Source organism: Micromonospora lutea (assembly GCF_016863535.1).
Classification (GTDB): Bacteria; Actinomycetota; Actinomycetes; order Mycobacteriales; family Micromonosporaceae; genus Micromonospora; species Micromonospora lutea.
Genome location: NZ_BOPB01000030.1, coordinates 1 through 115,343 on the forward strand (window position 1 = coordinate 1; position 115,343 = coordinate 115,343).

A 115,343-nucleotide genomic window follows, 5' to 3' on the forward strand; every position below is an offset into this window, starting at 1 on the left:
CCAGACCCGGATCCTGGTCCGGACACCTGCCAGTGTCCGGACCAGGATGCGTCGTGCCGCGTCGTCACCTGGCGTCCGATGCGGTCACGTCACGGACGACTCGACGGCTCTGCGCGTCGACGCGTACGCACCAGGTCGACGAGGCCGCGCCACACGTGACCGAGCGTGGCGGCGGTGCGGATCGTCACCAACGGGTTCCAGAAGTCCCGGAAGTGGACGATCCTGCCGTTCCGGAAACGGACGACGGAGATGTAGACCTGGTGGAACGGTCGTTTGGTGACCACACCCCTGCCCTTGCCCACGAACTCGGCGATGACCAGGTCAGGATCGGTCGTCTCGTGGAAGGTGAGGTCGGTGAACCGGACGTCGAACTGTTTCGGGAAGTCCTTCATGTGCTCGTACAACTCGTGGTGCCCGACGAACCGGGACCGGACACCCGGTGGCGGGTACGGGAACTCCAACACTCCGTCCCGGTCGAACAGCTCCACCCATTCGCGGATCCGTCCCTCGGTGATGTAGTCGAGATTGCGGGCGAACAGCGCCTGCAGGCGCGCCCGGTTCTGCTGATCGGTCTCCACGGTGGCCGCCTCTCGGGTCGGTCGTCACGGTTCGGTTCGGGTCTTGGGTGATCGGTTCGTGGCGGGCTCAGCCGTCGCGCGGCCGGACGAGCGCGGTCAGGCTCCGATCGATCAGGTTGTCCGGCACCAGCCGGGCCGCCAGGCTCGCGAGGCGCACGTCGGAGCCGACCGGGTACCGGATCCTCGGTCGAGCCACGGTGAGGGCACGGGCCACCGTCCGGGCGTACTGCTGGGGTGTGGTTCTGCTCCGCTGCACCTGGCGCGCGTTGCGGTGCAGGAAGGCCCGGAACGGCCCCCGATACAACGCCGCGATCGGCTCGGGCGCAGCGTCGATGACGTCCTCACCGGCCTGGTCGAGCTTCTCCCAGATGGGGGTACGGATCGCGCCCGGCTGCACCACGCTGACCGTCACGCCGAACGGCCGCAACTCGCGCCGCAGACTGTCGCTGAGCGCCTCCTTGGCGAACTGTGCCGCCGCGTACGCGCCCAGGTACGGCAGCGCGACCCGACCGAGTCCCGAGGTGACGTTCACGATCCGCCCCCGAGCGGCGCGCAGCAGCGGCAGGTACCCCTGGATCGTCTCGAACTGCCCGATCACGTTCGTCGTCAACTGGCGCTGGAACCGCTCACCGGACAGACACTCCAACGGCCCGGGCTGGGCGATGCCGGCGTTGTTCACCAGTCCCCAGAGCCCGACACCGCCGACCCGTCCGGTCACCTCGGCAACCGCCTGCCGGATCTGCGTCGGCTCGGTCACGTCGACGCGCAGCGGATGCAGGCGGCCCGCGGAGGAGTCCGCGAGCAGTCGCTCGCCGTCCGCCGTGGTGCGTACCCCGGCGTAGACCTGGAAGCCGATCCGTTCCAGGTGCAGCGCCGCCTCCCTGCCGAGGCCGGACGACGCGCCGGTGATCACCACCGTGCGACCCGTCGGCGCGACCCGCCCCGCTCGCCTGATCACAGTCGACTCCGCTCCGGCCGGCAGCCGATCGCGCCGAGCGCCGCGTCGACGCTCGCCTCCACCAGGTCGATCGCCCGCTGCGGGGGCAGCGCGTCGGGCACGTAGGTGAAGTTCCAGAACAGTCGGCCGTGGCTGGTGTTCACGGTGGAAACCAGGTAGCCGCACACGGAGAGCCCGGCGACGAACTGGGCGTCGGAGAGCAGCCACGGCCCGATCCGGTCCGGGAAGTCGTACCGACCGATGTTGGACAGGCACAGGTTCACCGGGCCGCTCCGTTCCATCATCTCGATGAATCGCCTGCTGGCGGTGACCGATTCCGGGCTGGTGAGCCCGACCAGATCGACCATGGCGAAGTGGCTGCCCCTTCGGCGACGGACCGTGAGGTCGTCGCTGATCGAACGAGCGAGCTGCCAGAGGGAGACCCCTGGCCGGTACCTGACGAAGGTCGGCACGGTGGCGACGTACGTCCCCACGGCCCGGTCGGACACGGCGGGTTCCAGCGCGTCGCGGAAGGTCACCGGGGAGCCGATCGTCACGTGTCCCGACGCCGGTGAACCGGTCTCGGTGGCGACGGCCAGCACCATCGCGGCCGCGAGCGCGCCGTGCACCGTGGTCCCCTCTCGGCGACAGGCCGCCACCAGCGCCTCAACCTGTTCCGAGGTGAGGCGCCGGGCGAGCAGCCGGGTACGCCGTTCGGCGAACGGCACGAAGGTGCTCGGCACCACCCGGACCGGGCGGTGACGGTGCGTCCGGTACAACTCCCGGACCAGCAGCCACCGCAGCCGCAGCACCCCGACCAGGCCCCGGTAGCGGCGAGGGAACATCGCCTCGCACGCCGGTAGCGCCGGCTCACCCGACGCGCCCGTCGGGTCCGGCCCGGCCGACTCGGCACGCTCCGGCAGGTCGATCTTCCCGGCGGCGGAGTACGCCTGCCCGGCGAGTTCGATCCACTGCCGGAGCAGCGAGAGCACGGTCGTGCCGTCGGCCACGCAGTGCGGCATGGTCAGCAGCAGATCGTGCACCTCGTCGTCGGGCCTGCCCGGGGTCGAGGCCCGGGTCAGCAGCACGGCCCGGCACAGCGGACCGTTGCGCCAGTCGACCCGGTCGACCAACTCGTGTTCGTTGACCCGCCGTACCCAGCCCGGTGTCCCATCGGTCGGCGGTTCGTCGTCGCTCACCTGGTGCAGTGGTATCGGCAGGTCGGTCGGCACGAACCGGGGGCGTCGCCCGTCCGGGCCGGCGGCGATCGCCACCCGCAGCAGCGGGTGCCGCCGGCGTAGGTGATGCAGCGCGGCATGCAGCAGCGTGGCCGGCAGCGGCCCGCGTACCCGGACGTGGGCGACCACGTTGAGTGGTGACACCTGGTCGGCGATCCAGTACCAGCGTTCGAGCGGACTCAACGTCCGTCGCACCTCGGTCGTCTGTGCGGTCATTGCGGGGTCACCGCCGAGGCCGGGCAGCCGGGGAAGGTGAGCGCGATCTCGTTGCGCCGGTCGAGGAGGCGATCGGGCAACCAGCGCAGGTAGAGGCGACGGGTCAGGTCGGCGATCGGGTGGGCCCACTGCTCGACCCGACTGAGCGAGTACGCCTCCCGGACCATCCACCGGGTCCGCTCGCGTCGCGCGGCCTCGTATCGCCGGAGCGCCTGCGGCAGGTCGACCGCGTCACGGAGACAGTGCGCGAGCACGACGGCGTCCTCGATGGTCAGCGCCGCGCCCTGGGCGAGGCTCGGCAACATCGGGTGCGCCGCGTCACCGAGCAGCGTCACCGGCCCGTGACCCCACCGTTCGAGGAACGGCCGGTCCCGGGCCGGCACGCTGATGATCGCCGATTCGGGCGTGCTGGTGACAGCGGCCCGGACCTCCTCGGCCCAGCCGGCGTACGCCCGCTCGATGTCGGCCTTGCCACCGGACCAGCCGCGAGCCGCGGCCGGCGTCATGTTCAACGTGCCCCACCAGTAGACCTGGTCGCCGTCGAGTTGCACCAGGCCGAACCGCTGGCCCCGGCCCCAGTAGTGGGCGGCGTAGCCGTCCCGGATCCTCGGGTGCCGCAGCCCGACGGTGGCGAGCCAGCAGACGTACCCGGGTTCGCGGGGTCGCTCGGGGCCGGCTACCTGCCGGCGAACGGCCGAATGGAACCCGTCGGCGCCGATGAGCAGGTCACCCTCGGCGGTCTGTCCTTCCCGGAACTCGACCCGGACGCGGTCTCCGGTCACCTCGAACCGTCGGGCGGTGGCGCCCAGCCGCACCGGTGGGTCGCCGGCGGCGGCGACCAGGGCCTGATGCAGGTCGGCGCGGTGGATGGCGACGTTCTGTGCTCCGAGTCGGTCACCGATCCGCGTGAACGGCACGGTCCTGATCGGATCACCGGTTGCGGTGCACAGCCGCAGCGCCGGGTAGACCCGACCTCGCCGCTCGACGTCAAGGTCGAGGTCGAGGGTGCGCAGCGCGACGCGTGCGTTGGCACCCAGCGACAGCGCCGATCCGCCGGGCCGCAGATCACCGGCACGTTCGTAGATTTCCACGTCGACACCGACGCGGCGCAGGGTGGCGGCGGCGGCCATCCCGCCGATGCCCGCGCCCATGATGAGTGCCTTGGGACGCCGTCGCGCCCGCTTTCCCACCGCCGTCACCGACGGCCGCCCACCGGGCTGGAACTGGTCCGGCCGGTCGCGGGCGTGGTGGAGCCGGCCAGGAGTTCGGTTATCCGGTGGGCAACGTCCACCACATGTGGTGGGTCCATCAGGGCCAGATGGTCACCGGGCACGTCGAGCACGTCGAGCCGACCCGTGGTCAGTTCACCCCACCCGTTGCGCGGGTCGAGGTGCAGCGTGCCGGCGAGGTCGTGCATGGGCTTGAGCAGGGGCGGCAACGGTTCGGAGGCCCGCAGCAGGGTGATGTCCTGGTCGACGACCTCGGGACGGTAGTCGATGATCGCCTCCCAGTTGGCCTTGAACACCTCGAACAGTCGACGTACCGCCGCCGGCGAGTCACCCGGCCGGAGTATCCCGGCGGCACCGGCCCGGCGGGCGACGAAGTCCAGACGCTGCTGAGGCGACGCCAGATTCGACGGAATCGGCGCCAGCGCCGGCCGGTCCTGGTCGAGCGGCATCAGCTCCCAGAAGAACCAGTCGAGCAGCACGTCGTCGGTCACCGGCACGGGCTCGTCGGACCGTCGGGCGATGGGGTCGATAAGGATCAACTGGTCGACCGGCCTGGCGCCGGTGGGATCGAGCCGGCGGGCCGCGTTGTTGAGTTGCCGCGCCATTTCGAAGGCCACCACACCACCGAACGACCAGCCGCCTATCGTGTACGGCCCGGTCGGCTGGACCCGGCGGATCGCCGCGAGGTAGCTGGCCGCCAGCGCCGGCACGGACCGTAGCGGCTCCGTCCCGGCGGTGAGGCCGGCCGCCTGGAGTGCGTGGACGGGCTGCTCCCGGGGCAGGTGTCGGGCGAGCGGGAGGTAGCACAGCACGTTGCCGCCGATCGGGTGCACGAGGAACAGCGGCGGTCGGTCGCCACCGGTGCGGATCGGCACCACCGGGTCGACCGACGTCGGGTCCGCCCCACCCGCGCGGAGCAGTGCGGCGAGGTGGGACACGGTCGGCGCGGTGACGAACGCCGCGACCGGCACGGCCACGCCGTACCGTTTCTCGATGAGCGTGACCAGGCGCATCGCGGTGAGCGAGGTGGCGCCCAACTCGAACATGTTGTGTTCGACGTCGACGTGCGGCAGGTGAAGCAGGTCCGCGACGATCTCCGCGAGGACACGCTCGTACCGGTCGCGGGGTGCTGCCGTCTGCCGGGCGGTTTCCACGCGGAGCGGAAGCTCGCGCAGGCGCTGGTCGTCGCGTTTGCCGCTGGCGGTCAGCGGCATCTCCGGCAGCCATTGGACGTGGCTGGGCACCAGGTGTTCGGGCAGCTTCTCCCGCAGCCGTCGGCGCAGGTCGGTGAGATCGGCCCGGGTCTGGTCCCCGACGAGGAAGGCGGCCAGGAAGGCGTCGGTGTCGTCCCGGCGTCGAGCCACCACCGCGGCCTCGCGGATTCCGGGGTGGTCCGCGGCCAGCTTCATGATCGCTAGTTCGGCTTCGAGCGGTTCCACCCGGAACCCCCGGATCTTGGTCTGGGTGTCGGTGCGCGCGAGCCACACCAGGTCGCCGTTGGGTAGCACCCGGGCCAGGTCGCCGGTGCGGTAGATCCGCTCGCCGGGCGCACCGAACGGGTTGGGCACGAACCGTTGACCGGTCAGTCCGGGCTGCCGGTGGAAGCCCCGCGCCACCTGGACGCCGCCGAGGTACAGCTCGCCGGCGACCCCGGTCGGCACCGGCCGCATCCGTTCGTCCAACAGGTACAGCTCGACTCCGGGAATCGCCGGCCCGATCGGTGGCAGATTCGGGAAACGGTCCGGGTCGCCGGTCATCGGGTACGCGGTGACGACGTGCGTCTCGGTCGGTCCGTACTGGTTCTCCAGGACCGCGCCGGCCGGCAGGGCCGCGACGAATCGCCGGATCTCGTCGGTCACCCGCAGCTGTTCGCCCGATGAGATCACCACTCGCAACGCACGGGGCTGGATCCCGAGCGTCACCGCGGCTTCGGCGAGTTGCTGGAGCACCACGTACGGCAGGGCGACCCGCTCGACGGATTCCCGGTCGAGCAGGCGCAGCAGCTCCGAGACGTCCCGCCGCTGCCGCTCATCGATGATCTGAAGCGTGCCGCCGGCACCGATCGTGGTGAAGATCTCCTGGAACGACACGTCGAAACTGAGCGGTGCGAACTGGAGGGTGACGCCGCCGGCCGCCGCGCTGACCGCTTCCGTCTGCCACGCCTGATGGTTCTCGAAGGCGGCGTGGGACATCGCCACCGCCTTCGGTACGCCGGTGGAACCGGAGGTGAAGAGCACGTAGAGCAGGTCGTCCGGCCGGCTCCGGGGCAGTGGGACCGGTGTGACGACCCGCGACGGGGCGAGGAGATCCTCCACGACCAGCACCCTCTCGGGCTCGCCCACCAGGTCGGCGTGCGACCGGTCCGCGATGACCCGGACCGGTCGCGCCTGGGCGAGCATCGTCGCGATCCGGTCCGGCGGGTAGGTCACGTCCAGCGGCACGCAGCCCGCTCCGGCGCGGGCGACGCCGTAGACCGACGCGATCATCTCGGGGGAGCGGCCCACCGCGATCCCGACCAGGTCACCCGGGCGCACCCCGGCGTGGACCAGCGCGTACGCGATCCGGTCGACCTCCTGCTGCAACCGCGCGTACGTCCACCGACGGTGGCCGGCGGCGACCGCGACGGCATTCGGCGTACGGTGCACGTGCTCGGCGAGGCGACGGACGGCGTCCTTGCGGACCTCGATCGTCGTCGTGACCGGCCCACCGGTGCCCACCGGCCGGGCCGGAACCAGGAACCCGAAGTCCGGTGCCGCGTCCGGCTCGTCGATGATCCGGGCGAGTATCCGGAGGTACGTGTCGGCGATCAGGTCGATCTGCGCCCGGGTGAACGTCCGACGGTCCGCGTCGATCCGTAGTGAGATGCGCTGCCCCGTCGGATGGACGAAGACGTTCCACAACAACGCGAAGTTGGTCTCCTCCCAGGCGTCGAAATCGAGCGGTTCGATCGTGGGAAGGTCGAGCAGCGGTGCCAGGACATGCATGTGCACGTAGTTGAAGGCCAGTTCGAAAACCGGGCGGCCACCTCGATCCTGCTGGATGGCGTGCAGTGGATAACGCCGGTACGGCTGGCACTCCTGCTCCCACCGGTACACCTCCCGGACCGACTCCAACCAGGAGGAGGGTCCGGACCGTAGCCGCAGCGGCACCGTGTTGAGGAAGAGTCCGGCCAGCCGCTCCGCCCCGACCTGTTCCGGACGACCGTGGGTGACCAGTCCGACGGTCACGTCCGTGGCACCGGAGTACAGCCGCAGCGTCAGGCAGTAGGCGGCGAGGAACACCGATTTCAGCGGAAGCCCGTGATCCTGGGCGAAGGCGCGTAGCCGCTGCTCCAGGCCCACCGGCAGGCCGACCATGTGCACCGCCGACTCGTCGTCGGCCGGCGGCTCGTACGGACGGAAGCCGTCGAGCTGGGTCAGCTCGGCGCCGTCCAGCCGGTCGGCCCAGAACCGTCGGGCCGAGGCTGAGGCGAGCGCGTGACGTTCCTCGACGACGTACCCGGCCGGGTTGGGCAGCGCCGTCTCGGCGACCGCGTCGATGCCGGCACCGATCAGGTGCAGGTAGTCGCGGAACAGATCACCGACGACGGTGGCGACGCTCCAGCCGTCCAGGAGCACGTGGTGGAAGCTGAACACCAACTCGACCACGTCGGACGGGAGCAGGTGCACCCGGAACAGGAACAGCGGCGGCTGGTCGAAGGCGTACCGGTGGCGGCGGCGCTGCCACATGTGGGCCGACACCTCGGCACGGGCGGCATCCGGATCCAGGGTACGCAGATCGGCGACATCGAGGCCGCCGGCCACCCGGGCGTGCACGATCTGCAGCGGTTCGGTGAAGCCGCCGACGTCGAAGGCGGAGCGCAGGCCCGGATGCCGGGTGACGAGCCGGTCGTACGCCGTGCGGAACGCCTCCTCGTGCCACGGCATCCGCACCGAGTAGCGGAAGACGTCGTGGTAGGCGGTGGCCGTCTCGTGCTCGCTGCTGTGGTAGAGCAGCCCGAGTTGGAGCGCGGTGGCGGGGAACGCGTCCTCCGCGTCGCCGAGCCGGGCCCGGTCGAGCGGGGAGACGAGCGCGAACGGGCCGGGCGCAGCGGACGGGGTGGGCGGTGCGTCGGCGGGCGCGGTACGCCGGGCATGTTGCGCCAGCGCGGCGATGGTCGGTTGTGCGGCGAGATCGGCGAGGGTGAAGTGCAGGCCCTGCCGCTCGGCCTCGGCGCGGATTCGTAACGCCAGGATCGAATCGCCGCCGATGGCGTGGTAATCCTGGTGGATGCCGACCGACGGCAGATCCAGCACCCGGGACCAGATCGTGGCGAGCGTCCGCTCCACGTCGTCGCGGGGGTCCTGCGCCGACCCCTGAGACAGCCCCGCCACCGGCGCGGGCAACGCCGCGACGTCGAGCTTGCCGTTCGGGGTGAGAGGCATCCGATCGAGTCGGCGGAAGAAGGCGGGAACCATGAAGTCCGGCAGGTGACGCAGCAGGTGACCCCGCAGCCGTACCGGATCGAGATCCGCCTCCGCCACGTAGTAGCCGACCAGGTGGAGGTCCCGACCGGGCGCGGTGCGGGCGATGACCGCGGCCTCGCTGATGCCCGGGACGGCGGCGAGCGCCTGCTGGATCTCACCCGGTTCGACCCGGTTGCCCCGGATCTTCACCTGCCCGTCGAGCCGGCCGAGATATTCGAGGCTGCCGTCGGCGAGCCACCGGGCGAGGTCCCCGGTGCGGTACATCCGACCCTCGCCGCGCACCGGGTCGGTGACGAATCGTGCGGCAACGTTCGACTCGCCGCCGGTGCCCGCCTCCCTGTCACCGGCGCGTCCCAGGTAGCCGCGAGCCACCGCGACCCCGGCGACACAGAGTTCACCGGGGGCCCCCACCGGCTGCGGCTGGTCGTCCCGGCCGAGTACGTAGAGTCGGACGTTGTCGATCGGGCGACCGATCGGCACCCGCCGTGTCGGCTGGTCCGGATCGGGGTGGCACTCGTGGTGCGTGACGTCGACCGTCGCCTCGGTCGGTCCGTACAGGTTGACCAGCCGGGCCCCGGCCGACAGGTCGGTGCCGGGCGGTCGGTGGAACAAGCGGTGGAACTGGTCGACCCGGCGGGCCGGCAGTTCCTCACCGCTCGCGAAGACCAGCCGGAGCGAGTCGGCCTGCTGACGCAGTTCCGGCTTCTGGGCCAGCAGGTCGAGGAACGGACCGAACATCGATGGTACGAAGTGGATGACCGTCACGCCGTGCCGCGCCACGGTGGTCACCATCGTGTGTGGATCCCGGTGCGCCCCGGGACGCGGCAGGACGAGGCGGGCACCCGCGAACGCCCACCAGAACAGTTCCCACACCGACACGTCGAACGAGATCGGGGTCTTCTGCACCAGCACGTCGGCGCGGTCGAGGGGATATTGGCGCTGCATCCAGGCCAGCCGGTTCACCACCGAACGGTGTTCGATCATCACGCCCTTGGGATCGCCGGTCGAGCCGGAGGTGTAGATGACGTACGCGAGGTCGTCGGGCCGGGCGAGCGGTTCGACCGGAACGCTCGGGTAGGTCGCCAGCGCGTCGAGGCGGCGTACGGTCAGGCCGGAGACGGCGTCGAGGTCGCCCCGCGTCGAGGCTGCCTGCGTACCGGAGGTCAGCAGGACCTTCGCGCCGCTGTCGGCGAGGAGGTACCGGATCCGGGCGGGCGGATGGTCCGGATCGATGGGCACGTACGCTCCGCCCGCCTTCAAGGTGCCGAGGATCCCGGCGAGCAGTGGTGCTCCCCGTTCGGCCAGGATGGCCACCCGGTCGTCGCGGGCGACGCCGTCGGCACGGAGCGCCTGCGCCACCTGGTTGGCTCGCGCGTCGAGGTCGGCGTAGCTGAGGGTCTCATCGGCACCGTCCACCACCACGGCGATCCGGTCGGGTGTCCGGGCGGCCTGTTCCTCGAACAGGCCGTGCAGCGTCGCCTCGGTCGGCCGGCCCACCTCGCGGTCGTGCGCGCCGGTGACCTGGTCGAGTTCGGCGTCGGTGAGCATCCGGATCCGGGCCACGGGCTCGTCGGGCCGGTCGAGCGAATTGCCGATGAGGGTGTCGAGGTGCCGGCCCAACGCCTCGACGTCGAAGTCCTCGTCGAACACGTCCCGGGAGTAGTCGAGATCGATCGTCAACGTGCCGTCGTCGTACTCGTTGACGAGCACGGCCAGGGCGTTCTGCTCGTGCACCCGACTGGCACCCAACGTGCGGTGGGTGATGCCGGGGATCGACTCCGGGCGTGGCCAGCCCAGCCAGGAGAGGGTCACGTCGTAGAGCTGGCGGGGTCCGTCAGGTGGGATGACCTCGCGCAGCAGTTCGCCCCGCGACAGGCGTTGATGGGTACGCATCGATCGCAGGGTCCGTTGCAGCTCGGCCACCAGGTCGGGCATCGTCCGCGTACCGGGAACCGCGACCGGCACCGGCAGTTCGTTGGCGAGATGGCCGACGGTCTGCCGCTGCGCGTACGTGCTCCGGTTGAGCACCGGCACGCCGAGCACGACCTGTTCGGTGCGGTGGATCCGGCCGAGGTACACCGCGAGGGCCGCCGCGAAGTAGGTGAAGGGCGACTGACCGGTGGCCCGGATCCGGTCGACGAGTTCCCGACGCAGGGGGAAGCTGTGCCGTGCGGTCCGGTAGCGGCCGCTGGCCCGAGTGGAGAACAGCGCTGGAGTGATCCCGTCGAGGCAGGCACGGAAGTATTCGATGTCCTGTTTACGCTGGACCGATTCGGCGTAGCCGGCCATCTCGCGCGCCAGGTCCAGGTAGGAGAGACGCCGGCCCGTCGCCGTGGTCCTTCCCGCGACGGCGGCGGCGTACCCGGCGCAGACCTGCCGCAGCAGCAGCCGCGCGCCCCAGCCGTCGGTGACCAGGTGGTGGGCGTTGAGGTACGCGTACGAAACGGACTCGCTCTCGCGCAGCAGGGCCACCCGGTACAACCGGTTGCGGTGCAGCTCGAAGGGCTGGGAGAACGCGCTCGCCATCCAGGAATGGCATGCCTGGTGGGGGTCGGGGGCGTCACTGAAATCGTGGAGCTCGACCACAGCCTGTTCCGGCTCCACCCATTGAAAGGGGTGCCCGTCTTCCTCGTCGAAACGTAATCCCAACGCCTCGTTGAGCGTTATGACCTGCCGCAGGCAGTCGAGCAGGAGTTCGTGGTCGAGTGGCCCGACGAACTGTTCCCATCCACACACGTTGAACTGTGGAAGGTCGGGGGACAAACGACTTGCTACCCAGATGTCTGATTGGTATGTGGTTAGCGGCGTACGGCCGGGATTGATCACTCGTTACCTTTCCGCTCGCTACCGCACCGACCTGGGACGTTGGTGGCATTCGCGATCGTGCCCGGGGCGATGTGCAGGTGGTGCGGCTGCGGTCGACATTGGCCGCTACGGACGAGGCGAGCGGCGGTGGCGGTCAGGTGGAGTCAGCCGCCTGTGCCCAGCGGCTGTTCCTGACATGTGTGGCGTAATTTCTGGCGCGGCGCTCTTGCGCCATCGCCGCTCCCGTTGATCACTTCGGGGGGAGCGTAGCCGAGGAGCAGCGCCCGACCACAGCCGTCATTCCGATATCTGTCAGGCATCGAGCGTGTCAGGAAATCACCTCTACGGTGGTGCACCGAATGCGAGTCACCGGACGCGGTCTCGGGCACGCCGACCGCTGCGGGTAGGGATCTGTTGCCGGCTTTCGGGTGAGGGAATGAGGCGGGTGGGCGCACCGGGTTTGCGATCTGAGACCGGTTTTTCACGCCGGGCGGGGGGAGTGCCGGTGGCGGGGCCCGGCGTCCTTCTCCGCTGGGCGACGCGGCACGGGCTGATGCGGCTCGGCATCACCGCCGCCGCACGTCGGGGCGACACCCAGGCACGCCTATTCCTGGACCCCGCGATCCGCGAGGATCCGTACCCGTTCTACCACCAGGTACGCCGAACCGGTGCTCTCGTCCGTGGCCACCTCATGTGGAGCGCCACCCGCCATGACGTGGTCACCGAGGTGCTCCGTGGCGACGCGTTCAGCGTGCATCCGGGCACGCTGCCGGTGCCCCGCCCGATCGCGCTGCTGCGCCGGTTGAGCCGGCGGGGAAAGCCGATCGGACCGATCGATCCGCCGTCGATGCTCGTCACCGACCCACCCGAGCACACCCGCTACCGCCGGCTCGTCGTCAAGGTCTTCACCACGCGGGCGATCGAGGGACTGCGGCCCCAGGTCGAGCGGCACTGCGACGTCCTCCTCGACGAACTGGGTCGGGACGCCGCACGGCGCGGACCGGTGGATCTGGTCGCGCACTACGCCAGCCTGCTACCGGTCACCGTGATCGCGGAGATCCTCGGCGTACCGCCGCAGTCAAGACAACGCTTCCTGGACTGGGGTTCGGCCATCTCCCCGGCGCTGGACCTCGGGCTCTCCCTCGGCCAGTACCATCGCGTGGAGACGGCGATCCAGCAGCTCAACGTCTGGCTGCGGGGACACTTCGCGCGATTGCGCGCCGATCCTGGCGACGACCTGCTGAGCCAACTGGTGCACCAGGACAGCAACGGCGAACGGTTGACCGAGGACGAACTGGTCGCCCTCGCCGGTCTGCTGATGGCCGCCGGCTTCGAGACGACGGTGAACCTCCTCGGCACCGGTACCGCGCTGCTGCTGGCCCACCCCGAGCAGCTCGCCCTGCTGCGCGCCGAGCCGCGTCGGTGGCCCAACGCGGTGGAGGAGATCCTGCGCTACGACGCTCCGGTGCAGACGACCGCCCGGTACTGCCGCTCCGACACCGAGGTCGCCGGGGTACGGCTACGCCAGGGCGAGATCGTGGTGCCGATGTTGGGCGGGGCCAACCGGGATCCGGCCGTTTTCGCCGACCCGGACCGCTTCGACGTCACCCGGGGCAACGCGCGCGACCATCTCGCCTTCTCCAGCGGGGCGCACTACTGCCTCGGCGCCAGCCTCGCCCGACTGGAGGGGGAGATCGGACTGCGCAGCTTGTTCGAGCGTTATCCGGATCTGGCGTTGGACGGCGCACCCCGGCGTCGATCGACCCGCGTGCTCCGTGGCTACGACCACCTGCCGGTACGCCTGAGGCCGTGACCCTGGCCCCGGAGCCGACGGGTCCGGATGCCGACGTGCGAATCGACGTGTCAGGAGCAGGGGTGTCAGCAGCAGCCGGGGCCGCGCCCCGCAGACCGATCATGTTCGCCAGCCCGTCTCATCCCGGGCAGCTCAACCCGCTGTTGACCATCGCCGCGGAGATGTCCCGACGGGGTGAACCCGACCTGTGGTTCAGCGTCGACGTCGAGGGCCGGGGCCGGGTCGAGGCGGCTGCGCTCGGCAGCCCGCTACGCTATCTTCCCGGCGCCGACACGCCGGTGCGGATCGAAGGCGACCTGTACGCGGCGATGGCGCGGGGACCGCGTACCACCGCCGGTCTGGCCGCACTCGCCCGGACCACGCGTACGGCCGACGCCACCGCGCAGGTCTACCGGCGCAATCTCGCCCACATCGAGCGGGTCCGCCCCCGGCTGATGGTCATCGACGTGATGAACCTGGGTGCGCTCGACGCGGCCACCACCGCAGGCGTGCCCTACGTGTTGAGCGTGCCGTATCCGATCAGCGCCGCCTATCTGAGCCGTCTGCCGTGGGATTACCCGACGCCGACCTCCGGGCTGCCACGGCGGCTGACCGGGGCACAGCGACTGACCAACGTGCTGTTCCGCGTACGGCTGCAGATGGCGCTGCTGCGCGCGGTGGCCGGACCGGCCTGGCGGCGACGGGGCCAGGGGCTGGCCAACGCGTCGGGTGACCCCGCGACGTACGCCGCCGCCGCGGTCGCCGTCTTCGGCTACACCGTGTTCGGGCTGGAGTATCCCTTTCCCACGCCGGACCACCTGCACCTGCTGGGCGCGATGGTGCCTGAGGAGATCACCCCGCCCGACCAACCCGCCGACGAACTGACCGACTGGCTGGATCGGCAACCCAGCGTGGTCTACGTCTGCCTGGGCACCCTGGCCGCTCTCACCGCCGCCCAACTCGACGCGTTCGCCGAAGCGCTGGGCCGGATCGGCCCGGAGCACCGGGTGCTGTGGAAGCTTCCGCCCGAGCAACGCGCTGCGCTGACCAGGCCGTTGCCGGCGAACGTCCGGGTCGAGCAGTGGATACCGTCCCAACTGGCCGTGCTCGCCCACCCGCGGGTACGGGCCTTCGTCTGCCACGGTGGCGCGAACGGTTTCCACGAAGGTGTTCACTTCGGACAGCCGATGCTGCTCACCCCGTTCTGGCTGGACTGCTACGACATCGCTGCCCGGGCAGTCGACGCGGGTGTCGGGTTGACCCTCGACCATCCGCCCCGGGTGGATCCGGACGAGGTGGCCGGCAAACTGCGCCGGCTGCTGTCGGAGGACGGTTTTCGGCGGCGCAGCCGGTACTGGGGTGAGCAGAGCCGCAAGGCCGGCGGAGTGGGACGTGCGGCGGACCTGTTGCGCGAACTTGCCGGCCGCGATGAGCGGCCACCGGAGATGACGGACGCGGGAAAACGGCGGCCAGGACGGATCAGGGGGTAATCCGTCCTGGTGGGCCACCTGGTTGTAGCCCGGCGCGCGGGTGACGCCAGATGGCGGCGGGAGGGGTGCCGCCATCTGCGGGGTCAGACCGTGATGGAGGCGGCCGTGCCGGGGGTGAGCCAGTGCAGGCTTTCCTGAACCGTGGGCGGGGCGGACGCGAAGGCAGCCTCGATCGCCTGTCGGCCTTCGCGGAAGTGGCCCCAGCCCTCGTAGTGCACCGGCAGCACCGTGCGGGGCCCGATCAGGCCGCACAGTTCGGCGCCCTCCTGAGCGGTCATCGTGTAACGCAGCGGACCGGTGAGGCCGAACCGTACCGCCCCGAGGTGCAACACGACGGTGCCGATGCCGAACCGGTCGGCGACCTGACGGACCCCGTTGTAGAGCACGGTGTCGCCGGTGATCCAGAGCGGCCCGTGCCGCTGGCCTGCCCAGCGCAGCACGAAACCGGTCACTTCGCCGACGACCGGCCGGCTCAGCGGTGGGCCGTGGCGGCACGGAGTGGCGGTGATCTTGATGGTCGGCCGATCGGACGCCGTGAGCGTGGTGTGCTGCCACGGTGCCAGCCCGGTGACGTCGGTGCCGAGTCGCCGGCTGCCGGCCACGGTGGTGACGATCCGGCCCGCCGTCGGCAGCAGCGCCCGGCCGGCGTCGTCGAGGTTGTCCGCGTGGTGGTCGTGGGTCAGCAGAACGGCGTCAAGGCCGCCGAGCGACTCGGCTGGCAACGCGGGTCCGGTGACCTTGCGCGACGCGGTGCCCCACCCGAAGTGGTAGGTCCGACCGGGTGCGTCGAACGTCGGATCGGTGAGCAACCGCCAGCCGTCGATCTCGATCAGCACGGTCGGACCGCCGATGTGCGTGATCCGTATGTCGGTCATGGCTGGTACTCCTCAGGGAAAGGCGAGGGCGGCCCCCATCCTTGTCCATCGAGTGCGCCCGAACACAACAGAGATTCAACGTCTGCTATATATGGGAACGCTTCCAAGTCCGCGGCCCGCCGGAGGAAATGAACGGCCTCCAATGATGAACCCCCGCTCCACCAGGGCTTTCGCCGTTGTCGTCGAAAGCTGCACGGGACGGGGGTTGGCTGCCGCAGCCCTTGCCACATCGCGGTGTGGAGAAATCAGTTCATGGAGGAAACATGCGCAACATTATTGCCGCGTTGACCGTCCTGATGGTCGGCGTGACGGTCGGCGGCGTGCCGTCCGATGCCGCGGGTGCCTCCCACCGTGGCTCCTGCACCCGACACATGCTCTTCTGCGAGGACTTCGAGCGCCTGCCGCGCGGCGGTGCCAGCACTTTGAACTGGGGCGTCGACACACGTAACGGCACGCTCACCGTGGAACGGGCGCACCGTGGCAACCAGGTGTTGCACATTCACACGGTCGACAACGGGCGTGCCTTCCTCCGGGTCGACGACTTCGCCGCGCCGGGCAACCGTTTCTACGGCCGGATGCGGCTGCGAGTCGATGCCTTCCCGACCGCCCCCGACTGGGCGCACTTCACCCTTGTGGAGGCGACCGGCTCCGGTAGTTCGGAGATCGTCCGTCCGATCGGCGGACAGTACGCACCCACTGTCCCCGGAATCTTCTGGGGCGTGGGCGCCGACGGCGGGCCGACCGGTGACTGGACCAACTGGCGGGAGTCCGCCCCGGTCGTCGAGGACACCTGGCAGTGCTTCGAGTGGAAGCTCGACCCGGCAGACAACCGCGTCGCGGTCTGGATCGACGGGGTGGCAAACCCGGAGCTGACCGCCTCCACCACCGAACACGGCGGCAACGACGTGCCGTTCATCCTCCCGACGGTGAACACCGTGAAGATCGGTTGGCAGCTCTACCAGGGCGGCACCACCCCGGGCGCCTTCGACCTCTGGATCGACGACATCGCCCTTTCCACCAAGCGCCTCGGCTGCTGACCCCCACTGCGGCCGACACGATCAGGGATCTGCCAGCGACAGCCCCCGGGGCTGGCGCTGGCAGATCCGTCAGTCGACCTCCGGCGCGCCCTACTGCCGATCGCGCTTATCCTCCATCGGGGCAGGCGGCGGATGGTCTGCGCCGACAGGCAACGATGGGGGACGCAATGACGTGTCAGCTGGTCGCGGTGTGTTTCGATGCGAGTCAACCGTTGCGGTTGGCGCAGTTCTGGGCCGCCCTGCTCGGCCGGGCGGTTGTCCATGATGTCGACGGCGCGTCACTGCCTGGCACGGACACCCAGCTCGGCCTCCGGTTCGTGGAGAGCCACACGGAGCGGGTGGAGAAGAACCGCGTGCATCTGCACGTCACCAGCGACAGCGCTGCCGACCAGCAGCAGACGGTGGCGAGGGCGCTCGCTCTCGGTGCCTCTCACCTGGACCTCGGGCAGCGCCCGGAGGAAGGACACATCGTCCTGGCCGACCCCGAAGGCAATGAGTTCTGCGTGATCGAGCCGGGCAACAACTTCCTCGCCGGTTGCGGCCTCCTCGGCGAGATCGCCTGCGAGGGCACCCGGGACGTCGGCCTCTTCTGGAGCGCGGCGCTGCGCTGGCCGCTCGTGTGGGAGCAGGACCAGGAGACCGCCGTGCAGTCACCGAACGGCGGCACCAAGGTCGCATGGGGAGGCCCGCCCGTGCCGCCGAAACAGGGCAGGAACCGGCAGCGCTTCGACCTCGCTCCACCCGTCCACGGCGATCAACAGTCGGAGGTCGAGCGGCTGGTGTCCCTCGGCGCCGCGCTGATCGAGGTTGGCGAGGACGGGCACGTCCTGCTCGCCGATCCCGACGGCAACGAGTTCCGGGTGCTGCCGCCCCGATAGCCCAGGCGACCCGCTGACCGGCTCCGGGCGGTTCCGGCCGGGAAGGGCCGCCGCCGGCACGTCGCCCGGAGATATTGTCGGTGGGTGGGAGAGCAGCCACCTGACGGCGGCGTCGAGGTGTCGCCCGACGATATCGAGGCTCTCGACGCCCGCTGGGCGGCATGCTGGACACCGCATGAGGTCGCACGACGCCTGGCCGGGATCGCCCTGCCCTGGTACGTCGCGGCAGGCTGGGCCTTGGATCTGTTCCGCGGTACGCAGACCCGGACGCACCACGACATCGAGATCGGTGTGCCAGCGGGGCGGTTCGCGACGGTACGCGAGCGCTTTGCCGAGTTCGCCTTCGACGCGGTCGGTGCCGGGCGGATCTGGGAAGCGGCGTCGCCGGAGGTGCTCAGTGCCACGCGACAGACGTGGCTACGCGAACCGGCGACGGGACAGTACCTGCTTGATGTCATGCGTGAGCCGCACGACGGTGAGGTGTGGATCTGTCGGCGGGACCCGACGATCAGATTGCCCTATGCCGAGATCATCCGGCACAGCCCGGATCGGATTCCGTACCTGATCCCCGAGATGGTTCTCCTCTTCAAGGCCAAGGACGTACGCCCCAAGGACCAGGCTGACTTCGATGGCGTCCTTCCGCTGCTGACCGGTGTCCAACGCGAGACGCTGACCCGGCTGCTGAGGCGGGTGCATCCGGGTCATGCCTGGCTGACCGCCTTACGGATGGACGAGAACCGGTGAGAGCGGGTCCGCCCGCAGAGCTTCACGAGGAGCCAGCGGCAGCGGATCTCTCGGTGGGGTCGGCCGAGGCGGTGCCGTGGCCGGGACGGCGGGTCAGCACCCGGGGGCCGGAAGCCGTGACGGCGACCGTGTGCTCGGAGTGGGCGGTGCGCGAACCGTCGGCGGACCGGATCGTCCAGCCGTCCTTGTCGTACTTGATTTTGTCCGTGGAGCGGCAGAGCCAGGGTTCGATGGCGATGGTGAGGCCAGGGTCGAGCTTCAGCCCGCGACGGGGGCGACCATTGTTGGCCACGTGCGGGGCCTCGTGCATGGTGCGGCCGATGCCGTGTCCGCCGAACTCGGAGTTGACCCGGTAGCCGTAGGAGTGCGCCACCTCGCCGATCGCGGCGGAGATGTCGCCGAGGCGTCCGCCGGGCTGGGCGGCGTTGATGGCGGCCTCCAACGCGACCTCGGTGGCCTCGATCAGTTTCAGGTCGGCCGGGTCGGGGGTGCCGACAATGACGGAGAGTGCGGAGTCGGCGACCCAGCCGTCGATGCCGACCGCCATGTCGATGCTGAGCAGGTCGCCGTCGCGCAGGACATAGTCGTGCGGAAGGCCGTGCAGCACCGCGTCGTTGACCGACAGGCACAGCACGTTGCGGAACGGCCCGCGACCGAACGAGGGGGCGTAGTCCCAGTAGCAGGACTCGGCGCCGCGTTCGGAGATCCGGCGGCGCGCGTGATGCTCCAGGTCCATCAGGTTGACGCCGACCGCGGCGACACCGCGCAACTCGGCGAGTAGTTCGCCCACGAACTGGCCGGTCACCGCCATCTGGTCGATTTCCTCGGCCGACTTGAGCTCGATCACGGAAGCCCCCTCACTCCTTGCCGGTATTTTTATACCATGCCGTGTCGGGGCTGCTTGAGAGGGCTATCCTGCTGGCATGGTTCGCCAACCGCTCACCGCCGCACAGATCGCCGCGGGTCGGCGACTCGGAGCCGCCCTGCGGGCCGCCCGGGCCGACCGCAGCCTCGTCGACGTGGCCCTGGCGGCCGGCATCTCTCCCGAGACGCTGCGCAAGATCGAGGCGGGCCGCCTACCCGCACCGGCGTTCGGCACCGTGGTCGGCCTCAGTGCGGCCCTGGACGTCTCCCTCGCCGAGCTTGCCGAGGTCTGGCGGGCCGACCTGCCCGTCCGTCAGGCGTCATAGGGCCGGAAGCCCTCGGTCGTCGAGGTCGCCGACGCGTTCCGCGATGCCTGTCAGGGCTGAGGCTGACCGGCGGGCGTACGCGACCAGGGGTGGACCACTTAGGATGGTCCGGGCGTCGGCCAAGCGGTTCGGCCGACCGTGATCCGGTGTGGACGAGGAGACGAACTGTGGCGAGTCAAGAGGCGGCACCGTCCGGGATCGACATGAGCGTGCCGAGTGTCGCCCGGGTGTACGACTTCATGCTCGGTGGTAAGGACAACTTCGCGGTGGACCGCGCCGTCGCCGAGCACGCGCTCCGCATCACCCCAGACGGTCCGGAGGCGGCCCAGGCGAACCGGGCCTTCCTGCGTCGGGTGGTTCGGTTCCTCGCTGCGGATCAGGGCATCGACCAGTTCCTCGACCTCGGGTCGGGCCTGCCCACTCAGGGCAATGTGCACCAGGTGGCCACCCAGCACAACGCGCAGTCGCGGGTGGTCTACGTCGACAACGACCCGATCGTGCTGGCGCACGGGCGGGCACTGTTGGCCGACGCGGGGACCACGACGGTGTTGCAGGCCGACATCCGGTCGCCGGAGGCCATCCTGGACCATCCGGAGACGCGCCGCTTCCTGGACTTCAGCCGCCCGGTCGGGCTGCTGCTCTTCGGGATTCTGCACCACCTGCGGGACGACGAGGACCCGAAGTCGGTGGCGAGGAGACTGATCGATGCCCTGCCATCGGGCAGCTACGTCGCGATCTCCCACTTCCGCGATCCCGGCGAGCGGGATCCGGAGGCCTCCCGCAAGGCGCGCGAGGTCGAGCGCATCTTCAACGAATCACTCGGCACCGGCCGTTGGCGTACCGATGAGGAGATTCTCTCCTACGTCGAAGGCCTGGAGGTGCTGGAGCCGGGTCTGGTCCCGTTTGCCGAGTGGCGACCTGAGCCGGGCGAGACCGCGCCGAGCCAGAGCGACACGTACCACACCTTCGTCGGGCTCGTCGCGTACAAGCCCTGAGGCCGGCCTCCCTCCCGGTCCCGACTCCGGCCCGGCTGTCCTGACCTGGCCCGGCGGCACACGGCCGCACGACATGTGACGGTCGTGTGACATCGCAGATCGACGTCCACCAACTGGTCGACCAGGGGTTTTCCCGCCTCCGGCCCGGGGTAGCGCGTAGTCGACCAGGGCGGTGACCGGACACGATCCGCCCACGGACACCCGGTGGGGTGTGTGACCGGATCGGGAGGGTGTGGCTCGTGCGATGTCTGCAACGGCGTTACCGGCTCGACGAACCGGTCGGCCGGGGCGGCATGGCGACCGTCTGGCGCGGCTACGACCTGCGGCTGCAGCGTACCGTCGCGGTGAAGCTGCTGTCGGCTCCGCTGTTGAGCGACCCTGCGGCCCGCGACCGCATCCGCCGGGAGGCGCTGGCCGCCGCGCGGCTGGACCACCCCGGTGTGGCCCGGGTGTACGACTACGGCGAACAGTGGCATCTGACCCGGACTCCGACCCCGTTCCTGGTGATGGAGTTCGTCACCGGATCGACGTTGGCCGCCCACCTGCGTGCCGCCGGCCCCCTGCCCCCGGGTGAGGTGCTGCGGATCGGTCGGCAGGTGGCGGCGGCGCTCGCCGCCGCGCATGAGCAGGGCATCGTGCACCGGGACGTCAAGCCCGGCAACATCATGCTCACCCCCGGCGGGGTGAAGGTGGTCGACTTCGGTATCGCCGTCGGTGCGGGCGACGATCCAGCGGAACTGGACGGGCAGCTCTGGGGTACCCCGAACTACCTGCCGCCCGAGTTGGTCGTCACCGGCGAGGCGGTGCCGGCGGGCGACGTGTTCGCGCTCGGCGTCGTCCTCATCGAGTGCCTCACCGGTCAGGACCCGCAACGGGCTCCGCACGAACCGGTGTCCGCTCCCGCCGTCGAGGGTTTGTCTGCGCACCACGCGCACCTGATCGATCGTTGTGTGGCGACCGACCCGGACCAGCGTCCGAGCGCGGGTGAACTCGCGGAGGCGCTGTCCGGGCCGACCACGGCCGTGCGGCCGGCATCCGGTGCCGAGGTCACCCGGCTCGTCGTACCCACCCGGGCGGTTTCGGGCCCGACCAGGCCGGTCGGTCGACGTGGCCGGCGGTCCACGGTCGTCGGACGGCGTCGCGGGCTGGTGCTCGCCGCGCCCGCGGCGGCGGTGGTCGCGCTGGCCGGGATCCTGCCGGGGCTGGTCGCCGCCGACGAAGGCTCGGCCGATCCGCCGGTCTCCGAGGCCGGCTGCACGGTGGGATACCGGGCGCAGCAGGCGGCGGATGGTCACTTCACCGCACAGATCAGCGTGACCGGGAGCGGGCAACCGGCGGCCGGTCGACGGGCACTGACCTTCACCCTGCCGGCCAGCCAACACCTACTCGACGTGCGGGGCGCGACCTGGTCGCACGACGATCAGCGGGTGACGCTGCGCCTGGCCGAGCCCTCGGAACCGGGTGCGGGGGTGACGGCGACCCTGCATGGCCGCGTCGAGGCTGGCGGGCATGAGACACCGGACCGGTTCAGTCTGGCGGGTGTCGCCTGCCAACATGCCGACACGCACGTACGGACGTCGGTCCTGGCCTCCGCGTCCGCCGAGCCGGCACCGTCGACGAAGGGATCGTCCGGGCAGGCGGGCGGGTCGGATGCGGACCGCTCGACGTCCACCGGTGTCGGGAGCGGGTCGAGCCGACCGGCCGCCCCCCGCCCGACCGGAGCACCGTCAGCGCCGTCGAGCCCCTCGACGCCGGCTCCGTCCGGTCCGCCGGTCGCCGCCGACCCCTCGGCGACGCCGATCCCGTCGGTGTCGGCCAGCCCGTCGGTGCCGCCCAGCCCGTCGAAGACGTCGGACCCACCTGCGCCGTCGCCCTCGTCGCCACCGACGACCGAGCGACCGGACCCGGCAGATCCCACCCCGTCACGGACGTCTCCCACCGCGCCGGTGACCTGAACCACGTCGGTGCACAACGGGGGACACGGGCCCCGTACGACGCGGTTGAAAACTTGATTCACTCCAGAAGAGTGATAGGTTCGTCGGCATGACGGCGGACTTCGAGGCGCAGCTACGGGCGGTCTCGTTGCGCGTGACCCGACCCCGGTTGGCGGTGCTCGCGGCGCTACGCGACCACCCACACGTCGACACCGACACGGTGATCCGACTGGTCCGCGCCGATCATCCCACCGTGTCCCACCAGGCGATCTACGATGTGCTTCGGGCGCTCACCGACGCCGGTCTGGTGCGGCGCATCCAGCCCACCGGAGCGATCGCCCGCTACGAGTCCCGGGTGGGGGACAACCACCACCATGTCGTGTGCCGCTCCTGCGGCATGATCGCCGACGTGGACTGCGCCGTCGGCTCCGCCCCCTGCCTCACCGCCTCCGACGACCACGGGTTCGTGCTCGACGAGGCGGAGGTCGTCTACTGGGGCACCTGCCCCGGCTGCGCGACCGAACGCACCACCAGTGATCCGCAAGGTCGGAAGGAAGCACACATTGAGTAACGCACAGCACGACGGCCCGTCCAGCGCCCAGGGTGTGGACAAGAAGGCCGCGGCCGGCTGCCCGGTCGCGCACGACTCGGTGACCGCCCACGGCAGCGAGAGCGAGAACCCGGCGATCGACTCGCCGACCCCGAAGACCGGCGGTCGTCCGCGGACGAACCGGGACTGGTGGCCCAACCAGCTCGATCTTTCGGTGCTGCGCGCCCACTCGTCGAAGGTCAACCCGCTGGGCGAGGACTTCAGCTACGCCAAGGAGTTCGCCAAGCTCGACGTCGAGGCGCTGAAGCGGGACATCGTCGAGGTCCTCACCACCTCGCAGGACTGGTGGCCGGCCGACTTCGGCCACTACGGCGGCCTGATGATCCGGCTGAGCTGGCACGCCGCGGGCACCTACCGCATCCACGACGGTCGCGGTGGTGCCGGTGACGGCAGCCAGCGCTTCGCCCCGCTCAACAGCTGGCCGGACAACGCCAACCTCGACAAGGCGCGTCGCCTGCTGTGGCCGGTCAAGCAGAAGTACGGCCAGAAGATCTCCTGGGCCGACCTGCTCGTGCTCGCCGGCAACGTGTCCCTGGAGTCGATGGGCTTCAAGACCTTCGGCTTCGGTTTCGGCCGCGAGGATGTCTGGGAGGCCGAGGAGATCTTCTGGGGTCCGGAGGACACCTGGCTCGGTGACGAGCGCTACGTCTCCGAGAAGGAGATGTCGCAGGGTGTCGGCGCGACCGAGATGGGCCTCATCTACGTCAACCCCGAGGGCCCGCGCGGCAACCCGGACCCGCTGGCGGCGGCACATTTCATCCGGGAGACCTTCGCCCGGATGGCGATGAACGACGAGGAGACGGTGGCGCTCATCGCCGGCGGCCACACCTTCGGCAAGACGCACGGCGCCGCTGTGGCGGACAACCACGTCGGCCCGGAGCCGGAGGCCGCGCCGCTGGAGGCGCAGGGCCTGGGCTGGCTGAGCACGTACGGCAGCGGCAAGGGCGCCGACACGATCACCAGCGGCCTGGAGGTCACCTGGACCGACCGGCCGACGCAGTGGAGCAACCGCTTCTTCGAGATCCTCTTCGGGTACGAGTGGGAACTCAGCACCAGCCCGGGCGGGGCCAAGCAGTGGGTCGCCAAGGACGCCGAGGCGATCATCCCGGACCCGTTCGACCCGTCGAAGAAGTACAAGCCGACGATGCTCACGACCGACCTGTCGCTGCGCGTCGACCCGGCGTACGAGAAGATCTCCCGCCGGTTCCTGGAGAACCCCGACGAGTTCGCGCTCGCCTTCGCCAAGGCCTGGTTCAAGCTGTTGCACCGCGACATGGGCCCGGTCAGCCGCTTCCTCGGGCCGTGGGTGCCGGAGCCTCAGTTGTGGCAGGACCCGGTGCCGGCCGTCGACCACGAGTTGGTGGACGAGGCCGACATCGCCGCGCTCAAGGAGAAGGTCCTGGAGTCCGGCCTCACCACCGCCCAGCTGGTCACCACTGCCTGGGCCTCGGCGGCGAGCTTCCGCTACACGGACAAGCGCGGTGGCGCCAACGGTGCCCGCATCCGCCTGGAGCCGCAGCGTAGCTGGGAGGTCAACCAGCCGGAGCAGCTCGCGACGGTGCTGGGCACCCTGGAGAGCATCCAGCGGGAGTTCAACTCGGCGGGCGGGGCGAAGATCTCCCTCGCGGACCTGATCGTGCTGGCCGGCTCGGCGGCTGTCGAGAAGGCGGCGCGGGATGCCGGCACCAAGGTCACGGTGCCGTTCCGCCCTGGCCGCACCGACGCCAGCCAGGAGCAGACCGACGTCGAGTCGTTCCAGGTCCTGGAGCCGCGCGCCGACGGATTCCGCAACTACCTGCGGGCCGGGGAGAAGACCCAGCCGGAGACTCTGCTTCTCGACCGCGCCTACATGCTCAACCTGACCGCGCCCGAGATGACCGTTCTCGTCGGCGGCCTGCGCGCCCTCGGTGCCAACGTCGGTGGGAGCCAGCACGGCGTGCTCACCGACCGGCCCGGCGTGCTCACCAACGACTTCTTCGCCAACCTGCTCTCCCCGGGAACCCGGTGGAAGGCGTCGGAGTCCGAGGAGAACGTGTACGAGATCCGCGACCTGGCCACCGACGAGGTGAAGTGGACCGCTACGGCGGTCGACCTCATCTTCGGTTCCAACTCGCAGCTCCGGGCACTGTCCGAGGTCTACGCCAGTGACGACGCCCGCGACAAGTTCGTGGCCGACTTCGTGGCGGCCTGGACCAAGGTGATGGAACTCGACCGGTTCGACCTCACCTGATCCCGACCCAGCGGGGACGAGCCCCGGGCGATCACCGACGATCGCCCGGGGCTCGTCCCACGTACGCCCCGCAACACCTCGGGGCGTCGTGCCCGATCGTCTCGGGACACCGTGCGCCGCTACCGGTGGATCACTGCCGTCGGACGGAGACGAACCCGGCCACGGCCGCAGCGGCGACGAAGACGATGAGCACGGCCGACGCCTGGCGCAGGGTGGCACCCCCACCCTGCGCCCGGTCCGGGTCGCCGGCAGCCGCAACGGGCGACCCGGCGCTCGGCTCGGGCTGTGCGGCGAGGACGGCGTTGGTGGCGATCAGCCGTGGCGCGGGGCGCTCGCTGTCGGCCGTGATGTCGATCCAGTCGTACGCGCCACCGTCGGCGCAGCGCTGCAGCACCGGAAAGTGGAGTGTGTCGCCGGCCCGAGCCACGATCCGGGCGGTCACCCCCACCTCGGCGGTTTCCTGACCGGGCCCGGTGAACGTGATGCGGTCACCGGCGATCGTGGCGGCCCAGCCGTCCGGCGGCACGGTGTCGGTCGCGCTCACCCCGCCCGGGAGAGCGACGATCAGTTCCGTGGTGGGGGAGCCGTCGCAGCTGTGGTCGAAGCTGAACGTCACAGTGGTCGTACCGTCTCCGTTCGGCCGGGCCCCGGCGACCTCGACGTGGGCGGCAGCGGGTACGGCACCCAACGCCAGATACCCGATCGAGGCGGCCGTCGCGACGCCCACCGTCCTGACCCATCGTCGTGGGTTCATCGCACCTCCACCGTGAACCGCGCGGTCGGACTGTCGTACTTGGAGGTCCGCACGTTCGCCTGCACCACCCAGGCACCGGCGAGGGGCAGGTCGACGACGGCTTCGTAGCGGCCCGGTCCGGTAGGCGCCAACGACCGTTCCAGCGGGCCGATGTCCATCGCCGGCAGCAGAATCGTCAGCTTCGGATCTGCCACCGGAACCACGGGCTGACCAGCGGCGTCGACGAGTTCCAGCTCCATCGAGTTCACTCCTACCTCTCCGGGGGTGAACCGGGCGACCGCGCGACCCGGCCCCAGCGGCGCCTCCACCACGATCGGACCGCCCCCGGCGTCCGCCGTCGGCCGGGGTGCTGCCTCCCGGACGACCGGGCTCTGCGTGACCAGGAACCCGGTGGCGACGACGACACCGACCAGCAACGCGGCCTCCACCCGGACGGTGCGACGCAGCAGCCGCCACGCCTGCGCGGAGTTGTCGTCACGATCGGCGGTGCGGACGCGGGGCACGAGGCGGAACCGGTTGTGGGCGGCGACGACGAGAACCACCAGGGTCAGCCCGACCTTCGTGAGTAGAGCCACCCCGTACGAGGTGGCCCAGAGCGCCTCCCAGGACCGCAGGATGCGCCAGGCGAGCAGCAGCCCGGCGGCGGCGAGCAGACCGACGAGGACGGCGGCGGTACGGGAGAACGCGGACACCGTCCGGGCGGCAGCATCGGCACCCAGATCGGCAGATCGGCTCAGCGCCCAGGGCAGCGCCACCAACCCACCCAGCCACACCCCGGCGGTGGTGACGTGTAGGACGTCGGCGGGGACGACCAGCCAGGCCGGACCGTACGTCCGGGTGTGCCCGACCAGAGCGACCGCCCCCCAGGCCAGGGCGATACCGGCGAACGCCAGGGCGGACAGCGCGGCGCGGCGGGCCGACCGGCCACCGACGGCGGACCAGCAGGCCCACAGCCCGGCGCTCAGCCCGAGCACGACCAGCACCGAACTCAGCGCCTCCTCCGACCGTAGACCGGTCAGCCACTGTGCCCCGTCGATCAGACCGGTCAGCCCGCGACCGTCCTGCCAGGCCGGGACGGCAGGCACCAACACCAGCCGCGCCAGCACGGTCAGGCCCGCCGACCAGCCGGCGAGCCGCAACAGCCGACGCCGCAGGACCGGCGCCTCGGCGCGTAGCAGGACGAGCAGGAAGACCAGCAGGCCCGCACTGACCAGCAGACCCAGATAGGCCACCGCCTCGGCCGCCTGGCGCAGGAGGTTCAGCGCGCTGCTCGGGCGGCTCTCCGGCACCACCACGGCCGCGCTGCTCGGCGTACCGACGACGAAACTGAACCCGCCGGAGATCGGATGGCTGTCGGCCGAGACCACCCGGAACGCCACGATGTAGGTGCCGTCGACAAGGTCCGGTGGGACGGTCAGGACCACTGTGGTGTCCACTGACCGGCTGTCGGTGGAGAGCTCCGCACCGGCCGCGTCGAGCAGCCGGACCCCGTCCGGGCGTACCATCACCGGCTCGTTGAAGGTCAACGTGACCTCGGACGGGGCGCTCGCCAGCACGGCTCCGTCGACCGGGTCGCTGCCCAACAGCACCGCGTGGGCGGCTGCCGGTGCCGCCGGGACGACGGCGGCCAGCAGACCGAACAGGGTGGCGAGCGCGGCGGCGCCGAGCCGCCGCGCCCACCCACCCGGGGCCACCCGCGCTGTCACCCGAGGACCGCGCGATCTCACCCGCAAGACCGCCCGCCCGTCAGGCGGCCCTGCGGGTACGCAGCAGCGCCAACCCGCCGGCCACCAGGCCCAGCGCACCGAGCACCAGTGCGATCCAACTGAGCACACCGGTGCCGCCAGTGGACTCCTCGGTGGTTTGGGACACCGGCTGGACGGATGCCTCGGCATTGTCAGCGTCGGCCTTCGCGGTCAGCACGAAACTCGGTGCGGGGTACTGCAGTTCGTCGGGGTTCTGGCCGGCGGCGGGCATCTCCACCCACGGCGTCTCGCCCTGCTCGCAGGTCTGCACCGCCGGGAAGGCCAGCGTCTCGCCGACCGTGTCCGGCAGTTTCAACGACAGTTCGAACGTGTCCCGCAGGTCGGCCGGCAGCGGTGTCTTCGCGGTGTAGACCACTTCGGTGACCCGCTGCGTGACCTCGTTGCCGTGGCTGTCCTTGATGGGCGGGTTCAGCTCCGCCATCACCTTCTGCACGGCCCAGTTCGAGTTCACCGTCGGCGTGACCGAGACGATCTGCTCCGGGATCCTGATGGACACCTTCGTCGTGGCCGAGGTGTCGCAACCGTGCGGCACACCGAACGTCAGCACGGTGTAGGCACCCGCCGTGGTGACCGACGGGCTGACCGTGACATGCGCGGCGGCCGGCGTCGCGGTGAGCGCCACGGCTGCGGCGGTGAAGAGCCCGAGGGCACCGAGCTGCGCGACCCGGCGACGTTCGAGAAGCATCATTGGACAACCTTTCCGGAGGGCGGCCCGCGATCTGCGCGGCATGTCACAGTTACGTGGTCGGCTGCCGGCCCTGGTGAGTTCCCGGCCGTCCCGCATCCCTCGATGTGGACCAGGCTCGTGGCGGCCGGGGCTCGACGGGTCGGGGTCAGTGCGCCTCGTCCGCCCTGGACATGCAGGTGGCGGCCACCGCGACAGTGCGCGGTGGCCGCCACTTGACCTACCTCACCGGCCCGCTCGTCGACCCGAATCAGCCGACGTGCTCCTGCCGGTTGTCACAGGTTGGCGCAGTACCCGATGCTGAAGGTGCTGGCACCGGCCGCCAGGGTCCGGTTCCAGTCCACCCCCTTGATCCGGTAGCTGCCGTCGCCCAGCCGTTCCCTCTTGAAGTTCCAGGCGTCGTAGATGTCACCTTCGAGATCCACGATGGCGCTCCACTCGACGGCCTTGTCACCGGTGTTGGTGGCGGTGATGGTGGCGCAGTAGCCGCCGCCGCTGTCGGAGTTCCAGCGGGCGATCCGGGCCATCGCGATCTCCACGTTGGAGCCGGCGACCAGCCGACCCACACCCCAGCGGGCGGTGGTCTGATAGCCCTCGCCGTTCTGCTCGGCCCAGTTGCGGATCGACGTACGAGCGCCGTCGGAGGCGTCGTTGACCTGGAAGTCCAGGCCGTGGAACGTGCCGAGGCCACCGTATTCGAGCAGGCTGATCGCCGCCTCGACGGTGTAACCCGTCGGGGTGCGCACCGCCGCGCTGTTCAGGCGGCCGGCCTGGAACGCCTCGTCCCCGGTGCCGAAGGACACCGCGTTGTCGGCGTTGATCCGGATCTGGGTGTCGTCGTACCGGAAGGGACCGTTCTTGGCGTTTCCGGCATCGACATAGATCTCGACCGAGTCCTGCGTCCACGGGTCGGAGCCGGAGACATCGACCACCGGGTCGGTCACCTCGGCCAGCACGTACAGCGTCTGGTCCCGCCACAGGGTGCGGACCTTGGCGGTGGCGCCGTCGGTGCCGGAGACCTGCTTGTCGGTGCTGACCGTGCCAGCCTGGGACCAGACCGCGTCCACCGTGCCGTCGATGACGGGCGCGGTGCTCGCCTGACGCACCTCCAGGTACGACAGCTCCTCGACCAGGGTGAGGGTGCCGACCGCGCCCGGGGTGTTCCAGGCGGAGGTGGTGCCGTTGTCGGTGACCTGCACGTCCAGGGTGAGCGTGTCGCCCTCGGCGGCGTCGGTCAGCGGCAGGTGGGCGACCAGGTCGTAGCCGCCGTCGCGCTTGGCCACCACGGCCGGCACGTCACCCTTGCCCTTGCGGTTGACCTGGTAGGTCTGGTCGCCGAGGACGAAGGTGACCCGGTCGGAGTTGGCGGCCGTGGCGTCGTCGACCGTCACGTACGCGGTCAGGTGATCGGCCGCCCAGCGCAGTTGGAACCGCGCCGTCTCCTCGATCTGGTGCAGGGGCAGCTTGCGCCAGGTCAGATCCTTCGGTGCGGCGGCCGTGAGGGCCACGTCACCGGCGAAGACGTTCGCGGTGCGCAGGCGTGCCGGCAGCTCACCGTCCACCGCGCCGTGGTAGGCGGGCTTGGCGCGCAGGTTGTCGTCGAACAGCAGCGGCGCGTTGGCCGAACGCCACGAACGGCCGTCGGTGAGGCCCCACACCGTGACGGCGAACAGGTCGTCGGTGTGCTCCCGGAAGATCCGGAAGGCGTCCCGGTAGAAGTAGCCCTGCTCGATCAGCCGGGCCTGGGTGACCGGGGTGCCGGTGGTGACGTCGAGTTCGGTGACGGCCTGGGTCAGCGGCAGCTCCGCAAAGGACTCCAGGGTGCTCTGCAGGCTGCTGACCGGCGTGGCCAGGGAGACGTGGAACTGGTGTCCCACCCCGTCGATCGGCACGTCACGGTCGAGCAGCCGCTGCACCAGTGCCCGGTAGCGGGTCTGCTTACCGCTCTGCTCGGTGTTGTAGTCGTTGATGAACAGGGTGACCGGGTCGCTGCCGGACACGGCGTGGACGTCGTTGAACGCCTCGTGCGCGTACTCGAACGACAGGTCGATGAAGCTCTCGCCGAGGATCCGGTACCACTCGCTGCGGCGCAGGCCGTCGGCGTGCTCACCGCTGTCGCTGACGACCTCGTTGACGACGTCCCAGGCGTACAACGGGTTGGTGGGGGAGCCGAACGGACCGTAGCGGTCGGACAGGGACTCGGCGACGTTGAAGATGTGGGTACGCAACCGGTCACGCAGCACCTGCTGGTGTGCCGCGGAGGTGGTCAGCGGCTGACCCTCCGCGTCCTGGAAGAACCAGGCCGGGGTCTGGCTGTGCCAGACCAGCACGTGGCCGTAGACCCGCAGGTCGTTGTCGCGGGCGAAGTCCAGCACCGTGAGCGCCTGCTCGTGCGGTCGGAAGTTGCCCTCGTCGTCGTACCAGGCCTCGGGCTTCATGTGGTTCTCGTGGGTGACCTGGTTGAAGTGTCGGGTCAGCAACGTGCTGGGCCCACCCACCGTCTCCCGGGCGTCGATCGCCACGCCGACCGGGAACTCGGCGGTCTCGTGCAGGCCGGTGAGGTCTTCGATGACCGGCGGCTCGGGCACCCGGACGACGATGTCGTCGACCAGGAAGTCGCTGGTGTTGCCGGTGACGTCCGCGCCCTGCCAACGGGTCTCGAAGTAGAGCAGCGCCTCGTCCGAGACGGGCATCGTGAACCGCGCGGTCACCTCGGTCCAGCCCGTGTTGGTGACGGACTCGAACTGGGCGAGGGTGCTGAACGACTGGCTGCCGCCGGAGGTGCTGGACAGGCTGAGCCAGATCTGGTCGGTCGGCTGGCCCTGGGCGAACCGTACCCAGGCGTTGAACTCGTAGGTGACGCCCGCCTCGAAGAGGCCGCTGACATCACGTCCGATTCCGGCGCCCTGGTTGACCCGGTTGCTGACCAGCGCCGCTGCCGCACCGCCGTGCGCGACGTCGCTGATCGCCACCGTCGGTGCCCCGGGGCCGCTGTCGCGCGGGCCCCAGCCGTCCAGCCCGTCCTCGAAGTCGGTGTCGATGACGACGGTGCCGGGTGCCGGCCCGCCGGGTCCGCCGTCCGGGGCGGTGATCAGCACGTCGTCCAGGAGGAACGGGGTGTCGTCCGCCGCCTCGACGTAGAGGGTGGCGGCGCTGAGCCCGTCGGGCAGCGTGTAGGTACCGCCGATCTGCACCCAGCTGTCGGCGGTGGTGGCGACGTCCCCGCCGATCCAGGTGTAGGTGTTGTCGCCGCCGGCGGCCGGGGTCGCCTCGACGGTGAAGTGCACTCCGGCGGTGCCCTCGGTGCCGGCCGGCAGTTTGACCCAGGCGGTGACCGAGTACTGCGTGCCAGGCCGGAACAGCGCCGTCGCGCTCGTCGCCGGACCCTGCCAGTTCGCCGTACGGCCGGTGACCGACAGGCTGTTGTCGCTCTCGTGTCCCTCGTCGGTGATGGCGAGGGTGACGTCGCCGCGTGGTCCCCAGGGGGCGTACGAGCCGGACTCGAAGTCGTTGGCGAGGACGACCTGCGCGGCGGCTGCTGGCGTGGGTGCGACGGCGATCGCCGCCACGAGCGCGGCCGAGGAGAGCAGCGCGATGGTTCGGGATCGGCGTCGTGATCGATGGGAGAGGTTCCAGAGGCGCATCGGCATCCCTCTATGTGAGATCGGTGCTGGCGGGGTGTCTCTGACGTGGACCTTCGGGCGGATCAAAGCGCGTGCATGTTATGCCGAGACCGCCGCCCTGGCCAGAACTTCCGGAAGTTTCCGATAACGACGCGTCGCCGTCACCACCGGGTCGGCGGCTGCCCACAACGCCGGGACGACCCTGTCCATGCTGGCGGGAGCTGCGGAAACACCACGTACGCGCGATGACGGCAGCGCGCCAGGACGGCCGGCAGCGGCACCCGCAGGTCGCTGCCGCCGACCGGCGACGAGGTGTGACTTTCGAAGCGTCGGCGCGGCTGCTCAGCCAAGGCCGGGCCGGTGCGCCGTGGTGGTCACGGGGTCAGGTCCGCGTCCCACCGCAGGGGAAGGCGCTGGGTGTCTCCGCGCCGGATGGTCTGGATCGCGGAGCGCAGGCCCTGGGCGGCGGCGAGGTCGAGAAAGTCCTTCAGCGGTGAGCGGAACACCCGGTAGTCGTCGTAGTGGATGGGCACGGTGACGCCCGGCCGGATCAGTCGCATCAACTCGACACCCTGCCGGTCGTTCATCGTGACGAGGAAACCGAGGATGCGGGTGCCGCCAAGATGGACGAGCATGGCGTCGATGTCGGGAAAACGGGCCGGGATCTCCGCCAGCGCCGGGCGGTACAGGGTGTCGCCGGTGATGTAGAGGCGCAGCAGGCGTCGCCCGTCGTGTTCCAGGTCGATGACCGATCCCATCACCGTGGGCAGCAGGCGATCGAGTAGCCCCGGACCGTGGTGGCCGGGCACCGCGGTGATGATCAGCCGCTGGCTGCCGCGCCGTAGCTCCCGACTCTCCCCGCAGGAGAGGCCGTCGGCGGCGGAGAAACCCCAACGATGCAGTCGGCGGCAGGCCGGTGGCGTCGTGATGATCGGCAGGGTCTTCGCCAGCCCGTTGCGGGCCACCCGGTCGAAGTGGTCGCCGTGCATGTGGGACAGGACCACCGCGTCCAGGTCGGGTAGCTCGTCGACGCCCACGGCGGGGTTGGTGAGACGTCGGGAGAACAGCCCGTAGCCCAGGTAGGCGCGCTGCCCGGCGTGCAGGAAGTTGGGGTCGGTGAGCAGCGTGAAGTCACCGAGCCGCAGTAGCGTGGTCGCGGTACCTACGAACGTGACCTCGCCGAGCACATCGCGTCCGGACGTCATGGTGTGCCTCCTGCCGACCGGTCGGGTTCCACCCGCGACGAGGGCGCATACCCACCTCCACCGGGACGAAACGCCCGCCGCCACCGCCTGCACGCCCCGCCGGCCAGCGGTGCTCGCCATCTCCGCCGGGTCGGCCGGTGGGCAGCTGCTCTGCGGGTGAGACGGGGCGCCGATCAGGTCCGTGAAGGCAGCGATCTCCCGGCCGACTGCGGCGTGATCACCGGGTGGGCGGCCGCGCCGGACCGGTACCGGAAGACGTGCCGGTAACTCTGCGGAGTCGTTCCGCTGATCCGGCCGAAGTGCTGGCGCAGGTTGGCGCCGCTGCCGAAGCCGGTGCGTTGTGCGATCCGCTCCACCGGATCCTCGGTGGTCTCCAGCAGCTCCTGCGCCAACCGGACCCGCTGCTCCAGCAGCCACTGCAACGGGGTGGTGCCGAGGGAGTCGCGGAACCGACGGGCCAGGGTACGTGGGCTCAGGTTGGCCACCCGGGCCAGGTCGTTGACCGACAGCGGGCGGTCGAGGTGCTGCCGAGCCCACTCCAGCACCGGGCTCAGATCGGCCGGGGAGACTCCCCGCACCGGCGGCGCCGGGTACTGGGTGTGGTCAGCGCTCCGCTGCGGCGCCACCACCATCCGCCGAGCCACCTCGTTGGCCACCGCGGCGCCGTGGTCCTGGCGCACCAGGTGCAGGCACAGATCGATGGCGGCGGCCGTACCGGCCGAGGTGAAGATGTTCCCATCAGCCACGTACAGCACCCGGGGGTCGATCTCGACCAGCGGGAACCGGCCGGCGAAATCCTGGGCGTTCATCCAGTGCGTGGTGGCGCGCCGGCCGTCGAGCAGGCCGGCCGCGGCGATCGGGTACGCACCGGCGCAGATGCCGACGATGCGCCTGCCGCGCGCGTACGCGGTGCGCAGCGCCTCGACCAGCTTCGCCGGGGGGTTGGTCTGCACCGGTCGGGCACACGCCGGCACCAGCACGGTGTCGGCCTCCACCAGGTCGTCCAGGCCGTACGGGGGATCGATCCAGGAACCGAGGGTGGTACGCAGCGGGCCGGGCTCGGCCGCGCAGAGCCGTACCTCGTACCACGGGTCGACGATGTCCCGCCGGTCGGTGCCGAACACCTCCAGCGGAACCGCCAACTCGAAGATCGGCAGGTTGTCGGTCACCGCCACTGCGACGACGTGCGGACGCATGGCAGGAATCTAACGCAGCTCGGCGCCAATCCGACTGTCCGGGCCGGCCGAACCGGACGAGGGTGATCACATGACCCAGACCCGTGTCACGCCGGTACCCGGCGGTCGGCTCACCGCAGCCCAGGGCACCGCCCTCTACGTCGGCGCCGTCCTGGGCACCGGAGTCATCGCGCTGCCCGCGTTGGCGGCCGAGGCCGCCGGCCCCGCCTCCCTGCTCGCCTGGCTGCTGCTGGTGGTCGTCTCCGCGCCGTTGGCGGCCACGTTCGCCGCGCTCGGCGCCCGCCACCCGGACGCGGGTGGCGTCTCGACGTACGCCCGGATGGCTTTCGGGCCGCGGGCCGCGGCCGTCGTCGGCTGGTGTTTCTACTTCGCCGTGCCGCCGGGGGCATCCGCTGCGGCGCTGTTCGGCGCCGCGTACGTCGAGGCAGCCGTCGGCGGTGGTTCCCCCACCGTCGCGGTGACGGCGGTGCTGCTGATGGTCGCGGTCACCGCCACCAACCACGTCGGTGTGCAACTGGCCGGGCGGGTGCAGCTCGCGCTCGCCGGGGTGCTCGTCGCGTTCCTCCTGGCGGCGGTGCTGCTGGCGCTGCCCCACGCGGACGCCGCGAACTTCGTGCCCTTCGCCCCGCACGGACTGGCCGCGGTCGGGCCGGCGGCGGCGCTGCTGATGTGGAGCTTCGTCGGCTGGGAGGCCATCACCCACCTGACGGGTGAATTCCGTCGACCGCTGCGGGACCTTCCCCGGGCCACCACCGCAGCGGTCGTCGTGGTCGGTGCGCTGTACCTGGCGGTGGCCGTCGCGACCGTCGCCGTCCTCGGCTCGGCGGCGGCGGGGTCCGCAGCGCCGCTGGGCGACCTGTTCGCGGTCGCGCTCGGCGGGGACACCCGCTGGGTGGTCGCCGGGGCGGCGCTGCTGCTGACCTTCGGCGCGATGAACGCCTACTACGCCGGCGCGGCGAAGCTCGGTGCGGCGCTCGGCCGCGACGGGGCGCTGCCCGGCTGGCTCGCCCGGGGCGCTGTCGCCGGTGAGGTGCCCCGCCGCAGTCTTGCGGTCACCGCCGCCCTGGCCTTCCTGGCACTGGGCGCGATCCTGGCCACCGGCCTCGGCGCCCGCCCGCTGGTGCTGCTCGCCACCGGCTCCTTCATCACCGTCTACGTCATCGGGGTCGCGGCGGCGCTGCGGCTGCTGCCCCGTCGCAGCGCCGCCTGGTACGCCGCTGCCGCGACCATCGGCGTGGTGCTGTTCCTCCTGGTCATGACCGGTGTCTACCTGCTCTGGCCGGTGGCGGTGACCGGGGCGGCGCTGCTCTACCTCCGCACGCGCGTCCGCAGCCGCTCCTGATCGGCGACCCACGCACCCGCTGGTGGGCGCGACGTCCGCCGGGGTTCGGGGCTCGGCGGGCGTGCCGGTCCGGCCTGCGCCGGACCGGCACTTGTTACGCTTGACGTCGCGGATCAACCGTGCAAGTCGGATCGAGGAGCGGCGACATGCTTTCGGGGGACGACGACATCTCGGGGTGAGCAGCCCCGCCGCCGTGCTGGCGGCCTGTCGTGTCGTGGCCCTGTCTGCCTGACCGGGGCGTCAGTGGCGTCCCCGGCTTCCTTCCCGAGGTCTGCTGAAATGTTCGACGCCTGCGTCGTCTGCACCGATCTGTCCTTTTCCTGGCCCGACGACACCCCCGTGTTCCGGGACCTGTCCTTCACCGTGCCGCCGGGTCGCACCGGCCTGGTCGCGCCGAACGGCGCCGGCAAGTCGACGCTGCTGCGCCTGATCGCCGGTGACCTCGTACCGACCGCTGGCGGCGTGACGGTCGAGGGAGTGCTCGGCTACCTGCCGCAGAACCTGCCGTTGACCGGTGACCTGACCGTGGCGGAGGTGCTGGGTGTCGCCCCGGCACTGACCGCGCTGCGGGCGATCGAGGCCGGCGACGCCAGCGAGGACAACTTCGCCGCCGTCGGTGACGACTGGGACGTCGAGGAGCGCAGCCGCGCCGAACTCGACCGGTTGGGGCTGGGCGAGGTGGCGTTGGACCGGTGCCTGCACACCCTCAGCGGCGGGCAGGCGGTCTCCCTCGGCCTGGCCGCGCAACTGCTCCGGCGTCCCGACGTGCTGCTGCTCGACGAGCCGACCAACAACCTCGACGTCGACGCTCGGCACCGGCTGTACGCGGTGCTGGAGAACTGGTCCGGCTGCCTGCTGCTGGTCAGCCACGACCGGATGCTGCTGGACCGGATGGACCGCATCGCCGAACTCGACGGCGGGCAGCTGCGCCTGTTCGGCGGGAACTTCACCGCCTACGAGGAGACCTCCCGGTCCGCCCGGGAGCTGGCGGAACGCCAGGTCCGCAGCGCCGAGTTGGAGGTCAAGCGGGAAAAACGGGAGATGCAGCAGGCCCGCGAACGCGCCGAGCGGCGAGCCGGCAACGCTGCCCGGAACCTCGGCAACGCGGGCCTGGCCCGCATCGTCGCCGGTGGGCTGAAGCGCAGCGCCCAGGAGTCCGCGGGCCGGGCCCAGCAGGCGCACGCCAGCCGGCTCAGCGACGCGCAGTCGCGGCTCGACGAGGCCGGCCGGGCGCTGCGGGAGGACCCGACGCTGGCATTGGAGCTGCCGGAGACCGATGTGCCGGCCGGTCGGACCCTGGTCGAGGGGGAGCGGATGCAGGTGCGGTACGGCACCCGGACGCTGTTCCCCGAAGACGGCGTCGACCTGATCATCCGTGGGCCGGAACGCATCGCGCTGACCGGTCCCAACGGTGTCGGCAAGTCGACGCTGCTGCGGCTGCTGCTCGGCGACCTGGATCCGCAGGGTGGGCAGGTACGTCGGGCCGACGGCCGGGTCGCGTACCTGTCGCAGCGGCTGGACCTGCTCGATGCCGACCGTACCGTGTTGGAGAACCTCACCGCGTACGCCCCGGACCGCCCGCAGTCGGAGCGGATGAACCTGCTGGCCCGGTTCCTGTTCCGGGGGGCCCGCGCCCACCTGCCGGCCGGCGTCCTCTCCGGTGGTGAACGCCTGCGCGCCACCCTGGCCTGCGTGCTGTACGCCCAGCCGGCCCCGCACCTGCTGCTGCTCGACGAGCCCACCAACAACCTCGACCTGGTCAGCGTCGGCCAACTGGAGAACGCGTTGAACGCCTACCGGGGCGCGTTCGTGGTGGTCAGCCACGATGAACGTTTTCTGGGCGCCATCGGCGTGCGACGGTGGTTGCGTCTCGATCCGCGCGGCCTGCGCGAGATCCCCGCTCCCGAGCCCGGAGACGGTGGCGTCGCCGTGCTATCCATGGGCTGCCGGTCCGACACCGGCTCACGACGGAGGGAGCGCCCATGAGCCCGGTCACGCCCGCTGAGGATCTCACCCTCTCCGAGGCGGTGCAGAGCCTGCGCGAGCAGATCCTCCACGCCGTCGACTGGGCCGACGACGAGTCGCTGACCTTCGCCATCGAGAGCATCGAGGTGGAGTTGGAGGTGGCGGTCTCCACCGTCGTCAAAGGTGGTGTCAAGGCTGGGTTGTGGACGGTGGTGACCGTCGGCGGTGACGCCGAACGGCACCGGTCCGCGACCCATCGCGTCACCCTGACCCTGCAGCCGGAGCTGGCCGGGGGCCGAGTGCGGATCAACAAACGCGGTTGAGTCGGCCTCGGTGACCCGACGGAACCGGCCGGCGGGATCATGTGTCCCGCAGGCCGTACCGATTCAGGTCGGCGTGTGGACCCGCGTTGAACGCGAGCAGCGGCGCGAAATCCTCGTCGCCGACGACCGATGGCCCGGCGTGGTCGCGCAGGTCCCGGTCGTGACTCGACGAGCGCAGCGTGATGACATCGGCGCTCAGGTGATCGTAGACGCACAGTGCCGTGCCGGGCATGAGCTGGCGCAGCGACCGGTGCCGTGCGCCCAGCACCAGGTCGTCGGAGAGCAGGCTCCGGTACAACTGCTGGCTGCGTTGATCCCGGTTGCCCGGTAGCAGCAGCAACGCCGAGTGGTTGTTCGCGATGCTGTTCGCCCGGTACTCCCCGTACATGGCCTCCATCTGCGCCAGATCGTGGAAGACCGTGACCAGTTGGATGTCGGTGCCGGCCGCGCTGGTGGCGAGGGTGTCGAGGTTCTCCAGCCGCGCGATGTTGCCGGCCTCGTCCAGCAGGAGCAGCAGGGGGAGCTGCCGCTGACCGCTGTTGTGCCGGCGGTACGCCTCAGCGATCACCCGCTGGATGAGCATGGTGAAGATCGGGGCGAGGAGGCGCTGGTCCTCCGGCGGTGCGCAGAGGTACAGGGTGTTCGCTCTGCCGTCGAAGAAGTCGTCGACCTGGAAGTCGCTTTCCGAGTTCCGCCGTACCGCCGCCGAACTGTACGCCGTGAGCAGTGTGGTGGCGGTGGCGTAGACGCTGGTCATCGTCTGTGGAGCCAGGGCTCGGATGCCGGCGAACGCGCGTACGGCGTTGCTTCCGTCGTCGCTGTACCGGAGTGCGACCGTCAGTCGGGCGCTCACCTCGGCGGTGTCCATCGTCTTCACCCAGCGGTGCACGTCGGCCATCGTGCATCCGGTGGCCGCTGCGGCGAAGAGCAGCGCTTCGAGCAACTGGTTCGCCAGGTTGTACCAGAACTGTTCGTCCCGCAGCCCCGATCGGCCGGTCAGTCGGCCGGCCTCGACGAGGGACCGGGCCGTCAGCACCGTGCCCTCCCACGTACGACAGTCGTCGATCGGGTTCCACTTCCTGACCAGGGCGCCGTGCACCAGCCGTTCCGTCGGCTCGAAGACCGCGACCTCGCCCATCGCGGCACGTTGCCGTACGGTGCCGCTGAGCACATCGGTGCGAATGGAGGTGACCACAGCGGGCCCGTCCCATTCGAGCAGGGTGGGGATCACCATGCTGGTGGTCTTGCGGCTGCGCTGCGGGCCGAGCACCAGGACGGGCCGGAACTCCACCGCGGCGACCAGTTGGTTGGCGTGTCGACCGAGCACCACGCGGTGCCGCCGCTGCTGAGGGTCGGGCGCCACCACCAGCATGCCGAGGGTGTCCGGCTGGGATCCGGCCGAGGACGCGACGCCGTCGGTGCGTCCGCCGTCGCGTTCCCGCAACCAATCGTCGAGTTCGGTGGAGACGGTTCGGCGGTCGTCGTGGTAGCCGGGAAACAGTGGCGACATCACCTCGAAGACGCCGAGTGCCTCCTGGGCCAGCACGATCGCCTCGTCCAACTCGCCCTGCGCATAACGCACCCTCGCGCGCAGGTAGAGCACCAGGGCGAGGCACTGCCGGCTCTCGTCGGTGCGGGCCTGGTCGCGCAGGCTGTCGGTGAGTCGTCGTACCGAATCGTCGGCCTCGGTCTCGAAGCCCTCGTCGCTGAGCCGGACCGCCGCCGCCAACTGCAACAGGTGTGCGCTGAGCAGCTGCACCAGATACGTGCGCGGTTCGTCCTCGGAGAGCCGTTGGAACTCGGCCACGGCGCGCTCGGCTGCCGGCAGTGCCTCCCGGAACTCCTCGCTCTCCAACCGCAGCAACGCCAGCAGGGTGTACAGCTCACCCAGGTGCGCCCGGCCGCCGATCGGATCCAGTTCGGCGAGCCGGTCGATCGCGTCGCTGATCGCCTCCGCCGCCTCCGGAAGCCGCCCCAGTCCGAAGTAGAGAGAGGCACGGGTCTTGGCCGCGATCACCGGCAGCACGTACATCCGCCGGGGGTGTCGCGCGTAGAGGTCCTCGACCATCGCGTCGGCGGCCCGCACCTCCTTGAGCGCCTCGTCGACGTCATCGAGCTGGTACAGAGCCTCGGCGTACGCCAGGCGCGTCATCGCGTACGCGAACTCGAACTGATCCGGCAGTTCGCCGGAGAGGTCCTGGAACATCCGCCGGGCTTCCTGCAGGTACCGCCGTGCCGTGACCTGGTCGACCTGCAGTAGCAATGAGCCGGCGCTGAGCCGGACCGACGCGCGGTTGAACCGGACATCGTCGTCGTCACTGTCCGCCGCGGTGTCGGCGATGGCCACGGCGACCGCGATCTCCCGCTCGGCCTCCTCCAGTTCTCCGGCGAGCGCCCGCAGGTTCGCCAGGATGACGCTCGCCGCGGACATCTCGACCGGGTGTGGCGGCGTGGCGGTACGGAACCGGTCGACGGCCTGTGCCGCCTGGCTCAACGCGCCGGGCAGGTCGGCGGTGCCGAGCAGCGCCATCGCGTACGCCAGCCGCAGCCTTCCCGCCTCCAGGGGCGGCAGCAGGCCGGGCTGGTGCACGGCCTCGTGCAGGGTGGCGACCGCCGCGCTGTGCTGCCCGGCCGCGAGGTATGCCAGCGCGAGATGTCGTCTCGCCTCGGCGAGGGCGGCGAGGTGCCCGTCCGGATCGTCGCGGGACGCAGCCTCGGCGAGCGCCACGGCCTGTTGGCCGGTCTCGATGGCGGCCTCGACGTTGCCGGTGCCCATCCGGACCAGCGAGGTGGTGCTGAGCAGCCGCCCGAGCTGGTTGTTCTGGCCCAGTTGCGGGGCACGTCGCAGGTAACCGATCGCCTCGTCGGACGACTGCGTGGCGGCATCTGGTCGCCCGAGCCGCAGGTAGGCATTGGTGGTGTCCTGAAGCAGCCGGATGGCGCGTGCCGTGTCGTCGGTCTGCTGATAGTGGGTCGCGGCCTGGTGCAGCACCGTGGCAGCAAGCTTGTGCAGCCGGGCCTGCGCGCGAAAGGCCACGGTCGATGCCTCGGCGGCGGCTCGGGGCACCTCGATCTGTTCCAGCGCGGTGGCGATCCGCGCGGCGAACAGATAGGCGTCCGAGGTGGGGGTGCTGCCGTCGGGCAGCGGGTCGTTGGCCTGCCGGGCCAGCTCCGGTAGGCGTTCGTCGAGGAGCTGCGTGAGCACACGCCGCGCGGGCTCCGCCGCCGCTGACGACGGCGACGCCGTCATCCGCAGCAACACTTCGAGCATCCGTGAGCGTTGGCCGACCCGGTCGACGTCACCGAAGAGCCCGGCCACCTGGTCGCGCGCGATCAGCCGGCGGGCGATCAGTCGCTCGCCGAGCAGATCCGGGCGTACGGAGGGCAGGGGAGAGCCGCCGTAGGTCTCCCGCAGCAGTTGGAGCAGCCGCTCCGCCCTGGCGTGGTCGTCGCGTAACGCGCCGACCTGGTTGAGGACGAGCCGCGCGTCATCGTCGGTGTCCGCGCCGGCGAACGTGGCGACCGCGAACACGTCCATCCGTGGTCCGCTGCTGTCCAGACCGTGCCGGTGCAGGGTGGGCGCCCAGAACTCGCGGTCTTCCCGGTCGAGTAGCCGGTCCAGCAGGTCGTCGATGTCGTGCCGGTCGGCAGGGGTCGCCCCGACGGCGCGGGCCTCGGTCGTGGCCGACGGAGGAAGCAGGTCGAGCAGTGCCCGGGCGTGCAGTAGCAGCGGGGTGCTCAGGACGCGGAGCCACGGCGCCAGGTCTGCGGGCGGCTCGGGCGGGGAGGCGGGCACGGCTTCCGGAATCGCCCCGGGAGGCATCGGCTCGTCCGGCTCGGGAAGCCCCTTCAACCGGCTGAACGCGTGCCGGGCAGCCAGATAGTGCTGGTAGCGGGCCGCGCCGTCCAGTTCCAGCTGCGACAACCGCAGGTCGAGCGCGGGGTCGTGACTCTCCAGTCCCATCGCGGCGTGCAGCCTGGGCAGGAAGGCCGGCGCCGACCTGGCCAGGAACACGACGCGTACCGGATGGCGGGCCCCGCCGGTGAGGCAGCCGAGCAGCAGCTCGGCGGCGGTGTCGGGGGTGCTGTCGACGTAGTCCATGACGATCAGCACCGGACGGCGTACCGCCTCCAACCGGGTCTGGGCCGGCTCGGCGGCGAAGGTTCCGATTCCGGCGACCCATCCGTCGGCCGCCGCGTGCCGGCACAACTCGGCGGCGAGTCGGGTCTTGCCGCTGCCACCCGGGCCGGACAGCACCGCGTAGCTGACTCGCGCCGGGGTGGCGCACCAGGCGGTGAGCTGCGCCAGCTCGGCGGACCGACCGGTGAACGGCACCAGCTGGTATTCGACGTGCAGCAGCGCGGTCAACGAGGTGCGTAGATTCTCCTGCACCTGGGAGCTGAACGATCGTTGGGCGGACCGGATCCGGATGGCCTGACCGGTGCCGACGGAGAAGGACGTCAGGTTGCTGATCCGTCGTGCACCGCTGTGTTCCCAGGTTGCCGGCAGGTGCGGCTGAAGGTCCCGGTCGGCAAGGAGCCGGGTGACCGGAACCGCCTCCAACCGGCCGCCGCCGTCGAATTCGCCGTTGTCGGTGACGATCACGCCGACGAGCAGGCCGCTGGTCCAGACCGCCGCGCCGGACAGGCCAGCCCACCCGGAGTCGTTGCGGCGACGTGCCCGCCGGCCGTGGACGGGTCTGGAGGAGGTGACGTCCAGCGACAGGAGCGTCTGTCGACCGGCGCTGTACGGCGCGGTCACCCCTCGGACGTCCTCCAGATCCCAGTGCTCCTCGGCGCGAAACGCTTCGGTCGCCTGCACACTGGGAAATCCGATCGCCCGAAACGGTAGCGGCTCGTCGACGTCGATGTGGGCGATGTCGGGTGGCTCCTCGTCGCCGTCGGGCTGGTGCGAGGAGAGCGCTGTCGGGTCGAGCAGCACCAGCGCGGCATCCAGGTCGGCGTCGGCCGGCAGGATCCGCGCTGTGGCGGTGATCCAGTCGCGCGGATCCTCGGTGTCGGCCCGGCGAACCCGGATTCCTTCGGGCTCGGATTCGTCGACCACGTGCGCGGCGGTCAGCACCACGCCGGGGGCGATCAGCAGGCCCGAACCTCGACTCCGCTGCGCGTCGCCGACGGTGCAGCTGATCTCGACCACTCGGCTGATCATGGTGATTGGGTTCCGTTCGGGTCGTCGCTGCCGATCAACCAGAGTTGAGATCGGCCAGGTAGTCGTCTCCACCGACGCGACCGGGCATCGGTGAAGCACAGCTCGAACTCGTCGGATACCGGGTTGCTGGTGCCCGGTGGCAGTGCGAAGACATGCCGGAAGGAGGAGTACGGCTGAATCGTCACCAGTCCTGTGGTGGCTTCGCTGGCCTGCGGCTCCCCGACGGCTGGTCGATAGTTGAAGGAGACGCGATGAATGACCTCGGCGCTCTGGTTCACCGCCTCGACCTCCACCGCACCCGGGAGGTCCTGGCCACCCCGGTAGGTGTCGCCGAGTTGCAGCGACACCCGACGGGCCTGACCGTTGACTCGCTCCTCCTGGTCGGCCTCACAGTAGGCGGACACCGCCCGCCCGATCACCGTCACCTGTTCGGCCAGCCGCTCGACCGCGGCACCGGTCACGGCCGAGCGATACGTGCGCAGAGCCACCAGCAGGGACACCGCGGCGACCGCCAGGGCCGCCACGCTCGCCGACAGCGAGAGCAACGCAATCACGGCGGTTGTCCCGCCCACAACCAACCCCCACAGTCGTGGGCGACACCGACGGGGCGGTGTGCCTACTGTCGAATGTCGTACGGCGTTCCGAGCATAGTGACGCGTCCTATCCGCCACGAGCACCGTAGTGACGATGTGACACACCGTTCGGGCGGTCCGTGCTGACCGGCCATGGGCGCTGGTCCGTCCAATGTCCACTCCTGGGTCGACTGAACCCGTCGGATTGACGCCGGCGCACTGTCCCGGCCGGGCGCGGCGGGCTAGATTCCGTTGTGTCCATCGACCCTCACCCGACCGGTGCCGGCCGACAGCCGGACGGTGCGGCCATCCCCGCACGTCGACGTGCCACATCGGAGCGGTGGCTGCGCCAGGTGGCGTTGTCGCTGGCGCGTACCTCCTCGGCCCGGTTCTGCTGGTGGCGGCTGATCGGGAAGCGGTGGCAGTTTGGTGAACGGCAGCCCCCACCGTATGTGACCCTGGCGTGGCGCCGCCGCCGATGGTGGCAGCACGTCGGCTCGGTGCTCGGCTGGCCGGCGGCGGGCCTGGGCGCGCTGGCCGGGGGAGTGTGGCTGGCTCACCGCAGCGTCGATGTGCTGGTCGACGCGTCGAAGCGGGAGGCCGCGCACGACCTGCTGGACCGGCTGGGCGCGCAGGTCGTCGAGGACGTCGGCGGCGCCGGTCCGCTGGGTCGGCTCGTGCCGGCGCTGCTGTTGACGGTGTTGTTGACGCTGGTCGGCACGGCGCGCACCCTGGTGCGACAGGAGGTACGCCAGGCTCCGGAGTCGGTCGCCCCGCGTACGCTGGTGCACCGTCACCGCATCGCGGCACTGCTGACCGTGGCGCCCTGGGCACTCGGGGTGGCGGCGTTGGGCGTGGCGGGCGGCTACCTCAACTACCGACTGCTGCCCCACACCGCCCCGGACTGGCTGGCGGTCGGCGTCACGCTCGGCGAGCCCCGGCTGAGTCCCGCGCAGTGGTGGCCGCTGACCGCCGCAGTGGTGGCGTTGACCGCCGGGTGCCTCAGCCTGCGTACGCACTGGGGACGGTTCGTGCTCGTGCGGGCCGGCCTCGTCCTGGCGCGTCGGTTGCCGTGGCGGACCATCGGTTTCCTCGATGATGCGGTGTCCTCCGGCGAACTGCGCGTGGTCAGCGGCGGCTACCAGTTCCGCGACCCGGACCGCGCGCGGGCGCTGGTGGCCGGCGATGGTGACCAGGCGGATCTGCGGTCGATCCCGGTTGTCGACCTGGCTGCCCGTCGACAGTTGGCCGCGGCCGACCTCGCCTGGCGGCAGGAGATCGGTCTCGATTCTGTCGGCGCGCGGATCGGCTTGGCCGGATACCGCGCGGAGTGGGCGGAACTGGTCGCCGGACAGCAGCGGTTGCCGATGCTGCGCTGGTGCTACCGGACAACCCTGAGCGCGTTCGCCTGGGCGTCGGCCGTCGAGGCGGACGAGCCGGGCGGGTGGTCGGCACTGGCGGTCTGGTGTCGCCAGGTGTCGCGGACGGGCCGCCGTTGGCGGTTGTCACGTGCGGTGGTCAGCCCCGCCGCCGAGCACATCGCCCGGTTCGCCTGGCTGGAGGCGGCGGTACGGAGTCAGCCGGGCGCGTTGGCGGCGCTCGGTGACATGGTGCGGTGCACCGACGGTGGTGATTCGACGCCGGACTCCTTTACCGGGCTGGCCCGCCTGCTCGGTGCCGACCTGGGCCGGCAACTGGACGACGAGAAGCCCACCGGGAGCTGGTGGCGTCGTTGGCTGGACTGGCACCGGCCGTTGGGTCTGTCCGCCCGGTTCGGGATCACGGTGCAGGCGTGGTCCGTCGCGATCGACGCGGGCGAGCCGGCGGGCCGTTCGGGTGCCGCCGTCGCGTTCACCGACCTGGCCGAGACCGGCAAAGGGCGCAACCTCTCCGACCGCCTGCTCCGGCTGCTGCTCTTCCACACGGCCGTGCAGGTCGGGATCGCCGCGGTCGATGCCGACGAACCCGATGCCCCGGCCGGTCTCGCCGAGGTCGTCCGCCGTTGGCGGCACACCCGACACCGGTGGTTCGGTGGCCGGCTGAGCCGTTGGCTGCTGCTGTCACCGGCCGAGGCGGTGCTCGCCGATGAGGTGGGGCCGGGTGCCCCGCCGGTGCGGCGGCTGCCCCCACCCGAACGGCTCGCCGGGCAATGTCGTCGGGCCCTGGACACCGCCGCTGTCGAGGGGCCCGTCGTGACGTGCGGCCGGCTGTTCGGGGCGTTGATCCGCAGCGACGTCTACGCCGACTGGACCCGGATCTGGCCCTACGATCCGCGGAGTTCGCGCCTGGTCGGAGCCTTCGACGAGGAGACCCTTGGCGATCCGGCCGACGGGTCGTACCCGGCCGGCGACGCACTGACGGATCAGCGCTGGAATGGGACTCCGATCACGCCGGCTCTGGCCGCTGCGCTCGTCTGGGCAGACTCCGTGGCCACCCGCAACCGGATGGACGCGGTACCTTCCGGGCTGCTGGCCCTGGCGCTGTTGCGTGAACCGCGCAGCGGTGCCACCCGGTGCCTGACGTCGGTACAGGGTGTGACCCGTGAAGAGTTGCTGTCCCGCGTCCGGCAGGACCTCCTGCGCGCCGTCACGCTGGTGGAATGAGTCAGAGGTTGGCCCGTACCCAGCCGGCGAGCAGCCGGGCGCAATCGTCCACCGATTCCTTCCAGGTGCGGTCGGCACCGGCGCCGGCTTCGTCGCTGACCTGCTTCACCACGCGGACCGGCACGCCGAACGCGTGCGCCGTCGACGCCACCGCGTACCCCTCCATGTCCACCAGATGGGCGCGGCGGCCCAGCGCCGCGCGGGCCTCGTCGTCGGCGATGAACTGGTCACCGGTGGCCAGCGTCGGGCCGTCCCCCAGGGCCAGGGTTGCGCCGACGGTCTGGCCGGTGAGCCGGCGGATGAACTCGGTGTCCAGGTCGTGTTGGAGGACGCTGCCGATCTCGTGGGTACCGGTCCAACCCGGGTGCAGGGCACCCGCGGTGCCGAGGTTGACCAGCACCGACGGAAGCGGTTGACGAGCCAGCGTCGCCGCGACCGCAGCGGCGGCGTTGACTTTCCCCATCCCGGTGAGCAGCACCGGAAGTTTCGCGTCGAGATACGCGGCCTCCTCGGCGATGGCCAGGACGAGCAGCGGACGGTCCGGGCTGATCGTTCCGCGAAGATTCATCGGGCGATGGTAGCCGCTGTCCGCGATGGTCCCGCTCGGCGTGGTGCCACCGGCACCGGGCTTGGTGGCGGCCGCACCGACGTACGCTGCCAGGGTGGAGCATGAAGACCGGATCGCCCTGTTTCTGGACTACGAGAACCTGGCACTGGGGGTGCGTGACCACCACGGCGGGGCGATGTTCGACTTCCGGCCGATCGCCGACGCGCTGGCCGAGCGTGGGCGGGTGGTGGTGCGCCGGGCGTACGCCGACTGGTCGTACTTCGACGAGGACCGGCGGATGCTGACCCGCTCGCACGTCGAGCTGATCGAGATTCCGCAGCGGATGGGTGCCACGCGTAAGAACGCCGCAGACATCAAGATGGCCGTCGACGCGATCGAGTTGGCCTTCGAACGCCAATACATCTCCACGTTCGTCCTCTGCACCGGCGACAGCGACTTCACCCCGCTGGTGCACAAGCTCCGCGAACTCAACAAGCAGGTGATCGGGGTGGGGGTGGAGAATTCCACCTCCGCCCTGCTGCCCCCCGCGTGTGACGAGTTCCTCTACTACGACCGGCTGGAGGGCGTCGACATCCTGCCGACGCGGGGGCGACGTACCCGGCCGTCCCGGTTGCCCGAACCTGAGCCGCAGCCCGCCGACCAGGTGGAAATTGAGGCGCCGCCGACGGAGGAGCCGTCCCGGGACGCGGACGCGCTCGCCGTCCTCGTCGCGCAGACCGTCGCGGGTCTGCAGGGCAGTTCCGGTGGGGAGGTGACCGCGTCGCGGTTGAAGCGGACGCTGTTGCGCAAGGATCCCACCTTCAGCGAGTCCGACCACGGATTCCGTACCTTTGGTGAACTGCTGCGCCACCTCGCCGACCTGCGGGTGATCGAACTCGCGGAGGGCCCGGCCAAGGGTGACCCGGAGGTGTCCCTGCCGGAACACGGCGACCGGGAGACCGCATTCGCGCTGCTCGGTTCCGTGGTGCGGGATCTCGGTGGTGAGACCGGCGAGGTGGCCCTGTCCGGCCTGAAGAACCAGCTCCGCCGGGTGCGGCCGGACTTCAGCGAGAAGAAGCTGGGCTACCGCGGCTTTCTGCAGTTCTGCAAGGCCGCTGCCACGGAAGGAGCCGTCGGCCTGCGGTGGAGCGCCGATGCGGACGATTACCTGCTCACCGGCAAGCCGTCCTGACCGGCCGACCGCCGGTCACTCCCAGCGGAACAGCAGGCTCGCGACCACGGCTCCGACGACGACCGTCGCGCCGAGGCCGATCAGGTTGGCCGCCGACACGGCAGCACCGGCCCACGCGGACGACAGTGCCTCGACGGCCGCGCCGAACGGCAGCCAGCCACCGATCTCGGCCAGCGGCTCCGGCAGGGAGTCGCGGCCGCCGAACATGCCGCCGAGGGCGCCGAGGACGAAGAAGGCGACCAGGCCGATGGCGACGGCGGAGTTGGGGGTGGGCGCGACCGCGGCGACGATCATGCCGGTGCTGTACATCGCCGCCATCGCCAACGCGACCACCCCGACCGCCGTGCCGAGGTTGGCGGGCGCACCGGCGTTGAAGGCCAGGATCGCGACGATCAGGGCGGCCGCGATGCCGAGCAACGACTGGAGAATGCTGACAATGGCCTGGGCGGCGAGGACCATGGCCGGTGACGCGGGAGTGACCCCCAGCCGGCGGAGGATCCCGGAGCGTCGGTAGTAGGCGAGGAAGCTCGGCATGTTGATGATGCCGACGATCGCGATGACCATCGTGAACACCAGCGGCAGGACGTACAGCTCCAGCGCCGTGCGCCCGCTGTCGACGACCGTCCGGCTCGCGGAGGAGGCACTGGTCAACATGATCAGCAACGGCAGGCAGAGGGGGACCACCAGCCCGGCCGTGTCCCGGACGACCATCTTCGCCTCACACCCGATGAGCGTGAGCAGCGAGCGCAGCCCGGGCCGACGGGCCTCGACGAGAGTATTCATGCGGCGTCCTCCTCCAGTTGCCGGCCGGTGAGTGCGACGAACGCGTCGTCGAGGGTCGCGGTGCGTGCGAGTGTGCGCAGTGCCGCCGGGGTGTCCAGCGCGACGACACGTCCGGCGTCGAGCATCGCCACGCGGTCGCAGAGCCGCTCGACCTCCTCCATGAAGTGACTGACGAGCAGCACGGTGACCCCTTCGGAGCTGAGTCGCTCGACCGTTCCCCACATCCGACGCCGTGCCTTCGGGTCGAGCCCGGTGGTCAGTTCGTCGAGAATCACCACCCGGGGACGCCCGGCGATGGCGAGGGCGATGGAGAGCCGCTGCTGCTGACCGCCGGATAGCTTCTCGAAGCGGGTCCGGCGCTGGTCGGTCAGCTCGACCATGTCCAACAGCTCGTCGGTCGACCGGGGGTCCGGGTAGAAGCTGCGGTAGAGATCGACCAGCTCCGTGACCCGTAGCGCGTGGTGCAGGTAGGCCTGCTGCAACTGCACGCCGAGGACCTGTCGCAGTTGTGCCCGGTCGCGGCGCGGATCGAGACCGAGCACGCGTATCCGCCCGTGATCGGGTACGCGCAGCCCGGCGATCATCTCGACGGTCGTCGTCTTGCCGGCGCCGTTGACGCCGACCACACCGACCGCCTCGCCAGCCTCGACCCGCAGACTCACGTCGACGACCGCCTGGGCACGGCGGTAGCTCTTGGCGAGGTTCTCGGCGACGATCGCCGGTTCGGAGCTGTTCATGCCTCGATGCTAGGAACGGTCCCGGCTCGTGTCGCGTCCCGAAAGTCATCACCTGCGGGCGTTACTTCTGGCACGGGTTGGCTGGCCACGGCCCGATCTAGTGCGGTGTCCAACGCCGCCGGTCGTCGGCTGGGCCCGGTGCGGCCCGGTGAACGTTTCTGGCCACCGCACTAGAGTGGGTGTCATGCGACGCGTCGGGACAGACGAGTGGTCCGGCCTCGCGATGCTCGTGGTGGCGGTCGCCGTCGCTGCTCCCGGCCTCTTGGGCGCGATCGGAACCACGATTCCGCAGGGCTGGTGGGTCGTGATCTTCGTCGGTTACCTGGTCGCCATGCTCGCCGCGGTAGCGACCCGCGCGGCCAGTCGGATCCGGTACGTGGCGTTCTCCGCGAGCGTCGTCGCGGCCTGGGCCCTGCTGCTGTCCGCATCGGGCCAGGGACTGCTGCCGGTGCTGCTGGTCCTCACCGCTGCCGTGAGCGTGTACGTGGTGCCGATCCGGGTGGGGCTGCTGGTCGTGGTCGGCAACACCCTGGTGATCGCCTTCGGGGCCGTGTCAGGCATGCGCAGCGTGACCGACGGTGCCATTCTTCTGGGTTTCTACCTGCTTATCCAGGTGGCGGCGTTGCTCAGCTCGGTCACCCTGCTGCGCGAGCAGCGCATGCGCCGCGAGCTGGCCGAGGCACACGTCGAGTTGCAGGCGGCCAGTGTTCTGCTCTCGGAGTCGGCCGCGACGACGGAACGGCTGCGTATCTCCCGGGAGCTGCACGATCTGATCGGACACCAGCTGACCGTGTTGACCCTGGAACTGGAGACCGCCCGTCACCTGGAGGGCCCGGCCGTCCGTACCCACCTGGAGCGGGCCAACCGGGTCGCCCGGGACCTGCTCGGCGACGTCCGGGCCACGGTCGGGCAGTTGCGAGCCGAAAGCCCCGATCTTGAGCAGGCGTTGCGTCGGGTGACCCGGAACCTGCCGGGTCTCGACGTGACCGTCGACGTGAGCCCGGGGGTCAGGATCGACGAGGACGACAGCGCGGCGTTCGTCCGGGCCACGCAGGAGATCGTCACGAACACCATCCGGCATGCTGACGCGCGTACCCTGCGGATCTCGGTGACCGGCGACGAGCGGGAGACCGTCCTGGAGGCCCGGGACGACGGCCGCGGGGCACCGGAACCGGCCCTCGGCAATGGGCTGCGTGGTCTGGGCGAGCGGTTCGCCGCCCTCGGCGGTGATCTGGCCGTCGACGGCGGCGACGGGTTCCGGGTGACCGCGCGGGTGCCGGCACGATGACCCGGGTGGTGGTGGTCGACGACCAGACGCTCATCCGGCAGGGCATCCGGGGGCTGCTGGAGGTCGCCGGGATCGACGTGGTCGGTGAGGCCGACGACGGTCGTGCCGCGCTCCCGGTCATCGCGGACACCTCGCCCGACGTGATCCTGCTCGACCTGCGGATGCCCCAGTTCGACGGCATCTGGACGCTGGACCGGCTACGCGCGGAGAACGTCGACATCCCGGTGCTGGTGCTGACCACGTTCGACGACGACGAGCTCGTGCTCGCCGCGCTGCGTGCGGGTGCCCGGGGCTACCTGCTCAAGGACGTCACGTTGGAGCAGCTCACCCGGGCGATCCGGACGCTCGCCGACGGCGGCACGCTGATCGCCCCGTCGATCACCGATCGGATGCTGCGGGCGATCCGGTCCGGGCCGTCTCCGGTCGGGCCGGAGGCGGCACCGGTGCAGGGCCTCACCGAACGCGAACAGGAGGTGCTGCGGCTCGTGGCGCGTGGCTACAGCAATCGGGAGATCGCCGAGGTCTTCTTCCTGGCCGAGGGGACTGTCAAGAACCACGTCTCCATGATCCTCACCAAGCTCGGGGCCCGGGACCGCACCAACGCGGTGCTCCGCGCGTTGCACGAGGGAATCCTGGGCTGACCGCCCGCCGCCGGACACGGCTCAGGGGCGCACCGCCGGGCGTACGCGTCGGGCCACCCACTCCGGACCGCGTGCGCCCCACGACAGGGCTCCGGCCCGACGGATCGTCCGCCGGGCCGGAGTGCTGGTGCTGGCTGACCGTGTGGCACGGATCAGCTCGTCCGCACCGATCCGTTGACCTTGCTGTCGCGGATGGTGGCGCCGATGGCGTCCACCGAGCCGTTCACCCGGCTCTCCACGATGGAGACCACGGAGGCGTCGACCGCGTGGATCGAGCCATTCAGATTGGAGTTGAACACGATCAGTCCGGCGCCCGGGTTGACCTTGATCCCTCCGTTCTGGGTCACCCCGTCCATGCAGGTGATCCCGCTCTTGATGGTCATGCTGCCGTTGTGACGTCCGGTCAGGACGGTGGTGCAGGCCGGGTAGCTCGGCTGCGTCTGCACGTTCAGCTCCGTGAAGGCCACCGCGCGGGCGTTGTTGGTACGCGGGTCGTCCAGCTTGAGGACGTCGAAGCCCTTCTGGATGTCGTTGGAGTAGATGTATCCGTTGTGGTAGTAGGTCGACCAGGCCCCACCGAGGACGCGGCGGGTGTCCGAGAGCGGTCCCCGCTCCCAGAAGGCGATCTCGACCGGGTTGGCGGAGTCGGTGAAGTCGATGACCGAGACGCCGCCCTGGTACCAGGCCTGGACCATGATGTCGCGGCCCATCGCCGGGATCAGCGACCCGTTGTGCGCTACGCAGTTCTCCAGGGCGGTGTTCTCCCGCGGAATCTTGAAGTAGCTGCGGAAGACCAGCTCCCGGTCGGCGCCGCTGCCGACGATGTCGTAGATGGCGTTGGCGCCCTGGTTGGCCCGGTAACTGCTGGTGCAGATCGCGCCGCTGCCGCCACCGAGTTCGTCGGTGAAGATCAGCTTGGTGCCGGCGTTGTTGAACGTGGCCGAGTGCCAGAACGCGAAGTTGGTGTCCCGTACCTGGCTGAGGATCACCGGGTTCTCCCGGTCGGAGATGTCCATCAGCACCCCGTCACCCATGCAGGCGCCAGCGGCCAGGTCCAGTTCCGGGTAGGTGGTGATGTCGTGGCAGCCGCTGGTGCTGGTGTTGCCGTCGGTGCCGGGGAAGAGCACCGGGGTGGCCACCACCGAGGCGCTGGTCGGATCCGCCAGCGGCACCTCGATGATCGAGATCTTGTCATGCGGCGGCTTGCAGTAGAACGCGTTGCTCGACGGACTGTACGACTGCACGTAGACGTAGACGCTCTGGTCGTCCTTGCTCGGCACCAGGGTGAGGGTGTGTGATCCACAGTCGGTGCGGACCGACTTGATGTACCGCGGGTTCGCCTTGTCACTGATGTCGAAGATCCGGACGCCCTCCCAGGAGCTCTCCTGGGCCGTCGAACCGCTGCTGCTGTTGCACGAGTCGTCACTGCGTGGCGAGTCGACCGCGAGGAACAACAGGTTGCCGAAGACCGACGGGTCGCCCTGCGCGCCGACGCAGACGACCTGGCTGACGACCTGTGGCGAGGTGGGGTCGCTGATGTCGAAGACGTTGAAGCCGTTGTAGTTGCCGGCGAAGACGTAGTCGCCCTGGAACGCCAGGTCCGAGTTGTACGCGCTCTCGCTGGCGAAGCCGCCGAACTTCGGGATGTTGGCGATCTGCTGGAGGTTGGGGGAGCTGACGATCTCGTCGATCCCCGGGACGGCGTTCGTGGTGGACTCGGCGGCGCCGCTCGCCGGGGCGGTGGCCACACCGGCGACGAGAAGGGCAGCGGTCGCGGCCAGGCTGATGGCCAGCCTCCGACTCCCTCGTGGGGTTGGATCGGACATGTAGGACACCCTTCGTCAAGGATGAGCAGGGGTAGCGGGACGATAACGCCGTCGGCACAAGGGCATCGATGTGCTTGGGGTCACGGTTCCGCAACACCAGGAGGGCCGGCGGGGTGCAAATTGCCGCAGGTGGGACCAACCGATTCTTTCGCCCGGCGCCGCCCTCCCGCCGCAGGTCAACCCCGCGCTAACATCCCGCCAACCTCGACCGACGGCGGGAGGCACGTGTGCTGGGTGTACGGATCCGGGAGCGTCTCGCGCGATCGCGCCGGCTGGCGCTGATCGAGTTGGCGGTGCTGGCGGTGCTGGCCGTCGGGGTGACGCTGGTCCTCTGGGGGCCGGATGGCGACTCCGAGCCGGTCGCGACGTCGAGCACTCCCGCGCCGATCGAGTTGCCCGGCCTGCCGGATGCCACCGCACCGGTGCTGATGCCCGGACGTCCCGGCGAGCCGGCGGCGTCGCTGCCGGCGAACGAGATGTCGGCGATGCCGCGTCCACCGCACAACAACGCCGACGTCCGCTTCGTCACCATGATGATCCCGCACCACGAGCAGGCGCTGGTGATGGCCCGGTTGGCGGCGGACCGGGGTGAGAACCCGCAGCTGAAGATCATCGCGGATCGGATCCTGGCTGCTCAGGGTCCGGAGATCAAGGTGCTGGAGGCGTGGCTGGCCGACCGGGGACTCGACCGTGACTCCGGTGGCGATCATCGGCACCAAATGTCCGGCATGCAGTCGGCAGAGGCGCTGAACCGCCTCACCGCCGCTCGCGGCGCCGAGTTCGACCAGATGTTCGTCGCCATGATGACCGATCACCACCAGGGCGCGATCGACATGGGCAAGGAGGCGCTGACGCTCGGCTCCGACATCAGCGTCAACGAACTGGCCAGCAGCGTCGTGGTGGAGCAGAGCGTCGAGATCAACCGGATGCGTCAGGTGTTGACGGAGGGAGCCGCCGGCGAGGGCGAATGACGCCGGTCGACGCCCGGACCGACATCGTCACCGGCGCGCCCAGGGTCGGCCGTTGGGCTGTTGTATCGGATGTCGGTAACTGGGAGACTCAGGCTCATCGATCGCGTCCGGGAGCCGGTGCGGTCGCGCGACGGCGTGGGCGCCGCGTGTTCATCCGGTCCGGGCAATCCGTTCCCCGTCGTGCCACCGCGAACGTCCCCTGTCGACACCTCGGCAGCAGGTCCGACGCGGTGCCGGACAACCGTACCGGCCACCGGGGTCGGCGCAGCGTCGGCCCGGCCGGTCACCGCCCTTGGAGGTAACCGATGCTCCGCACGTTCGGTGTGGTGCTGACCGCCGCGACCCTGGCCGTTGTCGCCGGGGTCACGACGGCCGGTGCCGCCGACGCCCCGGCCACCCCGCCCCTGGCTCCTCTGTGGACCCCGATGCCGGGGCCGAGTGGGACTCCGCCCCCGCTGCCCCCGAGCGGGACGCCGACGCCGGTTCCGACGGTGGCCTGCCCACCGGTACTGCCGGTCACCGGCCGGGTCACCGACGTCACCGCCACCACCCTCACCATCAGCTACACCCTGCAGTTCAACGGCCTACCGTGCGGCTACGAGCTGCCGATGAGGGTCCTGCTCTTCACCAGCCGTGACGACGCGGAGAAGTGGCAGAACCCTGCGGCCGTGGCGCTCTCCGGCATGGAGCGCTTCGGGCAGGTCACTCTCGACGGGCTGACTCCGGACACCGACTACTGGTTCCGGTTCAGTGACGTCGAGGACCGCCGCGATCCGTACATCATCGAAGGGCCGGTGCGGACGCTGCCCTCGCCCGCCTGCGAAGCGTCGGCCACGATCGACGTCGGTTGGGGCACCGGCTTCCTCGCCACTGTCACCGTCCGCAACGCCGGCAGCGAGCCACTCGACGGCTGGCACGTCCGGTGGCGGTGGTCCGGCGACGAGCGGATCCAGTCGATCTGGGGTGGCGTGCTCGACGGCACGGAGGCGGACGTCACGGTCCGCAACGCGCCGTACAACGGCACCGTGGCCTCGGGTGGCACGACCACCTTCGGTCTGGTCGCGTCGACCAGCACGGTGCCGACCGGGATCACGGTGACCTGCGGACGCTGATCGACCCATGGTGCCGGGTCCCGGGTGGGGCCGCCGTCAGCGCGCTTGACTTTGCATCGTAAAGTAGTTTGCGTGATCGCCGACGATGACCTGCCACCCGAGGACCCGGCCGCCGCCCTACGACTGATCGACGAGCAGCGGGCGAGCGCCGCCCGCCAGTTCGAGCCCGACCCGCGTGCCTACTACTGGCCCTGGGGGCTGGCCTGGCTGATCGGCTTCGGGCTGCACTTCCTCTATTTCTCGCCAGGTGACGCGCCGCTGGTCGACATGCCCTCCTGGCTGCCACTGACCACCCTGTTCGTCCTGCTGACCGCCGCCGCTGTCTTCACCGCGGTGGCCGGTGCCCAGGCGTACGGGCAGGTCACCGGCGAGTCCGCCCGGCGCGGCGCCTGGTACGGCTGGTCCTGGGGGCTGGGCTTCCTGACCCTCTTCGTGATCGCCGGTCGGGTGTCCGACAGCCTGCCGTCAGACCTCGTCGGCCTGCTCTGGTCGGCCCTCGCGGTGGGCCTGACCGGCATCCTGCACATGGCCGGAGGCGCGATCTGGCTGGACCGTCGGCTGTTCCTGCTCGGTATCTGGATCACCGTGGTCAACGTGCTCGGCGTCATCGCCGGCCCCGGCTGGCACGCGCTGGTCGTGGCGGTGGCCGGTGGCGGTGGGATGCTCCTGGCCGGCACGCTCGGTTGGCTACATCGCAAGGGGCGGCCGTGACCGAACTCGACCCGGTCATTCACGCCCAGGCTCGGTTGCGGGTGGTCGCCACGCTGTCCGCGCTGCCCGATTGTGATCAGGTCACCTTCCCCCGTTTGCAGGAGATCCTCGGGATGACCGCCGGGAACCTCTCGGTGCACCTGCGGCGGTTGGAGGAGGCGGGGTACGTCGCCGTCACCAAGACGCACCGGGGACGTACTCCGGTCACCCTGATCGCTCTCACCCGCCGTGGTCGCCTGGCCTTCGAGGAGTACACCGAGGCGATCCGCGCGTTGCTCGCACCCGCCGATGCCAAGGAGACGTCATGATTCTCGCCCGAGCCGAGCAGGCCACCCGACGTTACGGTGACGTGCTGGCCCTCGACCGCGTCGACCTGGACGTGTCGGCCGGGGAACTCGTCGGCCTCCTCGGGCCGAACGGTGCCGGCAAGAGCACCCTGCTCAACCTGCTCGTCGGGCTGCGCCGCCCGACCGGCGGTCGGGTGTTGCTGTTCGGTGGTGACCCGCACGATCCCGCGTACCGTCGACGAGTCGGGGTCACTCCGCAGGAGACCGGGTTGCCCGGATCGCTGCGCGTCGGCGAGGTGGTCGATTTCGTCGGGTCGCACTTTCCCGACCCGGTCCCGCGGGCCGAACTGCTCGACCGGTTCGGCCTGGGGGAGCTCGCCCGGCGGCAGACCGGTGGTCTGTCCGGAGGGCAGCGGCGGCGGCTGGCAGTGGCTCTGGCCTTCGTCGGTCGGCCCCGGCTGGTCCTGCTCGACGAGCCGACCACCGGCCTCGACGTCGAGGCTCGGCACGCGCTGTGGGATGCGATCCGTGCCTTCCACGCCGCCGGCGGCACGGTCCTGCTCACCAGCCACTACCTGGAGGAGATCGAGGCGCTGGCCCAGCGGGTGGTGGTCATCGGGCAGGGCCGGGTGCTCGCCGACGACAGCGTCGCCGCCATCCGCGGAGTGGTCGACCTGCGCCGGGTCAGCCTGACCGTCGACGATCTGCCGGCACTGCCGGACGTGGTCCGGGTGGAACGGGACCGGGAGCGGGTCCACCTGCTCACCGGCGACGCCGACCAACTGGTCCGCAACCTGGTCGCCGCCGGTGTGGCCTTCCGTGACCTGGAGGTCCGACCCACCTCACTGGAGGAGGCGTTCCTCACCATCACCGCCGACAGTCGGCCGGCGGACGCCGGCGTACCGACCACCGTCTGAGGAGATTTCCGTGCAGTACGCCCTGGCCCACGCCCGCTATCAACTGCTGGAACTCGTCCGGACCCCGGTTGCGGTGTTCGGCAGCGCCTTCTTTCCCGCCGTCGCGATGCTCTTCTTCGTGGTGCCGGCGGTCGGCCACGACACCGTCGGCGCCACCTACGCCACCGCCGCCATGGTCACCTTCGCGGTGCTCAGCGCGAACGTCTTCCAGTACGGCATCGGCGTCGCCGAGGACCGGGCCCAGCCGTGGGATCCGTACCTGCGGACCCTGCCGGTGGGGCCGGCGCCCCGATTCGCCGGGCGGGTGCTCGCCGGTCTGACCCTCACCTACCTGTCGCTGCTTCCGGTGGTGCTGATCGCGGCACTGCTCACCGAGGCACGCACCACCGTGGCGGGGTTCGCGCTCGCCGCCGCCACCGTCGCACTGGTATCCGTCCCGTTCACGCTGATGGGGCTGGCCATCGGGTACGCCATGCCGAGCAAGGCGGCGATCGTCGTCGCCCAACTGGTGTTCTTCCCGTTGGCTGTCGGCGGTGGTCTGCTCACCGCACCGGGGCAGGCCCCGGCCTTCATCGAGGCGATCGCGCCGTTCCTGCCGACGCGGGGCGCCGTCGAGCTGATGTGGACGGCGGTCGGCGACTTCCGGCCCGAACCACTTTCGATGATCATGCTCGGCGTGTGGATCGTCGGGCTGGCGGCGCTGGCCGGCTGGGCGTACCGGCGCGACGAGGGACGCCGCTTCTCCTGACCCGGTGCCGCCGCAGGCGGTGGGGCGTCGATGTCGTCCGGTCCGGGGCAGGTAGCGGGGCGGTCACCCAGAGGTGATCGCACATGTCACCATGCAAGGTGAGACGACTTCGGTACCGAGGGGTGGCGGCATGCAACCTGATCATTCTCGGCGCAGGCACGTGGAGCCGATCCGCTCCGGTGAGGTCGAGTTCTTCGCGGAACTGCTGGACGACGGCGGCCCGGAGAACGTCTCACCGGCGAGACTGCTCTCCTTCGACGGCGTCCGTGACACGGTCGAGGTCATCGCCGACGAGCTGTCCCGGGCCTGGCAGCAGGCCAAGCCGACGGAGGCGACCGTCGAGTTCGGTCTGTCGCTGACCGCCAAGGCGGGACCACTGACCGGGCTGATCGTGGCCGGTGACGGGGCGGCCACGTTCAAGATCACGCTGGTCTGGAAAGGCGGTTCGTGACCCGGACCGGCCAAGCACCGGGCGGTGGTGCGGTCGCCTCCCGTCAGTTCCGCCGACATGTGGTGCGGGTGACCGGGCCGGACGGGACGCTGCTGGGCAGTGGCTTCTTCATCGCCCCTGGCTGGGTGGTCACCGCCGCGCACGTGGTGTACGACAGCCGTCGGCGATGCTTCCGCGAGGTGGTGCAGGTGACGCCGGCCGCCACCGAGGTCGGTGACGCCGCGGTGCCGGCCGACGTGGTCGCTCATTCCGAACCGCCGGAGCGGACGATCCTGTGGCCGTTTCCGGACCTGGCGCTGCTGCGCCTGACGCCCACCAGGCCCTGGGTCGGCCGGCATCCGGTCGTGTGGACGGCGAACGGCGAGCCGTTGGGCGACGACTGTCACGCCTACGGATTTCCGGCGCGGGAGTCGGCCGCCCCGTCGCCGGGCGCCCCGGCGCGGTTCACCTTCGAGGGGATCGACGGTGACGGGTTCTTCCGGCTCAAGGCGGGTCAGGCGGCTCCCGGCCTGTCCGGGGCACCGCTGCTGTGCCCGGCGCGGCGGGCGGTCGTCGGGGTGATGACCGGCACTCGGGACCGGGACAGTGACCTGGGCGGCTGGGCGGCGCCGATCTCGGCGTTGCTCGGCGAACTGCCCGGTGTTCCCGACGCCTTGGTCACCCGGGGGCACGATCTGCTGCGGCTCGGCGCGCAGGCGGTGCTGGCCGACCGGCGGACGTGGCACGCGGTCGTGCCGGTGCCCGAGAGCGTCGACCTGCGGCCGAGCTGGGAGGGCTTCGTCCGGATGCCCGGCTCCCTGCCGGCCGAGATGCTGCTCGCCGACGCCCGGGTCGTGCCGTATCGACTGCGCGACGAGGATCTCGCGCACGCCGTACGGTGGTGTGAACGACCCACCGCGATGGAGGTCTGGCGGTTCGCCGGTGTCGGGGGCGCGGGCAAGACCCGGCACGCCATCGAGCTGTGCCGGGCCATGGATCGGCAGGGCTGGCTGGTCGTACGGTGGACCGAGCTGACCGCGCTGCACGACGCGGTGCAGGAGGTCGCCAACCTGCCGCTGCCCCGACTGATCGTCATCGACTACGTCGAGGCGATCGCGATCGACACGTTGCGAGAGCTTCTCGACCGGCTGCGCCGCAACGCCAGTCAGTTGGCGCCGGTGCGGGTCGTGCTGTTGACCCGAACGACGGCCCGGGGCGAAGCCGGCAACGCGGACATCGTCCGGGAACTGGGCAAGGGCGCCGAGCCGGCGCTACGCACGATCCTCAACGGCAGCGGCGACCCCATCGCGATCCGTGGCCTGCCGCTGGAGGAACGCCGTCAGCTCTACGGGGCGTCGTACAAGGCGTTCCGACGTGCCTGGTTCGGCGAGAAGTCGCCGCCGACACCGCCGGTGCCACCGCTTGCCGGAAAGCGGTACGAGGTGCCGTTGGAGGTGTTGCTGGAGGCCTTCGACCGGGCGCTGTCCGACCAGGACGGCCCGCGCGACCGGCCACCTGTCGACCGCGCGTTGGACCACGAGGCGCGCCACTGGAACGGGCAGGCGCCGGCGGCACTGGCGGAGCGGACGCGTCGGGCCGCGGTCGCCCTGGCCAGCCTGGCCGGGGCGGAGGACGACGACCAGGCCGACGAGCTGCTGCAGATCCTGCCCGAGCTGCGCGGTGAGCGCGGGGCAGCCCTGCGCCGCGAGACCCTGGTCTGGCTTTCCGAGCTGTACGCCGGGCCGTTGCAGATCAATCCGGTCCGGCCGGATCTGCTCGGCGAGGCGCTGGTCGCCGAAACTCTCGCCCGACACCGCGACGGCGGTCGTGGACTGCTCGCGGCGGTGGTCGACCTGTCCGACGACGGGCAGGTCGCCCGTGGTCTCGACCTGCTCGCCCGACTGGCCGCCACCGACACCGTCGCCGCCGGGCCGGTGGCGGCGGCGCTGTTCGACCGGCACACCCACCTCGCGGACCGTGCGGAGGCACGTGCCCGCGGCGGTGGCGATCGGCCGGGCAACCTCGACCTGGCGATCGGCCTGCAGCGGCTGCTCGTCGGCGGGGTGGAGGCACAGGTGGAACAGGTGGCCCGGTCCGGTCCGGCCGGGGACGCCAGGATGATCGAGCTGTCCATGTCGTACAACAAGATCGGTGACCTGGCTCGGGACTCGGGGCAGAGCGAACGCGCCCAGGCCCTCTACACCCGTGCGCTGGGAATCCGCGAACGACTCTCCTGGGCCCGCCCCGATGACGACCACCTCGCCCGCGAGCTGTCGATCTCGTACAACAAGCTGGGGCGGTTGGCGGCCTGGCTGGGGCAGCCGGAACTCGCGCGTGGCCTGTACGAGAAGGGTCTGGCCATCCGGGAGCGACTGCACAAGGCGCACCCCGGCGACAGCACCTACGCCCGCGATCTGGCGGTGTCCCGGCAGCGACTCGCCGAGGCCATCCGGGAGACGGGTGACCCGGTACGGGCGGAGGCGCTGTACCGGCAGGTGCTGGAGATCCGCGAGCGCCTGTTCCTGAAGGAGCCGACCAGTGCGGTCTTCGCCCGGGACCTCTCCATCTCCTACGACGTGCTCGGTGACCTCGCTCTGGAAGGTGGTGATCCCGCACAGGCGCGGCAGATGTACGAACGGGGCCACGATCTCCGGGAGCGGCTGTCGAGAAACGAGCCCGACAACGTGACGTTCGCCCGGGATCTGTCGGTCTCCTACGAGCGGCTCGGGGATCTCGCGGCGAAGGCGGCGCAGTTCGCGGAGGCTCGGCGACGCTACCAGCAGGCGCTGAGGATCCGCCGCCGGTTACGGGATGTGCAGCCACGCAACACCGAGTTCTCCCACGACCTGCTGGTGTGCCACGGCGGGCTGGGTGAACTGGCCGTGCAGGAGGGGCAACTGGTCGACGCCGAGCGGCACTATCAGTTGGGGCTCGGCGTCGCCGAGGACCTGCTCGCCGTGGAGCCGCGCAATGCGCGGTTCGTCGGCGACGCGTTGTTCTTCTACGCCGGCCTCGGCGCCGTCGCCGCTGGACGCGGTGACGGGGAGGGCGCCGAGCGTCACTATCGCCTTGGCCGTACGAGAGCCGAGCGGATGCTCGCCGCCGAGCCGGGCAGCGTCCACTTCGCCCGCTACCTGGCGTCCTTCTACGAACGGCTCGGTGAACTCGCGCTCAGCGGCCTCGGTCGGCCCCGCTCCGGCAGCGCGGAGACGCTGCTCAGCGCCGCGGCCCACGTGCGCCGTGACCTCAGAGCCAGGGAGCCGGCGAACGTCGAACTGGCCGAGGATCTGGCTCAGTCGTTGTTGCTGGTCAGCCAGGTGCTCACCGAGTCGGCGCGGGCGGCGGTGCTCACCGAGGCGCGCGAGGCGCTCGAGCCGTTCGAACATTCCGGGAGACTGAGCCGGGGCGGACGCGAGTTGTTGTATAGACTTCGGCCGCTGGACCCGGCGGCACCCTGGTGATCCCATCCTGCCGCCACAATCTCGGCATGTCAGGCTGGGTAGTTTCGACCGAATGGATATGTTCTTTACCGGTGTCGGTGAATCATGCTGAGCTGGGGATGATCTGTCCGCTCGTCGGGACCTTTCACTCCGTCGGTGCAGCTCCACCCGAAGACATCGAGAGTATTCCACCCGGATCGTGGTGCCGCGGTCCGCCCAGAAAGATCAAGCCCGTGAAAATGATCGAGAACCAGCAAGTCAGCATGACCGAGCGGCTCTCCGAGTTGCGACGCCGGCCGTTGGGTGAGATCCCGGTGGCCCGGGCGGTGGACGTGACCCGTACGGTCCTGCGTCATCGCGAGGACGCCGAGGGCGGCGTGGAGGTCGCCCGGTTCGGATCCGTCGCATAGCCCCCCGCCGTCGTGCCGACCAGCGGGTCACCGGGGACGGCCTGGCCGATCAGCCAGTACGTGCTGAAGGTCCACAGCCGGTGTGATCTGGCCTGCGACCACTGCTACGTCTACGAGCACGCCGACCAGAGCTGGCGCGGTCGCCCGATGGTCATGGACACCCGGACGGTGACGGCCGCCGCCGAACGCATCGCCGAACACGCCGCGCAACATCGCCTGCGCCGGGTCAGCGTCGTACTGCACGGCGGCGAACCGCTGTTGCTGGGACCGGAACGCATGCGGCAGGTGCTGACCGTGCTGCGGCAGCGGATCGCGCCGGTCAGCCGCCTCGACCTGCGCATGCAGTCCAACGGGGTCCGACTGTCCGAGGCGTACTGCGACCTGTTCGCGGAGTACGACGTGCAGGTGGGGGTCTCCCTCGACGGTGACCGGGCCGCCAACGACCGACATCGGCGATTCGCCAACGGCGCCAGCAGTCACCCGCAGGTGCTGCGCGGCATCGAACTGCTGCGCCGGCCGGCCTACCACCGACTCTTCGCCGGAATCCTCTGCACTGTTGATCTCGACAACGATCCGATCGCCGTCTACGAGGCGTTACGGGCCGTCCGGCCGCCCCGACTCGACCTGCTGCTGCCCCACGCCACCTGGGCGGACCCGCCATACCGACCACCCGGACGCGCCACACCGTACGCCGACTGGTTGCTGGCGGTGCACGGACGCTGGACGGCCGACGGACGGCCCATGCCGATCCGGCTGTTCGATTCGCTCCACGCCACGGCGGCGGGTGGCCACAGCGGCAGCGAGTGGGTCGGTCTCGATCCCGCCGACCTGGTGGTCATCGAGACCGACGGCACCTGGGAGCAGGTCGACTCGTTGAAGACCGCGTACGACGGGGCTGCGGCCACCGGACTGAGCGTGTTCACGCACACCGTCGACGAGGTGTCGAGGCTGCCCGAGATCGCGGTGCGGCAGACCGGGCTGGCCGGGCTCGCGGCGCAGTGCCGTGCCTGCCCGGTCGTGACCCAGTGCGGCGGCGGGCTCTACGCGCACCGCTACCGCGACGGCGGCGGCTTCGACAACCCGTCGGCGTACTGCGCCGATCTCAAGGAGCTGATCGTGTCTCTGAGCGCACGAGGTGGAATCGAACCGGCGTCGGTCACCACGCCTGTCGATCAGAATGGCACGGACCTGCCAGACGGCCTGTTGGACCGGATCGCCGCCGGCAGGACCGACCCGGGCGACGTCCGGTTCCTCGCCGAATCCCAGCTCGCGATCACCCGGGCGATGCTCGTCGAGGTCGCCGACGGCACGCCGGCGACCGGACGGACCGGGTGGGACGCGCTGACCTGGCTCGACCGGGAAGCTCCCGACGCCGTCGAGGTGACGCTGCGACATCCGTACGTGCGCGTCTGGGCCGTCGACGCGCTGCGGCAGCTCGGCACCGACGACGCCGTTGCGGATACCCACCTGTCCTGTGTCGCCGCGGCGGCCGCGGTACGGGCCCGCGCCACCGTGGAACTCGACGTGCCGATGCGCTCCGGAGTGCTCCACCTCCCGTCGCTCGGCGCGGTGACGGTGCCGGAACCGGTCACCGGTCCGGCCGTGCTGACGCTTGAGCCGGGGTCGTGGCGCATTCGCCATGCCGCCGGCACCACCCAGGTCACCTTCGACGGGGACCTCGACGCGACCGTGCCGCAGGTGACCGGGGGGCGGTGGCAGGCCAACCGTCGGCTGGCTTTCGGTGGTACGACCATCCTGTTCGAGGATCTCGATCCCCATCGGGACTGTCACGACTGGAAGGCGGCGGGGCGACTCGACGCGTCGACGCTGGCCCGCTGGGCCGAGGTGCTGGCCAGTGCCTGGTTGAGCATCGAGACGGACCTGCCGCACCAGGCCGCCGCCCTGCGGACCGGGCTGCGGGCGGTGGTGCCGCTGGTGGACGATCCGGCCGGTACGCTGCGCAGCTCCACCGCCCGGCAGGCCTTCGCCTCGGTCGGCGTCGCGTTGGCCGACGCACCCGCCACCGCCATGATGATCGCTCACGAGTTCCAGCACAGTGTGCTCGGTGCCGTGCTCGACCTCTGTGACCTCTTCACGCCCAGTCCCGCCCTGCGTCTGACGGTGGGCTGGCGGGCCGATCCACGGCCGGTCGAGGGGGTGCTCCAGGGCACGTACGCACACCTCGCCATCACCGAGATGTGGCGGCAGCGGGCGAGCCAGGAGTCACCGGGCAGCCTGCCGCGTCAGCGCCACGAGCAGTATCGGACGTGGACCGCGACCGCCGCCGAGTCCCTGTTGGACTGCGGGGCGTTGACCCCGGCGGGCGACCGGTTCGTACGCCGGCTCGCGGAGGCGTTGACGCCGTGACCCGGACCGTGCCGGTGGCCACGGCGGCGCAGCTGGCCGACCAGCTGGCGGCGGCGGGACTCGCACCGGGACGTGACGTGCTGGTGCACGCCTCGATGCGGGCGGTCGGCCCGGTCGATGGCGGCGCGGCGGAACTGCTCGCCGCACTGCGTCGGGTGGTCGGGCGGGCCGCGGTGGTGGTGCCCGCGCAGACCGCGTACAACTCCACGTCCAGTCCTCAGTTCCGGGCGGCGACCCGTGGCCTCACCGCCGCCGAGGTGGCTCGGCACCTCGACCGGATCGAAGCGTTCGACGCCGCCCGCACACCGTCACACGGCATGGGGGTCCTCGCCGAACAGGTCCGGCTGAGCCCGGAGTCCGCCCGCAGCCGGCATCCGCAGACCTCGTTCGCCGCCGTCGGTCCCGGCGCGCGGGAGTTGATGCGGGTGCACGACCTCGACTGCCACCTGGGGGAACGGTCCCCGCTCGGCGCCCTGTACGACGCGGACGCGACGGTGCTGCTGCTGGGCGTGGACCATCGGGTCTGCACCGCCTATCACCTCGCCGAATACCGACTGCCGGTACGGCGGACCCGAGGCTATCGCTGCTTCGTCCGTGACGGCGACCGGCGGACGCGGGTGGACTTCACCGGCCTCGACCTCGACGACAGCGACTTCGGCCGGATCGGTCAGGCGCTGGAGCGGTCAGCCGAACCGGTGGTGGTGCACGGCCGGGTCGGTGGTGCGGTCACCCGGAGCATGCCGGTACGCCGGGCGGTCGACTTCGCGGTCGATTGGATGGCCCGCCACCGCAGGCACGATGACGCTGGTGAGTGTTGGTCCTTTCACGTATCGTGATGGTCGCCTGACGCGCGGACGGTTGGGGGAGCGGCGGTGCAAATCGGCTCAGCCACTCCTGCTCGGGAGCGGCTTCGATGACGCCGGAGGAGCCCGCCGGGCAACATGCCTGTTACTTCTTTCTGAGCCACGCCCATCCGCCCACTGTCGACCGCACCGTCGAGCTCGACTACTACGAGCGCATGGTGTTCGAGGACCTGGCCCGGGTGGTCGGTGAGCTGCCGAGGGCACGGCCGCACTGGCGTACCGGGCTGTTCCGGCCGTGCGGCGATCCCTCGACCGGGTCGGCGGCGCGCATCGAGCGGGCGCTGGCCACCGTAGCGGTCTTCGTCGCCCTGCGTTCGGAGAGCTACGACACCGACGAGGCGGCCAGCGCCGAGCGTTCCGCCTTCCTCTGCCAGTCGCCGACGCTGCACGTCCGGAGCCCGGAGCAGCGGCTCTTACCCGTGCTGTGGGAGGTGACGCCGGGTACCGCCGGCCAGATCGACGTGGCTCTGGTGCCGGATGTGCCGCAGTACGCCGAGACCGGGCTGATCGCCCTCAGCCGCCGCCGCGGTGAGCGCGCCGCGTACGAGCGGGTCCTGGCGTACCTCGGTGACTCGATCATCGAACTGGCCGAGGGCCGCCGTCCCACACCGCGCGTCCCGTGGCCGCCGCAGCGTCCGCGCGAGGCGAGGCCAGCCTTCGTGGTCGCGACGCTTGCCGCGTCCCCGGTCACCGAAGCGGCCCACCAGGGTCAGCCGGCGGCAGGAGAGGAGCAGCCCGACCGCCTGCGACAGGTCGCGGCGCAGGTGGCCGGTGCCGTCAACCGGACCAGGTTCAACGTGGAACTGGTCGAGATCAGCGCCGGGTACGACCGGGTGGGGCGGCCGGGCGTGCTGCTGGTGGAGGAAGAGGCCTGGGGCGACCCGGCGAACGGGGCGCACGTGCGGCGTCTGCTGGACGGGCTGCCCGCCTGGGTGCAACCGCTGATCGTGCCGGCCGGCGACGCGCCCCTGCGCCTTCCCGGTGTCGACGGGTCGGGTGGGCGGCAGGCCCGGGTCGCCGCCCGGCACCGGGCACCGCGCCCCCGCATCATGACCACCGTCGACGATCCGTTGACGGTCATCGCGGCCGCGATCGGTCGAGCCGTCCGCCATTTCGACGACGAACATCTGGTGGAGCGTCGATATCCGCCCCGACCACGGTCGAACAGCCATCCGGAGGAGTAGCCGACATGACGGATGCCCGGGACGGTCAGATCATCACCTTCTACTCCTACAAGGGCGGCACCGGCCGGACCATGGCGTTGGCCAACACTGCCTGGATCCTCGCCGCGAACGGCCACCGGGTCCTCGTCGTCGACTGGGACCTGGAGTCGCCGGGGCTGCACCGTTTCTACCGGCCGTTCATCCACGAGGGGATGCTCCGGGGTGCCGGCGGTGTGATCGACATGCTGGTCGGCTATGAGGGCGCGGCGAAGGAGGCAGCGGGTCGTGACCCGGCCGCGCCCGGCGACCTGCCGCACGCGGCCTTCGCCGACGTACGCCGGCACGCCTTCTCGATCAACTGGAGGTGGCCGCTCGGCGGAACCCTGGACTTCCTCGGCGCGGGCCGCCACAACCACAGCTACAGCCGATCGATCTCCGGACTCGACTGGGACCACTTCTACGAGGTGCTGGCCGGAGGTGCGTTCTTCGACGCACTGCGCGCCGACATGAAGCGCAACTACGACTACACGCTGATCGACAGCCGGACCGGGCTCAGCGACGTGGCGGACATCTGCACGGTGCACCTACCGGACACGCTGGTCGCCTGCTTCACCCTCAGCGAGCAGGGCATCGAAGGCGCTGCCGAGGTCGCCCAGTCGATCAGCCGGAAGACCATGCCCCGGCGGATCCGGGTGCTGCCGGTGGCGATGCGGATCGATCCGGCCGAGAAGCTGAAGGCGGACACCGGCCGGCTGGTGGCCCGGCAGCGGTTCGACGGCCTGCCGGCGCACCTCGGCGACGAGGCGCGGGAACGCTACTGGGCCCAGGTGCAGGTGCCGTACCTCGCCTACTACGCGTACGAGGAGACACTGGCGACGATCGAGGACAGCTCGGGTGCGCCCGGCAACCTGCTCGGCGCCTTCGAGAAGCTGACCGACGTGATCAGCGAGGGCCGGGTGACCCGGCTGCCCACCATGGACGAGGCCGACCGGGTGCGGGTCAAGGCGCAGTTCGTCCGGATGGCGGCGGTCCGGGAGACCGAGGTGGCGCTGCGGTACGACATCGCCGGCATCGGCTGGGCCGAATGGATCTCCTGGGTCCTGCGTGAGATCGGCGTCCAGGTCCACGACCCAGGTCCGGCGGGCCGCCTGGAGGGCATCGCGGTCACCGCCCGTCCATTGATCATCAACACCGCGTCGGAGGAGGTCGAGCTGGGCCTGAACGCGGTGTCGACGCGTCCGTCGCGTCGCCCACTGATCGTGCACGTCGGCACGGCGCAATCCACCGCGATGCCCCTGACCGGGGCCAACTCCATCCGTCTGGGGCGGCTGGACGAGCGTCCCGCCGTGGAGCAGCTCCTGCAACTGGTGGGCTTTCCACCGCCGAAGAACGAGTTCCTGGTCGGCGCGCCCCGCTTTCCGGGCCGCGCACAGACGGTCTTTCAGGCGCCGCCGCGTAACCTGCTCTTCACCGGTCGGGAAGGGCTGCTGGGATCGCTGCGTGCGTTGCTGCGCTCGCAGAGCGATGTCGCTGAACCGGTGGTCCTGCAGGGCATGGGCGGCTTCGGCAAGACCCAGCTCGTCACCGAGTACGCCCACCGGTTCCGGGCCGCGTACGACGTGGTCTGGTGGATCGACGCGGACGACGGTTCCGATATCGACGGCGGGCTCTACGATCTCGGCCGGCGGCTCGGCATGAACCTGCCCAGCAGCGTGCGCGAGGGGGCGCAGACGGTCAAACAGGCGTTGTCCCGGGGTGAGGGTGGGCTGCGCTGGCTGGTGGTCTTCGACAACGCCGAGCGGTTGGACCGGATCAGGCAGTTGCTGCCCAACGGCCCGGGACACGTCGTGATCACCTCGCAGGGGCCGGGCTGGCTGGAGCAGACGCACGTCGTACCGGTCGACGTGTTCGACCGGGCCGAGAGCCTGAACCACCTGCGCCGGCTGCTGCCGGAGCTCGGTGAGCGGGACGCCAACCGGATCGCCGAGGCCCTGGGCGACCTGCCGATCGCGGTGGCCGCCGCCGCGGCGTGGCTGGTCGAGACCCACTCGCCGGTGTCCGAGTACCTGGCGGCGATCGAGCAGGGTGACCTCGGTGCCTTGGGCTCGGAAGCCGACATCGGTCGCGTCGAGGCGGCGTGGCGGCTGTCGCTGGACCAGCTGGCGACCCGCCGACCGGCCGCCTACCGCCTGTTGCAGCTCTGCTCGGTGATGGCGCCCGAGGTGTCGCTCGACATCGTCTACAGCACCGCGATGGCCGAGCAGTTGCGGGCCATCGATCCGACCGTCACCAGCCGGCTCATGATCAACAGGTTGGTGGAACAGATCAAGCGGCTGGCGCTGCTGCGCCTGGACCAGCAGAGCGAGTTCGACAGCCAGGGCACCGAACGCGAGAGCACCCGGATCGTGATCCACCGACTGCTGCACTCGGTGGTGCGCTCCCGGATGACAGCGGAACAGATCGAGGACGCCAAACACCAGGTGCACCTGCTGATCGCCTCGGCGGCTCGTACGCTCGGCGAGGTCGATCTGCAGGACGAGTGGCCCAAGTATCGGATGCTCTGGCCGCACGTCGAGGTCTCCGACGGTACGACCTGCGACTTCGCCCCGGTCCGGCAGCTGCTCGTCGACCAGGTTCGCTACTTCTTCGTCCGTGGCAACCCCGACGGCGGGCTGGAGGTGGCCGAGCGCGTCGAACACGCCTGGACCCAGGCCCTCGGCCGGGAGCTTGCCGAACCGGTGCGCCGGGAGGTGCTCGTACAGCTTCTCCAGCTGCGGTTCAACAAGGCGAACGTGTTGCGGGACAAGGGGGCGTTCCAGGAATCCTACGACCTGGACCGGGACGTGCACGCCCAGCAGGTCGACCTCCTCGGCCACGAACACGCCGACGCGCTGATGACGGCCGGCAGCCTCGGCGGGGACCTACGCGGGCTCGGTCGCTACCCGGAGGCGCTGGATCGTGACATCGACACCTACCGGGCCTGGCGTACCGAGTTCGGTGACGACCATGTGCGTACCCTCAACGCCCTGAGCAACCTGGCGGTCTCGCGCCGGCTGATGGGTGAGGTGACCGAGGCGCTACGGCTGGACCAGGAGGTCTACGACCGGCGTCGGCAACGGCTCGGCGAGGACAACCTGAGCACCCTTCAGTCCGCGACGTCACTCGGGCGGGACCTGCGCGACGCCGGCCACTACGAACGGTCCGTCGAGTTGCTGACCCATGTGCGGGACGTCTACGCGACGGTGATGGGGGAGAACACCCGCTTCGTGTACGAGGCCAACGCCAACCTGGCTGTCTCGCTGCGCAGCGCCGGCCGGACGCGGGAGGCGGGCGAACTGCTGGAGGTGGCCTACCACCGGCTGGCGGAGATCCTCGGACCGGACCACCCGGAAGCCCTGGCCTGCCGGCTGAGCCGCTCGGTGACCCTGCTGGAGTTGGGGGACTGGGAACAGGCGGAGACGGAGACCAGCGCGGTACGCGACGCGTATGCCCGGCAACTCGGTGACCGGCATCCGCACAGCCTGGTGTGCCTGAACAACCACGCTGCCGCGGTGCGGGCACGCGGTGAGGTCGAGGCGGCCCGATCGCCGGCCCGGCAGGCGTGGGAAGGGCTCGAAGCGGTGCTCAGCGACCGCCACCCGTACACCCTGGCCGCACAGATCAACGTGGCCGTCATCGAGGCCGACCGGCACGAACTGGCCGAGGCGCTCACCCTGCTGAATGCCGCCGCCGACCTGCTGACCGACCTGCTCGGTGCGGTGCATCCGCACACCCTCCGCTGTCGGGCGAACCAGGCCCTCATCGAGCGTCGGCTGTACGGCGTCGACCGTCAGGCGCAGGTCGACGAGGCCATCGAGGCGGTTGCGGCCAGGATCGGCGGCAACCACCCGTCGGTGGCGGAACTGAAGCGGGGGCGGCCGGTCCGCCGCGTCATCGACCCGCACCCGTTCTGACCGGGCTGTTCGGCTCACCAGTTCGACAGCCACTCCAACATCTCGGGCAGGATCTCGACGGCACCGAAGTGGGCGGCGCCCGGCTGGACGTGGACCTCCGCGGTGCGAATTTGCCGGGCCAGCCACATGGTGTGGCTCACCGGCGCGAAGTTGTCCTGCTCGCCGTGCCAGAGTCGGACCGGAGCGGTGATGGCGGAAAGGTTGAAACCCCAGTCTCGCCGGAGGGCCAGCACGTCGTCGATCCAGCCGTGTGGGCCGCCGCGCAGCGCCTCACGGTACGCCTGGGCGATCAGGCGGCGGATGGCCAGATCGCGGACGACCCGCCGGTCCGGCCAGGTCATGTCGGTCTCCAACTGGGTGAGCAGGCTCTCCGGGTCGCGCCGGGTCCGGGCAGCCTGTGCCCTGAGCCGCTCCGCCAACATGAGCCGGTCGTCGGACGCGGCGGCGAAGTCACGGGAGTTGCGGTCCGTCATCCCGCTGAACCATTCGAGGTCGGGAACGTCGGGTCTGGCGAAGCCCACCAGCACCGCCGTGCGGGTCACCGCATCGGGCAGCAGCGCCGCGCAGGCCAACGCGTGTGGTCCGCCGCCGGAGCGTCCGACCACCGAGAACCGGTAGATGTCCAGATCCTTCGCGATCGCGGCGATGTCCTCGGCCGCATCGGCGACGGTGCGACCGGGGTGGGGTGTCGAACCGCCGTAACCGGGACGGTCGTAGCTGATCAGCCGGATGCCGTACCGGTAGAGGATTCCGCTGCGTGGTTTCGGGCCGCTGCGGCTGCCGGGTGTGCCGTGCAGGAGGAAGATGGGAACCCCGTCGGGTTTGCCAGTGATCTCCACAGTCAACCGGCGACCGCCGGCACCGCTCGCGAACCACACCTCCGTTGCCAGGCGTGTGCCCCTTCCACTCGTCGGGGACCGCGATACCCGGCGGCGCCCAGGCCGTCGCCGTCGATGTCGTCGGAAATCAGCGTAGCCCGAGGTGTCAGCAGTCATAGAGTCTGAGCTGTCGGACATCGATCCGTGTCGGGCCCAACGGCGCTGACCGTCGGCACCACTCCGGCCCCTGACCCTCCGTGATATTCACGCAGCGTGTCGCAGTTGGCCTCCTGTCCCTGTCCACCCTCCGCGCTTTGCTCTGCTTCACCCCACGCAACCGTCGCTGACCAGCGGCGGGGCAGCGCTGGTGAGGCGCTGGTTGGTCAGGCGACGACACCGTGCGTGACCGTTGCGTCAGTTGAAGCAGAGCAAAGCTGCGGAAGGGGTTGGTTGTTGGTGGAGCGTCAAGTTGCTCAGCGTAATTGCTGAAGGGAGGCCGAACGGGCAGGTTGCTGGATGGGCAGCAGGTCGCCGGATGATGGTGGTGGTGGGATGCCGCTCAGTCGCTGAACTCGGCGCGGTCCACGGTGAAGAGGGTGCCGGCGCCGCCGGTGAACACCAGGTAGAGGTCGTGGAAGCCGTTTGCGGCACGCGGGCTGGTGTCGATCCCGGTCGTCACGGTCAGCCAGTCGGTGCCGGTCCCCGGCGGTACGCTCATCGATCCGACGAGCGGCCCGGACGGGCTGCCGATTCGTGCCTCGATGACGCCGCCCGCCTTCGGGGCCACTGTGGCGTGCAGCCGCAGTTGGCCCTTCTGGTCGGCGAAGCCCGCCGCCGAGCCGTCCGCGAAGTTGACGTTCGCCCAGCGGAGGTGGCTGCCGTCGCGTACGCCCGTGACGACCTTGCCGTGCTCGGGCGTCGTGATCACCCTGAGCCCGGCGGACTGCCCGTCGTTCTCCTCGGCCAGGTAGGTGGAGAAGACGTCCTTGCGGTCGGGCAGCGCGGGCAGCTCAGACCACTTCGGTACGAAGGTCGTCACACTGCGGCCACGGAGGTTCGTGCTGAAGGACCCGCCATGGATGCGGATGTCGTCCAGCTTCTTCATGTTCTCGTTGCCCGACGTGCGGTACGGCACCACCGACGGACGTGGGCCCTTGCCGGCGGCGACGTGGGAGACGCACTCGCCCTGGTTGCGGAAGCTCGGGTTGACGAAGCTGGCCCACCCGCCCCTCTTGCAGTCCTGCCTGGTTTCTGGTGGCAGCGGGAAGCCGCCGGTGAGATCGACGGTGAGCGGGACATCGTCCGGGTTGTTGTTGACCACGACGATGGTGAAGTCGTGCGTCGCCTCGTCCTTGTACGCGGTGACCGTCACCCCGGGCGTCGGCGTGCTGGTGGCGTCGATCATCACGTCGCCCGGGTCGAGGAAGCGGCTGTACTGGCCGAACGTGTAGTACCGCTTGAAGATGCGGTACTGGCCGTTCTCCGTCGGGTTGCCGCTCTGCGGGGTGCCGGTGTTGACCAGGCGGATCAGGTCCGAGCCGTCCGCGCCGTTGTTCGCCACCGGCCACCACCAGAAGTACGCGCTCAGCCGGGTTTCGTCGAACAGGTTGCCGATGAGGGTCGCGTACCGCAGGCCGTCGCTGATCGTGTTGTTGACGAACAACCGGTCGCGCGGTGCGCCCTGGTTCATGTACTCCGTCTGCCAGATGGTCTTGCCCAGCTCGTGCGAGGTGGTGAATGCGGTGGGCGCGGCCCGGGTGGCGTCGTCGATCAGCCCGGCGTAACCGTGTGCCGCAACGACGTCGACGTACCGGTTCGCCGCCGGGTCGGTGATGGTGGGCAGCGCGTACCCCTCGTGGAACCCGACGCCCTCGCCGAGGACGATCTTCGCGGTCACACCCCGTCGCTCGAACGTGGGACCGAGGTGGTCACGTACCAGGACGCGTAGCTCCTCGGCCGTCCACTGGCAGCTGGAGTATCCGGTGCTGATGTCGGGTTCGTTGGTCGGGGAGAGGTGCGTGATCCTGATCCCGAACTCGCGTTCGTAGCCGAGCACGTACTCCGCGAGGTAGTCCGCGAAGGCCTGGTACATGTCGGGTCGGAGCTTGTTCGGCGGGCCGGAGGGGCCGGAGGAGGTCACGCTGTTGTTCTGCTTCATCCACGCCGGGGGGCTCCACACGCTGGCGAGGATCGTCTTGACGCCGCGCGCCTGCGCCTGGCGCATCAACCAGATCTGGTGCGCGTCGAAGTCGTTCTTGCGCTGTGCCCAGTCGGGCTGATCCCAGACGAAGGTGCCCGGCTCCGGCTCGATCGTCTGCGTCGGGCCGTCGTAGAGTTGGTCGCCCCACACGCCGCCGTCACCCACCATGACGCGCACGATGTCCAGACCGATCCCGGCCTGGTCATCGAAGATCATGTCGAGCATCTGCGAGGTGAGCGGCTCGCCGAGCCGCCGAATGCCGCCCGCCTTGTGAAAGGCGAAGGATCCGCCGAAGCCGTCGACCGCCTGTCGCTCGCCGCTCCAGTCGACCACCGCGGTGGGTGGGATGGGCGGTCGATGCGCGGCGCCGACGACGGCTGTCGAGGCCACCAGGCTCCCTGCCGCAACCAGGGCGATGGCCAGCCGGATCGTCCACGTCGTGCGCCGTCGCATCAAAGACTCCCCGTCGTTGGTGGCACCCGGGCGGTGCGGGCAGCGGAAACGCGGGCAGCCGCACCGGCGCGACGCCACGGTGACAGTCCATCGACGCCTGCGGATCAAGGCTAGGTGACTCGTACGTTGACGGGCAAGGCGGGTTGCTCCGCGCGGCAGCGGCCGGACGCCGACGTCGTACCTCCGCGCTACCGTCGCGCCATTCACGACGGGAGGGATTCGGATGGCTCAGAAGCAGATTGTGGAATTCGTCGATCGGGACCTACAGGGAGCACGGTTCGACAGGTCGACGCTGGCCGGGGCGGTGATGCGCGGTGTCGACGTGCGCGGGCTCGATATCGACGCACCCTGGTTGGCGGACGGGCCACTGCTGGTCAACGGGGTCGACATCGTGCCGTTCGTCGAGGACGAACTCAACCGCCGCTTTCCGGGTCGGGAGCTGAAGCGGGCCGAGGACCCGGAGGGACTGCGGGTGGCGTGGGCGGCGCTCGAAAAGGCCTGGGCGGCGGCGGTTGAGCGTGCGACCGCGATGCCGGCCGGTGCCGTCGACGTCTCGGTCGGCGGCGAGTGGTCCTTTGCACAGACCCTGCGACACCTCGCGTTCGCCACCGACGCCTGGCTCGGCAAGGCGGTCCTGTGCCTGCCGCAGCCCTTCCATCCGCTCGGGCAGCCACACGCCGAGTACGCGCTGGACGGCTCCGACATGTCGATCTTCGCGTCGGGGCAGCCGGGGCTGGCCGAGGTTCTCGACCTGCGTGCCGAGCGGCAAGCCATGGTGCGCGAGTTCCTCGCCACCGCCACCCCGGAGCTGCTTGCCGAGCCTCGGCGGAGCCCGTGGTCAGCCCAGTCCGAAGTGTCGGTCCTGCGCTGCCTTCACGTGATCTTCGGCGAGGAGTGGGAGCACCTCCGCTTCGCACTGCGCGACCTCATGACGATCGGCACTGCCCGGGCCGACGGCTGACGCGATGTACTGAGGCCGCCGGAAAGCCCGGCAGACCGCAGGAGAGATTCACGTGACCTGGACGGGTGCCGCCGGTGCGGTGCTGTTCGTGCTGGTGTTCCTCATCGACGGTGGGAGCCGAAAGTTCTACTCGTCGGTGCGTCACCCGATCAGCGCCCTCGCGCTGGGCCGGCGAGGCTGGATCCAGACAGCCTGCAGCACCGACTCCACGACCTCGCCGGCGCCGCCGTTTTCCTGTCCCTGCCGCTCGCCGCGGCGACCGGAACGTTCACCCTGTCCTGGACATGGTGGCGGATCGTCTCCGGCGGTGTCGCCGTTGCCCTGTTCGTGGGCTTCGGCTGGTTCGGCAGGGCGTGGGAGGACGTGTCACCGCGCCTCGGCCTCATCCAGCGCGCCGTCGTCATCACCGGATGGGCTTGGCTCACCGCCCTCTTCACGGCGCAGGCGCTCGGCCTGAGCTGATGCCTGCGCGCCAACCGGCAGGAACTCCACGTAACCGTCGGTGGCGTCCACTCGGATCCGCTGGCCGTCGGGGATCAGCCGGGTGGCGTCTGCCACCCCGACGACGGCCGGTAGACCGTACTCGCGGGCGATCACCGCTCCATGGGTCATCAGTCCGCCGATCTCCGTCACCAGACCGGCGACGGCGACGAAGAGCGGCGTCCAACTGGGATCGGTGTGGGCCGTGACGAGGATGTCGCCCGGTTCGAGATCGGCCTGAGCCAGGTCCAGGATGACCCGGGCTCGTCCCTCCACGATGCCGGTGGAGACCGGCAGCCCGACCAGGGCGCCGGCCGGCACGTCGTCACGTCGGTACGCACCGTTGACGGCCTCGCCGTCCGAGGTGAGCACCCGGGGTGGCCGGAGCGCCTGATACGACCGGAACGCCTCCCGGCGTCGACGGATGAGCCGGTCGTCGACGTGGTTGGTGCGTACGGCGTCGTGGAACTCCTGGAAGGTGAGGAAGAAGACGTCCTCCTGTGCACGGATCACCCGTGCCCGCACCAGGCGCTCCGCCTCGGCGAGCAGGGCCTGCTTGTAGACGAAGTAACGGCAGATGATGTCGTACTTCGGGTACTCCCGATAGCCGGTGAAGGTCCGGACCCGGTCGATCATCCGCCTGGTCTCGGTGGCCTTGCGCTCCCCGTCCGGCAGGGCCCGCAGCCGGGCCAGCACCTCCTGTGCTTTCTTCTCCGCCGTCTGCTGTCCCTGCTGGAAACGCCGCGCGGCCTCACCTGGCGCGAAATTCTCGACATGTTCGAGGAGCACCGGCAGCAGGGTGGTGGGTCGCTCGCGCCACCGTGGCCGGGTGATGTCGATCTCTCCGACGCAGCGCATGCCGTAACGGTCGAGGTATGCCTCGATGGCCTGGCGTGCTTCGGTACCACCCGGCAGCTTCGGCAACTCCTCCAGGAAGGTTTCGTTCCGCACGCCGTGCAGGAACGCGACCACCTCCGGATAAGGGCGGATCACGTCGGCGACGTCCAGCAGCGCCAACCCCATCTCCGACGTCACGTTGCCGGGGGCGGAGAGGGTCAGCGTGTCGGCCGCGTTCTTCTCGCCCAGCCACTCCAGCAGGTGGTCGTTGAGCCACCAGGTGGCCTCCATCCCCGCCGTGATCGCCTGCATGCTCACCGGATCGCCGAGGACACGATTGTGCTCCTGAAAGGTGCTGATCAGGAAGTCGAACAGTGCCACACCGGTCTTCGTCCGGATGTCGCGGCGCAGGGCGTCGATGGAGGCCTGACTACGCGCGACCAGGCCGGTGACGATGGCCGGGTCCGTGTCGATCGGGGCGACCGGTGGGCCGGCTGCCACCCCGGTGACCGGTGCGCGGCGGGCCCCCGCGTCCGGGTGCGCCGGAACGGATGCCTCGGGGCGCGCCGGGACGACGTCGGCGCGGTCGAGGACTGTCTCCAGTGCGTCCCTGACCAGCGGATCGCCCTTGCCCATCATCTCCAGAAGGGCGGCGCGGCTCGCGGGGGAGGCCAGGCGCTCGGTGATGTCGACGAAGAGCCGCCCGCCCGCCTCGTGCATCGGTGCCATGGCGGTCAGCTGCCACATCGACAGCCCCAGCGGCTTCATGGCGTCGGTCATCATCTGCTGATGGCCGACCGAGACGTAGACGCGTCTGCCCCGGTCGTCGGCCGCCGGTACCGGGAACAGCGTCGTGATGGGCCGGCTCTGGACAATCTGGAAATCGTCGTCGACCAGGCACCATTCGATGTCCTGGGGACAGCCGAAGTGTGCCTCGATCCGCCGGCCGAGCTGCACGAGTCGTACGACCTGGGTGTCCGTCAACGCCGGCTGCTCCCGCCGCTGCGGGTCGACGGCCAGTTCCTTGGTTCCCCCGGTTGGGAGGGCGTGGATGGCCCGCTGCTTGGTGGCGACCGCCCGGCTGACGATCTCGCCGTCGCGCACCGTGAAGACGTCCGGGTTGACCAGCCCGGAGACCAGTGCCTCCCCGAGACCGAAGCTGGCGTCCACCGACGAGACCTTCCGATTGCCGGTGACCGGGTCGGCGGTGAACAGGATGCCGGCCGCGTCCGGAAAGGCCATCCGCTGCACGACGACGGCCATCTGAACCGTACGGTGGTCGACGCCGTTGCGCTGACGGTAGGTCACGGCCCGTTCGCTGAACAGCGAGGCCCAGCATCGGCGGACATGCTTGATGATCGCGGTCGGGCCCACGACGTTCAGGTATGTGTCGTGCTGTCCGGCGAAGGAGGCGGTGGGCAGGTCCTCGGCGGTGGCGCTGGACCGGACGGCGTAGGCCGCCCGCCCGTCGATTGCGTCGGCCGCGCGGGCGATCGCCGCCGCCAGGTCGCTCGGGACCGGGGTCGCTTCGATGATGTGCCGGATCTCCGCGCTGAGCACCCGGATCGCGTCCCGGTCATCCGGGTCCAGCCGCACCAGCTGCCCCAGTCGATCGTCGATCGACGGCACCTCGGCCATGATCCGGCGAAACGCGGCCGTGGTCACACAGAAGCCGGGAGGCACCCGGATGCCGTCGAGCTGTGCCAGCGCCCCCAGGTTCGCGCCTTTCCCGCCGACGACCAGGGTCTGCGTCTCGTCGACATCGTCCAGGCTCAACACGTGGCGCTCGGTCATCTCGTACGTCGGCAGCCCTCGCACGTGTGCCCCCCCATCTCGCGTCCAGCCGCCGATTCTGCGTCAGGACCCGGGTCTTGCCACAAGCCCCCCGGTGCGCTATACGTTAGAAGTGGCAGGGAGGTGACTCTCTGCCTTTAGTCTTTGTCGCCCGTCGTCGGGGCCCACTGACCCGGACGGGGAGGCCCACTCATGGATGTCACCTCGTGTTCCGGGTCGGCCCCGGTCGGTCTCGACGGACCGTTGGGCGGCAACGCCGCCTCGATGCAGGCCACCGCCCGCGCGTTGGCGCAGGCCGAGTCCGCCAGGGCGGTGGTGCTGGTCGAGGGCATCAGCGACCAGATCGCCCTGGAGGCGTTGGCGGCCGGCCGGGGTCGGGATCTCACCGCCGAGCGGATCGTCGTCGTCCCGATCGGCGGGGCCCACGCGATCGGTCGCTTCCTGACTCGGCTGGGTCCGCCAGGGGTCGGGTTGCGCCTCGCCGGCCTCTGCGACGTACGCGAGGAGGAGATCTTCCGGCGCGGGCTGACGGAGGCGGGCGTGGGCACGCCCCGCACCCGTGCGGAGATGGAGCGACTCGGGTTCCAGGTCTGCGTCGACGACCTGGAGGACGAGCTGATCCGGGCCGTCGGCAGCGGGGGAGTCGAAGCGCTCTTCGACGCCCAGGGCGACCTGCGTCAGTTCCGCGCGTTCCAGAGCCAGCCCGCCTGGCGGGGGCGGGATCCCGACGCGCAACTGTGGCGGTTTCTGCGCAGCAGCTCGCGGCGCAACCTGCGCTACGCCCGACTGCTCGTCGAGGCCGCCGTAGCCCGGGAGGCCGTGCCGCGCCCGCTCGACGCCCTGCTCGCCGGCGTGTGAGCAGGGACAGCCCGACGGTCGGTCCCGCGACGACCTGGTCGTGATCGACGCAGCCGGGTCGGCCACGCCGCGCGACCTGACCGGGCACAACGACGCGGCCGTCCCGGTACGAGCTGGGTCGCACCGGGACGGCCGCGTCGTGAGCCGCTGACGATCAGCCCTTCACGGCTCCGGTGAGTCCGCCGACGATCCGGCGTTGGAACAGGCTGAAGAACACCAGCGCCGGGATCATCGACAGGGAGGTGAACGCCAGCACCTTCGCCGTGTCGACCGAGTACTGCGAGGCGAAGGCCTGCACGCCGAGTGGCAGCGTGAAGGTCTCCTCCCGGTTCAGGATGAACAGCGGCAGCAGGTATCCGTTCCAGCTCTGGATGAAGGTCAGGATGCCCACGGTGATGACCCCCGGCATGGCCAGCGGCAGCACCATCCGCCAGAAGAAGCCCAACCGGCCGCAGCCGTCGATCGACGCCGCCTCCTGGATCTCGTCGGGGATGGCCCGTACGAAGGGAACCAGGATGATGATCGTCATCGGGATGCCGAAGCCGATCTGCGGGAGGATCACTCCCGGCAGCGTGTTCATCAGTCCGAGGTTCTTGATCAGGATGTACAGCGGCGTGATCGCCACGGTCAGCGGGAACATCAAGCCGGCGGCGAAGAGCGAGTACATCGCGCCTCGGCCCCAGAACTTGTACCGGGCGATGATGAAGCTGGTCATCAGGCCGAGGGTGACCACCCCCGCCGTGGTGAACAGGGCGACGATTGTGGAGTTCACCACCTGCCGCCAGAACGTGCCGCCGGTCAGCACGTCGAGGTAGTTCTCCACCTGCCACGGGTTGGGCAACCCGGCGGGGTCGGTGGTGATCTGCGCGTTCGTGCGGAAGCCACCGAGGATGATGTAGATGACCGGCGCCAGCATCGTCGCGATGAGCAGCAACGCGACGAAGTAGACGGACGGGCTTCCCCATGCCAGTCGCTGGCGGGGTCGCCTTGCCCGGCGCCCGAACACGGCGGTCGCGGCCATCAGCGCCTCCCTCCGGTGATCGCGCCCTCGGTGTCTCGGCGCAGGACGAACCGCTGGTAGAACAGAGCGGCGACGAGCGAGATGAAGAACAGGACCACGGCGACCGCGTTGCCGTACCCGTACTCTCCGGCGGTCCGGCCGTTGGCGACCATGTAGGTGGCCATCGTCGACGTGCCGGCGGTGTCGGCGATGTACTGGCCCCAGATGATGTAGACCAGATCGAACAACTGCAGCGCGCCGATCATCGACAGGAAGGCCCAGATGCGGATCGTCGGCCCGAGCAGCGGCAGTGTGATGCGACGTTGGATCTGCCAGTACGACGCCCCGTCGATCGCCGCGGCCTCCGTCAGTTCCTCGGGGATGCCCTGCAACCCCGCGAGGAAGAGGATCACGGCGAAGCCGATGTACTTCCAGGTGAGGATGCCCATCAGCGTCCAGATCGCGATCTTCGGGTCGGAGAGCCATTCGCTCTGCAACCAGCCCAGCCCGACCTTCCCGAGGACGGCGTTGACGACGCCGTCGCCGTGCAGCATCAGGCTCCAACCGGTGCCGACGACCACCTCGGAGATCACGTAGGGGACGAAGATGAGCACCCGGATGAGCGTCTGCCCCCGGATCTGCCGGTTCAGCAGCAGGGCGAGCAGGACGGCCGCCGGCCCCTGGAGCAGCAGCGACAACACCACGATGGTGCCGTTGTGGCGCAGGGCGGCGAGGAAGGTGCTGTCCTCGAGGATGAGCAGGTAGTTACGGAAGCCGACGAAGTCCTCGGCCGGCCCGTAACCCTGCCAGCTGAAGAAACCGTAGTAGGCGGCCATGGCCACGGGCAGGATGACGAAGGACAGGAACACGATCAGTGTCGGTCCTGTCATCAGCGCGATTTCCAGCCGGGCCGGCCAGCCGATGCCCTTGCGTCTGCGGCGCGGGGCCGGGGGCGACACGACCGGCGTGTCACCCCCGACCTTCGTCAGACCCGGTGCCGGGTCCGGCGCGAGCCGTACGCTCTCGTGTTGCGTTTCAGCCATGACGGTCGGACTACTGAGCCCTCTTGGCGGCGGTCTTGACCGCGTCGACGATGCTCTGCGGGTCCCCCTTACCGGCCAGCATGTTCACCACGGCGGTGTTCAGGGCGTTGCCGACGTTCTGGCCGTAGACCGTGTCGAGCCACTGCGAGACGAACGGCGCCTGGTTGTAGGCGGTGAGGATGGACTTAAGGTGCGGCTCGGTGATCGCGGCCTGCGCCTCGCTGTTCACCGGCGGAGCGCTGAACGCCTCGTAGTAGGCCTTCTGCACGTCGGTGCGCGCGATGTAGTTCAGGAAGGTGGTGCACTCGGCCTTGGGGGCCTGCGCCGAGCAGGAGTAGCCGTCGACGCCACCGAGAATGGCTCCGGGCTGACCGGCGCCGCCCTCGATGCTCGGGAAGGGGAACCAGTCCAGGTCGGGCAGCGGCTTCTTGTCCGGGGTGAGGTCGCCGATGACGCCCGGGTTCCAGGCACCCATCAGCTCCATGGCCGCCTTGTGGTTGGCGAGCAGACCGGCGGAGCTGCCGGCGCCCTGCTGCGCCGAGGTGGTCAGGAAGCCGTTGTTGAAGGGCTCGGTCGCGGCGAAGTTCTGCACGTCCTGACCGGCCTTGAGCCAGCAGGGGTCGTCGAAGTTCATCGTCTGACCGGCCTGGGTGATCGTCTCCGAGCTGCACTCACGCAGCGCGAAGAAGTAGTAGTAGAAGGCGGCCGGCCAGGCGTCCTTGGCGCCGAGGGCGATCGGCTGCACGCCCGCCGTCTTCAGCTTCTGCACGGCGGACTGGAGCTCGGCGAGGGTGGCCGGGGGCTGGGTGATGCCCGCCTTGGCGAACAGGTCCTTGCTGTAGAAGAAGCCACCGGGCAGCACCGCCACCGGCATCGCGTAGACCTTGCCGTCGATCGTCTGCGCGGTGAACGAGCCCTCCGAGATCACCTTCTTGGTGTCATCGGTGATCGAGTCGGTGATGTCCAGCAACTGGCCGGCCTTGACCATCGCGGCCATCTTGCCGCCGCCGCGCTGCATGAACACGTCGGGGGCGTCGCCGGAGTTGAGGGCGGTCTGGAGCTTGCCGTCCAGGTCCTCGTTTTGGATCGACTGAATCTCGATCTTGATGTTCTGGTTGGCGGCCTGGAAGTCGGCGACGGTCTTCTCCCAGAAGGCCTTGCCCTCGCCGGTGGTGGCGTTGTGCCAGAAGCTCATCGTCACCGAGCCGTCACTGTTGCGGCCTTCCGAGTCGTCACCGCCGCAGGCCGCCGTCGCCAGCACGCCGGTTGCCAGCGCTACCGAAACAGCCAGTAGTTTTCTCGCCCTCATCAATCTTCCTCTCTCGCCAAGTCTGCCCACCAGAAACTCCCCTGCGGACGGCCCTGCCGGCCAGAACGTGCATCGAGGGGACGCCGAGGGTTGTCTCCTGTCGACAGGCGCTGGTCCGGGCTCGGTTCGCGGTCACATCGTGATCAACCTCGGAGTGACCCCGGCCACCGACGGCCAAAACGGTCGCAGACTTATCCGAAAAAAACAAGACACGTTTCCGAAACTTCCGTGGCGCGGGACTGGATGGGCCGACCGCACTGCTGACGCGGGCCTATCGACGGCGGGAACAGGCGGGTTGCGGAGGTGGCTCTGCGTGACAAGGTGTTTGCGCTAACAAGTACTGGTACGTGCTCTCGCCCGAATCGTCCAGTAGGTCGGCTGAGGGCAGCTCCGCCGCCGTCCGGCGGGTCGGCCGGCCACACTTCGGTCCCGGAAAAATCCCGGTAGGCCTCAGGATGTCGGTTACCCCGGGCTGATTGGGACGAATCAGTCCAGTCCCGGTCACGACCCTGACCCGAACAACGGCGGCGGCGGGGCGCGGGTGGATCTCGGAAACCCCGGTTGGTCACGCTTACATCAGCTTTTCAGTGGAGCTTGTCAGCGGCAGCGGGTGCACGGTGACCAGAGGCGGAAACTGCAACGAGGACTCATTCCAGGGTGACGGCGATCGCGACCGCTTCGGACAGGGTCAGGTCGCCCTCCAGCCGATAGGTCACCCCGGCGTCCTCCCAGATCAGGGTCGCGGCGGCGAGTCGCGCGCTCTCCTGGCGGACGCGCCCGTCGCGGTCGAGGTAGGAAACCGGGTGCGGGCCGCCGACCCAGATCGCACCGGCCGCACCGACCGACGTCCATTGGGCTCCCGACCCACCGGCCTGCTTGAAGAAGACCGGATCGAGTCCGCCATCGAAGGTGTCCAGACGTACGGTGCCGCTCCGGTAGAGCAAGGTCGCCACCCGGTAGCTGCCGGCGTCGTCCGGGTCGGCCAGCAGTGTCCGTTCGGGTGGACCCAGCGCGGCGGGGGTCCGGATCGGGAAACGCACCAGCCGCTGAGCCTCGTCGAGAGCGGCGGACCGTTGTGCCGGCGGCGGCGACGGAACGCCGGTCGGCGGCGTCAGGGCTGGGGCGGTGCTGGAGGTGCTGATGGTGATGCCGGCGAAACGCAGCAGGCCCGCCACCGCGTCGGCCAGCGCGGCCCGACCCGGCGGCAGCACCGCCACCAGTAGCGCGGCCAGCGCCGCAGCCAACGCGTACCGCCAGCGCCGTCGGCGTGCGACGCGGCGGGTGCGCGGAGTGGTGGCCAGCCGGGCGCGGACCTGCGCCGCGACCTGCGGCGGCTCGGGGGTCTCCAACCAGGTGGCCAGGTCGCGTAGCTCCCGCTCCAGGTCATCCACGGCTGGCCTCCTCCACCGAGAGCAGGCCACGCAGCTTCGCCAGCGCGCGCGAGGTGCGCGACTTCACGGTGCCCCGGGGCCAGCCCAGCGTGGTGACCGTCTCGTCCTCACTGAGGTCCAGCAGGAACCGGCAGACGATCACCTCCCGGTCCCGGGACGGCAGCGACCGCAGGGCCCGCACGAGCGCGGCCCGACGCTCCCCGGCGAGGACCGCACCGACGGCGTCGTCCTCGGCGACCTCCGAGCCCGGCTGCACCCGCGCGGCGCGCAGCACCAGGCCGTTGCGCCGCTCCCGGGTACGGTGCAGGTTGCGCGTCTCGTTGGCCACGATAGCCAGCAGCCAGGAGCGGAACGACGACTCGCCGCGGTAGCGGTCGATTTTGCGGTACCCCTTCACGAACGCCTCCTGGATGACGTCCTCGGCGTCGGAACCCGCGCCGAGCAGCACCGCGGTGCGGTACGCGGCCGCGGTGTGCCGGGTGACCAGGGATTCGTACGCCTCCAGGTCACCTGCCTGAGCGCGGGTGACGAACTGCTCGTCGTCCAGTGCAACCTCCGGTGGGATCACTCCTACTGACACCGCCGGGGCGGAGGAGGTTCCACCGCGTCGAGTGGGAACCCGGGACGGTCCCACGGTGTCACCGGGTCATGATGGCGAACACGACGATTTCGCGGCGTACCCTGCTGACCGCGCTGGCCGGCGCCGGAGCCGCCGCCCTGACCGGCTGCGATCCGGCCGCTACCCCGGCCGTCGCCGACCCGTTGCCGGACCCGCTGCTTGTCGCGGTCGACGGTGGCCTGACCGTGTTGCGTGGCACCGACCGGCAGACGATCGGTGCCGGAGTGGCCACCGCCGACGGGCGGCTGGTGTACGTGGCTGCCCCGGACGGCGCCGACACGGCCCTGTGGCGCGTCGACGCCGGTCGGGGCGACGCCACCGAGCGGGTGCGGCTGCCGGGCCGGTGGGTGCCGCAGACCGTCTCGGCCGACGGCCGCCGGCTGGCGCTGACCACGGAACGGCTCAGCGTCACCGGGGACCGCCCCGCCGGGCGCGACGAGACGCTGGTGTTGGTCGCTGACGCCGGTGGCGTACGGCAGCGGCTGCGGCTGCCGGGCAACTTCGTGCCGGAGGCGTTCACCCACGACCTCGCCGGGCTGTTCGTGCTGGAATGGCTGCCACCGGCGGCGCCGGACCACTACCGGGTGCGCCTGGTCGATCTCGCCAGCGGGGTCGCCGGTCCGCTGCTGACCCGTGACAAGACCCCGGTTCCGGAGGGCGCCGAAGAGGAAATGCGCGGCGACGGGCGGCAGGCGGTGCTGGCCCCGAACCGCACGGTGCTCTACACGCTGTACACCCACCAGCCCGACCACCAGCACACCCGGGACCGGATCAGTGGTCGGCCGGGCAGCGACGTACACGCTTTCGTACACACGCTGCACCTCGAACAGCGGTGGGCGTACTGCGTGGACCTGCCGCATCCGTTCGGGGAGGGTGCCGCCGACGGCCACGCCATGGCGATCACCCCCGATGGCGGCCGGCTCTACGTCGCCGACGTCGGTTCCGGCACCGTCGCGGAGATCTCCACCGAGGATCTGACCGTACGCCGTACGACCACCCTCGCCACCAGCGGTGCTCCGGCGTACGCGGCGGCCTCCGCCAAGCGGCTGTTCCTGGGTTCCGGTACCGGGGTGCGGGCCGTGGACCTGGCCGGTCTGACGGTCACCGCCGAGCGGGTGGCAGGCGACCCGGTCACGGGTCTCGTGCTCAGCCCGGACGGCAGCCGTCTCTACCTGGGTCATCGGGCAGCGGTGTCCTGGCAGGACCCGGTCACCGGAGGCCAACTCGGTCGCGCCGCCGTGCCCGGCCTGGTGGGCCTGCACGGCCCTGCCCGGCCGGCCTGACCGGGTACGCCTCAACGGGCGTGCGCCGCGGCCAGATCGGCGAGCAGGCCCTCACAACTGCGGGCCACGACCTGCGCGCCACGTCGCTGCGGCAACGCCAGTGCCGGGTCCTCGGCCCGTTCCCGCCACCGCCAGCGCGCCTCGGCGGCGGTCTCCCACAGCCAGCTGAGGGTCGCGTCGGGGGCGATCCCGAGCCGGGCAGCCGGGTCGTCACCATCGCCGCCGACCAACCGCCGCGCCTCGGCCGCGGATTCGGCGTCGAAGCCGAGCCGGCCGTCGCGCAACGCCGCCAGCAGCCGTGACTCGGCGAACTCGTGCGCGTTGGCGAGAAGCTGCTCCAGCGCGACGAGCAGGTCCCCGGTGGCCGGACCCGGCTCGTCGCGCAGCAGCGTCTCCACGGCCACCAGCGCCGAACGGGCCTTGAGCACGTGTCGCCGGTCGACGAAGAGGCGGTTGAGCGACTCGCGTAGCTCACCGAGGCCGCTGCGACGGACCAGTTCGGCGGCCAGTGCCACCCGGTTGTCGCAACCGGTGCGCACGAGGGTGGTCGCCAGGCGGATCCCGACCACACCGAGGCGCTCCAGCAGCGCGTTGCGAGTGGCCGCGGCCAACCCGGCGGGTGGTTCACCACGGGCGAAGCGTTCGGCGGAGAGCAGGTACGGCTCAAGCTCGGCGCGCGGAACCCGGGCCAGGGCCGCGAGCGCGGCGAACTCGGCCTCGCCGAGTACCCGGCCGGCCAGGCCGAGCAGCCCGCTGCACGGCACGACCGTCGTGCACAGCGCGTCCACGTGCGGGTTCCGCAGCGATCGCCGGGCGAGCTGACGAGCGCCGAGCAGCGCGTCGACGCGGCCACCACCGGATTCGTCCACCCGGGACAGCACCATGATGGTGTGGACCGGTGCGGCCTGTCCGACGACTCCGTCCCGGGTGGCTTCCAGGGCGCGCAGGTCGGCACCCCGGGCGTCGCGGGTCAGGTACAGCAGCGCGTCGGACTCGCGCAGCACCCGCTGCAGCACCGGATCCGACGCCTGCTCGTCGGCCCCGCCGACCGCCGGAGTGTCCAGCAGGGTCACCTGCCGCAGCGAGCGCGCCGGCCAGCGCACCACGATGTCGCGCAGTTCCCCGGCGCGCCAACCGGTGAGGTCGACCCGCATCCCGGTGCCGGAGCGGGACACCGCCAGTCGCTGTGGCGGATGACCGGGGGAGTACCCGGTCGCGTCCGGCTGCGGCCCGTCCTCGTACCAGGTGAAGGCGCTCCCGTCGACCGGGGCCACCTCCTCACCCATCAGGGCGTTGAGCAGGGTGGACTTGCCGCTGCGCCACCCGCCGACGACGGCGACCCGCAATGGCTGGTCGTAGCGGGCCACCTGGTGCCGCAGCACCTCGGTGGCCCGGGGGTTGTCGCGATAGCCGTGCCGGGCGCGGTGCAGCAGGTCCCGGACCTCGGCGTCCAGCCGTGAACTGGTCATGCCAGTGGCGCCAGCGGCGCCGGGCGGGCGGCGGTGACCTGCTGCGCCTGCTCGTAGAGCTCGGCCAGCCGGATCATCCGCTGCTGGATCTCGCGCTGACGTCGCTCACGTTCTGCCGCGTCGGTGTCGGCCGCCGCCTTGGCGGTGCGCAGCGACTCGATGATGGCGGTCTGCAGGTCGTCGGTGAGCGCGGCGAAATGGTCACGTAGTACGCGTTGCGCCCGGCGGGCCGCGTCCCGGCTGTCCTTGCTGACCAGGATGAAGAAATCGTCGACGTGCCGCTGCACCGCCGCCTTGACCGTGGCCTGCCGGCGGCGCAGCAACTGTCTGCCCTCGTCGCGGATGCTCTTGCCGCCGAAGAGCGCACCGGCGCCCACCGAGATCGGGTTGATCATCGGCATGCCGGCCAGGGTCAACGCCAACCCGAACATCAACAGCCCACCGTAGGAGCCTTTCATGCCGGTGAACACCTTCTGGCCGACGGTGAACCGGTCGACGTTGGGGCGTTCCAGCTCCGGTACCGGGGCGCCGTACTCGACCGACGCGGTCAGCGGCCACGGCGGCAGCGACCCGTGGCCGTACCGGGCGAACGACGCGGCGACCCGGCGGGCGATCCAGTCGCACCGCTGGACCAGCCACCGACGGTTCGCCTCGGCTGCCTCGACGAGGCTGCGCTCCAGCCACCGCGCGACGTCGTCCCACGCCACCAGCGGGTCGGCGGTCTCGAACGCCTCGTCGACCATCCGCAGGATCTGCCGGGTGCGGTCCCGCAGGTCATGCTCGATGTCGGAGATCAGGTCGGCCATCTCGTCGGTGAGGGTGTTCTGCCATCGGGTGGTGCACCGGCGCAGCTCGTCGACCTCTCGTTGCGCCGCGTGCAGCCGGGCCATCGGGGCCGACTGCTCCGTCGAGCGCTGGCTGGTCAGTTCCGCGCGCAGCGGCGCGGCGAGTTGTTCCACCACGGTCCGCGCGGTCAGCACCACCGCGGCCCGGGCCAGAGTGTCGGGTTTGGCGGCCAGGTGCCGGCGGAGCAGGGTGATCAGCGCCGGGAAGCCGGACTCCGCGTTGAGCGCGTGGTCGTCGGTGGCGGCGGCGTGCAACCGCAGCGCGGCGGACACGGGGATCAACGGCACCGGCAGCCCGGCGTCGGCCAGGTGCCGCCGATTGCGATCGGCCACGGTCTGCCAATCGGGCACCAGGTCCGTCTTGGTCTGCACCACGGCCACATTGGAGTGGGACCGGGTGAGACGCAGCAGCATGTTCAGCTCGTTGACCGACAGGTCCCGGGTGGAGTCGGTGACCAGCAGCACCGTGTCCGCGCGGGCCAGGGCGGCGACCGGGGTGCCGGCGCCGGCGGTGGTGACATCACCGTCGCCGGGCATGTCGACCAGCACCACACCGGCGCCGAGCAGCGCCCGGGGCAGACCAATCTCGATGTACGCCGGGCCGCCGCCGGGCAGTCGGCCGGCGCTGCCACCGACGCCGGCGGCGATCTGGTCGGTCGGCACCGGCGTTCGTCGCGCCGCCGGTGGATCCACGGTGGGCGGTGTTCCCGGCGGCGGCTGCACCACCGTCGCCGAGGCGACCTCGGCGTGCCGCAGCACCGTCGGCAGGACGGTGGTGGTGCCGTCGCCAACCGGGCAGACCGGCGCGTTGACGATCGCGTTGACCAGCTGACTCTTGCCCTGGTTCGGCTCGCCGACGACCAGCACGGTCAAGGTTGGATCGAGCAGGTGGGCGCGCTTGAGGCGGACCGCCTGAAGCAGGTCACCGCGACCGTGTTCCTGGCACGTGCGGGCGATGTTGTCGAGCGCGTCGAGCCAGATTCCCGCCATCACCGCACCAAGTGTGCGGATTTCGGGTTAATTATCAAGAGCGAAGAGGCGGGTGGGGTCGGTACCGTCCGGTACCGGCCCCACCCGCCAGCGGTGTCAGAGCAGACCGTCGGTGAGGCCCAGCACCCCGCCGGTAGAGGCGGCCGCCTCGCCGTGAGGTGCCGTGTCCCCGCTCACCGAACCGCTGACCCCGCCACCCAGCACCCCCGTCGCGCCGCCGGTGACGGTGCCGGTGACACCGTCCAACAAGCCCCCGACCTGCCCGGTCACACCACCCACAGTGGAATCCAGGTCGAGCGGCGGCACCACGCCACCGGTCTCACCGGTGAGGCCGAGCCCACCCAGGGTGTCGTCGACGCCGAGCGAACCGACCAGATCGCCGACCTGACTGGTGGCCCCGGGCAGCAGTCCGGACGGGGTGTCCAGCAGCCCGGAACCGGCGCCGTTCACTGCGGAGACCGGGTCACCCACCGCACCGGTGACGTCACCGAGCGCCGGCTCCGTGACGCGGTCGACCGGGGCCACGACATCCGCGTCGAGGGTGTCGGCCACGTCGTGCACGCCGGACAGGTCCGCCCCCACCCCGGTGGGGGTCACGCCGACACCGACTCCGGGAAAGACGCTCGCGCTCGCGGTCACCGACGACGGGTCGACCGCGATCGTGCCGAGCACTCCGGCCTTGACGTCCACGCCGGAGTGCGAGCTGCCGACGGTGATCTGCTGCGCCACGTGCTGCAACTGGCTGATCGCGTCGGTGGCGTCGCCGACCAGCGGGTCGAGACCGAGCTGCCCGGTGACCGGGGCGACCGGCGCGAGTCCCTGCACCGGGGCGTAGTCCACCACCAGCGGCACCACGTCCTGTACGTCGGCGGCCGTGATGTCACCGAGGCCGGCGGCGCGCAGCGCGCCCTCCGGGTCGAGATCGAACGCCGACCGGGCGTCCGCATCGGTCAGCAGGTTGAGCACGAAATCGTGCAGGGTCTGGTCCATGGTTGGGGGTTCTCCTCGGCGAAACGGCAACGACCGGTGATCGCCGACGACGCTACGGGCGGCGTGCCGCACCGGGCATCGGGGACGATCCCGCAATCCGACCCGCTCGATTAGGGGCATTCGGGCTCTCGTACGTTAGGGGGAGTGGGGGATGGGCGCTCGCCGAAGTTGGGGCTCCTGTTGCCGGAGTGATCTCTGGTACGAACGTAGGAGCCCACGGGGTCCCCCGGGGCGACCCGCCGTCGGCGGGTCTGTCCGGCCCACCCCCACGGCCGACACGGTCAAGGAAGAAAGCAGATGGCCTACGTGCTCGGGATCGACATCGGCAACACCAGCACCGTCGCCGCGGTCGCCCACCACCGTGACGGACGGTGGGCCCAACCCGAGCCGGTCGCTCTGCACCCGGGCCCGGGCCCGCTCCCGTCGGCGCTGCTGTTGGCCACCGACGGCACGTTCACCCTCGGCGAGAGCGAGGAGTCGGAACGGACCGCCCGTGGGGTGCTGAGCCGGGTCGGCGACAACGTGCCCCTGCTGCTCGCCGGCGAACGGTACCGGCCGGAGACACTTGTCGCGTTGCTCGCCGCGCACGTGGTCGATCAGGTTCACGGCGCCCGGGGCGGGCCGGCCGAGATGGTCGTGCTCAGCCACCCCGCCTCCTGGGGACGGTACCGTCGCGACCTGCTGCACAGCGCCCTGTGGGACTACGGCCTGAAGGAGGTGACGCTGCTGCCCCGCACGGTCACCGTGGCGGAGGGATACGCCGCCCGGGGCTTCGCCGGTGAGGTGGCCGCCGTGTACGCACTCGGCGGTGACACCTTCGAGGCCGCGCTGGTCCGACGCAACTCCCGGGACCGGTACGAGACCGTCGGCGTCCCCCGGACGCTCGCCCGGCTGGGCGGCGCCGACTTCGACGCAGCGCTCGCCGCACACGTGCGAACCGTACTCGTCCGGGAGTTGACCGCCGCAGGCCCCGGTGCCCGCACCGCCCTGTGTCGGTTGCCCGCCGAGTGTGAGCGGGCCAAGCGGGACCTGACCGTCGAGTCGCAGACGGATGTGGCGCTGTCGTTGCCGATCGGTCCGGTCCGGGTACCGGTCACCAGGTTGGAGTTCGAGGAGCTGATCCGGCCCGCCGTGCAGACCACTGTGGCGTTGCTGGCGCAGGCCGTCCGCGGCGCGAACCTCGCACCGGCGCAGCTCGACGGGGTGCTGCTGGCCGGCGGCGCCAGCCGGGTCCCACTGGTCGCCGAGTTGATCGCCACGGCCGGATTTCCGGTCGAGACCGCGCCCGACCCGCAGCACACCGCCGCCGCCGGCGCGGCAGCCGCCGGCACCCGGATCCTCTCCCCACGACCGCTGCCGGCCGGGCCACCCTCGCCCGCCGGTCCACCCACGACCGCCGAGTTCCCGGCGGCCGTGGCAACCACGTCCCACGGGCCGATGGCGCGCACCGCCGGCCCACCCCTGGGACCGACCGACGACCTGACCCACGGCGACGAGCCGCCGCCCCGTCCGCCGGTCCGCTACCCACCCCTCGACCTGCCAAAACGAGCCCGCCGGAAGCTGGTGCGCAGTCGGGGGCACGAAGGATGACCGCCATGATGACGAGCACCGTGGCGGAAAGCCCACTGGTCCTCGACGCCGAACCGACCGACCTGCTCGACGCGATCACCACGGCACCGGCCGCGCCGCTGGCACTCGGCGTGACCGGACCGGGCGGCCACGGCCGCACCACCTACCTGCAGGAACTGGCCGGCCGGTACGCCCGGGCCGGCGTCACCGTGCACACCGAGGTGCCGGCGGCCGACGACGCGTACGACCCAAACACGGTGCTGCTGGTCGACGACGCGCACCTGCTCGATGCGGCCCGGCTGCGGACGCTGCGGCGGCTGGTCACCGACCGCCGGCACCGCATCGCGATCAGCTACCGACCGTGGCCGCGACCGGCAGCCCTGGTCGAGCTGATCGACACGCTGCGCCGCGACGGGCGTCAACTTCTGCTCACCCCGTTCACCCGGGCCCGCACCGCGGCGTATCTCGCGGCCGTGCCGCGTCTCGGCCGCCGTCCGGAGCTGGTCGACTTCGTGCACACCCAGACCGGGGGAGTGCCTCGCCACGTCGGCTGGTTGGTCGACGGACTGCGCGAACACGACCCGGCCGCGGGCATACCGACGGAACCGCCCCGCCAGGTGGTCCTGCACCTCGGTCCCGACCTGGAGCATCTGACCACCGACGTACGACGGCTGCTGATCGCCTTGGCCGCGGACGTCCCGCTGTCCGTCGAGGCGCTGCGCCCGCTGCTGAACCGGGAGCCGGCGGAGATCGACGACCTCGTCGCCGAAGCCCGGGCGACCGGTCTGCTCGGCGTCGACGGCCGACCCACCCCGCTGGTCGGGCGGGCGGTGACCGCACTGAGCCCGGCCGCCGACCGCACCGCCGTCTGGCACCTGCTCAGCGACCTGGCACTCAGCCGGGGCGCACCGGTGTTGCCGCTGGTGCGCTCGCTGCTGGCGGCCGGTGTGGCCGGTGACTGCCCGGCGGCCACCCTGGAGGCGGCGGCCGAGGAGGCCCTCGGCGACGAACCGGGTCTGGCGGCCCGGTTGTTCGCTGCGGCGGCCGCTGCCGGCCGACCCACCGGTGGCCGGCAGGCGGTCGCCGCCGCCCTCGCCGGTGACCTCGACCTGGCACTGCGGCTGGCCGACCGGTTGCTCACCACCGCGACGCCGCCGGTCCGGGCGCAGGCCGCCCTCGTCGCCGCCACCGCCCTGGCCCATCGCGGACAGACCGACCGCAGCGTGGAGCTGTACCGGTGGTCCGGCGGGGCGACCGCCCACGCCTTCGCCACGGTCGGCGCGCTCGCCACCGGCCGGGCGATCGACCATCCCGAACCCGCTCAGGAGAGCCCACCGACCTTGCCAGCCGGTGCCGCCCGGCTGATGGCCGACGGGGTACGCGAGAGCATCCAGGGCACACCGTCGGCTGCCCTGTCCACCCTCGTGCAGGCGGCGGCCCTGTTGGAGCCCGACGGTCGGGCGGTGTTGCTGCCGGACAGTCCCGCCGCGCTGGCGGCGTTGACCGCCGTGCACTGCGGCGAGCTGGACATCGCCGAGCGGGTCCTCGACCGGGCCCTGGCCAGCGGTATCGGTGGGCGGCTGCTGACCGGCCGGCACCGACTGCTGCGAGCCTGGATCCTGATGACGCGAGGGCGGATCGCCGCGGCCGGCGAGCAGCTCACCGAGGCGACCGTCGACGTCGGGCTGGAGTCCCGTGACCGGCTCTTCGCCGCCGGGCTGACCATGGGTATCGCCCGGCGCACCAGCGACCTCGCCGCCTTGCAACGCGGCTGGGTGTCCGCGCTGGAGGCGGTGGTCCGCCACCCGGTCGACCTGTTCACGCTGTTGCCGCTGGGTGAACTGGCCATCGCCGGTGCCCGGCTCGGTGACCTGGGCCGGCTCACGCCCTATCTGCGGGCCGCGCACGAGCTGCTCGGCCGCCTGGACGATCCGCCGCTGTGGGGTACGCCGCTGCACTGGAGCGGACTGCACGCGGCGATCCTCTCCGACACCCCGGCCGCCGCCGACGAGCACGTCAGCGCCCTGGTCGCCGCCGCCGACCACAGTCGGTACGCCGCCGTGGTGGCAGCCGCGGCCGAGTGCTGGCTGGAGGTGCTGCGCGGCACCGTCGACCCGGTTCGGGTCGAGGCCGCCGCTCGGGGCCTGCACGACACCGGCCTCTGCTGGGACGGCGCCCGCCTGGCCGGGCAGGCCGCCATCCGCACCGCCGACCGGCGGGCGATGACAACACTGCTGGACTGTGCGCGGGCACTCCAGGGCCGGTCCGCCGCCGAGGATCGCAGGTCGGCAGCCGGAAGCGTGTCGCACCGGCTCAGCGAGCGGGAGCGGGAGGTGGCCGAACTGGTCGTCGCCGGTCTCACCTACCGGGAGATCGGAGACCGTTTGTTCATCTCCGCCAAGACTGTGGAGCATCACGTCGCCCGGATGCGAGCGAGGCTCGACTGCGCCAACCGTACCGACCTGTTGGCCCTGCTTCGTACCATTCTGGCCGACCCGTCGCACACCACGAACGGCCAGCCCTGGCCCCGTCGGGCCGCGGACTGAGCCGGAACCGGCCCGCATCACCGGTTCCGCCCAACGAGAGGACCTGCCATGACTTCTGCGGTGGCCACCGCCGACAACCTCGGTCGCGCGCTCGACGACATCGTCGACCGTGTGCCGGGGGCTCAGTTCGCGGTGGTGCTCTCCCCGGACGGGCTCCTGTTGGGTGCCTCCCGGGGCATCGACGACGAGCTCGCCAGCGGACTGTCCAGCATGGTCTGTGGACTCCAGGCGCTGGGCCTGGCCGCCGCGCGGGTCTGCGGAAAGGGTGAACTGCACCAGGTGGTGGTACAGATGTCCCGGGCGTTCCTGTTCCACGCGACCACCGGCAACGGTGCCGTCCTCGCCGTCGGTATCGACGGCGAGGCGGAGGTCGGCGACATGGCGTACGAAGTGGCGATGTTTGTCGCCCAGGCCGGCGACCACCTTCCGGTGTACCTGGAGCCGGTGACCAGGGGCGCCCTGCTCCGGTGATCTCCGGTGGCGCGTTCAGCCCCGCTCGCGCTGCACGTCGTACTGCGGGACCGGATTTGCGATCTGCCAGAACTCCGCGGGCAGGAACGCGATGACGTCGTCGTACTGGCCGGCTCCGACCGCCTCGCGAAGGGTGTCGAGGACCGCCCGGATGCCGGCTGCCGCCAGTTCGGGGTCGACGTCCGCCCGTCCACCGACCCGCTGCACGAACACGTCGAGGCCGAAGCGTTCGGCGTCCTCGTGCGGGCCGAACGCGTACGCCCGCAGGCCCTCCGGCAGATGACCGGCGAGATCGCGCGCCTCGCCACCGTCGATCCGCTCCGCCAGGGTGGTCAGCGTGGCTCGCGCGAGCGCGGTCGCCTGCTCGGCCGAGGACCCGGTGCGCTCTGCCACGGATTCGATGAACTGGTCGTCGTCCACCTCGCCGTACCCCTCTCGCCGTGGATCCGGCGTCTACCCGCCCACCGGTGTCCCAAACGAGCGTGTCCCGCCTGCCACCGCCTGCTCCCGCATGATCGGATCGGGCCAGGAAGATCGGGCGCGCACCGGGTCGCGCGGGCCAGGCTCGACGTCGGGAAGGAGGCCTGATGATCTCGGCACTCAACCGGCTCGTCGATCTCGTGGAGGAGCACCTCACCGAGGAACTCGACGTCGGGGCATCGGCCCGGGCGCTCGGCACCACCGAGTACCACCTGCGGCGGATGTTCTCGTCGCTGGCCGGCATGCCGCTGTCGGAGTACGTGCGCCGGCGGCGCATGACCGTCGCCGCCGCCGACGTCGTCCGGAGTGAGGACGACCTACTCAGCATCGCGGTCCGGTACGGGTACGGCTCCACCGAGGCGTTCGGACGTGCGTTCCGGGCCGTCCACGGCGTCGGTCCCGGTGACGTTCGCCGCGACGGAGGCCCCCTTCGTACCCAACCACAGCTCAGGTTCCGCCTGACCGTCGAAGGGAGCACCCCCGTGGACACCCGCATCGTCGAGCGTCCCGCGTTGCGGCTCATCGGGCACGCCACCCGGGTTCCGCTCATCCACCAGGGCGTCAATCCGCACATCGAGCGGCACATCGCCGCGTTGCCGGCCGAGGCGCACCAACGGCTGAAGGATCTCAGCGGCACCGAGCCGAAGGGCCTGCTCCAGATCACCGACGACGCCGATCCCGACGCCGGTGAGGGCACCGAGCTGACCTACCTGCACGGGGTCGCCGTCACTTTCGACACCACGGTCCCGGACGACCTCGACAGCATCGAGTCGCCGGCCGGAACGTGGGCGGTCTTCCGCTCCGCCGGACCCCATCCGCAGGCCCTGCAACAGGCCTGGGCCGCGACCGCCACCGAGTGGTTTCCGTCCAACCCGTGGCGGCTGCGGCCCGGTCCGGCGATCGTCGCGATCCTTGAGCGCACAGCCGACTTCAGCACCGCCACCTGCGAGTTGTGGCTGCCTGTCGAACCAGCCTGACCGGTACGGCTCTAAGCGAGCGACCAGCCATCGGTGCGATGGTCTCGTCGATCGCGGTGCCCGGTGCACCCACTTCCGGAAGTTCTTGACGCCTTTGGTGGGCTCTATACGATCTGTCCAATGACCCGCCCCGCTCCAACCGACGTCCACCCCGCCTGGTTGCCGCTCGAGGCGTTCCGCGCGATCGGCTCCCGGCACTGCCTGGTACGCGGTACCGGACGGCTCGTCGACACGGTCGTCGTCGAGGTCGAGCGGGCCTGTGCCGAGCATGGTGGCAGTGTCCGGCGGGAGGTCGAGGGGCCGTCGCCGAGCCTCGTGCTCGCCCTGGTTACGGCCGTCGGCGACGGTGGCCCAGCCGAACTCGACGCCGCCCTGGCCGAATTGCACGCAGCCGATGACGGGCCACTCGGCGAGGAAGGCTACGCGGTGGCCCGCCACGGCAACGTCACGGTGGTGCTCGCCGACCAGCCGGCCGGGCTGCTCTACGGGCTGTTCCACCTGACCCGGCTCGGTGAATCGGCCTTCGGCGCACCGCACGCGGTACAGCGATACCGTCCCGCGATGCGTCGCCGGATGCTCGACCACTGGGACAACGTCGACGTGCACCCGGTGCTGGGTCAGGTCGAACGCGGCTATGCCGGTGGGTCGATCTTCTGGCGTGACGGCCGTCCCCGGAGTGACCGTGACCGGGTGCGTGCGTACGCGCGACTGCTGGCAGCGTGCGGGGTGAACGCGGTGGCGGTGAACAACGTCAACGTCCACGCCACCGAAGCGCGACTGCTCACCGATCGGCTCGACGACGTCGCGCAGATCGCCGATGAGCTTCGCCCGTACGGCATCCGGGTGCACCTGTCGGTCACCTTCGCCGCGCCCATCGTCCTGGCCGCGCTGCCCACCGCGGACCCGCTCGACGACGCGGTGCGGGCCTGGTGGGCCGAGACCACCCGTGCGGTGTACGCCCGCATCCCTGACTTCGGCGGCTACGTGGTCAAGGCCGACTCGGAGGGACAACCGGGCCCGTTCAGTTATGGCCGCGACCACGCCGACGGAGCGAACCTGCTCGCCGAGGTGCTGGCATCCCACGGCGGCGTGGTGCACTGGCGGGCCTTCGTCTACAACCACCGGCAGGACTGGCGCGACCGCTCGATCGACCGTGCCCGCGCCGCGTTCGACCACTTCGCCCCGCTCGACGGCCGTTTCCGCGACAACGTGATCGTGCAGGTCAAGCACGGCCCGATGGATTTTCAGACCCGGGAACCCGTCACCCCGGTGATCACGGCGATGCCCGGCACCCGGCTGGCGGTGGAGTTCCAGGTGACGCAGGAGTACACCGGCCAGCAGCGGCATGTGTGTTATCTGGCTCCCTACTGGAGCGAGGCGCTGCGGTTCGGATGGGGCGACGACGGGCGTACCGTCTCCGACGTGGCCGCCGACGGCGGTGGCCTGGTCGCCGTCTCCAATGTGGGCGACGACCCGTTCTGGACCGGGCATCCGCTGGCCCAGGCCAACCTGTACGCGTTCGGCCGGCTCGCCTGGGATCCACGGCTGCGACCGGCGGAGGTGCTCGACGAGTGGATCGAGCTGACCTTCCACCCGGACACCAGCGCCGACCCGGAACTGCTCCGCCGCACCCTGCACGAGATCATGGACGACTCGTGGCGCACCTACGAGCGGTACACCGCGCCGCTGGGCGTCGGATTCATGGTGCGGCCTGGGCACCACTACGGCCCGGACGTCGACGGGTACGAGTACACCTCGTGGGGCACGTACCATTTCGCCGATCGCGACGGCGTGGGCGTGGACCGCACCCAGGCCACCGGCACCGGCTTCACCGGGCAGTATCCGCGGCCGTGGTCGCGGGTGTACGAATCTCCGGACACCTGCCCCGACGAGCTGCTGCTCTTCTTCCATCACGTGCCGTACGAGCACGTGCTGCACAGCGGTCGCACCGTCATCCAGCACATCTACGACACCCATTTCGACGGGGTGGCCGAAGTGGAATCGACCCGTCTGCGCTGGACGTCGCTGGTCGGGCTGGTGGACGCGGCGGTGCACGCCCGGGTGACCGAGCGGCTCGACGAGCAGCTGCGTTGCGCGCGAGAATGGCGCGACCAGGTCAACGCCTACTTCCACCGCAAGTCCGGGGTGCCCGACGCGCACGGCCGCCCGCTGCACTGAGCCGAGCGCACCGACCGTCGGCGACGCCGGGGTGCGGCGGCGGCGCTTCGCCAGCCGGCGTTGTCCGCCTCAGGGTGCCTCCGCGCGGTAGAAGGCGAAGCGGCCGAACCACGCCTTGCCCCCGCCGTTCCTCGCGACGCCGCGCAGGCCGGCGTCGACAAGTGCGGCCAGCACCCGCTCGGGGAGGCTGGCGGCCACCCGGGCGTTGCGGTGCGCCATCCCCCCGCCTCGCCCGGACGGCGTTCCGTCGATGTCGAGCACGTGCAGCTCGCCGCCGTGACGCAGGACCCGCCTGACCTCGCGCAGCGCCCGGGTACGTTCGTCGTCGTCCAGGTGGTGCAGCATGAACGCGGACAGCACCCGGTCGACGCTGCCGTCGGGCAGCGGTAACGCTCCGGCGAACGCCTGCTCGTAGCGGATCGGCAGTCCGCGCCGGGTCGCCTTGCGGCGGGCGCGGCGCAGCGCGGCCGGGTCCGGGTCGATGCCCAGCGCGTCGATGTCCCGGAGGCGGCGCCCGAGCGCGGTCAGGAGGTTGCCGGTACCGCAGCCGATCTCCAGGATCCGCTGGCCGGACCGGAGGTTCGCCCGGTCCATCAGGTGCCCGTGGATACGCCCGATTCCCGCGAGACGGGAGAACGGATCGTAGAGCGGCAGCAGCCAGTGCTTGCCCATGCCGGGCAGGTACTGCTGTGCGTCGGTGGGGTGGGGCTGTCCGGTCATGAGACGCTCCGATATCAGATGAAGTTCGGTCGTACTCTCAGCGTCATGGAGCGCGACATCGTGGGCAATGGCGTAACTGTGGACCGGATGCGACGAAGTTCGGTTGCCGGGTCCCGGGCCGTCGGAGTGACCGGGCAGGGCGTGCCGGTCATCGGGTTCGACTGGTTGGCCGGCGTCGCCCCCGTCGCCGTGGCCCGTGTCCCCCAGGGCAGACCCACCGTGGACCCGGTCGCCAGCGGCGCTCACGCCCACGACTTCCTGGTGCTCTTCTACGCGCACCGGGCCGACGGCAGGTTCGTGATCGACAACCGCAGGTGGTCGGTGACCGACGGGGACCTGTTCGTCATCGCACCGGGGCAGGTCGTCTCCTTCCTCGACCCGATCGAGACGACCGTCACCGACGGGTGGGCGGTGTGGTTCCCGACCGACGTGGTGCGGCCCGGTAAGCCGGGGGCCTACTCGTCGTGGCGGTCGCACCCGTTGCTTCTCCCGTTCGCCCACGGCATCCACCGGGCACAGCGGCTATGCGTCCCACCGTCCGACCGGGTGGCCTGGGTGCAGCGCTTCGCCACCCTGGATGCCGAGTTGCGCGCCCGGCACGACGGTCACCGAGAGGCCGCGCTCGCCCACCTGACCCTGTTGCTGGTGGCCGCGGCCCGGTTGCCGACCGGCGTCGCCGATCAGCTGCGCTCGGCGGAGGAGCCGCTGCTCGCGGCGGTCTTCGACGTCATCGAGCGGCGCTACCAGGAGCCCATCTCACTCGCCGATGTCGCTGCCGAACTGGCGCTCACCGCCGGGCATCTCACCACTGTGGTCCGCCGCCGGACCGGCCGGACCGTGCAGCAGTGGATCGGGCAGCGCCGCATGCAGCAGGCCCGCCTGCTGCTCATCGACACGGACCTGACCGTGGCGGCGATCAGCCGCCGCGTCGGCTACCCCGACGTCAGCTACTTCATCAAACGCTTCCGGGCCGAACATGGGGTCACCCCGACCCGGTGGCGCGACGCCGCTCCTGGCACCTGATGACCGGCCGTCGTCACGGATCGTTTGTCGGTCCCGGCGCGTAGCGTGCGGAAACGTTCGCGACGAAGGAGCTGAGATGATCCACAATAACGGCAGCCCGGACTTCGAGCCCGCAGCCCGAGCGCTGAAGGGGCTGCTGCCGGGGGCGACCGACGACCGGCTCACCGCGCCCACTCCGTGCCAGAGCTGGGTGGTCGGCGACCTGCTCGACCACCTCATGGGGCTGACGCTCGCGTTCCGGACGGCCGCCGAGAAGGGACCGGATCCTGCGCCTGACGGTCCGGGTGACCCGTCGGTCGACCGGCTCGACCCGCAGTGGCGCAGCCGGCTGCCGGTGCGGCTCGACGAGTTGGTCGTCGCCTGGCGCGAGCCGGCTGCCTGGACGGGCGAGACCGTGGTCGGCGGGGTGGTCCTGCCGGCCGAGGTCATGGGCGTCGTCGCGCTCAACGAACTGGTCGTCCACGGCTGGGATCTTGCCCGTGCGACCGGGCAGCCGTACGACATCGATGACCAGACCCTCGACACGGTCCACCGCCTGGTGTCTCAACAGGCCAGCAGCGACGGCACCCCCGGCCTGTTCGGGCCGTCGGTCATTCAGCCCGATGATGCTCCGCTGCTCGACCGGGTCCTCGGGCTCACCGGACGAACTCCTCGCTGATGACGTCGATCATCGGAGCGCCACCACGGACCAGCGCCAGCGCCAGCACCGAGCCGAGGGCGGCGAGCGCGGCCTCCGAGGCGACCACGGTCAGCGCCGTCGCCGCCGCCAGCAACAACGTGGTGCCGACGGCGACCACCGGGGTACGCAGCACGAAGTACCCGGCCAGTCGGAACACGTCACGTAGCCGGAACGTGAACAACGACGTGATCACCAGCGCGTTGACCCCGACCAGGCAGACCCCGGCACCGACCAGCACCAGCGGTATCGCAAACCATCCGGGCACCCCCGCCGCGGGCAGATTGACCAGGTTCACCGCGATGACGGTCAGCCACAGCAGCGTCGGCACCCAGACCAGCAGCGAACCGGTCAGGTTGGCGCGGTAGCCGCGCCAGAACAGCCGCCACGGGTGCAGCTCGGTCAGGTCGAGGCGTTGCCGGTGCAGGGCGTACAGCGCGGCGGAGAAGGCCGGACCGAGTGGCACCGCGCAGACGGCGACCAGCGGCAGGTTGCTCACGTGCCGCTCCAGCGCGAAGAGCGCCACCAGGCCGGGGGCCGCGCAGACCAGCAGCAGCAACTCCACGACGAGCAGCGTGTAGATCAGCGCCGCGCCCCGGGACAGCGGGCCGGCACCGAACTCCCGACGGGCGGCGGTGCTCACGACGGCTCCCGGCCCAGCAGTCGACGCTCGTCCCACCAGGGTGGAGTTTCGTCGGTCACCGCGCTCACCTCGGCCAGGGTCACCTCGTGCCGGGTCAGGTGCAGATCCAGCTCGACGCGGCCGGCGGCCACCGGCAGCGAGGCGTGACGCCGGGCCGGTTCGGCTGCCTGCCGCAGGACGTCCAGTTGACGGGCGGTGGGGGAGGGCGGCCGACCCAACTCGCACCAGGCCCGCCAGGCGTTGCCGGCCTCGTCGCTGACCGAGGAGCGCAGCAGGAACGCGCTGCGAGCGGTGCCGTCGGCGATCGGCAGCGACAGGCGTACGGTGTGGTTGTCCACCGGCTCGCGGCCGGTGACATCAACGGGCGCCCAGGCGAGCACGGCGATGCGGCCGGTGTCGTCGCGGGTGACCAGGTGGTCCGCACCGCGGGCCAGGATCTGTCCGCCCAGCCGGTTCATGAAGGCGTACAGGTGGAATGTGGGTTTGCGGATCTGCCGGTGGGTGAGCAGGCCGAACCCGCCGTGGAACAGCGCGGTCGGGACACCCACCTCCTCGAACACGTCGCTGAACGTCCAGTACGCGAAGGAGTCGACCACGTCGCCGCCGGCAGCGAGCACCGGGGCGAGGTAGGCGGCGTGGAAGGCGGTGTCGTGGATGGGGTTGTCCGGCCGGTACGAGCTGTTGAACTCGGTGATGTACACCGGCAGTTCGGCCAACGCGGTGCCGGCGAGCAATCGTCGAGGACTGGCGAACTGCTCCAGCAACCGCTGTGCCGGTGCCAGGTCCTGGTGTACGCCGAACGGCACGTGTTGGGCCGGGCCGGAGGTGTAGGCGTGCCGGCTGACGAAGTCGATCGGCACCTTGCGGTCGGTGACGAACTCGGCGAACCGGGGCAGCCAGGTGTCGTCGGCGCCGGGGGAGAGCGCTGGGCCACCGACCTGCAGGCCGGCGTCGACGTCCTTCACCGCGTGCGCGCTCACCTCGTAGAGCCGGTGGTAGGCGTCGGCGTCCGCGTCTTGCCAGAAGTCTTTCAGGTCGGGCTCGTTCCACACCTCGATCGGCCAGCCACGCACCTCGTCGATACCGTACCGGTCGACGAGGTGAGCGACGGTGGCCCGGACCAGATCGGCCCACTCGTTGTGCGACCGGGGCGGGGTGACGTTGCCCTGCCACCAGAAGACCGTCTGGTCTGCGCTGGCCAACCCGGAGGGCATGAAGCCCAGTTCCACGAACGGCCGGATGCCCAGCTCCAGGTACGCGTCGATGACCTGGTCGACATAGCCGAAGGCGTGCCGGACGTGGCGTCGACCCTGGTACTCGTACGGACGGTGTACGCCGACGCCGTCGCTGAGCAGGCCGTGCCCGCGAATGTGCCGGAAGCCGATCTCGCGTTGGACCAGCGCCAACGAGTCCTGATAGTCGCGCCGCAGGGCCAGGTCGAACCGGCCGGTGCCGACAGCGAGTCGCCACGCGTCGTTCAGACGGCCGACGGGTTGCTCGGCAACGGTGATGCGCATCGTCGTCCTCGTGCTCGGGGTGTGGTGGAGGGTGTCCGGTCCGGTCGCGCCGACCTCGACCGGACCGGACACGTCACCTAGTTGTTCTCCTGAAAGCGCTTGTGCGCCTTGTTGACCATCTCCAGGTAGGCGTCCATGTTCTTGCTCTTCAGCTCGGCCACGTACGCGTCCCACTGGGCGAAGTCACGCTGTCCGAGGATGAACTGGAGCGTCGCCTGGTAGACGTGGTCCTTCAGCGGGGTCTCCCAGAGCGACACCTGCTCCCGCTCCTCGTCGGTGAGCGGGTAGGGCGGCGGCGGCGACTTCGGCGCCCGGGCGTTCATCACCTGCTGGAACTCCTGCTCCTCGGGGGAGAAGAAGCCCTGCACCAGCTCGGGCTTGCCGCCGTAGGAGAACACTCCGTTGCCGAAGCCGAAGTCCTTCTGCAGGTGCTTGGGCGCATCGGGGTTGAGGCCGATCATGTCGACGTCCGGAGCGAGGGTGGTCTTGCCGGCGGCGTCCTTGACGAAGGTGGTGCCTTCAACGCCCCACTTGGCGAAGTGTTGGCCCTCGTCGGAATACCAGAGCCAGTCGACGAACTGCATCATGGCCACGAAGTTCTTGCTGTCGCGCGCCTTCGAAGAGATCATCATGCCGTTCTCGAGCCGGCTGGCCGGGTTGATCTCGCCGGCCGGTCCGACCGGCAACGGGATCTTGGTGATCTTCGCCTTCGGGTTGGTCGCCGCCAGGTCCGGCCGGTAGTCGTTGACCAACGTCTGCGCGTTGCTGCTGATCACGAAGGACTTGCCGTTGGCGAGCTTCTGCCGGGCCAGGTCGTCGGTCTGGGTGAAGCTCTCCGGGTCGAGCAGCTTCTCCTTCACCAGCTTGTTGAGGTACTCGAGCATGTGCCGGTAGTGCTCGGTGGCGCCGGTGTACTCGAACTGCTGCGCCTGCTCGTTCCAGCTGACGTGCTGGAAGTTCCAACCCGCTCCCGCCAGGCCGTGCGACACGGCCAGCAGGTTGAGCAGGTTGCCGGCGGGGTTGGGCTGGCTGAACCGGTCGGAGAACGGGTAGACGTCCGGGTACGCCGCCTTCATCGCCTTGAGCATGGTGTAGACGTCGTCCCAGGTCTTCGGGATTTCGAGCTTCAGCTCTTCGAGGATGTCGGTGCGGACCGCCAGGGAGTATTCGTGCCAGGGCTTCTCGTGCAGCCCGGGCAGCAGGTAGAACTTGCCGTCCTGCTGGCGCAGCGTGTCCATCTCAGCCTTGAGATTCCACTTCTCGATCTTGTCCTTGAAGTTCGGCATCAGATCGAGGTAGTCGCTGACCGGCAGGATCGCCCCAGAGGAGACGTACGCGTGCACGTCCGGCGGATAGGTCTTGGGGATGAGCAGCGGAGCGTCACCGGCACCGATGAGCAGGCTGCGCTTCTGGTTGTAGTCGCTCAGCGGCACGGAGACCTTGTCGAGGCTGACGTTCGTCCGGGACTGCAACTCCGTCCAGAACAGCCAGTCCTCCTTGAGCGGATAGTTCGGGTGGTTGTTGTAGAGGACGGAGAAAGAGAGCGGCTCGGTGGCCTTGAACTGGGTCCCGACGGAGTAGTTCTCCATCGCGCCGGCCCGGTTCTCCGACAGGTCCTCGCTGTCGGAGGAGTCGTCGCCACAGGCGGTGACGCTGCCCAGGGCCAGCAGCACGGCGGCAGCCGCCGCCGCGTGACGCCACGATCTGCGGAACATGGCGAAATCCTTTCAACTCGGTGGTGGGGATGCTTGCTTCTGGTCAGCCCTTGACCGCGCCGAGCATGATGCCCCGGACGAAGTACCGTTGGATGAAGGGATAGACCAGGAGGATCGGCAGGGTGGTGAGCACGATGGTCACGGCCTTGAGCGTCGCCTCGGCCTGTACCTCGTCGGCTTCGGTGATCGCCCCGACGTTCTCCGCGCCGGTGGCTCCGGCGATCAGGTTGCGCAGGTAGATGGTGACCGGCCAGAGTTCCTGCCGATCCATGTAGAGGAACGCCGCGAACCAGGAGTTCCAGAAGGCGACCGCGTAGAAGAGCACCATCGTGGCGACGATGGCCTTCGACAACGGCAGCACGATCCGCAGCAGGATGCCGTACGTGTTGAGCCCGTCGACGGCGGCGGCCTCCTCCAACTCCGTCGGCAGGCTCTCGAAGAACGCCTTCATCACCAACAGGTTGAACACGTTGATGGCGTTGGGTAGCGCGATGGCCCAGACACTGTTCTTCAGGCCCAGGCTGGTGACCAGGACGTAGTTGGGGATCAGACCACCGGTGAAGAACATGGTGAAGACCGCGATGCCGACCAGGGCGCTGCGTCCCTTGAGCTGTTTCTTGGACAGCACGTACGCGTAGCAGGTGGTCATCACGATCGAGATGACCGTGGCGGTGACCGTGTAGAACACGGTGTTGCGGTAGTTCGTCCAGAACATCGAGTCGGACATCAGCAACTGGTAGGTGTCCAGGGTGAAGCCGCGCGGCACGAGGTTCACCTGGCCGGAGATGATGTACGACTCGTGGCTCATGGACCGGGCGACGATGTTGACGAACGGGTAGAGCGTCACCACCACCACGAGGGTCAGGATGATCCCGTTGACGACGCGGAACGCGCGGTAGCCGCGGGTCTCCTGGATGCCGCGCCGCTGGCTGCGGCGTACGGTTTCGGTGGGCCGCTCGGCGGCATCGACGGTCACCACAGGCTCGTCCCCACCGTGCGGCGGGCGATATGGTTCGCCGACAGCACCAGGATCAACCCGATGACCGCCTCGAACAGCCCGATCGCCGCGGCGTAACTGAAGTTGCTCGACGTGAAGCCCATCCGGAACAGATAGGTGGACAGGACGTCGGCGGTCGGATAGGTCAGCGGGTTGTACAGCAGCAGGATCTTCTCGAACCCGACCGCCATGAAGGTGCCGATGTTCAGGATCAGCAGCGTCACCATCGTCGGCCGGATGCCTGGCAGCGTCACATGCCAGGTCTGCCGCCACCGGCTGGCGCCGTCGATCCGGGCCGCCTCGTAGAGGTCCTCGTCGATGGTGGTGAGCGCGGCCAGGTAGAGGATGGTGCCCCAACCCACCGTCTGCCACACCTCCGACGAGACGTAGATGGTGCGGAACCACTCCGGTCGTTGCAGGAACGGGATCGCCTCACCGCCCGCGGCCCGGACGAGCTGGTTGACCGTGCCGTCCATGGAGAGCAGCTGCATGACGATGGCCGCGACGATCACGATGGACAGGAAGTGCGGCAGGTAGGACACCGACTGCACGAAGCGCTTCAGTTTGCGGGCCCGCACCTCGTTGAGCAGCAGTGCCAGCACGATGGGCAGCGGGAAGCAGAACAGCAGGGTCAGCGCACCCAGCACCAGGGTGTTGGTGAAGACGTTCCAGAACGTCGGGTCGTTGAGGAACATCTTGAAGTAACGCAGCCCGACCCAGTACTCACCGAAGATGTTGCCGCCGGGTTGGAACCGCCGGAAGGCGATCACGTTGCCGAGCATCGGGAGGTACCGGAAGATCAGGAAGAACAGCAGCGGCAGGACGGCCAGCGAGTAGAGCTGCCAGTCCCGTCGCAGGGCGCGGCGCCAGGTCTGCCGGGCCGCTCGTGGCGGTCGGTTCGGCGGCGTCGTGTCGGGGGTGGGCGCCGACGGGGTCAGTGTGGTCGTGGTGCTCATGGCCGGCTCCCCGCAGCGGGCCCGACGAGAGGCTCGACGTGTGCCGGGCAGAGCAGCTCGCGGTGGTGACCGACCTCGCGCTCGTCGCCCTCCAGCCGCAGGGCCAGGCTGGCTGCCACGTCGCCGCTGGAGCGGCCGAGTCGCAGTTGCACCTCGCCGGGCTCGACCACACGTCGTCCGTGCACTCCGGTGAACGAGGCCACGTCGGCGGGGACCGTGAAGCTGATCCGCGCCGTCGCGCCCGGCTCCACCGGCACCCGGGCGTAGCCGATCAGGCGTACCACCGGCCGGGTGGTCTGTGCCACCGGATCGTGCAGGTAGAGCTGGACGACCTCGGTGCCGGCCCGGGCACCGGTGTTGCGGACGGTGACGCCGACCGTCACCGCCCCGTCGACCGCCCAGGCCACCGGCTCGCCGGTGACGCCACCGGGCGCATCGGTGACCGCGGCGTCGCTCCACTCGAAGGTGGTGTAGCTGAGGCCGTGGCCGAACGGGAACGCGGGCGTCGGGTCGACCGACGACACCTCGGTACGTCGACCCAGGACGGGGGTGAGGTAGGTGCTGGGCAACCCGCCGGCGTGCCGGGGCACGCTGACCGGCAGCCGCCCGGACGGATTCACCTCGCCGGTGAGGAGCTCGGCGAGCGCCTGCCCGCCGAGCTGGCCGGGGAAGAACGCCTGCACGATGGCGTGTGCGCCGTCCACCTCGTCGCCCAGCGCGTACGGGCGGCCGGAGAGCACCAACAGGACCACCGGGGTCCCGGTGGCCAGCACGGCGCGTACCAGTTCGGCCTGTACCCCGGGAAGCTGGAGGTCGGTCGCGTCGCAGCCCTCGCCGGATGTGCCGCGACCGAACATGCCGGCCCGGTCGCCGACGGCCAGCACGCAGACATCGGCGTCGCTGGCCGCCTGGACCGCTGCGGCGATGCCGGAGGTGTCGTCTCCGGTGATGTCCGTGCCCGGCACGTGGGTGAGCTGCGGGTGTCGCTGCTGCAGCGCCTCGCGCAGCGAGGGGATCTCGACGCCGATGCCGTGCTCCGGGTGATGCACCCCCACGTGCAGCGGGAACGAATAGCAGCCGAGCATTGCCATCGCGTCGTCCGCGACCGGCCCGACCAGCGCGACCCGCTGGTGGGCGGCCAGCGGCAGCAGCCCGTCGCGGTTGCGGAGCAGGACGACGGACTGGCGGGCCAGCCGCAGCGCGACATCCCGGCTGGCCTCGTCGTCGAGGCGCAACTGGTCGACGTCGGCGGGCAGCTCTCGCCATTCCTCGTCGAGCAGCCCCAGCTCGATCTTCTGAATCAGCACCCGTCGTAGGGCGCGGTCGATCAGGGCCTCGTCGACCTCGCCGGAGCGCACCGCCGCCGCCAGCGGCGCGCCGTAGGCGTCCACCGTGGGCAGTTCCACGTCGATGCCAGCCCGGAGGGCCAGCCGTGCCGCATCCCCGGCATCCCCGGCGACACGGTGCAGGGTCTCCAGGAACCGGACGGCGAAGTAGTCCGCGACGAGCACTCCGTCGAAGCCCCACTGCTCGCGTAACAGCCGGGTGAGCAGCTCCACGTCGGCCGCCGCCGGCACGCCGTCGATCTCGGCGTACGAGTTCATGACCGAGCGCGCTCCACCGAGCCGCAGAGCCATCTCGAAGGGCGGGAGGATCACATCGGCCAGTTCCCGGTGCCCCATTGACGTGGGCGCCAGGTTCCGCCCACCCCGCGAGGCGGAGTAACCGGCGAAGTGCTTCAGCGTCGCCACCACGCCGGCCCGTTCCAGCCCGCGCACGTACGCCGCGCCAATCGTGCCGACCAGGTAGGGATCCTCGGCGATCGTCTCCTCAGTGCGTCCCCAGCGGTAGTCGCGGGTGACGTCCAGCACGGGAGCGAGTCCCTGGTGGACACCGGCCGCTCGCATGGACCGGCCGATCAGCCCGGCCATCTCCTCCACCAACTCGGGGTCGAAGGCCGCGCCCCAGCTCAGTGGTGCCGGGTAGACGGTCGCCCGCCAGGCGGCGAAACCGGTGAGACACTCCTCGTGCACCTGAGCCGGAATGCCGAAGCGGCTCGCCGCGACGATGTGTGCCTGCGAAGCCGCCAGGGATCGTGCGCCGAGGACCGGGTCGACCGGCGCGGTCCCGAACGGGCGGGTCAGCTGCCCCAGGCCGTGTCGGATCGCTTCCGACCACGGCGGGGTGTGCTCGACCATGTCGGTCTGGTGGGGAGCGACGCCTTCGCCGGAGGCGTCGGCGCCGACCCAGAGACCGACCAGCTGAGCGAGTTTTTCCTCAAGCGACATCAGCGGGATGAGTGCGTCGGCCCGTTCGTCCGGTCGCAGCTTCGGGTCACGCCATCGATCGGCGTGGGGGGACGCCAATCGGTCGTCGACGGGCAGCTGACTTGTCATGCGAACCCCTCCGGCCGGGTCCGGGAGTTCTCCCGGCAGGCCACGCCGACCGCCGTGGGACACGGCGATTATCGAAATTTTCGGAAACCAGTTCGGCACCTGTGTCGGGAACCTAAGGGCGTCGACATGGCATGTCAAGAGGCGCGGAAAAGACTGTTCAGACAGTACTTGCCGTGCTGGTAAGCGATTGCCTGGATTCATCATCGCGAGTTGATGCCATCGACCCGGGTCACCCTCCACCCGGCTCGCATCGTGTTACAGTCTCCGAAAATTTCGGACTCGTTGCAGAGGATCGGATGGCAGAGAAGCGTTCGTCGGCGGCGCTCGGCTCCGCGACCATCGCGACCATCGCCCGGGAGGTCGGTGTCTCCTCGGCGACGGTCTCCAAAGTCCTCAACGGACGATCGGACGTCGCCGCCGGCACCCGGGCGCGGGTCGAGGCCAGCCTGCAACGCCACCGCTATCGCCGACGTGCCCGCCGGGCCCCCGGTGAGGGCCAGATCGACCTGGTGTTTCACGAGTTCGGTTCCGACTGGGCCTTGGAGATCATCAGGGGAGTCGAGGCGGTCGCCACCCTCACCGGCGTGAACGTGGTGCTCTCACAGCTCAACGCCGCCCGCCGGCCGCCGCAGTCCTGGGTCGACGCGGCGATCGCCCGGCGTCCCCTCGGGGTGCTGCTGGTCATGTGCAACCTCACGGATGCGCAGCGGCAACAGTTGCAGCGCCAGTCGATTCCCGTGGTCGTGATCGACACCGACAGTGCCAGTGTGGCCTCCGTGCCGACTGTCGGCTCGAACAACTGGAATGGTGGGCTGATCGCCACCCGGCACCTGCTGGATCTCGGGCATCGCCGGATCGCGGTCATCTCCGGCCCACGGGAGGTGCTCTGCGCCCGGGCCCGCACGGCCGGCTTCCGCTGCGCCCACGAGGAGCTGGGCCTGACGATCGACACCACGCTGATCCGGCACGGCAACTTTCACCTCGACGCCGGCTACACACACGGCATCGAGTTGCTGAGCCGACCCGACCGGCCGACGGCGATCTTCGCCGGCTCCGACCTCCAGGCGTTGGGAGTGCTGCGGGCGGCTCGACAGCTCGGTCTGGACGTCCCGGGTGACGTGTCGGTGGTCGGCTATGACAACCTTCCGCTCTCCGGCTGGATCGGTCCGGCCCTGACCACGGTCAACCAGCCGTTGCGGGACATGGCGGGCACCGCGACCCAGATGCTGCTCGATCTCGCCCGCAGCAACGCCCTGCCCACCAGCCGGATAGACCTCGTCGCCGAGCTGGTGATCCGCGAGAGCACGGCACCGCCCCCACATCTGTGACCGATCTGTTGCGAGGAGCCAATGCCCCTGTTCGACCTGCCTCTGGACCAACTACGGCAGTACGTGCCGGCCGTGGCCGAGCCCGACGACTTCGATGCGTTCTGGCGCGAGACCCTGGACGCGGCGGCGCAGTCGCCGGTGCTGCTCGACGTCCGTCCTGAACCGACCGACCTTCGTCTGGTGGACAGTTGGGACGTCACCTTCGCCGGCTTCGGCGGTGACCCGGTCCGGGCCTGGTACAACCGACCGGCGGGGGTCGACGACGCGCTACCGGTGATCGTGGAGTACGTCGGCTACGGCCGTGGCCGAGGGCTGCCGCACGAACGCCTGATCTGGCCGGTCGCCGGCTACGCCCACCTGCTCATGGACGCCAGGGGACAGGCGGGCCAGTACGGCGCGGGGGACACGCCGGACCCGCACGGCGCGGCGCACGGGGGGCCGTCACCGGTGACCCGGGGCATCCTGACCCCGGAGGGCTACTACTACCGCCGACTCATCACCGACGCGGTCCGCGCGGTGGATGCCGCGCGCAGCCTGCCGGGAGTCGACCCGCACGGCGTGATCGTCGCGGGTAACAGCCAGGGCGGCGGGCTGGCCCTGGCTGTCGCCGGGCTCGACACCGAACTCGCCGCCGTGCTCACCACCGCGCCGTTCCTCTGCCATATGCAGCGGGCCATCGAGATCACCGACGTCGGCGTCTACGGCGAGATCGTCAACTACCTCGCGGTCAACCGCGACGCGGAGCCGGCGGTGCGACGTACCCTGTCCTACGTCGATGGTGTCAGCTTTGCCCGTCGGGCCTGCGCGCCGGTCCACTTCGGGGTCGGGCTGCGAGACATGGTCTGCCCCCCGAGCACCGGCTTCGCCGCCTACAACCACTACGGTCTCGCCGTCGGTGGTCCGCCCGCCGAACGGGCGATGCACGTCTACCCGTTCAATGGGCACGAGCACGGCGACGCCACCCACGCTCGGCGTCAGCTGCGCTGGCTGGCCGGCGTGCTCGGCCTCGGGAGCGCGGACCGACCGGACGGGTCGAAACTTTCGGAGGCGCTGATCTCACCCGTGTGACGGGTTTGCCTCGCGCATCGATGCCGAGCCGGACCCGGACCGTGGTTCGGGCGAACGGTGGAAGAGTGTTCAGCTTCGTTGAGCTTTCGGACCTGTTTCGATAAGGTTTTCCATACAACAGCCTCGATCTACTCACGGTGGTCGGCTCAGTGCACCGGCCTGCGCGGCATCCGGGCGACCGCGCAGGCAACGGAAGAGCATCGTGTTGGGCGGTAGTCGAGGCCGGCTCTCATCAGGACGGCTTCGTCGAAAGGCTCATGCCATGAAATATGCGTTCGCCCGCGCCAGCGGGCGTCCGGCGACCCGACTGCGATCGCGCTCCGCGCTGATCTCGGCCGTGGTCGGTCTCTCTCTCGTCGCCACCAGCGTGGTGGTGGCCTCCAGCGCCAGCGCGGCAACCACCCTCGGTGCCTCCGCGGCGGAGAGGGGACGCTACTTCGGTGCCGCGGTAGCGGCGAACAAGCTCTCCGATTCCACCTACGTCGGAATCCTCAACCGCGAGTTCAACTCGGTCACGGCCGAGAACGAGATGAAGATCGACGCGCTCGAGCCGCAGCAGGGGCGGTTCACCTACACGAACGCGGATCGGATCGTCAACCACGCCCTCTCCCGGGGCTGGAAGGTCCGGGGTCACACCCTGGCCTGGCACTCGCAGCAGCCCGAGTGGATGCGGAACATGTCGGGCACCGCGCTGCGTAACGCCATGCTCAACCACGTCACCCAGGTCGCGACCTACTACCGCGGCAAGATCGACTCGTGGGACGTGGTGAACGAGGCGTTCGACGACGGCAACAGCGGCGCGCGGCGTGACTCGAACCTGCAGCGCACCGGCAACGACTGGATCGAGGCGGCGTTCCGGGCCGCCCGGGCGGCCGACCCCGGTGCCAAGCTCTGCTACAACGACTACAACACCGACAACTGGACCTGGGCCAAGACCCAGGCTGTCTACCGGATGGTGCAGGACTTCAAGCAGCGTGGCGTGCCGATCGACTGCGTCGGGTTCCAGTCGCACTTCAACGCGCAGTCGGCGTACAACAGCAACTACCGCACCACGCTGTCCAGCTTCGCCGCGCTCGGCGTGGACGTGCAGATCACCGAGCTGGACATCGAGGGCTCCGGCACCCAGCAGGCGGACACGTACCGTCGGGTGGTCCAGGACTGCCTCGCGGTGCCGCGATGCAACGGCATCACCGTGTGGGGCATCCGGGACAGCGACTCGTGGCGCTCCTACGGCACGCCGCTGCTCTTCGACAACAACGGCAACAAGAAGCAGGCGTACAACGCGACGCTCGAAGCTCTGAACGCGGGCGGGACCACCCCGCCGCCCACGACTGCGCCGCCGCCCACGACTGCGCCGCCGCCCACGACTGCCCCGCCGCCGCCCACGACTGCCCCGCCGCCGACGACGACCCCGCCGCCGGGTGGATCCGGATGCACGGCATCGGTGGCCTCGGTGGACCAGTGGAACGGCGGCTTCGTCGCCCAGATCCGGGTCACCGCGGGCTCCAGCAGTTTGAACGGCTGGGCGGTCACCATCGGGCTTCCGAGCGGTAGCGCGTTGACCAACACGTGGAACGCCAACCCCAGCGGCACCAGTGGCAATGTGACGTTCCGCAACGTCAGCTACAACGGTAGCGTCGGCGCTGGCGCCACCGCCGAGTTCGGCTTCCAGGGCACCGGTACGGCACCATCCGGTAGCTTCGCCTGTTCCGGGAGCTGATCGATCAGAGCATCACACCGGGCCCGGCGCGGACATTCCCGCGCCGGGCCTCGGCGTGTCAGGGACCGCCTGGCTCAGCGGGTAGGCCGGGCTACCACGTGACCGGGTGCTTGATCCAGGCTGCTCGTGGGTCGCCGCTGCGGAGCTACGGCGGAGGGGCGGGGCCGCCCGTGACGTGGGCGGCCCCGGGACGGTCAACAGCGTTGGATGCTCGAGTTGCTGAGGTTGATGTTGCTGATGGTCAGGTTGGCGGCGCAGGGGCTCTCCAGGATCCGGCTGTTGACCAGCGTGAAGTTGCGCAGGGTGATGTCCCGGTTGCCGGGGAACTCCGTCCGCGCGGCCAGCCGAACCTCCCCGCCGCCGCTGATCGTGCCGCCGCCAGCCGCGATGTCCACGCCGTAACAGTTCTCGAGCAGGATCGCGTTGTTGCCGGTGTTGGCGATGTCGACCCGGTTGACGGCCAGACCGCCGGACTCGGAGACGCAGAAGATGCCCCGGCCACCACCGCGTGCCCGTACGGTGTCCACGCGGATGTTGATCGGATAGCTGGAGCCGATCCGTCCGGCCCGGTTGGCGATGCGGAACGCCGCGTAGCCGGTGCCGGCCCCGGCGTTCTCCGCGTCCACCGTGGTCACCGTGGCGTTGATGGTCTGGTTGAGCAGCAGACCCGACTCGCCGACGTTGCGGGCGGTCACGGTGCCGATGGTCAGCCCGTCCACCCCGTAGGTCTCCACCGCGTGGGAGCTGGCGCCGGATACGTAGACGTTGTCGATGCGGACGTTGCGCGTCCACTGGCTGGTGTCACCCCGGTTGTCGATGCGTACGCCCAGTCCGCTGGAGAGCCGCATGTCGATCTTTCCGAGGATCACGTTGGTCACGTTCCGCATGAAGATGCCGTAGAGCGGGGTGCCGGTGACGGTCAGGTTCTGCACCTCGACCTGGGTGGTGCCGCGAGAGTAGATCGGCGCCTGGTCACCCGAGCCGGAGCCGGTCACGTTGATCGTGCCGCAGACGTCGATCGTCGTGTAGCTGGGCAGCGAGATGCGGGAGCCGGCGCTGATGGAGCCGGAGCCGCGTACCACGACCCGCTGCTTGCTGGTCCGGCCGGAGCTGAGGCTGTTCACCGCCGCCTGCACGGCAGCCTGCATGCTGGTTCCGGTGTAGACCGTGCTGCCGCCGTTGCGGGCGGTCCACGTGCCGCCGTTCAGCACCGCCTCGGCCTGGAACGAGCCGCTGCCGCAGCCGCTGCCGCCACCGCTGCCCAACGCGACCAGTTGCCACTGCTGGTTGGCGCCGTCGAGGTCCTGGTACTGCGAGATCATGCCGCCGTCGGCCGTGGACCAGGCCCAGACGTCGAGGGCCTTGCCGGAGTGCCGGTTGAGGAACCGGACGTACCCGCCGGCCGAGTCGGCGAGCCGGAAGTGCTGGCGGGTGTTGCCGGTGGCCGAGGCGTTCTGCACGAGCTGGACGCCGTCGGTGGCGTTGGGCAGTTCGAGGACCTTGCCGCTGTGCACGGAGCGGATCTGGTAGTAGCCGCTGCCCACGTCGACGAAACGCCACTGCTGCACGGCGGCGTCGGTGCGGGCGTACTGGTTGATCGGGGCGTTGTCGGCGGTGGACCAGTTCCACACGTCCATCGCCTTACCACTGTGCCGGTTGACGAACACGTAGGTGGTGTTGGGGTCGACCGTGGCGGCCTGGGCGCTCGGCGCGGCCACCACCACGCCGGCGCCGAGCAGCGCCATCGTGGTGACGGCGACCAGCCAGCGCCGAGGGGTTCGTCTTCCTGTCCTGAGCAGCATGCGGGTCCCTCCGGGTACGGGGGCGGTGGTGGAGCGCGTGCCGGAGTGGTGAACGACGCAGAGCAAGCGCTTTCCTGACATCGACAGGAATATATCTTCCTGTTCCCGCCAAGCCAATGGGTGGTGGGCCGACCCGCCGACGCCCGGTGTCCGTACGGTCGACCGTACGGACACCGGGGTCGAGCGGTCAGCTGACCGTGCAGGGAGCGCCGTTGAGGGTGAACGAGGACGGTCTGGCCGTGTTGCCGGTGTGGTTGGCCTGGAACCCGATGGTGACCGAGCCGTTGGACGCGATGGCGGCGTTGTAGGAGACGTTACGGGCGGTCACCGCCCCCGAGGTCGGGGAGTAGGTCGCATTCCAGCCGTTGGTGATGGTCTGCCCACCGG

The 115,343-nt window shown here is 70.4% G+C and carries 83 protein-coding genes and 1 pseudogene (1 of these 84 running past the window's edge); 44 read left to right on the forward strand and 40 right to left on the reverse strand.

Translation table 11 applies throughout. The features are described from left to right. Window positions 1–89: 89 nt before the first annotated feature. From Vlu01_RS23475 to Vlu01_RS23495, 5 genes are all read right to left on the reverse strand, one after another. On the reverse strand, window positions 90–578 hold the full coding sequence (locus tag Vlu01_RS23475; RefSeq protein WP_204003332.1) for a nuclear transport factor 2 family protein: 489 nt from the start codon (window positions 576–578) through the stop codon (window positions 90–92). A 67-nt stretch (window positions 579–645) separates the two neighbouring features. Then, complete coding sequence (locus tag Vlu01_RS23480) at window positions 646–1,536, reverse strand: SDR family oxidoreductase (protein ID WP_204003333.1); 891 nt, start codon at window positions 1,534–1,536, stop codon at window positions 646–648. Beyond that, the gene (locus Vlu01_RS23485) at window positions 1,533–2,969 is read right to left on the reverse strand and encodes a phthiocerol/phthiodiolone dimycocerosyl transferase family protein (RefSeq protein ID WP_204003334.1); all 1,437 of its coding nucleotides are present in this window, start codon (window positions 2,967–2,969) and stop codon (window positions 1,533–1,535) included. Before Vlu01_RS23485 ends, Vlu01_RS23480 begins: the two co-directional genes overlap by 4 nt. After that, window positions 2,966–4,159: an FAD-dependent monooxygenase gene (locus Vlu01_RS23490; protein WP_204003336.1), complete on the reverse strand. Its 1,194-nt coding sequence runs from the start codon at window positions 4,157–4,159 to the stop codon at window positions 2,966–2,968. The genes Vlu01_RS23485 and Vlu01_RS23490 overlap by 4 nt, the downstream gene beginning before the upstream one ends. 5 nt (window positions 4,160–4,164) lie before the next feature. Continuing rightward, window positions 4,165–11,490 (reverse strand): non-ribosomal peptide synthetase, encoded by a 7,326-nt coding sequence (locus Vlu01_RS23495; RefSeq protein ID WP_204003339.1) that lies wholly within the window; start codon window positions 11,488–11,490, stop codon window positions 4,165–4,167. 484 nt (window positions 11,491–11,974) lie between these two features. Between Vlu01_RS23495 and Vlu01_RS23500 the strand changes: the two genes are divergently transcribed. Together Vlu01_RS23500 and Vlu01_RS23505 are read left to right on the forward strand one after the other, a co-directional pair. Next, window positions 11,975–13,282 carry a cytochrome P450 gene (locus tag Vlu01_RS23500; RefSeq protein ID WP_204003342.1) on the forward strand — a complete coding sequence of 436 codons (1,308 nt, stop codon included), beginning with the start codon at window positions 11,975–11,977 and terminating at the stop codon, window positions 13,280–13,282. 62 nt (window positions 13,283–13,344) lie between these two features. Further along, on the forward strand, window positions 13,345–14,751 hold the full coding sequence (locus tag Vlu01_RS23505; RefSeq protein ID WP_204003344.1) for a glycosyltransferase: 1,407 nt from the start codon (window positions 13,345–13,347) through the stop codon (window positions 14,749–14,751). 83 nt (window positions 14,752–14,834) lie between these two features. On the opposite strand, the gene Vlu01_RS23510 is transcribed toward Vlu01_RS23505, so the two are convergent. Continuing rightward, on the reverse strand, window positions 14,835–15,626 hold the full coding sequence (locus Vlu01_RS23510; protein WP_204003346.1) for an MBL fold metallo-hydrolase: 792 nt from the start codon (window positions 15,624–15,626) through the stop codon (window positions 14,835–14,837). A gap of 263 nt (window positions 15,627–15,889) precedes the next feature. Here Vlu01_RS23510 and Vlu01_RS23515 point away from each other — a divergent pair, with 263 nt between their 5' ends. The 3 genes from Vlu01_RS23515 to Vlu01_RS23525 all read left to right on the forward strand — a co-directional run bounded on the left by Vlu01_RS23515 (window position 15,890) and on the right by Vlu01_RS23525 (window position 18,285). Further along, window positions 15,890–16,663, forward strand: coding sequence for a hypothetical protein (locus Vlu01_RS23515; RefSeq protein ID WP_204003348.1), 774 nt, complete (start codon window positions 15,890–15,892; stop codon window positions 16,661–16,663). Between the two features lie 167 nt (window positions 16,664–16,830). Beyond that, a complete protein-coding gene (locus tag Vlu01_RS23520) occupies window positions 16,831–17,541 on the forward strand; it encodes a VOC family protein (protein ID WP_204003351.1) in 711 nt (236 codons plus the stop codon). An 84-nt stretch (window positions 17,542–17,625) separates the two neighbouring features. Then, window positions 17,626–18,285, forward strand: coding sequence for a nucleotidyltransferase domain-containing protein (locus Vlu01_RS23525; protein ID WP_204003353.1), 660 nt, complete (start codon window positions 17,626–17,628; stop codon window positions 18,283–18,285). 22 nt (window positions 18,286–18,307) lie between these two features. Here the strand turns inward: Vlu01_RS23525 and map are convergent, their stop codons facing one another. Then, window positions 18,308–19,132 (reverse strand): type I methionyl aminopeptidase, encoded by an 825-nt coding sequence (gene map, locus Vlu01_RS23530; RefSeq protein WP_204003355.1) that lies wholly within the window; start codon window positions 19,130–19,132, stop codon window positions 18,308–18,310. Window positions 19,133–19,208: 76 nt separating this feature from the next. Between map and Vlu01_RS23535 the strand changes: the two genes are divergently transcribed. The 5 genes from Vlu01_RS23535 to katG all read left to right on the forward strand — a co-directional run bounded on the left by Vlu01_RS23535 (window position 19,209) and on the right by katG (window position 25,244). Then, entirely contained in the window at window positions 19,209–19,475 is a 267-nt protein-coding gene (locus tag Vlu01_RS23535) for a helix-turn-helix domain-containing protein (RefSeq protein ID WP_204003357.1), read from the forward strand. Between the two features lie 167 nt (window positions 19,476–19,642). Then, on the forward strand, window positions 19,643–20,470 hold the full coding sequence (locus Vlu01_RS23540) for an SAM-dependent methyltransferase (protein WP_204003358.1): 828 nt from the start codon (window positions 19,643–19,645) through the stop codon (window positions 20,468–20,470). Window positions 20,471–20,709: 239 nt separating this feature from the next. Next, entirely contained in the window at window positions 20,710–22,425 is a 1,716-nt protein-coding gene (locus tag Vlu01_RS23545; RefSeq protein WP_204003359.1) for a serine/threonine-protein kinase, read from the forward strand. Between the two features lie 88 nt (window positions 22,426–22,513). Beyond that, on the forward strand, window positions 22,514–22,975 hold the full coding sequence (locus Vlu01_RS23550; RefSeq protein ID WP_204003360.1) for a Fur family transcriptional regulator: 462 nt from the start codon (window positions 22,514–22,516) through the stop codon (window positions 22,973–22,975). After that, entirely contained in the window at window positions 22,968–25,244 is a 2,277-nt protein-coding gene (gene katG, locus Vlu01_RS23555) for a catalase/peroxidase HPI (protein ID WP_204003361.1), read from the forward strand. The genes Vlu01_RS23550 and katG overlap by 8 nt, the downstream gene beginning before the upstream one ends. 130 nt (window positions 25,245–25,374) lie before the next feature. On the opposite strand, the gene Vlu01_RS23560 is transcribed toward katG, so the two are convergent. The 6 genes from Vlu01_RS23560 to Vlu01_RS23585 all read right to left on the reverse strand — a co-directional run bounded on the left by Vlu01_RS23560 (window position 25,375) and on the right by Vlu01_RS23585 (window position 34,473). After that, entirely contained in the window at window positions 25,375–25,998 is a 624-nt protein-coding gene (locus Vlu01_RS23560; RefSeq protein WP_204003363.1) for a DUF1775 domain-containing protein, read from the reverse strand. After that, window positions 25,995–27,704 carry a copper resistance CopC/CopD family protein gene (locus Vlu01_RS23565; protein WP_204003366.1) on the reverse strand — a complete coding sequence of 570 codons (1,710 nt, stop codon included), beginning with the start codon at window positions 27,702–27,704 and terminating at the stop codon, window positions 25,995–25,997. Before Vlu01_RS23565 ends, Vlu01_RS23560 begins: the two co-directional genes overlap by 4 nt. A 40-nt stretch (window positions 27,705–27,744) precedes the next feature. Further along, window positions 27,745–28,452, reverse strand: coding sequence for a YcnI family copper-binding membrane protein (locus Vlu01_RS23570; RefSeq protein WP_204003368.1), 708 nt, complete (start codon window positions 28,450–28,452; stop codon window positions 27,745–27,747). A 272-nt stretch (window positions 28,453–28,724) separates the two neighbouring features. Continuing rightward, window positions 28,725–32,099: an endo-1,4-beta-xylanase gene (locus tag Vlu01_RS23575; protein WP_204003370.1), complete on the reverse strand. Its 3,375-nt coding sequence runs from the start codon at window positions 32,097–32,099 to the stop codon at window positions 28,725–28,727. A gap of 347 nt (window positions 32,100–32,446) precedes the next feature. Beyond that, complete coding sequence (locus tag Vlu01_RS23580; RefSeq protein WP_204003372.1) at window positions 32,447–33,277, reverse strand: MBL fold metallo-hydrolase; 831 nt, start codon at window positions 33,275–33,277, stop codon at window positions 32,447–32,449. A 173-nt stretch (window positions 33,278–33,450) separates the two neighbouring features. Beyond that, window positions 33,451–34,473 carry a GlxA family transcriptional regulator gene (locus Vlu01_RS23585; RefSeq protein WP_204003374.1) on the reverse strand — a complete coding sequence of 341 codons (1,023 nt, stop codon included), beginning with the start codon at window positions 34,471–34,473 and terminating at the stop codon, window positions 33,451–33,453. Window positions 34,474–34,543: 70 nt separating this feature from the next. Between Vlu01_RS23585 and Vlu01_RS23590 the strand changes: the two genes are divergently transcribed. From Vlu01_RS23590 to Vlu01_RS23600, 3 genes are all read left to right on the forward strand, one after another. Then, window positions 34,544–35,815, forward strand: a complete 1,272-nt coding sequence (locus tag Vlu01_RS23590) for an APC family permease (protein ID WP_204003375.1) — start codon at window positions 34,544–34,546, stop codon at window positions 35,813–35,815. 279 nt (window positions 35,816–36,094) lie between these two features. After that, window positions 36,095–37,801 (forward strand): ribosomal protection-like ABC-F family protein, encoded by a 1,707-nt coding sequence (gene abc-f, locus Vlu01_RS23595; protein ID WP_204003376.1) that lies wholly within the window; start codon window positions 36,095–36,097, stop codon window positions 37,799–37,801. Further along, complete coding sequence (locus tag Vlu01_RS23600; protein ID WP_204003377.1) at window positions 37,798–38,103, forward strand: trypco2 family protein; 306 nt, start codon at window positions 37,798–37,800, stop codon at window positions 38,101–38,103. Before abc-f ends, Vlu01_RS23600 begins: the two co-directional genes overlap by 4 nt. A gap of 37 nt (window positions 38,104–38,140) precedes the next feature. Here Vlu01_RS23600 and Vlu01_RS23605 read toward each other — a convergent pair whose 3' ends face one another. Together Vlu01_RS23605 and Vlu01_RS23610 are read right to left on the reverse strand one after the other, a co-directional pair. Further along, a complete protein-coding gene (locus Vlu01_RS23605; protein ID WP_204003379.1) occupies window positions 38,141–43,273 on the reverse strand; it encodes a type IV secretory system conjugative DNA transfer family protein in 5,133 nt (1,710 codons plus the stop codon). Then, window positions 43,270–43,827, reverse strand: a complete 558-nt coding sequence (locus tag Vlu01_RS23610; protein WP_204003381.1) for a hypothetical protein — start codon at window positions 43,825–43,827, stop codon at window positions 43,270–43,272. Before Vlu01_RS23610 ends, Vlu01_RS23605 begins: the two co-directional genes overlap by 4 nt. A 272-nt stretch (window positions 43,828–44,099) precedes the next feature. Between Vlu01_RS23610 and Vlu01_RS23615 the strand changes: the two genes are divergently transcribed. Next, a complete protein-coding gene (locus tag Vlu01_RS23615; protein WP_204003383.1) occupies window positions 44,100–46,448 on the forward strand; it encodes a hypothetical protein in 2,349 nt (782 codons plus the stop codon). A 1-nt stretch (window position 46,449) separates the two neighbouring features. Here Vlu01_RS23615 and Vlu01_RS23620 read toward each other — a convergent pair whose 3' ends face one another. Next, window positions 46,450–47,016: a nucleosidase gene (locus Vlu01_RS23620; RefSeq protein WP_204003385.1), complete on the reverse strand. Its 567-nt coding sequence runs from the start codon at window positions 47,014–47,016 to the stop codon at window positions 46,450–46,452. A gap of 94 nt (window positions 47,017–47,110) precedes the next feature. On the opposite strand from Vlu01_RS23620, the gene Vlu01_RS23625 reads away from it, so the two are divergent. Then, the gene (locus Vlu01_RS23625; protein WP_204003386.1) at window positions 47,111–48,187 is read left to right on the forward strand and encodes a PIN domain-containing protein; all 1,077 of its coding nucleotides are present in this window, start codon (window positions 47,111–47,113) and stop codon (window positions 48,185–48,187) included. Between the two features lie 15 nt (window positions 48,188–48,202). Here the strand turns inward: Vlu01_RS23625 and Vlu01_RS23630 are convergent, their stop codons facing one another. Together Vlu01_RS23630 and Vlu01_RS23635 are read right to left on the reverse strand one after the other, a co-directional pair. Next, the gene (locus Vlu01_RS23630; RefSeq protein WP_204003387.1) at window positions 48,203–48,970 is read right to left on the reverse strand and encodes an ABC transporter permease; all 768 of its coding nucleotides are present in this window, start codon (window positions 48,968–48,970) and stop codon (window positions 48,203–48,205) included. Further along, window positions 48,967–49,707: an ABC transporter ATP-binding protein gene (locus Vlu01_RS23635; protein WP_204003389.1), complete on the reverse strand. Its 741-nt coding sequence runs from the start codon at window positions 49,705–49,707 to the stop codon at window positions 48,967–48,969. Before Vlu01_RS23635 ends, Vlu01_RS23630 begins: the two co-directional genes overlap by 4 nt. A gap of 184 nt (window positions 49,708–49,891) precedes the next feature. Here Vlu01_RS23635 and Vlu01_RS23640 point away from each other — a divergent pair, with 184 nt between their 5' ends. Then, window positions 49,892–50,995 (forward strand): sensor histidine kinase, encoded by a 1,104-nt coding sequence (locus tag Vlu01_RS23640; RefSeq protein ID WP_204003391.1) that lies wholly within the window; start codon window positions 49,892–49,894, stop codon window positions 50,993–50,995. Beyond that, window positions 50,992–51,636: a response regulator gene (locus Vlu01_RS23645; RefSeq protein WP_204003395.1), complete on the forward strand. Its 645-nt coding sequence runs from the start codon at window positions 50,992–50,994 to the stop codon at window positions 51,634–51,636. Before Vlu01_RS23640 ends, Vlu01_RS23645 begins: the two co-directional genes overlap by 4 nt. Window positions 51,637–52,070: 434 nt before the next feature. Here Vlu01_RS23645 and Vlu01_RS23650 read toward each other — a convergent pair. Further along, window positions 52,071–53,462: pseudogene (locus Vlu01_RS23650) on the reverse strand (LVIVD repeat-containing protein); the annotation flags it as partial. A 227-nt stretch (window positions 53,463–53,689) separates the two neighbouring features. On the opposite strand from Vlu01_RS23650, the gene Vlu01_RS23655 reads away from it, so the two are divergent. From Vlu01_RS23655 to fxsT, 13 genes are all read left to right on the forward strand, one after another. Beyond that, window positions 53,690–54,433 carry a DUF305 domain-containing protein gene (locus Vlu01_RS23655; protein ID WP_204003401.1) on the forward strand — a complete coding sequence of 248 codons (744 nt, stop codon included), beginning with the start codon at window positions 53,690–53,692 and terminating at the stop codon, window positions 54,431–54,433. A 305-nt stretch (window positions 54,434–54,738) separates the two neighbouring features. Continuing rightward, window positions 54,739–55,545: a cellulose binding domain-containing protein gene (locus Vlu01_RS23660; protein WP_204003405.1), complete on the forward strand. Its 807-nt coding sequence runs from the start codon at window positions 54,739–54,741 to the stop codon at window positions 55,543–55,545. Window positions 55,546–55,617: 72 nt separating this feature from the next. After that, on the forward strand, window positions 55,618–56,256 hold the full coding sequence (locus tag Vlu01_RS23665; RefSeq protein WP_204003408.1) for a transporter: 639 nt from the start codon (window positions 55,618–55,620) through the stop codon (window positions 56,254–56,256). After that, window positions 56,253–56,564, forward strand: a complete 312-nt coding sequence (locus tag Vlu01_RS23670; protein WP_204003411.1) for a transcriptional regulator — start codon at window positions 56,253–56,255, stop codon at window positions 56,562–56,564. Before Vlu01_RS23665 ends, Vlu01_RS23670 begins: the two co-directional genes overlap by 4 nt. Continuing rightward, the gene (locus tag Vlu01_RS23675) at window positions 56,561–57,460 is read left to right on the forward strand and encodes an ABC transporter ATP-binding protein (protein WP_204003414.1); all 900 of its coding nucleotides are present in this window, start codon (window positions 56,561–56,563) and stop codon (window positions 57,458–57,460) included. The genes Vlu01_RS23670 and Vlu01_RS23675 overlap by 4 nt, the downstream gene beginning before the upstream one ends. Before the next feature lie 10 nt (window positions 57,461–57,470). Then, window positions 57,471–58,208, forward strand: coding sequence for an ABC transporter permease (locus Vlu01_RS23680; RefSeq protein ID WP_204003417.1), 738 nt, complete (start codon window positions 57,471–57,473; stop codon window positions 58,206–58,208). Between the two features lie 130 nt (window positions 58,209–58,338). Then, entirely contained in the window at window positions 58,339–58,659 is a 321-nt protein-coding gene (locus Vlu01_RS23685) for a CU044_2847 family protein (RefSeq protein ID WP_204003420.1), read from the forward strand. Then, window positions 58,656–62,099: a tetratricopeptide repeat protein gene (locus Vlu01_RS23690; protein WP_204003422.1), complete on the forward strand. Its 3,444-nt coding sequence runs from the start codon at window positions 58,656–58,658 to the stop codon at window positions 62,097–62,099. The genes Vlu01_RS23685 and Vlu01_RS23690 overlap by 4 nt, the downstream gene beginning before the upstream one ends. A 212-nt stretch (window positions 62,100–62,311) precedes the next feature. After that, window positions 62,312–62,488 (forward strand): hypothetical protein, encoded by a 177-nt coding sequence (locus Vlu01_RS23695; protein ID WP_204003426.1) that lies wholly within the window; start codon window positions 62,312–62,314, stop codon window positions 62,486–62,488. A gap of 12 nt (window positions 62,489–62,500) precedes the next feature. Then, window positions 62,501–64,855 carry an FxsB family cyclophane-forming radical SAM/SPASM peptide maturase gene (locus tag Vlu01_RS23700; protein ID WP_239096079.1) on the forward strand — a complete coding sequence of 785 codons (2,355 nt, stop codon included), beginning with the start codon at window positions 62,501–62,503 and terminating at the stop codon, window positions 64,853–64,855. Continuing rightward, window positions 64,852–65,691 carry an AAC(3) family N-acetyltransferase gene (locus Vlu01_RS23705; RefSeq protein ID WP_239096080.1) on the forward strand — a complete coding sequence of 280 codons (840 nt, stop codon included), beginning with the start codon at window positions 64,852–64,854 and terminating at the stop codon, window positions 65,689–65,691. The genes Vlu01_RS23700 and Vlu01_RS23705 overlap by 4 nt, the downstream gene beginning before the upstream one ends. A gap of 77 nt (window positions 65,692–65,768) precedes the next feature. Beyond that, window positions 65,769–66,902 (forward strand): serine/threonine-protein kinase, encoded by a 1,134-nt coding sequence (locus tag Vlu01_RS23710; RefSeq protein ID WP_204003429.1) that lies wholly within the window; start codon window positions 65,769–65,771, stop codon window positions 66,900–66,902. A 5-nt stretch (window positions 66,903–66,907) separates the two neighbouring features. Next, window positions 66,908–70,834, forward strand: a complete 3,927-nt coding sequence (gene fxsT, locus Vlu01_RS23715) for an FxSxx-COOH system tetratricopeptide repeat protein (protein ID WP_204003432.1) — start codon at window positions 66,908–66,910, stop codon at window positions 70,832–70,834. Between the two features lie 14 nt (window positions 70,835–70,848). On the opposite strand, the gene Vlu01_RS23720 is transcribed toward fxsT, so the two are convergent. Then, complete coding sequence (locus Vlu01_RS23720) at window positions 70,849–71,712, reverse strand: alpha/beta fold hydrolase (protein WP_239096081.1); 864 nt, start codon at window positions 71,710–71,712, stop codon at window positions 70,849–70,851. Window positions 71,713–72,211: 499 nt separating this feature from the next. Continuing rightward, window positions 72,212–74,305 carry a glycoside hydrolase gene (locus Vlu01_RS23725; RefSeq protein WP_204003437.1) on the reverse strand — a complete coding sequence of 698 codons (2,094 nt, stop codon included), beginning with the start codon at window positions 74,303–74,305 and terminating at the stop codon, window positions 72,212–72,214. 223 nt (window positions 74,306–74,528) lie between these two features. On the opposite strand from Vlu01_RS23725, the gene Vlu01_RS23730 reads away from it, so the two are divergent. Next, the gene (locus Vlu01_RS23730; RefSeq protein ID WP_204003439.1) at window positions 74,529–75,266 is read left to right on the forward strand and encodes a DinB family protein; all 738 of its coding nucleotides are present in this window, start codon (window positions 74,529–74,531) and stop codon (window positions 75,264–75,266) included. Window positions 75,267–75,458: 192 nt separating this feature from the next. Continuing rightward, the gene (locus tag Vlu01_RS28000; protein ID WP_373307507.1) at window positions 75,459–75,728 is read left to right on the forward strand and encodes a DUF998 domain-containing protein; all 270 of its coding nucleotides are present in this window, start codon (window positions 75,459–75,461) and stop codon (window positions 75,726–75,728) included. Here the strand turns inward: Vlu01_RS28000 and rph are convergent. Further along, window positions 75,633–78,377, reverse strand: a complete 2,745-nt coding sequence (gene rph, locus Vlu01_RS23740) for a rifamycin-inactivating phosphotransferase (protein ID WP_204003510.1) — start codon at window positions 78,375–78,377, stop codon at window positions 75,633–75,635. The two genes, Vlu01_RS28000 and rph, sit on opposite strands and share 96 nt — an antisense overlap. A gap of 192 nt (window positions 78,378–78,569) precedes the next feature. On the opposite strand from rph, the gene Vlu01_RS23745 reads away from it, so the two are divergent. After that, window positions 78,570–79,235, forward strand: coding sequence for a TOPRIM nucleotidyl transferase/hydrolase domain-containing protein (locus Vlu01_RS23745; RefSeq protein WP_239096082.1), 666 nt, complete (start codon window positions 78,570–78,572; stop codon window positions 79,233–79,235). A gap of 154 nt (window positions 79,236–79,389) precedes the next feature. Here Vlu01_RS23745 and Vlu01_RS23750 read toward each other — a convergent pair whose 3' ends face one another. From Vlu01_RS23750 to Vlu01_RS23770, 5 genes are all read right to left on the reverse strand, one after another. Beyond that, a complete protein-coding gene (locus Vlu01_RS23750) occupies window positions 79,390–80,256 on the reverse strand; it encodes a carbohydrate ABC transporter permease (RefSeq protein ID WP_204003440.1) in 867 nt (288 codons plus the stop codon). Beyond that, window positions 80,256–81,278, reverse strand: a complete 1,023-nt coding sequence (locus Vlu01_RS23755) for a carbohydrate ABC transporter permease (protein WP_204003441.1) — start codon at window positions 81,276–81,278, stop codon at window positions 80,256–80,258. Before Vlu01_RS23755 ends, Vlu01_RS23750 begins: the two co-directional genes overlap by 1 nt. Before the next feature lie 10 nt (window positions 81,279–81,288). Next, window positions 81,289–82,587 (reverse strand): ABC transporter substrate-binding protein, encoded by a 1,299-nt coding sequence (locus Vlu01_RS23760; protein ID WP_204003446.1) that lies wholly within the window; start codon window positions 82,585–82,587, stop codon window positions 81,289–81,291. A gap of 647 nt (window positions 82,588–83,234) precedes the next feature. Next, window positions 83,235–83,978 carry a hypothetical protein gene (locus Vlu01_RS23765; RefSeq protein WP_204003447.1) on the reverse strand — a complete coding sequence of 248 codons (744 nt, stop codon included), beginning with the start codon at window positions 83,976–83,978 and terminating at the stop codon, window positions 83,235–83,237. Continuing rightward, window positions 83,971–84,546 carry an RNA polymerase sigma factor gene (locus Vlu01_RS23770; protein ID WP_373307506.1) on the reverse strand — a complete coding sequence of 192 codons (576 nt, stop codon included), beginning with the start codon at window positions 84,544–84,546 and terminating at the stop codon, window positions 83,971–83,973. The genes Vlu01_RS23765 and Vlu01_RS23770 overlap by 8 nt, the downstream gene beginning before the upstream one ends. A gap of 80 nt (window positions 84,547–84,626) precedes the next feature. Here Vlu01_RS23770 and Vlu01_RS23775 point away from each other — a divergent pair, with 80 nt between their 5' ends. Further along, window positions 84,627–85,880: a YncE family protein gene (locus Vlu01_RS23775; protein ID WP_239096083.1), complete on the forward strand. Its 1,254-nt coding sequence runs from the start codon at window positions 84,627–84,629 to the stop codon at window positions 85,878–85,880. Between the two features lie 11 nt (window positions 85,881–85,891). Here Vlu01_RS23775 and Vlu01_RS23780 read toward each other — a convergent pair whose 3' ends face one another. From Vlu01_RS23780 to Vlu01_RS23790, 3 genes are all read right to left on the reverse strand, one after another. Beyond that, window positions 85,892–87,349 (reverse strand): P-loop NTPase family protein, encoded by a 1,458-nt coding sequence (locus Vlu01_RS23780; protein ID WP_204003448.1) that lies wholly within the window; start codon window positions 87,347–87,349, stop codon window positions 85,892–85,894. Then, window positions 87,346–89,184: a dynamin family protein gene (locus tag Vlu01_RS23785; protein WP_204003518.1), complete on the reverse strand. Its 1,839-nt coding sequence runs from the start codon at window positions 89,182–89,184 to the stop codon at window positions 87,346–87,348. Before Vlu01_RS23785 ends, Vlu01_RS23780 begins: the two co-directional genes overlap by 4 nt. A gap of 96 nt (window positions 89,185–89,280) precedes the next feature. After that, entirely contained in the window at window positions 89,281–90,174 is an 894-nt protein-coding gene (locus Vlu01_RS23790; RefSeq protein ID WP_204003449.1) for an IniB N-terminal domain-containing protein, read from the reverse strand. Window positions 90,175–90,471: 297 nt separating this feature from the next. On the opposite strand from Vlu01_RS23790, the gene Vlu01_RS23795 reads away from it, so the two are divergent. The 3 genes from Vlu01_RS23795 to Vlu01_RS23805 are packed head-to-tail and all read left to right on the forward strand — an operon-like array spanning window position 90,472 to window position 94,760. Next, window positions 90,472–91,764: an Hsp70 family protein gene (locus Vlu01_RS23795; RefSeq protein WP_204003450.1), complete on the forward strand. Its 1,293-nt coding sequence runs from the start codon at window positions 90,472–90,474 to the stop codon at window positions 91,762–91,764. A gap of 5 nt (window positions 91,765–91,769) precedes the next feature. Further along, window positions 91,770–94,289 (forward strand): helix-turn-helix domain-containing protein, encoded by a 2,520-nt coding sequence (locus tag Vlu01_RS23800; protein ID WP_204003451.1) that lies wholly within the window; start codon window positions 91,770–91,772, stop codon window positions 94,287–94,289. A gap of 48 nt (window positions 94,290–94,337) precedes the next feature. Beyond that, the gene (locus Vlu01_RS23805; protein ID WP_204003454.1) at window positions 94,338–94,760 is read left to right on the forward strand and encodes a roadblock/LC7 domain-containing protein; all 423 of its coding nucleotides are present in this window, start codon (window positions 94,338–94,340) and stop codon (window positions 94,758–94,760) included. A 15-nt stretch (window positions 94,761–94,775) separates the two neighbouring features. On the opposite strand, the gene Vlu01_RS23810 is transcribed toward Vlu01_RS23805, so the two are convergent. Beyond that, on the reverse strand, window positions 94,776–95,180 hold the full coding sequence (locus tag Vlu01_RS23810) for a DUF2267 domain-containing protein (protein WP_204003457.1): 405 nt from the start codon (window positions 95,178–95,180) through the stop codon (window positions 94,776–94,778). Window positions 95,181–95,347: 167 nt separating this feature from the next. Here Vlu01_RS23810 and Vlu01_RS23815 point away from each other — a divergent pair, with 167 nt between their 5' ends. Together Vlu01_RS23815 and Vlu01_RS23820 are read left to right on the forward strand one after the other, a co-directional pair. Then, window positions 95,348–96,217 carry an AraC family transcriptional regulator gene (locus tag Vlu01_RS23815; protein WP_204003459.1) on the forward strand — a complete coding sequence of 290 codons (870 nt, stop codon included), beginning with the start codon at window positions 95,348–95,350 and terminating at the stop codon, window positions 96,215–96,217. 120 nt (window positions 96,218–96,337) lie between these two features. Next, the gene (locus Vlu01_RS23820) at window positions 96,338–98,395 is read left to right on the forward strand and encodes an alpha-glucuronidase (RefSeq protein ID WP_204003462.1); all 2,058 of its coding nucleotides are present in this window, start codon (window positions 96,338–96,340) and stop codon (window positions 98,393–98,395) included. Between the two features lie 69 nt (window positions 98,396–98,464). Here the strand turns inward: Vlu01_RS23820 and Vlu01_RS23825 are convergent, their stop codons facing one another. After that, window positions 98,465–99,115 carry a class I SAM-dependent methyltransferase gene (locus Vlu01_RS23825; protein WP_204003466.1) on the reverse strand — a complete coding sequence of 217 codons (651 nt, stop codon included), beginning with the start codon at window positions 99,113–99,115 and terminating at the stop codon, window positions 98,465–98,467. A 141-nt stretch (window positions 99,116–99,256) separates the two neighbouring features. Between Vlu01_RS23825 and Vlu01_RS23830 the strand changes: the two genes are divergently transcribed. Together Vlu01_RS23830 and Vlu01_RS23835 are read left to right on the forward strand one after the other, a co-directional pair. Next, complete coding sequence (locus Vlu01_RS23830) at window positions 99,257–100,138, forward strand: helix-turn-helix transcriptional regulator (protein ID WP_204003519.1); 882 nt, start codon at window positions 99,257–99,259, stop codon at window positions 100,136–100,138. A gap of 76 nt (window positions 100,139–100,214) precedes the next feature. Then, the gene (locus Vlu01_RS23835) at window positions 100,215–100,796 is read left to right on the forward strand and encodes a TIGR03086 family metal-binding protein (protein ID WP_204003469.1); all 582 of its coding nucleotides are present in this window, start codon (window positions 100,215–100,217) and stop codon (window positions 100,794–100,796) included. Here Vlu01_RS23835 and Vlu01_RS23840 read toward each other — a convergent pair. The 6 genes from Vlu01_RS23840 to Vlu01_RS23865 all read right to left on the reverse strand — a co-directional run bounded on the left by Vlu01_RS23840 (window position 100,774) and on the right by Vlu01_RS23865 (window position 109,038). Then, window positions 100,774–101,457, reverse strand: a complete 684-nt coding sequence (locus Vlu01_RS23840) for a DUF624 domain-containing protein (RefSeq protein WP_204003472.1) — start codon at window positions 101,455–101,457, stop codon at window positions 100,774–100,776. The two genes, Vlu01_RS23835 and Vlu01_RS23840, sit on opposite strands and share 23 nt — an antisense overlap. After that, a complete protein-coding gene (locus Vlu01_RS23845) occupies window positions 101,454–102,974 on the reverse strand; it encodes a GH39 family glycosyl hydrolase (protein WP_204003473.1) in 1,521 nt (506 codons plus the stop codon). Before Vlu01_RS23845 ends, Vlu01_RS23840 begins: the two co-directional genes overlap by 4 nt. Before the next feature lie 77 nt (window positions 102,975–103,051). Then, window positions 103,052–104,689, reverse strand: coding sequence for an ABC transporter substrate-binding protein (locus Vlu01_RS23850; protein WP_204003474.1), 1,638 nt, complete (start codon window positions 104,687–104,689; stop codon window positions 103,052–103,054). 43 nt (window positions 104,690–104,732) lie between these two features. Continuing rightward, on the reverse strand, window positions 104,733–105,665 hold the full coding sequence (locus Vlu01_RS23855) for a carbohydrate ABC transporter permease (protein ID WP_239096084.1): 933 nt from the start codon (window positions 105,663–105,665) through the stop codon (window positions 104,733–104,735). After that, window positions 105,662–106,642 carry an ABC transporter permease gene (locus Vlu01_RS23860; RefSeq protein ID WP_239096085.1) on the reverse strand — a complete coding sequence of 327 codons (981 nt, stop codon included), beginning with the start codon at window positions 106,640–106,642 and terminating at the stop codon, window positions 105,662–105,664. Before Vlu01_RS23860 ends, Vlu01_RS23855 begins: the two co-directional genes overlap by 4 nt. Next, window positions 106,639–109,038, reverse strand: a complete 2,400-nt coding sequence (locus Vlu01_RS23865) for a beta-xylosidase/alpha-l-arabinosidase (protein ID WP_239096086.1) — start codon at window positions 109,036–109,038, stop codon at window positions 106,639–106,641. The genes Vlu01_RS23860 and Vlu01_RS23865 overlap by 4 nt, the downstream gene beginning before the upstream one ends. 296 nt (window positions 109,039–109,334) lie before the next feature. Here Vlu01_RS23865 and Vlu01_RS23870 point away from each other — a divergent pair, with 296 nt between their 5' ends. From Vlu01_RS23870 to Vlu01_RS23880, 3 genes are all read left to right on the forward strand, one after another. Next, window positions 109,335–110,366 carry a LacI family DNA-binding transcriptional regulator gene (locus Vlu01_RS23870; protein WP_204003476.1) on the forward strand — a complete coding sequence of 344 codons (1,032 nt, stop codon included), beginning with the start codon at window positions 109,335–109,337 and terminating at the stop codon, window positions 110,364–110,366. A gap of 21 nt (window positions 110,367–110,387) precedes the next feature. After that, entirely contained in the window at window positions 110,388–111,434 is a 1,047-nt protein-coding gene (locus Vlu01_RS23875) for an acetylxylan esterase (RefSeq protein ID WP_204003477.1), read from the forward strand. A gap of 262 nt (window positions 111,435–111,696) precedes the next feature. Next, complete coding sequence (locus Vlu01_RS23880) at window positions 111,697–113,154, forward strand: endo-1,4-beta-xylanase (RefSeq protein ID WP_204003478.1); 1,458 nt, start codon at window positions 111,697–111,699, stop codon at window positions 113,152–113,154. Between the two features lie 194 nt (window positions 113,155–113,348). Here the strand turns inward: Vlu01_RS23880 and Vlu01_RS23885 are convergent, their stop codons facing one another. Beyond that, a complete protein-coding gene (locus tag Vlu01_RS23885) occupies window positions 113,349–114,899 on the reverse strand; it encodes an RICIN domain-containing protein (RefSeq protein ID WP_239096087.1) in 1,551 nt (516 codons plus the stop codon). Between the two features lie 244 nt (window positions 114,900–115,143). Beyond that, window positions 115,144–115,343: the end of an extracellular catalytic domain type 1 short-chain-length polyhydroxyalkanoate depolymerase gene (locus Vlu01_RS23890; RefSeq protein ID WP_204003480.1), read on the reverse strand. Its footprint extends 1,132 nt past the window's final position; only the last 200 of its 1,332 coding nucleotides appear in the window; its start codon lies off the right edge, out of view; it ends in the stop codon at window positions 115,144–115,146.

Excerpts from the sequence above, each read along its gene's own strand:
- Vlu01_RS23485 (WP_204003334.1), bottom strand. The coding sequence starts at position 2,969 with ATGACCGCACAGACGACCGAGGTGCGACGGACGTTGAGTCCGCTCGAA.
- Vlu01_RS23510 (WP_204003346.1), bottom strand. The coding sequence starts at position 15,626 with ATGACCGACATACGGATCACGCACATCGGCGGTCCGACCGTGCTGATC.
- Vlu01_RS23515 (WP_204003348.1), top strand. The coding sequence starts at position 15,890 with ATGCGCAACATTATTGCCGCGTTGACCGTCCTGATGGTCGGCGTGACG.
- Vlu01_RS23520 (WP_204003351.1), top strand. The coding sequence starts at position 16,831 with ATGACGTGTCAGCTGGTCGCGGTGTGTTTCGATGCGAGTCAACCGTTG.
- Vlu01_RS23535 (WP_204003357.1), top strand. The coding sequence starts at position 19,209 with ATGGTTCGCCAACCGCTCACCGCCGCACAGATCGCCGCGGGTCGGCGA.
- Vlu01_RS23550 (WP_204003360.1), top strand. The coding sequence starts at position 22,514 with ATGACGGCGGACTTCGAGGCGCAGCTACGGGCGGTCTCGTTGCGCGTG.
- Vlu01_RS23560 (WP_204003363.1), bottom strand. The coding sequence starts at position 25,998 with ATGAACCCACGACGATGGGTCAGGACGGTGGGCGTCGCGACGGCCGCC.
- Vlu01_RS23570 (WP_204003368.1), bottom strand. The coding sequence starts at position 28,452 with ATGATGCTTCTCGAACGTCGCCGGGTCGCGCAGCTCGGTGCCCTCGGG.
- Vlu01_RS23575 (WP_204003370.1), bottom strand. The coding sequence starts at position 32,099 with ATGCCGATGCGCCTCTGGAACCTCTCCCATCGATCACGACGCCGATCC.
- Vlu01_RS23580 (WP_204003372.1), bottom strand. The coding sequence starts at position 33,277 with ATGACGTCCGGACGCGATGTGCTCGGCGAGGTCACGTTCGTAGGTACC.
- Vlu01_RS23585 (WP_204003374.1), bottom strand. The coding sequence starts at position 34,473 with ATGCGTCCGCACGTCGTCGCAGTGGCGGTGACCGACAACCTGCCGATC.
- Vlu01_RS23590 (WP_204003375.1), top strand. The coding sequence starts at position 34,544 with ATGACCCAGACCCGTGTCACGCCGGTACCCGGCGGTCGGCTCACCGCA.
- abc-f (WP_204003376.1), top strand. The coding sequence starts at position 36,095 with ATGTTCGACGCCTGCGTCGTCTGCACCGATCTGTCCTTTTCCTGGCCC.
- Vlu01_RS23600 (WP_204003377.1), top strand. The coding sequence starts at position 37,798 with ATGAGCCCGGTCACGCCCGCTGAGGATCTCACCCTCTCCGAGGCGGTG.
- Vlu01_RS23605 (WP_204003379.1), bottom strand. The coding sequence starts at position 43,273 with ATGATCAGCCGAGTGGTCGAGATCAGCTGCACCGTCGGCGACGCGCAG.
- Vlu01_RS23620 (WP_204003385.1), bottom strand. The coding sequence starts at position 47,016 with ATGAATCTTCGCGGAACGATCAGCCCGGACCGTCCGCTGCTCGTCCTG.
- Vlu01_RS23630 (WP_204003387.1), bottom strand. The coding sequence starts at position 48,970 with ATGAATACTCTCGTCGAGGCCCGTCGGCCCGGGCTGCGCTCGCTGCTC.
- Vlu01_RS23635 (WP_204003389.1), bottom strand. The coding sequence starts at position 49,707 with ATGAACAGCTCCGAACCGGCGATCGTCGCCGAGAACCTCGCCAAGAGC.
- Vlu01_RS23640 (WP_204003391.1), top strand. The coding sequence starts at position 49,892 with ATGCGACGCGTCGGGACAGACGAGTGGTCCGGCCTCGCGATGCTCGTG.
- Vlu01_RS23645 (WP_204003395.1), top strand. The coding sequence starts at position 50,992 with ATGACCCGGGTGGTGGTGGTCGACGACCAGACGCTCATCCGGCAGGGC.
- Vlu01_RS23660 (WP_204003405.1), top strand. The coding sequence starts at position 54,739 with ATGCTCCGCACGTTCGGTGTGGTGCTGACCGCCGCGACCCTGGCCGTT.
- Vlu01_RS23675 (WP_204003414.1), top strand. The coding sequence starts at position 56,561 with ATGATTCTCGCCCGAGCCGAGCAGGCCACCCGACGTTACGGTGACGTG.
- Vlu01_RS23685 (WP_204003420.1), top strand. The coding sequence starts at position 58,339 with ATGCAACCTGATCATTCTCGGCGCAGGCACGTGGAGCCGATCCGCTCC.
- Vlu01_RS23710 (WP_204003429.1), top strand. The coding sequence starts at position 65,769 with ATGACGCCGGAGGAGCCCGCCGGGCAACATGCCTGTTACTTCTTTCTG.
- fxsT (WP_204003432.1), top strand. The coding sequence starts at position 66,908 with ATGACGGATGCCCGGGACGGTCAGATCATCACCTTCTACTCCTACAAG.
- Vlu01_RS23725 (WP_204003437.1), bottom strand. The coding sequence starts at position 74,305 with ATGCGACGGCGCACGACGTGGACGATCCGGCTGGCCATCGCCCTGGTT.
- Vlu01_RS23730 (WP_204003439.1), top strand. The coding sequence starts at position 74,529 with ATGGCTCAGAAGCAGATTGTGGAATTCGTCGATCGGGACCTACAGGGA.
- rph (WP_204003510.1), bottom strand. The coding sequence starts at position 78,377 with ATGACCGAGCGCCACGTGTTGAGCCTGGACGATGTCGACGAGACGCAG.
- Vlu01_RS23745 (WP_239096082.1), top strand. The coding sequence starts at position 78,570 with ATGGATGTCACCTCGTGTTCCGGGTCGGCCCCGGTCGGTCTCGACGGA.
- Vlu01_RS23750 (WP_204003440.1), bottom strand. The coding sequence starts at position 80,256 with ATGGCCGCGACCGCCGTGTTCGGGCGCCGGGCAAGGCGACCCCGCCAG.
- Vlu01_RS23755 (WP_204003441.1), bottom strand. The coding sequence starts at position 81,278 with ATGGCTGAAACGCAACACGAGAGCGTACGGCTCGCGCCGGACCCGGCA.
- Vlu01_RS23760 (WP_204003446.1), bottom strand. The coding sequence starts at position 82,587 with ATGAGGGCGAGAAAACTACTGGCTGTTTCGGTAGCGCTGGCAACCGGC.
- Vlu01_RS23775 (WP_239096083.1), top strand. The coding sequence starts at position 84,627 with ATGATGGCGAACACGACGATTTCGCGGCGTACCCTGCTGACCGCGCTG.
- Vlu01_RS23780 (WP_204003448.1), bottom strand. The coding sequence starts at position 87,349 with ATGACCAGTTCACGGCTGGACGCCGAGGTCCGGGACCTGCTGCACCGC.
- Vlu01_RS23785 (WP_204003518.1), bottom strand. The coding sequence starts at position 89,184 with ATGGCGGGAATCTGGCTCGACGCGCTCGACAACATCGCCCGCACGTGC.
- Vlu01_RS23790 (WP_204003449.1), bottom strand. The coding sequence starts at position 90,174 with ATGGACCAGACCCTGCACGATTTCGTGCTCAACCTGCTGACCGATGCG.
- Vlu01_RS23795 (WP_204003450.1), top strand. The coding sequence starts at position 90,472 with ATGGCCTACGTGCTCGGGATCGACATCGGCAACACCAGCACCGTCGCC.
- Vlu01_RS23800 (WP_204003451.1), top strand. The coding sequence starts at position 91,770 with ATGATGACGAGCACCGTGGCGGAAAGCCCACTGGTCCTCGACGCCGAA.
- Vlu01_RS23805 (WP_204003454.1), top strand. The coding sequence starts at position 94,338 with ATGACTTCTGCGGTGGCCACCGCCGACAACCTCGGTCGCGCGCTCGAC.
- Vlu01_RS23815 (WP_204003459.1), top strand. The coding sequence starts at position 95,348 with ATGATCTCGGCACTCAACCGGCTCGTCGATCTCGTGGAGGAGCACCTC.
- Vlu01_RS23820 (WP_204003462.1), top strand. The coding sequence starts at position 96,338 with ATGACCCGCCCCGCTCCAACCGACGTCCACCCCGCCTGGTTGCCGCTC.
- Vlu01_RS23825 (WP_204003466.1), bottom strand. The coding sequence starts at position 99,115 with ATGACCGGACAGCCCCACCCCACCGACGCACAGCAGTACCTGCCCGGC.
- Vlu01_RS23835 (WP_204003469.1), top strand. The coding sequence starts at position 100,215 with ATGATCCACAATAACGGCAGCCCGGACTTCGAGCCCGCAGCCCGAGCG.
- Vlu01_RS23845 (WP_204003473.1), bottom strand. The coding sequence starts at position 102,974 with ATGCGCATCACCGTTGCCGAGCAACCCGTCGGCCGTCTGAACGACGCG.
- Vlu01_RS23850 (WP_204003474.1), bottom strand. The coding sequence starts at position 104,689 with ATGTTCCGCAGATCGTGGCGTCACGCGGCGGCGGCTGCCGCCGTGCTG.
- Vlu01_RS23860 (WP_239096085.1), bottom strand. The coding sequence starts at position 106,642 with ATGAGCACCACGACCACACTGACCCCGTCGGCGCCCACCCCCGACACG.
- Vlu01_RS23865 (WP_239096086.1), bottom strand. The coding sequence starts at position 109,038 with ATGACAAGTCAGCTGCCCGTCGACGACCGATTGGCGTCCCCCCACGCC.
- Vlu01_RS23870 (WP_204003476.1), top strand. The coding sequence starts at position 109,335 with ATGGCAGAGAAGCGTTCGTCGGCGGCGCTCGGCTCCGCGACCATCGCG.
- Vlu01_RS23875 (WP_204003477.1), top strand. The coding sequence starts at position 110,388 with ATGCCCCTGTTCGACCTGCCTCTGGACCAACTACGGCAGTACGTGCCG.
- Vlu01_RS23880 (WP_204003478.1), top strand. The coding sequence starts at position 111,697 with ATGAAATATGCGTTCGCCCGCGCCAGCGGGCGTCCGGCGACCCGACTG.
- Vlu01_RS23885 (WP_239096087.1), bottom strand. The coding sequence starts at position 114,899 with ATGGCGCTGCTCGGCGCCGGCGTGGTGGTGGCCGCGCCGAGCGCCCAG.